Here is a 111,203-nt window from a genome sequence, read left to right as displayed (position 1 = left end):
ATTGCGAAATCCATCCCTACCAGAACGTCGATATGGACTTCGTGCGCAGCTTTGCGCCCAAGGCCGTGATCTTCTCCGGTGGCCCTGACAGCGTGACCCGCGAAGGCTCGCCCCGCGCGCCGCAAGAGATCTTTGACTATGGCGTGCCGATCCTTGGCATCTGCTACGGTCAGCAGACCATGATGACCCAGCTGGGCGGCAAAGTGGAAAGCGGCCATGGCACCGCCGAGTTTGGCCGCGCCTATGTGACCCCGCAAAACAAGCTCGACATTCTGGATGGCTGGTTTGCCGAGGGCGACGAGCAGGTCTGGATGAGCCACGGCGACCACGTGAGCGAAATTGCTCCGGGCTTTGAGGTCTATGGCACCTCGCCCAACGCGCCTTTTGCGATCACTGCGGACACCTCTCGCCATTTCTATGCGGTGCAATTCCACCCAGAAGTGCACCACACCCCCAATGGCGCGAAACTCTATGAGAACTTCGTGAAAATCGCGGGCTTCTCCGGCGACTGGACCATGGGCGCCTACCGCGAACAAATGGTTGAGGCGATCCGCGCGCAGGTTGGCGATAAGAAAGTCATCTGTGGTCTCTCCGGCGGTGTGGACAGCTCGGTGGCCGCCGTGCTCATTCATGAAGCCATCGGCGATCAACTCACCTGTGTGTTTGTCGACCACGGCCTGCTGCGCAAAGGCGAGGCCGAGGAAGTTGTCACCATGTTCCGTGACAACTACAACATGCAGCTCATCCATGCCGACGAGCAGGAGCTCTTCCTGGGCGAACTGGACGGCCAGTCTGAACCGGAAACCAAGCGCAAGATCATCGGCAAGCTCTTCATCGACGTGTTCCAGAAACACGCCGACACCATCGACGGCGCCGAGTTCCTGGCTCAGGGCACGCTCTATCCAGACGTGATCGAAAGCGTCAGCTTCTCCGGCGGTCCTTCTGTGACCATCAAGAGCCACCACAATGTGGGCGGCCTGCCAGAGAAAATGGGCCTCAAACTGGTGGAGCCGCTGCGCGAGCTCTTCAAGGATGAAGTCCGCGCACTGGGCCGCGAACTTGGCCTGCCGCAAAGCTTCATTGGCCGCCACCCCTTCCCGGGGCCGGGGCTTGCCATCCGCTGCCCCGGCGAGATCACCCGCGAGAAACTCGACATCCTGCGCGAAGCCGATGCAGTCTATATCGACCAGATCCGCAAGTACGGTCTCTATGACGAGATCTGGCAGGCCTTCGTGGCCATCCTGCCTGTGCGCACCGTTGGCGTGATGGGCGACGGCCGCACCTACGACTACGCCTGCGCCCTGCGCGCGGTGACCTCCGTTGACGGCATGACAGCGGATTACTACCCGTTTACCCACGAGTTCCTCGGCGAAACCGCCACCCGGATCATCAACGAAGTCAAAGGCATCAACCGCTGCACTTACGACATCACGTCGAAGCCTCCGGGCACAATTGAGTGGGAGTGAGGCACGCCGCCTCATGTCTTCAACAGTCTACGCCGCTCCCACCCGGGGCGGCGTTTTCTTTTGCCCACACCAAGTTTCCGCTTCCATGTCCGCCCAAGCTGCGCAACAACTTCGCAGGGAGGAACGGTTATGAAGTTAACAACCGCGATTGTCGCCAGCGCTTTGCTCTGCCCATTCACCGCTATGGCGCAGAACGCGCCAATGGCCTGTGAAGGGGCGACCGGCGACATGTTCCTCGGCATTGCAGGCCCCTCCGTGCAAATCTGGGGCAGAGATGACAGCCGCATTCAGGGTGTCGCGGTTGAACTCAAGCAGGATCACGACGGCTTCCCCTCTGCTTGGGCGCTGAGCATCACCGGCACGCAGGCCACCATCATCGTACAAGAAGCGGCCTGCGCCGCCTCAGGCGGAGAGTTCCCGCTTTCCTTTGTGCTTCTCACCAACGAACAGCTGACCCACGGCTGCTGTACCATCGCGGAATGAGCGCCCTATGACCGCCCCAATGATCCGCCTCACCGGCCACATCGATGTCCCTTCAGACCGCCGAGAGGCCGTCGCTGCGGCATTGCCCGTCCACATAACGCTCACCCGCGCAGAACCGGGCTGCCTGTCTTTTGACGTGACCCAAGATCCCGTCATTGCGGGGCGCTACAATGTCTCGGAACTCTTCGTGGATCAGGCCTCCTTTGGCGCCCATCAGGCCCGTGCAAGCGCCTCCGATTGGGCCACGGTCACAGCTGGAATCCCACGCCACTACCAGATCACCGAGGTGCCCGCGTGAACGATACCCTCAAAGCCGCCATCTGGATGAGCGGTGCCATCCTCTCTTTCACCTCCATGGCTATCGCCGGACGCGCCGTCTCATTGGAGCTCGATACCTTCGAGATCATGATGTACCGCAGCTTCTTCGGCATCGTTCTGGTGGTCGGCGCTGCAACCATGGCGGGCACCTTACGCGAGGTCACCAGCCGCAATCTCGGTCTGCATCTGATCCGCAACATCAGCCATTTCGCCGGGCAAAACCTCTGGTTCTTCGCCATCACCGCCATCCCCTTGGCACAGGTCTTTGCGCTGGAGTTCACCTCCCCCATCTGGGCCATTCTGCTCTCCCCGCTCCTGCTCGGAGAACGCCTGCGGCCCATCGGTCTTTTGGCAGCGCTCATTGGCTTCATCGGCATTCTGATTGTCGCGCGTCCGACGCCGCAATCCGTCGACATAGGCCAGATCGCCGCCGCCACCGCAGCCATCGGCTTCGCGCTGTCAGCAATCTTCACCCGCAAACTCACACGCACCGAAACCATCACCTGCATTCTATTTTATTTGACGGTCATGCAAGCGGGTCTCGGCCTGCTATTTGCGGGCTTTGATGGTGACATCGCACTCCCGTCATGGGAGAGCCTTCCCTGGATCATCCTGATCAGCTGCGCCGGGCTCGTGGCCCACTTCTGCCTGACCACCGCGCTTAGCCTCGCCCCCGCCGCCGCAGTCATGCCCATCGATTTCATCCGACTGCCACTGATAGCTGTTGTAGGAATGTCACTATACGGGGAGCCTCTGGACCTATGGGTTCTGGTCGGTGCCACCATCATTTTTGCGGGCAATTACTTAAACATACTGACACAGATCCGCACTACTACTGCGACGAGGTGACGCAAAGTAACGAAGCTTTATCCAATTGGCTAAGTTGACTTGGATAAAGCTGCGCGAATAGCTTTGTCCGAGTAATAAAATAACTCAGGGACTAAACGGGACATCTATCACATGAAAAAAATGCTTATGGGAGCCACCGCACTCGCGATGGTTGGAGGAGCATCTTACGCTGGCGGCATCGACCGCTCCGGACAAGGTGTGAACATTCTGTTCGAAGAAGGGAACTTCGCGCAGATCACATTCGTAACTGTAAACCCAAACGTAGATGCTGTGCCTGGTGGCCCAATCTCAGCAACACCTTCTGCGTTTGATGTTGCACAGAACTACGCCGACTTCTCTTTGGGCTACAAACACGAGGTCAATGACAAACTCGACCTCGCGATCATCTATGACAACCCTTTTGGGGCCCATGTTGATTACGGAACGACAGGTGGCTTCCTGGATGGTGGCTTGGCCGACGTTGAAACTAACGCTCTGACAGCGCTCGCGCAGTATCAACTCGGCAACGGCTTCAGCGTACACGGCGGTCTGCGCCTGATGGAAGTCGACGGCATCATCAACAACGCTCTGGGTGAGCTCGACATCAGCAGCGATTTTGACCTTGGCGGCGTCGTCGGTGTGGCTTACGAAAAGCCAGAGATCGCTCTGCGCGTTGCGCTGACCTACAACAGCTCGATCTCCGCCGATCTGAGCGGGACACGCGCCGAACGTGATGGCAGCAATCCACAGGCGCGCACCGCCACGGTTGACTTCCCTGAGAGCATCAACCTCGACTTCCAGACCGGTGTTGCGCCCAATACGCTGGTGTTCGGCTCCGTGCGGTACGTGCCATTTGAGGGCGTCAACCTGACAACCGTTGATGGCCAATGGGTAAACTTCCAGGACGATATCACCACCTACAACCTGGGTATCGCACGTCGCATCAACGACAAGCTGTCCCTCGCGGTCCGCTTCGGCTTTGAAGACGAAGGCACCAAGCCAACCAACACCGCCCTCAGCCCCAGCACCGGCTCCAAGAGCATCACGCTGGCAGGCACCTATCAGCTGAGCGAACACCTCTCGCTCTCCGGCGGTGTCACCTATGCAAAGCTGGGTGATCAGTTCTTGAACCTGCCATCCCCTCCACTGCCAGCCGGATCGCGGTATGATTACCGCGACAGCGACGCCATCGGCGTTGGCCTGCGGATCGGTATCCAATTCTGATCTCTGTCGTTTGACACAATCAAAGCCCCGCTCTTGCAGCGGGGCTTTTCTTTTGCGCAGGTTTCGGAGTGCAGCGCATGCCTTCGCACCCTAACCTCACCCCATGACCACACCCATTCAAAAATCCCTCTCCTCCCGAGCATGGGTCGAGCTTTTCCTGCTGGCCGCGCTTTGGGGCGCTGTCTTCTTCACCAACCGTGTCGCGCTTTATGACATCGGCCCCATCACGCTGGTGGCACATCGCACCTTCTGGGCGGCGCTCCTTCTGTGGGCGCTCACCATCTTTCGCGGCACGAAGATCCCCAAGAGCGCACGGCTCTGGGGCGCTTTCCTTATCATGGGGCTGCTCAACAATCTGATCCCCTTCAGCCTGCTGAACTTTGCCCAATTGACCATCGAAAGCGGCCTCGCCTCGATCTTCAACGCCGCCACCGCTTTCTTTGGCGTGCTGCTCGCCGCGCTTTTTCTGCCCGACGAGCGGCTGACCTTGCCCAAAGCCCTAGGTGTCTTCATCGGCTTTCTCGGTGTGGCCACCGCCATTGGCCTCACCCACCTGACACGCTTTGACCCCCGCTCTCTCGCCCAGATCGCCGCCCTGCTCGCCACCCTGTCATATGGCTTTGCCGGCATCTGGGGGCGCAAACATCTCGCCGGATGCTCACCCACCGTGGCCGCCGCTGGCATGCTCACCTGCTCTGCGCTGATGTCGCTTCCCTTGGCGCATTTTGTCGAAGGTCCGATCACCCTGTCACTCTCCGCGTCCACCTGGGCCTCCATCGCCTATGGCGCGGCTCTGGGCACCGCTGCGGCCTATTTGCTCTACTACCGCCTGCTTGCCACCGCAGGCAGCGGCAACCTGCTTCTGGTCACGCTGCTTGTGCCGCCGTTTGCAATCCTGCTTGGCACCCTGTTTCTGGGAGAAACCCTGCACCCACGCGCATTTGCGGGCTTTGCTCTGCTGGCTCTGGGGCTTCTGGTGCTGGATGGCCGCCTTTGGCGGTATGTGCGCAAACAACCCGCAGGTATTTGATGCAAACCTGACTTGCCATTCCCGTGCGCGCTTGGCACGCTCACTCTCAGAAATACCGCGATCAGGGAGGGCAGAATGGCCAAAGGATATTGGATCGGGCGCGTCGATGTGGATGACCCCGAAGGCTATAAGAAATACATCGAGGCCAATGCCAAACCCTTCGCGGATCACGGCGCGCGTTTCCTGATCCGCGGCGGGCAGTTTGAAAACCCCGAAGGCAGCGCGCGCAGCCGCAATGTGGTGATTGAATTTCCCTCCTATGAGGCGGCGCTGGCCTGTTATCACTCAGAAGACTACCAATACGCCAAATCCCTGCGTGATCCGGTGAGCACCGGCGACATTGTCATTGTGGAGGGCTACGACGGATGATCTGGGACCAGCTTCTCCACCGCCTGCGTGGAACACCAGACACCCCGCCTCTTCCGGAACCTGACGAAAAGCTCGCTCTTGGCGCGTTGCTGGTGCGGGTGGCCAAATCAGACAACCACTATGACGTGGAAGAGATCGGCGCGATCGACAAGATCCTTGCCGCGTCTTTTGATCTCAACCCGATCGAGGCCGCCAAACTGCGCGCCACCTGCGAAAAGCTCGAACATGCCGCCCCCGGCACACCGGACTTTGCCACCCTGATCCGCGAAACCGTGGATTATCCACATCGTTTGGAAGTGGTGCAAAAGCTCGTCTCGGTGATCGAAGCCGACGGCGAACACGCGCCCGAAGAAGACGCCAGCCTGCATGAAATCGAGGCGATGCTGGGCATCAAGCCAGAGGACAGCCCTGTCGGGTGATTCAGATTAAATCAAATGATCTTAAAACTTAGGGCGCCGATCTTCATGTGATCGACGCCCTTTCTGTTGTTTATATCCGGCCCATCAGCTCAGGCCGGATACCTGCATTCAGGCCTGACTAAGTTAGGCCAAACTTGGCAACCAAAGCACAATTGACGGGAAAGCCACCAACAGCGCGATGGTCACAGCATCCGCGATGAAGAACGGTGTCACACCTTTGAACACATCCTGCACAGACAGATCATCGCGCACACCGGCCACCACAAAACAGTTGAGGCCAATCGGCGGGGTGATCAGACAGAACTCCGCCATCTTCACCACCAGAATGCCGAACCAGATCGCACACATCGTGCCGTTCATGCCGAACGTGCTGTCCGCCGCCGCCACGGCCTCGCCGCCATTCAGCGCCATCACCGCAGGGTACACCACCGGCAATGTCAGCAGCAGCATACCAATGGCATCCATAAACATGCCCAGCACCGCATAGGCCAGCAGAATACAGATCAGGATCAGCCACGGCGACATCTCAAGACTTGTGATCCAGTCCGAAAACGCCCCCGGCAGATCGGCAAACCCAAGGAAGCGCACATAGATCAGCACCCCCCAGATGATGGTGAAAATCATCACCGTCAGCTTGGCCGTGTCCAAAAGCGCAGACTTCAGCTCCGGCCACCGCATCCCGCGCACCAGCGCCAGCAGGAAGACGATAAACGCCCCCACGGCCCCGCCCTCTGTCGGTGTGCCCCAGGCATCGCCAAAGGGGTTGTAGACAAAGAAGATGATGATCACGACCACCGCCACAATCGGCAAAGCCGGCGGCAGCGCGGCAAAACGCTCACGCCATGTGAAGCCGCTCACCGGTGGACCGACGGTTTTGAAGATCATGGCAATGCCCACAATCATCGCGCCGTAAACCACAGCCGAGAACGCGCCGGGGATAAAGCCCGCCAGCAGCAGCTTGCCCACGTCCTGCTCTACGATGATGGCATAGATCACAAGGATCGCAGAGGGCGGGATCAGCGAGGCCAAGGTGCCCCCCGCCGCCACAACGCCCGCAGCGAACTGCTTGTTATAGCCCACCTTCAGCATCTCCGGGATCGCAATCCGCGCAAACACCGCCGCTGTCGCCACCGAAGCACCGGAAACGGCGGCAAAGCCTGCGGTCGCAAACACGGTCGACACCGCCAGCCCGCCGGGCACCCAAGCGATCCACTTCTTGGCCGCATCAAACAGCGCCGTGGTCAGCTTGGCGTAATAGGCCAGATAGCCAATCAGAATGAAGGTCGGAATGAGGCTCAACGCCTGTGAAGACACTTTGGAATGCGGCACCGATCCGGCAATGGCGATGGATTTGCCCAACGCCCCGTCCCAGATCTCCCGCCGCTCATTCCAATAGAGCAGTTTTTCCGGCGCATAGCCGGACTTCGCCCAGAAAATCCAGACAATCCCGACAAAGCCAGCCAGCGCAGCGGCAAAGGCCACCCGCATCCCCAGCACCACAAGCAGGAGCATCCCGCCCGTGACCCAAAGGCCAATCGTAATGTTATCCATTGTCAGCATCCCCAAGCTGATCGACCTCTGCACGGGCCTGTTCCTCGATCGACTGCACCAGCGGCACTGCCACCGGGCTTGGCAGGTTCAGCAAAAACGCCCGCCCATAGCCCCAGACCTGCAGCGCCAGCCGCAGGCACATCACCGAAAATGCCACCGGCACAATCAGCTTTGAGGGCCAGATCGGCAGGCCAATATCAATCGAGCTGTCCCGCGAACACAGCGGCCGCGCGCAATCAAAAGAGCGCTCAAAATGCGCCCAGCTGCCCATGGTCAGGGCAATCATCAACCCGAGGATCAGGATCACAGACAGCAGCTCCGCCCCCCAGAGCGCACGCCCCTTGAGTTTGCCAATCACCATATCCATCCGGATGTGGCTGCCATCGCGCTGCACATAGGCGATCCCCATCACCGCAATCAGCGGCATCAGCGCCTCGATATAATCCACATATCCCGACAGCGGCGACGCAAAGAACTTGCGCCCACCCACCGAATAGGCGGCCAAAAACATCAGACTGAACACGGCAAGGCCGCTCAGCAATGCAAAAAACTGTTCCAGCTTGAGCAGGTGACGATCCAGTCTGCTGAGCACACTGTTGTCTTCAAGCACGGCAGAGGCACCGGCCATATCCTTCCCCCTTCTACCTGACACACGTCAGATACAAAACGGCCCCGGAACTCACCGAGGCCGCAATTTTAATTATTTTTATCAGTTGGTTGCGCGGTGATCTTCGAGAGTTTTCACAACCAGATCATAGAGCTCCTGACCAGGAATGCCCTGCGCTTCCATGTCCTTGATCCAGGCATCACGGATCGGGTCTGCTGCTTTGGCACGGAACTCCGCGATCACAGCATCGTCGATCTCAACCTTGGCCACGCCCTTCTCTTCCAGAACGCTGTCCCACTTCTCAAGCAATGTGCCGTAGTTCGCCACATAGTGATCCAGCGATTCCTGAACGGAGCTGTCCAGCGCCGCGCGGTGCTCATCAGACAGATCTTCATAGGCGTCGATGTTCACCACAACCGGGCAGTTCACGGTGCCGGGGTTCAGGTTGGCTGTCCACCAGTCCGCTTGGTTGATGGTGCCGAAAGACAGGTGCGCGTGCTGCGCAAAGGCCACCGTGTCCACCACGCCGCTTTCCATCGCCTGATAGGCTTCGGTCGCGGTCACAGAGGTTGGTACGCCGCCCACGGCTTCAAAAGCTTTGCCCAGACCGCCGGTGGCGCGCACGCGCATGCCGTCAAAGTCTGCCAGCGAGTCGCGTGGATCGCCGGTGCCCACAAGGTTGTACTGCGGCATAGGCGAGGTCATCAGCAGCTTCGCGTTCCACTGCTCCATCTCTTCCGCTGCGGCCGGGTGGCCGTAAACAGCCGCAGACACCGCCATCTCTTCCTGCAGGTTCGCCACGCCAAGGAACGGCAGTTCCAGAACGGTGATCACACGGTTCTTGTCACGGTGATAGCCCGCACAGAACTGCGCCATTTCAAACGCACCAATGGAGATCCCATCGAGGTTTTCACGGTTCTTGGACAGACCGCCATAGCTGATGTTCATGGTGAACTCGCCGCCGGTCTTTTCGCTCACCAGCTCCGCCAGTTTCTCAACATGCTCGGTGAAAGCGCGGCGTTTGCCCCAGACAGAGACATTCCACTCGGTGGCCATTGCTTCGGTGACAAAGGCCATAGACAGGGCCGCCACGGCGGTCCGGCTCATCAATTTACGCATGATTTCCTCCCGATTGCGTAAGTGCTTATGGCCAAAGCATGCCGCAACGCGCATCAGATTGCCAATGAAGGATTTTGCGCAGGACACGACGTCAGCCCTGCGGATTTCCGCAGGGCACAAAAATCAGCAATTTCATAGAGGTTTCAGCGCCTTAAGTCGCGTATTCAACACCAGATTGCGCGCATCCGTCGCAGCAAACTTTCAGGCTGAGCGTCCTTACACGCAAACCGTCAAAGCAGCGCTTCTTTCTTCAGACCAAGCTTCACAATCTTTTCGTTCAGCGTCCGCCGCCCGATTCCCAGCGCCTCCGCGGCGGCGTCCATCCGCCCCTCATGCCCCTTGATGGCCTTGCCGATCAGCTCCCGCTCAAAGGCAGCGACGGCCTCCCGCAGGGTTTCCGGCACATCCTCAAGCCCGCCCGTCTGGGTCAAGGCCGCCGCCATGGTGCCCCCACCCCGGCGCGCCTGCATCACACGGCGCGCACAGACGTTGCGCAGCTCGCGCACATTGCCCGGCCAGTCATGCGCCATCAGCGTGGCCACATCCTCATGATCCAGCTCCGGCGCAGCAATCTCATGCACCCTTGCATAATCATCAAGGAAATGCGCCGCCAGCAGGGTCACATCGTCCCGCCGCTGGCGCAGCGGTGGAAGTTGCATCACGAAGGTATTGATCCGAAACAGCAAATCCTGCCGAAGCCGACCATCAGCGACGGCTTGGTCCACGTCCTCATTGGTGGCTGAAATGATCCGCAGATCCACCGCATCCGGCGTGGCCGCGCCCACGGGGAACACCTGCTGATCTTCGATCACACGCAGCAGCTTTGCCTGAACGGCGGGTGGGCAGGCTCCGATCTCATCCAGAAACAGCGTCCCGCCGGTCGCCGCCTGCAAACGCCCTTTGCCACCCTCAGCGGTGCCAAACATCTCCGCTTCAAAACGCTCCGGGCTCAGTGCCGCGCAGTTGAGGGCCAGAAACGGCTGCTCGGCGCGCGGCCCCAAATCATGCAGCGCCCGCGCCACCAGTTCCTTGCCGGTCCCCGTCTCACCCTGGATCAACACCGCGCCCTCCATGGGCGCAAGGTCCAACACCTCTTCACGCAGATTGGCCACGGCCTGCGTTTGCCCCAAAAGCACCCGATCCAGCCCCGACAACTCATAAAGCCGCGCCTTGAGCCGCTGGTTGCTGGCCCGCATCCGGCTCTGTTCGGCCGCATGGGTCAGAATGGTCAGCAATCGGCGCGGCTCATAAGGCTTCTCCACAAAGCTGTAGGCCCCCGCCTGCATCGCCTCCACCGCCATGGGAATATCCCCATGGGCGGAAATCAGAACCAACGGCGGAGACAGCTCCGTATCCAGAGCGGCAAGCAGCTCCATCCCGGTCATCCCCGGCATGCGCACATCTGACAGGATCACATCGGGCGCAAATGTTGCCAGCCGCTCCAGAGCCTTTTCGCCCCGCGCCACCGCCTCAGCCTGCCAGCCCGCCGCCTCCATCAAGGCCAGCAGCGAATGCCGCATCGCCTTGTCATCATCCACAATCAGCAGGCTGTATGTCGGCCCGTCGTTCATCTGCGCCTCTCCTTCATTGCGCCGCAAGCGGGCCGCTTTCCGTCAGCCCCGTGCCTGCTCCCGCAAGCGGCAGAGACACCCGAAACACCGCGCCGCCGCTACGATCTGAGGTGTCCTTGCTCACGCGGTCTTCGGCTTCCATCCGGCCGCCGTGATCTTTCACGATGGTGGCGGAAATGGCCAGACCAAGCCCCATGCCGCGCCCACTTTCTCTTGTGGTAACAAAAGGTTCCTGCAAGTCCTGCAAGTTCGCCGCCGCCAGCCCATGCCCCGTGTCCGTAACCTCAAACACCGCAAAACCGTCGCTCTGCCACAGCCGCACGGTCAGCACTGCCGCCTGCGGTTCCTCTTCCATGGCGTCACAGGCGTTGCGAAGAATATTCGTCATCACCTGCTCAATCCGCAGCCGGTTGCCGCGCACCAAAATCGGCGCCTCCGCCAGATCCCGCGCGACCGTGACCTCCCCCGCCTCCAGATTGGGCGCCACAAGGGTCAGCGCCGCCTCCATTGCGGATTGCAGCGCAAACACCTCAAACCCTTCTTTGCCGCTGGTGGCAAAGAACTTGAGCTGGCGTGTGATGCCCTCCATGCGCGCCACCAATCCGCCCAGATCTGCCCCCAGCGCCGCAGCCCCCTTCGGGTTCAGCTCCGCCGCCGCCAGATGGTTGCGCATGGCGGCAATCGGCTGCCCCAGCTCATGGGTCACAGAGGCGGAAAGCTGCCCCAATGCCGCCAGACGGCTGGCTTGTGACAGCTCCTTTTGCGCCGCCTGAAGCTGGGTCTGCGCGGTTTTGCGCTCTGAAATCTCCACCGCCAGCAGCGCATTGGCCTGACGCAGCTGCGCCTCTTCCTGCTCCGCCCGCCTGAGCGCCCGCCCGATCCGCCGCGCGCGCTGCACCTGAAACAGAACCAATGCCGATCCCGCCAGCAAAACCACCACAGCCGTCGCCAGCCAGGCCCGCGCCACCGCCCGGTCATCACTGGCGAAATAATGCAGCTCCCAGCCATCCGGCAGATCCTGTGCCACCAGATGCAGCCGCAGCTCGCCCGCGATATCCGCCTGATTTTCGCCCTTCGGCACCCAGTCCAACGGATCCAATGCCTGCCCGGGGAACTGCCGCGCCGCAACAATCTCGGCCTTCTGTGCCGCGCTCAACGGCGATAGCGCGCGATAGCGCCACGACGGATCAGACGCCAAAAGGACAACCCCGTCCCGATTGGCAAGGATCACCTGCTCCCCCGCATTGGCCCAGCTTTCTTCCAGATCGCCAAAGCTTTTCTTGAGCGCGATGACACCAGACACCTGCGCGTCTGAGCCCAGCGCCGTAGACCCCTGCACCGGATCGGCGATGAAATACCCCGGCTCCCCCGTGGTGGTGCCAATCGCATAAAACCGCCCCTGCCCTCCGGACAACGCTTCCTGAAAATAGGGCCGGAACGCATAGCTTTGGCCGACAAAGGAGCGCGGCGTGTTGTGGTTTGAGGCAGAGATGGTGCCGCCCGTGGCATCCATCAGATAAATCGCATCCAAGCCCGCCTTGCTGGCAAAATCCGCAAGCCGGGCATTGAGCGCGCCGGTGTCTTCCCCCTCCAAAGCGTCCAAAACAAAACTGTCCTGCGCCAGCACATGGGTCAGGTGGCTGTGCCGCTCCAGCTCCGCCACAACCGTGCTGCGGTAAAGCGAAAGCTGCCCTTCAGATTTCTCAAGCTCTTCTGACAAAAACAGCCCCAGCGCCACGCGCTGCACCACAAAGCCGACGCAGAGCGTCGCGATCAGAGACAGGATCAAAGACAGGCGGGCCATGGTATTGGGCTCATGAGGGACAGCTGAGAGACAGTGGCAGGCACGCTAGTGCATGCAGAGAAAACTGCAAACGGGATTTTGGCACGCAGACCGGTCAGGGGCTTTGCCCCTGCCACCGCAAGCGGTGGCCACCCCAGGATATTTGACGAATGAGAAACAGAACTTGCCGCCCCCGCCGCACGGTCTTACATCTTCGCCTATGTTTGCAGATTTTCTGAAACGCCTGACGGCGCCCGCCCCTGAGCCCCTGTCCGATATGGATGCCCGACTGGCGCTGAGCGCGCTGTTGGTGCGCATTGCCCGTGCAGACGGCAGCTATGATCCGGATGAGGCCGCGCGCATCGAACGCATCATCGCCGGCCGCTACGGCCTGTCCCCGTTTGAGGCAACCTCGCTGCGCAAAGAAGCTGAAACACTGGAATCCGAGGCCCCGGACACGGTGCGCTTCACCCGCGCCATCAAAGACGCCGTGCCGCTGGAAGAACGGGTCTCTGTGATTGAGGCCATGTGGCAGGTGGTGATGGTCGATGGCGAGCGCGACAGCCGCGAAGACGCGCTGCTGCGGCTGGCGGCCAATCTCTTGGGCATCTCAGATGTGGAAAGCGCCCGCGCCCGCCAACGTGTGATCGCCCGCGGATGAGTGTTGCCCTGCCGATGTATGACCGCCCGGAAACCGCGGCGGCGCAAGATCGGTTGTGCCAGCTCTTTGTGCAGGCCTATGGCGACGGGCCATCGCGGCGCAGCACCCCTGAAGATCTCTGGGCGTTCTGGCAAAGCTCCGATCTGTTGCTGGCCCAGACCTGCGGCTTTCCCTTTCGCACGCAACTGCTTGGCAAAGTCGCGCTGGTCGGCGCGCCAGACCATGGCCTGCCGGACCTGCCTGCCGGGCACTATTGTTCGGTGATTGTGGTTCATAAATCCCATCCGGCCGCGCAGGCAGACCAGCCCCTTGCCCCACTTAAGGGCGCAACCATGGCCTATAACGAGCCGCTGTCGCAATCCGGCTGGGCCGCGCCCTGGCACCATTTTCACAGCCGCAACCTGCGAATCGGCCCGCGTGTTCAAAGCGGTGCGCACCGCCGCTCCGCACAATTGGTGGCCGAAGGCCACGCAGATTTTGCCGCTCTGGATGTGGTGAGCTGGATGTTGATGCAACGTCACGATGGCTTTGCCCGCGATCTTGTCGAGATAGAGCGCACCGCGCCGACGCCAGCTTTGCCCTATATCTCCGCGATTTACCGCGATCCCGCGCCCATCCGCGCCGCCTTAAGTGCAGCAATAACAGCGCTTTCGCCGTCTGAGCGGTCAGAATTGATCCTCAAGGGGCTGGTGGACATGCCCCAAAGCGCTTATGAGGCTGTGCCAAATCCGCCCGAAGCCTGACCATTTGGTCATTTGGGGGGATCAAAACGTCAGCCTTGGCGTCTCAACCGCCCTTTTGAAAGTTGCAATTAGGTAAATTTTCATCCCTATTGGGGCACCAAGATCAACCCGATACTGATGGGGACACTGTGAGCGAAGCCACGCCCGTTCTGCAAATCCGCGACCTGCACAAAGCCTACGCCAATCTCGAAGTGATCAAAGGCGTGGATATCACCGCCCATCGCGGCGACGTGGTGTCTCTGATCGGCTCGTCCGGCTCCGGCAAATCCACCATCCTGCGCTGCGCCAACCTTCTGGAGCACAGCCAGCAGGGCGACATCCTGTTCAAAGGCGAACCCGTCAGTTGGAAAGGCAATGGCCACGCACGCCAGCCTGCCGACCCCAAACAGGTGCTGCGCATCCGCACCAACCTGTCGATGGTGTTTCAACAGTTCAATCTCTGGTCCCACATGACCATCCTGCAAAACGTGATGGAAGCGCCCATCACCGTGCTGGGCCGCGACCGCGAAGAGATTGAGGAAGCCGCCCATATGTATCTCAACAAGGTGGGCATTGCCGACAAACACGATGCCTACCCCGCACAGCTTTCCGGCGGTCAGCAGCAGCGTGCCGCCATTGCGCGCGCGCTGGCGATGGAGCCTGAGGCGCTTCTGTTTGACGAACCCACTTCGGCGCTTGACCCCGAGCTTGAACAGGAAGTGGTGCGCGTGATCAAGGCGCTGGCTGAAGAAGGCCGCACCATGATGATCGTGACCCACGACATGAAGATGGCACGTGATGTCTCTGATCACGTTGTGTTTTTGCACCAAGGCCTGATCGAAGAAGAAGGGGCGCCGGATGAGCTTTTCGGCAATCCAAAATCAGAACGGTTGAAACAGTTCCTGTCATCAACCGCCACATAACTTACCAACCATAGGGAGCAACACTATGAACAAACTGATCCTGAGCACCGCCGCACTGGCGTTGACCGCAGGTTTCGCCATGGCGGACACCGTTCGTCTCGGCACCGAGGGCGCCTACCCTCCCTACAACTTCATCAACGATGCCGGTGAGATCGACGGCTTTGAGCGTGAGCTGGGCGACGAGCTCTGCGCACGTGCCGAGCTGACCTGCGAGTGGGTCACCAACGACTGGGACAGCATCATTCCGAACCTGCAGTCCGGCAACTACGACGCCATCATCGCGGGCATGTCCATCACCGACGAGCGTGAAGAAACCATGGACTTCACCCAGGGCTACACCCAGCCGTCGCCTTCCGCCTATGCCGCGCTTTCCGCGGATGTGGATGTGAAGACCGCTGTTGTTGCCGCACAGACCGGCACCATCCAGTCCGACCACGTGGCCACCACTGGCGCCACTCTGGTGGAATTCCCAACCCCGGATGAAACTGTCGCAGCTGTGAACGCAGGCGAAGTGGACGCGGTTCTGGCGGACAAAGACTACCTCGCCCCAATCGTGGGTGAGACCGAGCTGACCTTCATCGAAGATGTCTACCTCGGCGGCGGCATCGGCATGGCGTTCCGTGAATCTGATGACGAGCTGCGCGGCAAGTTTGACGCGGCCATCGCCTCCATGAAGGCAGACGGCACGCTCAACGCGATGCTCGAGAAATGGGAAATCGAAGGCCAATTCTAAGCCCTTTGTTTCATTGAACACCGAAGGGGGGCGGCTGCCCCCCTTTTCCAATCCCGCGCCGAGGCTGCTTTGAGCCTGTGCTGCGCGAAAACCAAATGAGGCCAGCCATTTTTGCCTTTTGCTCAGATCCCTCTGTCCTAGACAGTCTGCCTTGGCTCAGCTGCTATCTCACCACCGGGAAGCACATGGCCTTTTACGCCTCTTTTGGCACCGTGCTCCTGCTGCTGGCCGTGACCGCGCCCACCGCGCTGGCCTTTGGCCTTGGCGGCGCCATGGCCGCCCGCGCGCGCTTCTTCCTGCTGCGCTGGATTGGCAAAGCCTATATCGCCATCGTGCGCGGCGTGCCGGACATCGCCTTCTTCCTCTTCTTCGTGATTGCTCTGGATCAGGGCATCGAATGGCTGCGCCACAAGGTGAAATGCCCGGACTGGTCCGAACCGATCCGCCAAGGAAACGAGTTCCTCGTCTGTGACATCGCCAAAATGCCGCTCAGCACCTCTCCGCAATGGGTGCATGAGATCTACGGCTTCTGGGTCGCGGTCTTCACCTTTGCCATCGTCTTTGGCGCTTTTGCCGCCAATGTGCTGTTTGGCGCAATGAACGCCGTGCCGCGCCCACAGCTGGAAACCGCAGAGGCCTATGGCATGACCCCGCGCCAGACCTTCTGGCGCATCCTGCTGCCACAAATGTGGATCTACGCCCTGCCCGGCCTGTCCAACCTCTGGATGGTGCTGATCAAGGCCACCCCGCTGCTGTTCCTGCTCGGTGTCGAAGACATCGTCTACTGGGCGCGCGATCTGGGCGCCTCCAAGACCGCCCGCTTCACCGACTACCCCCATGGCGACTGGCGCATGTGGTATTTCCTCGCGCTCCTGATCTTCTACCTCATGTTCACACGGGTCTCTGAAATCGCCCTGGGCCGCCTCACCAAACGCCTCTCCCACGGCCAGGCCACATTGGATGGCGAAGCCCAACGCAAAGCAGGGAGCGCCGCATGAGCTGTATCGAGACCATTCAGGCCTATGCCTTCCGCTCTCTGGGATATGGAGAGCGCCTGCTGCCGCGCAGCGAATTCACCCTCTGTGAGCATTTCACCCTGATCGGCTCCGGCATGATCTGGAACGTCTACTACGGCGTTCTGGCGGTGCTCACAGGTTTCCTCTTTGCCAACCTTCTGGCAGTGGCCAAGAACTCTGACAGCCGACTGGCCCGCAAACCAGCGGAGTGGTTCATCTTCCTCTTCCGGGGCAGCCCGCTCTTCATCCAGTTCTTCTTTGCCTACTTCCTGTTCCTGTCGCTCAAAGGCCTCTCGCCGATCTTCAACCCGCTGTCCTCTGCGGCACTGGGCGCGCTGATCGTGCTGTTCCTGAACACCTCCGCCTACTCGGCAGAGATCTTCTACGGCGCATTGCGCTCGATCCCCAAAGGTGACGTGGAAGCGGCAGACGCCTATGGCTTCACCGGCTGGTATCGCTATCGCCGCATCATGTTCCCAACCATGATGCGTCTGGCATGGCCCGCCTATACCAACGAGGCAATCTTTCTGTTCCATGCCACAACGCTGGTGTTCTTCTCAGGTTTCCCGGCATGGCGGCAACAGGGGGATGCGCTCTATTACGCGAACTACTTCGCGGATAAGACCTACAACCCCTTCGTGCCCTACCCCATTCTGGCGCTCTATTTCATCCTTCTGACTCTGGTGATCATCTGGGTCTTCGGAATTGTGAACCGCCGCCTGAACCGGCATCTGCCTCAAAATGCGGCACCAAAGCTGCGCATCCGGCCAAATCTCATCCGCTGAGTCGCCCGCGCACCTTTTGCAAAAATCACGTTGCGCCCGCCCCTTATAAGGCGGGCGTTTCTGTATTTTCTCCACCGTCGCGTTACAGCCGCAATACCGACGCGATACCGACATCACGAGAAATTGCTGGACAAGCCGCGCAACGGCAAAGATAATTTGATCAAATTATCCAAGCAGGTACTCCATGGACAGCGCGCTCCCTCCGACACTTCGCATCGCCGCCGTAGATCTGAACGGTCAATTGCGCGGCAAACGCATCCCTTCGGAACATCAGGCAAAGCTCTCCAAAGGCGGCGCACGCCTGCCGATCTCCGCCCTCAATCTCGACATCTGGGGCTGTGACATCGAGGACAGCCCGCTGGTGTTTGAAAGCGGTGATCAGGACGGCATCCTGACCCCAAGCACGCGCGGCGCCGTGCCCATGCCATGGCTCTCCACCGCCTCTTCCCTGACGCTGATGCAGATGCTGCAAGAGGACGGCACGCCGTATCTGGGCGATCCCATTGCGGCGCTGGCCGACGTCCTGGACCGCTACGCCGCCCGCGGCTGGACAGTCATGGCCGCCACCGAAATGGAATTCACGCTGGTGGATGACAGCGGCAAAACCCTGCGCCCGCCACTCAGCCCACGGGACGGGCGTCGTCTCGACGCCAGCGAAATTCTTTCACTGGATGAGCTCGACAGTTTTGACGCGCTGTTCAGCGATATCTATCAGGCCGCCTCAGATATGGGCATCCCGCTGCAGACCATGACATGCGAAGGCGGCATCGGCCAGTTTGAGATCACGCTGAACCACCAGCCCGCCATGAAAGCCGCACAGGATGCCTTGCTGATCAAGCAACTGATCCGCGCAACCGCCAGAAAACATGGGGTTGCTGCCACTTTCATGGCCAAACCCTACGCGGATGATGCAGGCAACGGCATGCATGTCCATTTCTCTGTTGTCGATGAAACAGGTGCCAATGTGTTTGACGATGGCACGGCCGAAGGCTCCAATCTGCTGCGCTTTGCTGTTGCGGGCTGTCTGGCTGCCATGCGCGCCTCAACCCTGATCTTCGCGCCCCACGGCCCCTCTTATGACCGCTTTGCGCCGGGTGCCCATGCGCCCACATCGGTCTGTTGGGGCTATGAAAACCGCACCGCCGCGCTGCGCATTCCCGGCGGCCCACCGGCTGCGCGCCGCATCGAACATCGAGTTGCAGGCGGGGATGTGAACCCTTTCCTCATGCTGGCCTCGGTGCTCTCCGCCGCCCTTACCGGGATCGCGGAGCGCATGACGCCGCCAGCCCCGGTTGTCGGCAACGCTTATGCGCAGGAGCAACCTCAACTGGCCGAAAGCTGGGAGACGGCCATTGACCTCTTTGAACACGATGCCTTCATCGCCCGCTGCCTGCCTGCCGAGCTGATCCGCAATCTGGTGATGACCAAGCGCCAGGAACTGCGCAAGCTCGCCGACATCCCCACAGAGCAGCACTGGCAAACCTATCTGGAACGTGTATGACAGGCTTGCGCGACGCCCATGGCGGCGCTACGGTAAATTTGATCAAATTTGGTGACCCATGAAAATCGGCATTTTGCTCACCGGACACACTCCCGATGAGCTCGCACCCCACTACGGCAACTACATCGAGATGTTCAAAACACTGCTCTCCGGACAGGATTTTGAGTTCGCAGGCTACAAGGTGGTCGATGGTGAATTTCCCGCAAAGGTTGAAGAGTGCGACGGCTGGCTGATCACCGGATCCAAGCATGGCGTCTATGAGGATCACGACTGGATTCCCCCGCTGGAGGATTTCATTCGCGAGGCGGTGACGCTCAATATCCCGATGGTTGGCGTGTGTTTCGGCCACCAGATCATCGCACAGGCGCTTGGCGGTAAAGTCGAGAAATATGAGGGTGGCTGGGCTGTTGGCCGCCAGACCTATGACTTCGCGGGCACCGAAATCGCGCTCAATGCCTGGCATCAGGATCAGGTGGTCGAGCTTGCGCCCGGCGCTGTGACCATTGCCACCAATGACTTCTGCAAACACGCGGCCATTCTTTACGGCGACCGCGCTCTGACGGTTCAGGCACACCCTGAATTTTCAGCCGATTTTGTGGACGGTCTGATCAACACCCGTGGCCGTGGCGTGGTGCCTGACGACGTGCTCGAAGCCGCCATCGACGAGCTTGACGAAGCCACCGCCAGCCAGACCATTGCCGACCAATTTGCTGACTTCTTCCGCCAAGAGAGACCCCGATGACCGACTGGCTTTCCAAAACTCCTGATGCTGCACGTGCCTATCTTGAAGGCCACCGGCTCGACGAAGTCGAATGTATCATTTCTGATCTTCCCGGCATTGCGCGCGGCAAGGCGGTTCCCGCCACCAAATTTGCCCGCCAGGACTATTTCCACCTGCCGGATTCCGTTTTTTATCAAACGATCACAGGGGATTGGGGCGAGGCTGCGGGCGAGGAAGGCTTCATTGAGAAAGACATGATCCTGCGCCCGGACTGGAACACGGCCACCGCCGCGCCATGGACCGGCGACTGGACCCTTCAGGTCATTCACGACGCCTACAACACCGACGGCACCCCTGTGCCCTTCAGCCCGCGTAACGTATTGAAACGTGTGGTAGATCTCTACCGCGCTAAAGGCTGGGAGCCGGTGGTCGCACCGGAAATGGAGTTCTTTCTGGTCGCGCGGAACACCGATCCGGCGCAGAGCATCAAGCCGATGATGGGCCGCTCCGGCCGCCCCGCCGCCGCCCGTCAGGCCTACTCCATGACGGCGGTTGATGAGTTCGGTCCGGTGATCGACGACATTTACGACTTCGCCGAAGCGCAGGGCTTTGAGATCGACGGCATCACCCAGGAAGGCGGCGCGGGCCAGCTCGAAATCAACATGGTGCATGGCGATCCGGTCAAGCTGGCGGACGAGGTGTTCTACTTCAAACGCCTGATCCGCGAGGCGGCCCTGCGCCATGATTGCTACGCCACCTTTATGGCCAAGCCGATCGCCGATGAGCCCGGCAGCGCGATGCACATCCACCACTCGGTGATCGACATTGAGACCGGCCAGAACATCTTTTCCGGCCCTCAGGGTGGCGATACGGATGCGTTTTTTCACTTTATTGCAGGCATGCAGAACCACCTGCCCGCCGCCATCGCCGTGCTCGCGCCTTATGTGAACTCCTACCGCCGCTACGTGCGCGATCACGCCGCGCCGATCAATCTGGAATGGGCCCGTGACAACCGCACCACCGGCATCCGCGTGCCCCTCTCCAGCCCCCAGGCCCGCCGTGTCGAAAACCGCATCGCGGGCATGGATTGCAACCCCTATCTCGGCATCGCCGCCTCCCTCGCCTGTGGCTACCTAGGGTTGATTGAGCAGGAGCGTCCGGACAAGCAATTCAAGGGCGACGCCTATGACGGCGAAGAAGCCATCCCCCGCATCCTCGGCGGCGCCCTCGACCTCTTCGATCAGGCCACCGCTCTCCACGAGGTCCTCGGCTCAGAATTCGCCCGAGTCTACTCCATTGTGAAACGGGCCGAATACGAAGAATTCCTCGCCGTGATCTCCCCCTGGGAGCGTGAGCACCTGCTGCTAAACGTTTGATTTTAAAAGCCGCCTTAGGGGCGGCTTTGCCTCCGGCGGGGATATTTAAGGCAAGAGGAAACAGACACACCATGTCGATGAACCTGCTCTACGCCAATGATCGCAAAGGCACATATCCGGAGAGTTGGTACGCCGCCACGGCCACCCCACTCCCCCCATTCGCGCCTTTAAAAGGGGAATCCAGCGCAGATGTCTGCGTGATTGGCGGCGGTTTCACCGGCCTATCAACCGCGCTGCATCTCGCCGAGGCTGGGCGCAAAGTTGTGCTGCTGGAGGCCCACCGCGTGGGCTTCGGGGCATCCGGGCGCAATGGCGGGCAGCTCGGCAGCGGCCAGCGCATGGAGCAAGACGGGCTGGAAAGCCTAATGGGACCCGAGGATGCAGCCAAGCTCTGGGCCTTGGCAGAGGACGCCAAAACCCTCGTCAAATCCCGCATCCAACAGCATGACATCGCCTGCCACTACAAACCCGGGGTCGCCCACGCCTGTTTCTCCGCAAAGGAAGTCGCTGAGGAACACAGCTACGCAGCGCATCTGCAGAAACAATACGGCTACACGGACATTACGCCGCTGGATCGCGACGCCATGCAAGCACTGTGCCCGTCACCCAAATATGTCGGCGGATCCTTGGATATGGGCGCAGGGCACCTGCATCCTCTGGCCTATGCGCTTGGTTTGGCGCGCACTGCGGCGGAGGCTGGCGCAGTGATCCATGAAACCAGTGAAGTCACAAAGATCGAACGTGGCGCGAAAATCGCCGTCCATACCTCAGATGGAATAGTCACGGCTGATCAATTGGTTCTGGCGTGTAACGGATATCTCGGGGATCTCGAACCCAAGGTTGCAAGCCGCGTCATGCCGATCAACAATTTCATCGCGGCCACGGAACCGCTGGGCGCTGATGCGGCGCGGGTGCTGGCCCAAGACGTCGCAGTGGCCGACAGCAAATTTGTGATCAACTACTTCCGGCTCAGCCACGACAAGCGGCTGCTCTTTGGTGGCGGCGAAAGCTATGGCTACCGTTTCCCGGCGGATATCGCCACCACTGTGCGCAAACCGATGACGGAAATATTCCCGCATCTCAAAGACATACGCATCGACTACGCCTGGGGCGGCACATTGGCGATCACCATGAAGCGTATGCCTTACCTGCGTCGGCTTGCGCCCAATATCCTTACCGCGTCCGGCTATAGCGGGCATGGCGTCGGCACTGCCACGCATGCAGGCCAGCTGATCGCTCTGGCGCTGGCGGGGCAAAGCGACGGGTTTGACACCATGGCCCGCGTGCCGGCTTTGCCCTTCCCGGGCGGCCAGCGCCTGCGCAGCCCGCTGCTCGCGCTCGCGATGACCTGGTACGCCCTGCGCGACCGCCTCGGCATCTGACCCCTCTTCACCCTGAGACAACATGTCATGAAATCATCACATCCCCCGGGGTGATTTCGCTGGCTTGGCGCGGCGCATTGTTTTATATTTTTGAAAACCCAACTTAAGAAAGTTGAAAACTATGACATTGCCTCCCAATGTATATGCCGCCGAGCCAATCCCGGAATCCGCACGCGAGGAAATCGAACGCCTTCTGCAAACCGGTGATCTCTTCCGTTACACGGCTGCCGAAAACGCCCCTGTTTCTTTGCTGGAAGCGGAATTCGCCGAGCTGTTGGGCAGCAAATATGCACTGGCGGTCTCTTCTTGTTCCGCTGCACTTTTCCTGTCGCTTAAGGCGCTTGATCTGCCCCGCGACGCCCGTGTGCTCCTGCCCGGCTTCACCTTTGCGGCTGTGCCCTCCTCGGTTGTGCATGCAGATTGCATCCCCGTGCTGTGCGAAGTGGGCGACAACTATCGCATTGACCTGGCTGACTTTGAGGCCAAACTCGACGACAGCATCTCAGCCGTCATCATCAGCCACATGCGCGGTCATACCTCTGATATGGACGCGATCATGGCCCTTTGTGAGGCGCGCAACATCCCGGTGATCGAAGACGCGGCCCACAGCCTTGGCACCACATGGCATGGCCACAACATCGGCACCATCGGCCGTGTCGGCTGTTTTTCCTTCCAGTCCTATAAGCTTGTGAATTCCGGTGAAGGCGGGATCATGGTCTCTGACGACGCTGATCTGATCGCCCGTGCTGTGATCATGTCCGGCGCCTATGAGCACAACTGGAAGAAGCACAAAGCGCGCGAAGGGGACAATACCGGCGAGCTGGCCGAAGCCTTTGGTCGCTGGCAGAACCAACTGCCGCTCTATAACCTGCGCCTGTCCAATCTGGCCGCCGCAATCATTCGCCCACAACTGGGCGAAGTGGCGCGCCGCGTGCGCGATGGCCGTGCAAACCACGATTACGTGGCCGGTCTTTTGAATGCCTCTCCTTGGCTGCAAGTGCCTGAAAAACTTGCTCCAGAGGAGCGCGCACCGGATTCAATCCAGTTCAATCTCGAAGGCATGAACAACGAAGAGATCCTCGCTTTCCAAGAGGCCGCCAATGCCCGTAGCGTGAAGGTGCAGGTCTTTGGGCAGTCCACGAACAACGCACGCGCATATTGGAACTGGCAATTCATGCCAGAGATGCCCGAACTGCCAAAGACGCGCGCGATGCTGATATCAGCCTGTGACGTTCGCCTGCCTGCGCGCCTGAAGAAAGAAGAGCTCGACGTGATCGCAGAGGCACTCACCGGTGCTGCGCAGGATGTGATGGGCAAGCTGCGCGCCTATGGCACGTAAGCGAGCCTATTGTTGCGAACAACGAAGAGCGGGCCGCAACGTCCGCTCTTTTCTTTTGGCCAAAGCCTTGCTTCCATTGGTACGTGCGACAACCGCACCTATATCCCTCCCAATGCCCCAGGCCGGATCGCTCCAATGACAGCTTTTTCACTCCTTGATTTGTCCCCCATTCCGGAAGGGGCCTCTGTTGCGGAGGCCTTGCAGCACACAATCAGCCTTGCCCAACACGCGGAAACTTGGGGATACGGGCGGTTCTGGCTGGCCGAGCACCACAATTCCGGTGGGATTGCTTCCTCTGCCACTGCGGTATTGATCGGCCAAGTGCTCGCCGCGACCTCGACCATCCGCGTTGGCTCCGGCGGCATCATGCTGCCCAACCACAGCCCGCTTCAGGTGGCCGAGCAATTTGGTACCTTGGCGACGCTTTATCCGAACCGTGTTGACCTCGGTCTGGGCCGCGCCCCGGGCACCGATCCCAACACCGCCGCCGCATTGCGCCGTGGCCTGAACGGGCCAGATCAATTCCCGCAGGATGTGATTGAACTGATGGGGTTCCTCGGAGAGGCCACACCGGATCAACCGGTGAAAGCCGTGCCCGGGACAGGCACCCATGTGCCGGTGTGGATTTTGGGCTCCAGCCTGTTTGGCGCGCAGCTCGCCGCGCAGCTTGGCCTGCCCTACGCTTTCGCCTCCCACTTTGCCCCTGACGCACTGGAAGAGGCGGCTGCGATCTATCGCCACCGCTTTACGCCCGGAATCACGCAAGAGCCGCGTTTTATGATGGCGGTGAATGTCTTTGCAGCCGATACCGACGCCGAGGCGATCCGGTTGCGCACCTCAATGCAGCAAGGGTTCCTGAACTTGCGCCGCGGCAGGCCCGGCCCGCTGCCTGCGCCTGTGGACAGCTTTGATCAGGTCGCCAACCGTGTGGAAGCGCATATGGTCAACCACGCTCTGCGTGTCACGGCTGTGGGGGCACCTGACACGGTACGTCACCAGATTTCGGAGCTGATCGCCCGTCATAAGCCGGACGAGGTGATCATCACCAATATGATCCACGACCCAGGGGCACGCCTGAAATCATTCAAAATAGCCGCGGAGGTCATGCAAAAGCTGGCGCCCCTCGCAGCCTGATCACTTCAGCACAAAGGGCTGGCGCATCCACGCGCGCAAAGCTGCCGTGACCGCATCTGGATTCTCAAGAACCGGCAGATGCCCGGCGTCGGGGATCACCTCAAGCTTGGCATAGGGGATCAGCTCGGCCATGAAACTGTGCCGCTTTACCGGCGTCAGCGCATCATGCTCGCCGCACAGCACCAACGCGGGGCATTTGCATTTGCGCAAAACGCTCTGCTGGTCGCGGCGGCGTTGCAATGCGCGCGCCTGCCGCACAAACACCTCCGGGCCGAGCGCCATGCCCATGTCACGCACTTGATTGAGTATCTCCGCGCGCGCAACGCTGGGCGCAAGATATTCCGGCCGCATAAAATCGCTGAGCACCTCATCAAGGCGCCCGGCCCGCGCGCCCACTATCCAAGGCTCATATGCCGCCGCGCTGGTTGGAGATTCCGCCAGTGGATTGGTGTCCATCAAGGCGATACGGGTCACGCGCTCCGGCGCTTTGCGCAGGATGTCCATCGCGACAATCCCGCCCATGCTCAGCCCGGCCAGTGCAAACTTTGGTGGCAGGATCGGAAGCAGGGCAGAAGCTATCTCGCTGATCCGCTCCCCTTGGGTGACCGGCGCAACCATCACCGCGTGATCTTTGGACAAATCCGTTACCTGATGCGCAAACAAACGTGCATCGCACATCATTCCCGGCAACAGCACAATCGGCTCTTGCATAACTGCCCCCTGTTCTTCTTTTTGTTGTGCGCAACTGTGCCATAGCGCCCGCTTAGGTCAAGCGGTCAATAGCCACCCCAGCGGAAAGCGCCTTCTTTGGAGAGCTCAGAGAACGGATTGTGGGCCACTTCCCAAACATGTCCGTCCAGATCAGCAAAATAGCCAATGAACCCGCCCCAGAAGACCTCCCCTGCCGGTCTTAAAATGCGCCCGCCGGCCTCTTCGGCCGCCGCAAGTAGAGGGGCGACCTCATCCGCCGTGCGCACATTATGCGCCAGCGTTACTCCGGAAAAGCCGCCGATCGCGTCTTCCGGAATGCCAAGATCTTCGGCCAACCCGGCTCTTGAATAAAGGCCAAGCGTTTGCCCCAGCAGATTGAAGGCCACCACGCCTTCATTCCCCGGCTCCCGCTCCCATCCAAGCGCTTCATAGAAGGCCGCCGATGCCGCAATGTCCTTCACGGCAAGTGTGATCAAACTCACCCGCGGTTCCATCTTTGCTTGTGTCATAGTCCCTCCTGTAAATACCCAAAACCGTCACCCATGCTGGCGCGCGAACCACGCCCCAGTGGCAAATGGCCCGTTTAGCGGGCCAGTACTTCCTCAACCTTGGTCTCGATCAGCTTGAGACATTCATCATCCGAAAAGCGGTGATCTTTGCCCTTCACCATCAGCAGCTGGATGTCCTCCCCCTCTGCGTGGTCCAGCAATCGATAGGCCACTTCAGAGCTTACCGCCGTATCCTCTGTGCCCTGCAAGAAGCGCACCGGGAATGGCAGCGACAGGGGATCGCGCAGCACAAGCCGGGTCCGCCCGTCTTCGATCATACGTTTGGTGATGATGTAGGGCTCCATATAATCAGAGGGCAGCGCCACTTGTCCTTCGCGGTCTAGCTCTGCTTTCTGCTCGTCGGAAAAGCCCGCCCAGTAGCTGTCCTCGGTAAAATCCGGCGCTGCGGCGATGGTCACCAGACCTTGAGTGCGCGCCGGAATGGATTTGGCCGCCAACAGCGCTTGCCACCCGCCCATGGAAGAGCCGACAATAACAAGCGGCCCTTCGGTCAGCGCATCCAGCGTGGCCAAAGTATCCTCGTGCCAATCGCCTATGCAGCCCTCTTCAAAGGTGCCGCTGCTCTCCCCATGCCCAGAATAGTCAAACCGCAGAAAGCTCTGTTCACGCGCTTTGGCCCAAGCCTCCAGATGCACTGCCTTGGTGCCTTCCATATCCGATTTCAGGCCACCAAGAAACACGACGGTCGGCCCCGCGCCCTCGGTTTTGTGATAGGCAATGCGGCGGCCTTGCGGGCTGTCAAAGAACTGGGTGGCGCTCATGAGGATCCTCTTAAGATTTTTTCAAATTTTATCGGTGCAAGTCGCAGCTGTTAACCCCGCTTGACTTGGGGGGCAGCACGGTTCATTTAAGCGACGAACCATATACCCGCAACCGGGCGTTCCGTGGGCGCCAAACTGACGAGGAGCTAGACGCCAATGGCTGATATTTCCCTTACATTTCCTGATGGTAACGCGCGTTCTTTCGCAGCAGGTGTGACCCCTGCCGAAGTCGCAAGCTCCATCTCCACCTCGCTTGGCAAAAAAGCGATCTCTGCCACTGTGGATGGCAAACACTGGGATCTGCAATGGCCTATTGAGACCGATGCCAGCATCGCAATCAACACCATCAAAGACAGCGACGCCGAAGCGCTCGAACTGATCCGCCACGACTGCGCACACGTCATGGCACGCGCGGTTCAAGAAATCTGGCCCGATGTAAAAGTCACCATCGGACCGGTGATCGAGCACGGCTGGTACTATGACTTTGACCGTGAAGAGCCCTTCACACCCGAAGATCTCGGCCTCATCGAAAAGAAGATGAAAGAGATCATCAACAAGCGCGAGCCTGTGACCACCGAGGTCTGGGAACGCGAGCGTGCGGTAAAACACTATCAGGCCAACAACGAGCCTTATAAAGTGGAGCTGATCGAAGCCATCCCCGGTGACGAGCCCCTGCGTATGTACTGGCACGGCCACTGGCAGGATCTCTGCCGCGGCCCGCACCTGCAGCATACCGGCCAGATCCCCGCAGATGCATTCAAACTGATGAACGTGGCCGGTGCCTACTGGCGCGGCGATTCTGATCGCGCGATGTTGCAGCGTATCTACGGCGTGGCCTTCAAAAACAAAGAAGACCTCAAAGCCCACCTGCACATGCTGGAAGAGGCTGAAAAACGCGACCACCGCCGCTTGGGCCGCGAGATGAACCTTTTCCACATGCAGGAAGAGGCGCCCGGCCAGATCTTCTGGCACCCCAATGGCTGGACGGTCTACACCGAGCTGCAAGACTACATGCGCCGCAAACAAAAACGCGGTGGTTATGTAGAGGTCAACACGCCGCAAGTGGTGGACCGTAAGCTCTGGGAAGCCTCCGGTCACTGGGACAAGTATCAGGAAAACATGTTCATCGTCGAAGTGGACGAGGATCACGCCCGCGAAAAGGCCGTGAACGCGCTGAAGCCGATGAACTGCCCCTGCCATGTGCAGATCTTTAATCAGGGCCTGAAATCTTACCGCGATCTGCCTTTGCGGATTGCCGAATTCGGCTCTTGTGCTCGCTATGAGCCTTCCGGTGCTTTGCACGGGATCATGCGTGTGCGCGGCTTTACGCAGGACGATGGCCACATTTTCTGTGCTGAGGATGAGATCACTTCGGAAACCAAGAAGTTCATCGACTTCCTGTCAGAGGTCTATTCCGATCTCGGCTTTGACAACTGGACCATCAAGCTCTCCACCCGCCCGGAAAAGCGTATCGGCTCTGACGAAAGCTGGGACTACGCCGAAAAGGCACTTGGCGATGCCTGCAACGCGGCTGGCCACGAGTTTGAGATCCTGGAAGGCGAAGGCGCATTTTATGGCCCCAAGCTGGAATTCACCCTGACCGATGCTATCGGCCGGAATTGGCAGTGCGGCACCCTTCAGGTGGACCCCAACCTGCCGGAACGTCTTGATGCGACCTACATTGGTGCGGACGGTGAGAAGCACCGCCCCATCATGCTGCACCGTGCGACACTGGGCTCCTTTGAACGCTTCATCGGCATTCTGATCGAAGAGCACGCTGGCAAATTGCCTTTCTGGCTCGCACCACGTCAGGTGGTTGTGGCGGCGATTGTATCTGATGCAGATGACTATTGCTTGGAAGTTGTCGAGGCGCTCAAGGCCGCTGGCGTGCGGGCGGAAGCTGACCTGCGCAACGAGAAGATCAACTACAAGGTTCGCGAGCACTCCGTCGGCAAAGTTCCGGTGATCTTGGCCATCGGGAAAAAAGAAGTCGAAGAGCGCACCGTCTCCACCCGCCGTTTGGGTGAGAAGCAAAGCAAGGTGCAGAGCTTGGATGAAATCGTGTCGCAGCTGTCGGTCGAGGCAACCCCGCCCGACATGCAGTGATTGCTCCACACAACAAAATCTCAAATGCGGCGCTCTGAGCGCCGCATTTTTCTTTTCTGATGTGGGCCGAGACGACAAAACCTGAAACATTTGCAAGCCATTGCACGAATTTGGCCCCTGCAAGGCATTGCCACCCACCGCAAATTGTAACATTTGCCAGTGATTTTCGGCGAGACCTCGCAACTGCTGGCCGGCGAAACCCTGCGCAAACGCCAAAATCGCCCCAGTTTTACACGGCAAGTCCCCCAGCATTCACAAGAGATTCACCAACAGTTGCAGATCTTTGCCAGCTTCCCGACCACAGTGTTACATGAGATAACATCGCCGTGGCACACAGTCGTGTGATTGGTAAGTGACCTGCACGGCGACCTATGTTGTAGTCATGCTAAGGCGCAAACGCCGCGTCTGGCCGAATTTAACTGTATCAAGAGGGAAGAGATACAATGTCCACAACCGTAAAAACTCTCGCCGTTGCCGGCGCCGTCGCAGCAGCCCTGACCGCGCACGCAACCACCGCATCCGCCGCAGGCAAAGAGAAATGCTACGGTGTGTCTCTGGCAGGCGCCAACGACTGCGCCGCCGGTCCTGGCACCACCTGCGCAGGCACCTCCACCGTTGATTACCAGGGCAACGCCTGGAAACTGGTTGACGCAGGTACCTGCGTAGACATGGAACTGCCAGCACTGGCAGACGGCACCCCACGTGCCGGCTCCTTGGAAGCGCTGGATCGCGACCTGCCGAAGAGCTAAGGCCTTCTTGCGAAGCCCCGCCCCACATGGGGCTTCGCATTTCCCCTGCCATATTGGCGCAAGGGACCAAGAACTGTCATACTACGCTCAACGGGCAGCACTCAGCAGCCCAGCGTGGTATAAAGGATCAAACACGATGGCGCATCTTGCCAGGCATTCTTATTTGAAAATTTCCGCGCCAGCCGCCAGTGAAATTACCCGGTGAAATTCTACAGAGCCCAAAAGCCACCACTCCAAAAGAACCTGCCCCCAACACCTGCCACAAGAACAAGGTGACGCGATGTTTGACGCACAACAAACGCCCCGCAAATTGCCCAACCGTCCCGGCGTTGGATACAAGCCGCAGCACTATGCCGATCTGATCCAAGATCCCGGTTCCGTGAGCTGGCTCGAAATTCACGCTGAGAACTATATGGGAGATGGCGGCCGCCCTATCGCGCAACTCCGCCAGTTGTCTGAGCGTTTTCCGATTTCCGTCCATGGCGTTGGTCTGTCAATCGGTGGTGAAGGCGCACTTGATGCCGACCACCTTGCGCGCCTCAAACACCTTGTTGACTGGCTTAACCCAACTGTTTTTTCCGAACATTTGGCATGGAGCACCCATGACGGCGCGTTTCTGAACGATCTGTTGCCCCTGCCCTACACCGACGCCACGCTCCAGCGTGTGTGCGACCACATCAACCAGCTGCAAGACACTATTGATCGCCAGATGATGCTGGAGAACCCGTCCAGCTATTTGGCGTTCGATGAAAGCACCTGGTCGGAGCCCGATTTTCTGCGGGAAGTCGCCAAACGCACCGGATGTGGTTTGCTGCTGGATGTGAACAACGTTTTTGTCTCTGCCACCAACCTGGATTACGATCCCCGCGCCTACATTGCGGACTACCCGCTCGACATGGTCGGTGAAATTCACCTCGGCGGCCATGACGAAGACGAAGATGATCACGGCAAGCCACTGCTGATCGACAGCCACGGCGCCCCCATTGTTGATCCTGTTTGGGCGCTGCTCGACCACACACTTTCCCTGTCCGGCCCCAAACCGATCCTGATCGAGTGGGACACGGATGTGCCGGAATGGCCGATCCTGCATGACGAAGCGCTGCGCGCAGATGCAGCCGTTGCCAAGCTTAACACCGGTGTTGCGGCATGAACGTCTCCCAAAACGAGTTTCGCGGCGCGATCTTTGATGGCGGACGCGCGCGGCCTGAAGGCCTGTCTGATGCCAAAGGTCAGCCTGCCGGGCGGCGGTTTGACGTCTATCGCAACAATGTGGCCGTCTCTCTGACAGAAGCGCTTGCCACCGGTTTTCCGACCATCGCCAAACTCATTGGCAGTGAGAACTTCAATGCGATTGCAGGCGTGTTTCTGCGCCAATCGCCACCGTCCTCTCCCATGATGATGCACTATGGCGAGGACTTTCCGGATTTTCTGGAGGGGTTTGAGCTTCTGGCGCATCTCGGCTACCTCGCAGATGTCGCGCGCCTTGAGATGGCGATGCGCCGCTCCTACCACGCGGCGGACGCAGAAGCCGTAAACCCCGAAGCCCTGGCGGCCCTCCCGCCTGAGCGCCTCACCGAACTGGTGATGACCTTCGCCCCATCGGTGAAACTTCTGCGCTCTCCTTGGCCGATCCACGCCATCTGGGCGTTCAATATGCAAGATGGCCCAAAGCCTGAAGCCGGAGGCCAAGATGTTATCATCCTGCGCCCTGGATATGATCCGCTCCCCCACGCTTTGGCACCCGGAGCCTATGAATTCATCACCGCGCTCACCGCGGGCGGCACACTGGGCGCCGCGGCTGCTGTCGCAACCAACGAAGTGGCTGAATTTGACCTGAGCGCAACGCTCGGCCTACTCCTAACGGGCAACGCCCTGACTTCTATTGATTTACCATCCTAATCCGAGGATCGCATGACACGTATACTGGACCAATACACCGACCTTCTTGACCGGCTTGACCGTCTGGATTGGCTCGTTCCCACGCTGGCCCGCCTGAGCTTTCTGGCGGTGCTGTTCTTCTATTTCTGGAACTCGGCAATGCTGAAGATCGACGGTTCGATCTTCTCCCCGTCTTCCGGTGCATTCGGACAGATTTTCCCGCAAGCGGCCGAAGCTGTGCTCTGGGACGTCACTCAAATGAACTTCTTCCAGCGCATCGTGATCCTTGCCGGCACCATCGCCGAATTTGTTCTGCCTCTGCTGATCGTTTTTGGTCTGCTCACCCGCCTCGCGGCAGCTGGCATGATCGGCTTCATCATTGTTCAGACACTGGTGGACGTGACCGGTCACGGCGTTGCCCTTGGTGGTCTGTTTGACAGCGCTCAGGGGCTGATCGACCAGCGCGTGATGTGGATCCTGCTCTTTGTGGTACTGGTCTTCAAAGGCGCTGGCCCACTCTCGGTTGACGCCCTGTTCCGCAAGCCTTCCAGAGACTGATCCGGGCGGCCACTTACATACAGAATAACAAAAGCCCGCGAGACAATCGCGGGCTTTTTTTGATCTGCTCCGGCACTCTAGCGCACCTCAATCTGCCCCGACTGAAAAGACTAAGACGTGAAGAGCAATTGCCCCAGCTATTCGCACTCTCAGCTAAGTTCGGCCTGCACGTCTTTCCCCCAACCCAGATAATAGCGACCGCCGCGTTCAATAAGCGGACGTTTCATCAGGGTGGGATGCACTTTCAAAAGCGCAATCGGATCTTCTGAGCGTTCGTCTTCGCTCAAATTTCTCCAGGTGGTCGATCTCTTATTCATCAAATCATCTTTAAATTGTGTGTGTGCTATTTCTAACACCACATCAGGAACCCCATCCTGACGAACATCGACAAAGGCAACATCCCCCAATGTTTTCATTGCCTTACGACAGGTATCGCAATTTTTCAAACCGTAGACAGTTGTCATGTCACCCTCTTTGCATGGCCATAATGACCGTATAATCCAGTTCATTTCGGGTTTCACGTTGGTTTTGCTTGATTTTTGTCATCACCATGCAATCCTCAGGCAGGCGCATTTGTTTCAATCTTCCGTAATCGTGCACTCGGAATTTGGGATTTCTGTTGCTCCGGCATTTTGCCGTAATTGACTAAAAGTGAATAAAGAGGAGAACGGTATGCCACGCGGTACCGTAAAGTGGTTCAACACCACCAAAGGCTTCGGGTTCATCGAACCTGAAGAAGGCGGCAAAGATGTCTTTGTCCATATTTCCGTTGTCGAACGGTCCGGACTTAAAGGTCTGTCCGACAACCAGAAAGTTGAATTTGAAATGACGCAAGGACGGGACGGCCGCGACATGGCGGGCGAACTCAAACTGCTTTAATGGATTGGGGCGCCATTAGCGCCCCATCCGCCCTGCGCTCCGCGCGCAAAGCCCCTCCTCAAAAAACTGTTATGAACAGCCCTTCGCACCCGGCGGGCAGCTTGATGTGCTATAGCTCCTATGGCCTGTGCTCGCATTGACAAAACGCTCGGTGGTGTTGGGCGTACCGCAACAAATCACGCCACCCAATGTCACTGGCTGGAGCCCTCTCGGGCAGTAATTTGTATGGGTCGGATAAGGATGGATCAGCACCCCTTCAGGCTGATTGACCGGCCCAATGACCGGAGCATTGCTGCTCCAGCTCTGTGCCGAAAGCGGCGCGGCAAACATCAATGCAACTCCAGTGGCAAGCGAAAGGCATTTCATAAAACACAGGCTCCAATTGTTGTTAGAAACATAAATAGCTTTGGCTAAGCTACTGCACGCGTTTGAAAACTGTCAAATTCGCAGACGTGCACCACCGTGTTTTTGAAAGCCAGTCACTCACACTGTAGCAGTTTCAGAAACGCGCAAATACTCACGCACGGTGCAGCTTGGAGTAGCGCCCTCAAGCGGTCTACTTGTGATGAGCTGCCACTTTGCAGGATCAAACTCCGGAAAGAAGGTGTCCGCGTCATCAATCTCGGTATCGACATCCGTGATCAGCAGACGATGGGCGACAGTGAGCATTTCCTTGTAAATGCCCGCGCCGCCTATGCCGTAGATCCGATCGTAGCCCTGCGCTGTGGCATATTCGACAGCAGCATCAATCGAGGGCACCACAATGTCCGCCGCATCCGGCTGTGAGGACACCACAATATTCAACCGATTTGACAGCGGTTTTACCGGCAGACTGTCCCAGGTGTTGCGCCCCATAATCAGGGCGCCTCCGGTGGTCTCGCGTTGAAACAGCTTAAAATCCTGCGGGATGCGCCATGGTATGTCACCATCCCGCCCAATCGCACCGTTTTGGGCCCGTGCAACAACAAGTGTGATCATAGTTTATACCGCCACCGGTGCGGAAATGGCCGCATCCGGCTCATATCCAACAATTTCAAAATCCTCGAAGATAAAGTCAAAGATCGACTTCACATCCCGCTTAATCACCAATTTCGGCAGCGCCTTTGGTGTGCGTGACAGCTGCAGATTTACCTGCTCCATGTGATTGGAATAGATGTGGGCATCGCCAATGGAATGCACAAAATCCCCAACCTCATAGCCGGTCACATGCGCCAGCATATGCTGCAGCAGCGCGTAGGAGGCGATGTTGAACGGCACGCCCAGGAACATGTCAGCAGAACGCTGATAGAGTTGCAGGTGCAATTTGCCATTCAACACCCGAACCTGCCACATGGTGTGGCACGGCGGCAGCGCCATCTCGGGCACATCCTGCGGGTTCCAGGCAGAGACTATCAGACGGCGGCTGTCAGGCGAGGTTTTGATCATCTCAACCAGCGTTTCAATCTGATCTACGCCGCCAAAATCGCGCCACTGCTTGCCATAAACCGGCCCGAGATCCCCGTTTTCATCGGCCCATTCGTCCCAGATGGTGACCCGATTGTCTTGCAAGTACTTGATGTTGGTGTCGCCCGCGAGAAACCACAGCAATTCATGAATGATCCCGCGCAGATAAAGCTTCTTGGTGGTCACCAAAGGAAAACCATCTGCAAGGCGATAGCGCATCTGCATCCCGAAATAAGAACGCGTGCCCGTGCCGGTCCGGTCGCCTGTATCTTCGCCAAACTCCAAAATGGTCTTCAATGCATCATGATATTGCTGCACGGCCTGCCTCGTTTCTCCTCAGAGTCACCCCATCTGGAATGCCATCTGCACCGGCATCCGTTTGAAGCAACGACTCACAATTGTCGCGTTCTCTGAACTATATCTTGTGGGTCCTAAGCTGGAAACCGCGAGGATTGATCCATCCACAAGCAAATTCAGCGCACCACTTCCCGCATCCGTGATTGCCTCCCAGCTTCAAACAGGCTGGCCAATCCAGACGGTTGCGTGTTCAATATCTCCAAACCCCATTCAAAGGAATCCCATATGCATGTGAAATACCTGCACACCATGGTGCGTGTCTCTGATCTGGAGGCTTCCATGGCTTTTTATGCGCTCTTTGGTCTGAAACAGATCAAGCGCTATGACAGCGAACAGGGCCGCTTTACTTTGGTCTATCTGGCCGCTGACGGCGACCATGACGCCCCATTGGAGCTCACCTACAACTGGGATGGTGATGACGGCCTGCCCTCTGACAGCCGCCACTTCGGCCATCTCGCCTATGAGGTCGGCAATATCTACGAAATGTGCCAGCATCTGGCGGACAATGGCGTGGTGATCAACCGTCCGCCCCGCGACGGGCGCATGGCTTTTGTTCGCTCACCGGACAACATCTCCATTGAGTTGCTGCAACAGGGCGAAGCGCTCGCACCAGCTGAACCATGGGCCAGCATGGAAAGCACCGGTCATTGGTAAGAGCGGCGGCGCATATCGCCGCAATTGGGGTGGCTCTTGCGGCCACCCCCTCCCTCGCTTCGGACTGCCGCATGGCGCTTTTGCTGGCATTGGATGTGAGCTCCTCCGTAGACAGCGATGAAGACGCGCTTCAGCGTCTCGGCCTCGCCGCCGCTCTGAGTGCTCCTGAAATTCAGTCCGGTTTCCTGAGCGATGCACGCCCGGTGGCCCTTGCGGTCTATGAATGGAGTGGCCGTCACAAGCAGAAAACCCTGCTAAACTGGACCCTGATCGAAACGCGCCAAATCCTCAATGAAAGCGCCGCCAAACTTGGGCTTTCAAAGCGCGGCACCTCGGAGTTCCCCACAGCCCTTGGCCATGCAGTCGGCCATGCCGCCACGCTCTTTCGTCAGGCACCCGCGTGTGATGTTCAGGTGTTGGATGTGAGCGGAGATGGGGAAAACAACGATGGCTTCACACCCAAGCAGGCCTATGCGGCCTTTCCGCTGGACGGGGTGATCGTCAACGCACTGGCGATTGAGACATTTGGCGTCAAAGCGGCCGATTTTGCGGCCCGTCCCGGAGATATGACGGATTACTATCGCCGTGAGCTGATCAAAGGGCCTGATGCCTTTGTGGAAACGGCCAAAGGGTTTGAAGATTTCGAGAACGCCATGCGCCGTAAGCTGTCACGCGAGTTATCTGTGACGGTGATCGGTCAAGCCTGGCCCGGCCCATCCAAAAAATCAAACTGACTGATATTTTTCAAAAGGTTGCAGATCAATCTTCACGCAACCTTGGTGACCAAAAGCAAACGCACGCCGCGCCCCATTCTGGGGCAGGCGCGCAAAAAGCTACGGAGTCCCCATTCTGGGGCTGCCGGCTATGTCAGTAGATGTAGCGGATCTGATCCGTCCAATAGCGTTCCACACGGCGCAGCGCGTGGGTGATCTGTTCGATGCCATCATCGCCCAGCACACCTTTGGACTGCAGACCTTCTGCATGGCGCGCAAACAGCGCAGAGATCACATCGCGAATTTCACGACCCTTTTCGGTCAGGCGCACACGCACCGAACGGCGGTCAATCTCGCAACGCTGGTGATGCATATAGCCTGCATCAACGAGTTTCTTCAGGTTGTAACTCACGTTTGAGCCCTGATAATACCCGCGGCTTTTGAGTTCGCCGGCTGTCACTTCATTGTCGCCAATGTTGAACAGCAGCAACGCCTGCACTGCGTTGATCTCAATCACGCCCACACGCTCAAATTCGTCCTTGATCACATCCAGCAACAGCCGGTGCAACCGCTCTACAAGCGCCAGCGAGTCCAGATAGTCGGCCATAAAGCTCTGTTCTGTCCCGCTGGGCATCGATGAATGAAAGCTCATTCTTAGTCTCCGTCAGCTTATCTAGCAGTCAGAGTGACGGAAAAAGCCCAACAAGAGGTTAAACCGTCCAAAAGACATGACAAATTCGCGTCAATTTGCACCGCTGATGGTGGTCGCAATGCGAGAAATAAGGGCTTTGAAGAGTTCAGGCGTTGGTTTTTGCCCCGTAACCCATTGATATAAATCCTGGTCATTCTCACAGAGCAGAGCATCATAAAGATCCAGCGCAGCGGTATCCATCTGCGTCAGATTCTCATCTGCAAACCTCTCAAGGATGATGTCCATCTCTTTGATGCCCCGCCGCATGGAGCGCATTTTCATGCGCTTGAGACGATTCTCATATGTTTCCTCACCGGAATTTGCGGCCTCTTTGGGGGCGTCAGACATCATCACACCTTTTGCTCAGATCTTTTTGCGCAGCGTTTTTTCAAGCCGTGCCAGCCGATCCAGATCATTTTTCATGCGTGCGCGGATATCGCGGATCTCTTTCAGAATGGCAAGCAGATCAGCTTCCGGGCTCTCGCCCTCCTCGCTCATGTCAACGCCGTCGCCCTCCCCGGTCAGCAACCAACCAACCGAAACGTTCAGCAATCCGGCCATCATCGACAGACGATTGGCGCGTGGCTCCCCGAGATCGTCTTCCCAGGCCGCGATGGTCGACTTCTTGACACCAAGACGTTTGGCAAACTCGCCGCGCTTCAGGCCTCCAGCCTCTCTGGCGGCTGCCAGGCGATCGCCGAAGGTGGCAACCTCCTCACCATACCAGTCGTCTTCAGGCATCACTTCCAGTTGATCTTGTGGCATAGTTTACTCCTTAGCGCTTCGACCTTGAATGGCCTTGGTGGGCACCCTAAGACATGGGACCAGAGATTACAAAAAGAGGCCAAGCCATGTCTTTCCTGTCTGAGACCCTATCGCGTGTCAAACCGTCCCCGACCATCGCTATGACAGCAAAGACCGCAGAATTGAAGGCCGCCGGACGTGACGTTATTGGCCTGAGCGCGGGTGAACCGGACTTTGACACCCCGCAAAACATCAAGGACGCCGCTGTTGCGGCCATCGCGGCGGGAAAAACCAAATACACCGCGCCTGATGGGATCCCGGAGCTGAAGCAGGCAGTCTGCGCCAAAATGATGCGTGATCACGGGCTGGAATACACACCCGCGCAGGTCTCCGTCGGCACAGGCGGCAAACAGACGCTCTATAATGCGCTGATGGCAACGCTGAACCCCGGCGATGAAGTGATCATCCCTGCGCCCTATTGGGTGAGCTATCCCGATATGGTGCTACTCGCGGGCGGCACACCTGTGGTGGCTGAAACATCGCTGCAGACCAATTTCAAACTGACAGCAGATCAGCTGGAAGCCGCGATCACGCCAAAGACCAAATGGTTCATCTTCAACTCACCCTCCAACCCGACTGGCGCGGGCTACTCGCAACAGGAGCTCAAGGAACTCACCGATGTGCTGATGCGCCATCCCCACGTCTGGGTGATGAGTGATGATATGTATGAGCACCTCGCGTATGACGGGTTTGAGTTCTGCACACCGGCGCAGGTCGAGCCGGGTCTTTATGAGCGCACCCTGACCTGCAATGGCGTGTCCAAAGCCTATGCCATGACAGGCTGGCGCATCGGCTATGCTACCGGCCCTGTGGAGCTCATCTCTGCAATGCGCAAAATCCAAAGCCAGAGCACATCAAACCCCTGCTCCGTCAGCCAATGGGCCGCTGTGGAAGCGCTGAACGGCACGCAGGACTTTCTGGCTCCCAACAATGAGGCCTTCAAACGTCGCCGTGATCTGGTGATCTCCATGCTGAGCGAAATCGAAGGGATTTCCTGCCCAACACCAGAAGGCGCCTTCTATGTCTATCCTTCGATTGCCGGGCTGATTGGCAAAACCACACCTAAGGGCACCGTGATCGAAAACGACGAAGCCTTCGCCAACGCCCTGCTTGAAGAGGCAGAGGTTGCCGTGGTGTTTGGGGCTGCCTTCGGGCTTTCGCCAAACTTCCGCGTCAGCTACGCTACCTCTGATGAGGCACTGACCAAAGCCTGCCAGCGCATTCAGGCGTTCTGTGCTTCTCTGACATAAAAACCGGACAACCGGGGGCATCCGGAGGGGACAGATGAGCGGCGATCTTCCAGACTATTATTTTCGCGTGCGCGAAAACGGCGCGGCGGTGTTTCGTGTGGACACAGAAAACCGCCATCGCCGGATCGAGATGGATCAGATCGCCGTTCTCAACATCCGGAATGGTGAGGTCAAACCCCACGGGGAACGCACGCTTTCCAAAGAAGACAAGGCCGCGATTGAGGCTTGGATGGAAGAGCGCCGGGCCTTGCTCGCAGAGCGCGACATCGACGACATCCTGCGCACGGTGGATCATTTGAATCTGACCACCCAATGGGCGCAATCCAAGGCCACGCCTGAGCAGCTAGAAGAGATCACCGACACGCTGTTGCTGACCATGCATGATCTGCGTTCGGTTCTGGTGCGCAAAAAAGCCGACCGCTTGCTCAAGGGAAAGTAGCCCTACGGCACACTTCTCAATGAGCACCCGGTTCATTCAAAGGTTCGGTTATTAGGGGCGCTGCCCCTGCCACATCTGCGATGTGGCTACCCCGAGATATTTTTCGAATGAGAAGAGCTGCACGCGCAAGCTTCAGGCTTGGGCAAACTTTTGCCGCAAACGACTGAGATCGGTGCGCCAGAAGCGATACATCAGCAACACCGCCGCAGCCGTCAGTCCCAGAACCAAACCCAGCCAAACGCCCACGCCGCCCAACTCAGCCTTAAAGCCCAGCACATAGGCGCAGGTGACCCCAAGCAACCAGTAGCTGATTGCGGCGATCACCATGGGGCCGCGCGTGTCCTGCACACCGCGCAGCAGCCCCAGCGCCATGACCTGCGCGCCATCCACGACCTGAAAGAGCGCGGCCACATAGAGCAGACTCACGCCTGTCGCGAGGATAGCCACACGCTGGGGCTCTTCCGGATCGATGAACATCCCCAGAAGCTGCTGTGGGAACGCAAGAAACACGGCGACCGTGATAAGAGAGACCGCAAGCGACATAACAATCGCCACCAGCGCGCCCCGCGCCATATGATCCGCATCTTTGCGCCCCATCGCATTTCCAACGCGCACGGTGGCGGCGTTTGAAAGACCCAGATGCAACATGAAGGCGAGGCTTGCGAGCTGCAAAGCGATGCCGTGGGCCGCGAGCGCCACGGTGCCAAGCCAGCCCATCATGACGGAAGAAGCAGAAAACAGCCCGACCTCTGCCAGATTGGTGAGGCCAATTGGCAGCCCCAGTTTAAAGACCTGCGCAAACACATCCCAATCGGGGCGCCAGATGCGGGCAAACAGCTCATGCTGCGGCAGAGCACGCACCGCATAAAGGATCACGCCAAGCAGCGAGACAAACTGCACGATGATTGAGGCAATCGCCGCCCCGCGCACGCCAAGCTCCGGCAGTCCCCAATTGCCAAAAATCAGGCCATAGTTGACAAGCGCATTCACCGGCACGGCAACAACCGTGACCCAGAACACCACGCGCGTGTGCTCCAATGCTGCCAGATACGACTTAAGCACCATCACCAGCAGCGCGGGCATCAGCCCAAATCCGGCGATACGCAAATAGGCCTGCGCCAAATCGGCCACCTCCGGTCCCTGCTGCAATCCCAGCAGCAACGCACCGGACAGGAAAAAGAGCGGCAGAACCACCAGCCCATAGGTAACGGACAGCCAGAGCCCCATGCGCGTGATGCGGCGCAGCGCAGCTTCATTGCCTTCAGCGTCGGCCTCGGCCACCAGCGGCATCACCGCGATGGCAAAGCCTGACCCAAGGATAAAAATCACGAAGAAAAACGTGTGTCCAAGAACAACCGATGCCAGCGCCTCAACAGAGTACCAGCCCAACATGATTGTGTCGGTCAGACCGATGGCAAATTGCGCCACATGGCCGCCAATCAGCGGCAACCCCAAACGCGCAAGGGCCCGGATGTGGTCCCGCGTAGCCATAGAAGATTTTACAGAAGTTCTGGTTGTCTCGCTCATCACTCAGCCATATGCCCGTTGTTTGTGCAGAGCAAGCTGCGTGTTGCAGTTGATCGCTTCTCGCGGCTCTGACACCATCAATACATGTGATCCGCATTGGAGCAGCAAATGTCCACAGCAGCGTTAGACGGTCTCATTCCAGACACCCGACAGTTCCTTGGTGAGCTGGCCGAAAACAACAATCGCGACTGGTTCCTTGCCCACAAGGAGATCTATGACAAAGCGCTCAAAGCGCCTGCGCTTGAATTGCTGGATAAGGTCGCCGCCCATTTGCAAAAACAGACGGGGCACGTGCCCACCACCAAATTGTTTCGCCCCAATCGCGATGTCCGCTTCTCCAAGGACAAGACGCCCTATCACCTGCATCTGCACATGTCCTGGACCACGGCGCCAACCAGCTGGTTCTTTGGCATCGGTGAGGACTACATCACTGCAGGTGCTGGCATCATGGGATTTGACAAAGACATGCTGCCCCGCTGGCGTGCAGCTGTGGACGGCCCCAAAGGAGAGGAGATCGCCGCAGAGGTGGATCGCCTGCTGGGATGGGGCGCGCGTCTGGATGAGCCTGCGCTCAAGCGCGTGCCTGCACCTTATGGCCAAGATCACCCACAGGAAGCCCTGTTGCGTCGCAAAGGCCTGGCCATGTGGTTTGAGGTGACGGAGGAGGAAGCATCAAAAGGCGACCTCGTTTCCGAGATCGCCTCCGCATTTCACACATTTGATCCACTCAACCGGATCCTGTCTGAGATCTGAACCTCAGCGGTCCTTACGACTGTCCGGATGCAACGCCGTACCCAAAATATGATCTGAGTTGTGGATCACATGGCTTGCTGTGTTCGCAATCAGCGGATCAGCGGGCTGCGCAATCTTCGGATCCTTGCCCGGATAGTCCAGCGTGCTCAGGAAGTGACGCATACAGTTCAGACGCGCCCGCTTCTTGTCGTTGGATTTGATCACGGTCCAAGGTGCATCAGCCGTGTCCGTGTAGAAGAACATCGCCTCCTTGGCTTCCGTGTAGTCTTCCCATTTGTTCAGCGATGCTTTGTCAATCGGGCTGAGCTTCCACTGTTTGAGCGGATCGGTTTCGCGGCTTTCAAAGCGGCGCTTCTGTTCATCCTGGGTGACCGAGAACCAATATTTGTAAAGCCGAATGCCCGACCGCACCAGCATCCGCTCCAGATCAGGGGTCTGGCGCATGAATTCCAGATATTCGCCTGGTTCACAGAAACCCATCACCCGCTCAACACCCGCGCGATTGTACCAGCTGCGGTCATAGAGAACGATTTCACCGGCAGTCGGCAGGTGCTCGATATAGCGCTGAAAATACCATTGGCCCCGTTCTTGATCGGTGGGCTTGTTCAGCGCCACGACGCGCGCAGTCCGCGGGTTGAGGTGCTCGGTAAACCGCTTGATGGTCCCGCCCTTACCGGCCGCATCGCGCCCCTCAAAAAGCATCACAAATTTCTGGCCAGTCTCCTGTGCCCAAAGCTGAACTTTCAACAGCTCAGACTGCAGCTTGGCCTTTTGCGTCTCATAAGCACGACGCGACATTTTTTTCGGATAAGGATACTCGCCACGCTCAAAGGCGCGGCGCATCTCATCCACGGACTCCTTATTGGCAACGGCAGGTGCCGCCGGAGCCGCAGCTTCCTCGGCAACTTGCACGGCCTCGGCTTCGCTCTCTACCTTTGGAGCCTCTGCAATTTCAGAAAGTTCCGCAGCGACGTCCAGCACCAGTTCTTCTTCAACAACACGCTGTTCAAGTTGTTTTTCCATAAGCTAATCCCTGTCCTGATAAATTCGACAGACATATAGCAAAGGTTGCAATTTCGCGCTTTGACACACGTCAATTTCCAGAGAAATAGTCAGGTGAATTTATTGCTCTGATCTCTTCACCGTAACCATGCCGTCAACGGGAGGGCGCACCTCTATCTCAGGAATGCGCCGCGCGTCACCTATTATGGAAGATTGAAGCTCTCAGATATCGACCTCTCAAATCCATATTAAATCCACCACAAAACAACGCGAAGAAGGAAGCGAAAGCCATTGAAAAGACAAGATAAGTGCCGCAGCCAGTAGCGTTCCATTAAGATTCGCGCCCCTAGGCTCTTCTCACACTTAAGAGGACCCTAAGATCATGAAACTTTTTGCCGCCGCTTTGGCCACAACATCCCTCACACTTGCCGCGCCCGTCATTGCTGAAACGCTCACCATCATGGCAGCCGATCTGCCACCGATGGTCTACGCCGATGGCTCGGGCCGCGAAGCAGAGATCGTGTCCGCTGTGATGGGCCACTGCGGTCACGAAGTGGCTTTTGAGGTGCAGCCGTTCACACGCCACTGGGCTTCATTTGAGGCTGGCACGGGGGACGCTGTGATGACCGTGCCCGTGGGGATGCCAATGGAAGGCACCCAAGGCGCAGCTTATATTGCATATCAGAACGGCGTGTCCTTCCTGGCCGGTTCTGGCAACGACTATGGCGCGCTCAGCGATCTTGCAGGTCTGAGCGTTGCCGCGTTCCAAGGCGCGTCCAACATCCTGCCCGGACTTGCAGAGGCCTCTGGCACCTTCGCCTCCTATCGGGAAATGACCGATCAAGAAACCCAATCCAAGCTGCTCTTTGGCGGGCGCGTAGATGGCATTCTAGGCGATGGCATGCTGTTTGCGGCCTATACCGCCTCTCTGCGGGACGCAGGCTCCAGCGCGGGCATTGATGCGTCCCAACCGCTTGAGTTCCGCGCCATTTTTGAGCCGTCCAATTATGCGATGAATTTCCGCGATGCCGCGCTGGCCGCCGATTTTGATCGCTGCTTTGCAGAGCTTGAGGCGGACGGCACCATCACCGCCATCAACGCCAAATGGGTCGACAAATACCGAGACACATTGGGCAACAACTACCTGTCTATGTAGCCTGTTGTAGGTACGGCGAGCGCCCTGCGCATGCAGAAGGCGCTCCCTACCTGCTGGGCACTTTAATCACAGAACCGGCCCTGCACCTCGTAGCGGGCAAAGGGGATTTTGTCAGGACGTTCCGGCCTGTCAAAGGTCTGCGGGCGGCCAATCACCCGATCTTCCGGATCGCGCGTCCCACGTAAGCTGTCAGGATCCACCGCACGCCGGTCACATGTCGCCAACAGGCGGATCGTGATCGCCTCCTGATCCTGCAAATCAATCAGGTAGCCTTCCCGACGCGTTGCCGTGCTGTTGAAAATCAGCGGTGGGTCCAACCGGAACTCACGTGTCTCAAGCCCGAACAGCTCCGGCTCGCCTTGCCAATCTTGCCCGGAGGCAAACAGCAACTCATAAAACCCGGGCGGCACCAAGACGCGGAAGAACTCTCCGCCGCGTATATAGGCAGCCAGCGCCATCTCGCCGGTTTCATAGGCCCGCAGCCGCAGCACATAATCCGCCTCCGCCGTTGTCTTGATCTGCAATGGGATTGTGGCGGGCAGGCCCGTCTTGTTCCAAAGCAAACCCTGCGGCCTTTCCTGCGCCGCGGCCCCTGTCGCAACCAGAATGAAAAACAAGATTCTGCGCCACATTACCGGCTCTCCCTCAGATGTCTCAAAGATAGGCATCCGCGCGGACCCGAGCCATAGAATTTTCCGTGACCATAGAGAGAGCGGCTCTGATGGCGTATCTGCGCGTTCTTCCTCTTCCCCCTGCCGCGCGCTCCTGCCATAATGCTTGCCAAGCAACATGAACAAGAGCAGCCCGCGAATGCCCAACGACCTTCTGGCCGAAGCCCAGCCGACCGATTATGACGCCTCCTCGATTGAAGTCCTTGAGGGGCTTGAACCTGTCCGCAAACGTCCGGGCATGTATATCGGCGGCACGGATGAGCGCGCGCTGCACCATATGGTTGCCGAAATCCTCGACAACTCCATGGACGAAGCGGTGGCAGGCCACGCCAACCGCATCGAAGTGGAGCTGCATGAGGATTATTCCCTGACTGTGCGTGACAACGGGCGCGGCATCCCCGTGGATCCCCACCCCAAGTTCCCGGACAAATCCGCGCTTGAGGTGATCCTCTGCACATTGCACGCGGGCGGCAAATTCTCGGGCAAAGCCTATCAGACCTCGGGCGGTCTGCACGGCGTGGGCGCCTCGGTTGTGAACGCGCTTTCGGATTTGATGGTTGTGCAGGTTGCGCGCAACAAAGAGCTCTATGAGCAACGCTTCTCCCGCGGCATTCCGCAGGGCAAGGTCGAGAAAGTCGGCGCAGCCCCCAACCGCCGCGGCACCACGGTGACCTTCCACGCCGATGAACAGATCTTTGGCTCCCACCGCTTTAAACCCGCGCGCCTCTTCAAATCCATCCGCTCCAAGGCCTACCTCTTCTCTGGCGTCGAGATCCGCTGGAAAACCGCGATTGATGACGGCGAAACCCCGACGGAAGCCACGTTCCACTTCCCCGGCGGCCTGTCTGACTACCTCAAAGAAACCATGAACGGCGCCACCACCTACGCCGAACAGCCCTTTGCGGGAACCGTGGATTTTCAAGAGCGCTTCAACACGCCAGGCAAGGTCGAATGGGCCATCAACTGGACCCCAAGCCGCGACGGTTTCATCCAGTCCTACTGTAACACCGTCCCCACACCCGAAGGCGGCACGCATGTCTCCGGCTTCTGGGCCGCCGTGCTCAAAGGTATCAAGGCCTACGGCGAGCTGGTAAACAACAAAAAGGCGGCCCAGATCACCCGTGACGATCTGATCACCGGCGGCTGCGCGCTGGTCTCCTGCTTCATTCGCGAGCCGGAATTTGTCGGCCAGACCAAAGACCGCCTCGCCACGGTTGAGGCTCAGCGTCTGGTTGAAAACGCCGTGCGCGACCACTTTGACAACTGGCTGGCCGCCGACACCAAATCCGCCGGTGCAATCCTCGATTTCCTCGTGCTGCGCGCCGAAGAGCGTCTACGCCGCCGTCAGGAAAAAGAAACCGCCCGCAAAACCGCCACCAAAAAGCTCCGTCTGCCGGGCAAGCTGGTGGATTGTTCCGCCACCAACCGCGAAGGCACCGAGCTTTTCATCGTTGAGGGTGACTCCGCGGGTGGCTCTGCCAAAATGGCGCGCGATCGGAAGAAACAGGCCCTGCTGCCCCTGCGCGGTAAGATCCTAAACGTGCTTGGCGCGGCCAGCTCCAAGATCGGCACCAACCAGGAAATCAACGACCTGACCCAAGCGCTTGGCGTCGGGCTGGGCACCAAATTCAACGTCGATGACCTGCGCTATGACAAGATCATCATCATGACCGACGCGGATGTGGACGGTGCCCACATCGCCGCACTGCTGATGACCTTCTTCTACACGCAAATGCGCCCGATGATCGACGCGGGGCACCTCTACATGGCCTGCCCCCCGCTCTTCCGCCTCACCCAAGGCGCCAAACGCGTCTACTGCGTGGACGAAGCCGAAAAAGACATGTGGCTTGAAAAAGGCCTCGGCGGCAAAGGGCGCATCGACGTGAGCCGCTTCAAAGGTCTTGGTGAAATGGACGCCAAAGACCTCAAAGAGACCACGATGGACCCGAACTCCCGCAAACTGATCCGCGTGACGATTGACGAGGACGAACCCGGCGAAACCGACGCGCTGGTGGGCGATCTGATGGGCAAAAAACCCGAGAAACGCTTCCAGTACATTCAGGAAAACGCGCGGTTTGTTGAGGAGTTGGATGTTTAGTAGTGAGGCCTTAAATGCATATTTCAACAACAATTCCGCTAACCTATAGGGGTGAAAGACGTCTTCTAAATGCCACAGGTTTCCCTTCGGATTTTGAGATTCAACAATTCTTTGAAGGCTGGGGTTTTGGACTTGCTAGAAAACTAGACGCTAAAGGCGAACCTATTGACACCCACGTCACCACAAATATCGAAGGTGCGGGAAAAGTCGATTGTAAAACCACGTTACACTATCGAGACATTGCAATAACTGGGATTTCTACGGCTGATGCTCACAAGAACATCACTAAAGAAATTGAGAAATTCTGCATATTTTATGGAGCACTTCCAAAGTACCAAGCCCATATTTATGTGACTAGAGTTTCTTCTGGCTCCATATCAATTTTCATCAGTGCCAAAGACTTGGGTATTGCAGCCTCAAGTTTTATAGAAATCTTGGAAGTTCTCAGACATTCAAGTTACGTAGAACAATCGAAGCTCCCAGGGAGCGAGGTTCGTATTTTCAGCGAAAACAAGTCGGACGTGGTTGCAGAAGGTGTGGTGTCATTTCGACCGCTGGGAAGGCTTATAAAGAGCGTGTCTGTCGATCTTTTCCTAGCTGGATTGTTGACAACTTTCCTAGTTCTATATCACTTTTTTAGCAGAGCCGCGGTCTTTACCGAGAACGTTTTTTTATCGACAAACTCTGCTGCAATTTTTCAAAGCTTGGTTGCTAGTTGGGTAGTTCTAGTCCTTTCTATTCTAGTCCAAGTTTATCGCTTCCGGACGTCTCCTATTGATTGGAAAACCTTCTAATGGCCAGATTACAATTAAAGGCTAAAGGTGAGCACCCGCCCAGAGGATGGGTACGAAACGCGCGCTCCCATTGAGGAGGGTCGGGCGCGGCGGAATGCGTCGCATTCCGCGATGGTTGGCGTTTTTCCTCCCCGTAGGGTGCGCATTTATGCGCACCACCCTTTCGATAAACCGCGCCCCCACAAACACCCCAATTCAGTACGCATAAATGCGCACCCTACGGCTTGCCCCCGCCCGGTGGCACTGCCACACTCCGCCCCATGCGCCTGATCCTCCTCTTCGCCCTCCTGCTCCCGACTTCGGCCCTCGCACAGGCCCGTGCGGACAGCGAACGCTATCAAAACAATCACATGTCCCAAGCCGCAGCCCCCAAATCACAGACCTCAGACCTCTATCAATGGCCACAGGATGACCCCCGCACCGAGATCTTCTGTGACCAATACGCCCGTGCCGCCACCGGCATGCGCGGCACCGAGCAAGGCAGCCGCACCGGCACCAATCTTGGCCAGGGGCTCGGCTACATCGGAACGCGCGACCGCAAACAGACCGAGGCTTTTGGCATGATCGGCGCAACTCTTGGCGCGTCTGAAGGCCGCGCGCAGGATCAGGAATTTTACAGCTTTCACTTTCAGGAATGCCGCGCGGGCGGGCGCCTTGTGCCCACCTCAAAATAAGCCAATCAGGTATTGAAACACCCCTGACCCACCTGTGAACCCTGTTTCAACGGGAACCCGCTATGCTCGCCCCATGGCTGACTTCATTCACATCTATCAACTGCCTCTGATCCTGCTTTTCTTCATGATCGGCAGTGTCGGCGCGCTGTTGCTGTTCAAATTCGCGCACCGCTCAAAGGCATGGGAATTGGCCGATGTGATCTGGGTGGCGCTTGGCGGTTTGGGGGCTGTGGTCGCCATCGCCGTGGGCATCTATCAGGAGGACAGCACAGCGCTGAACCGTCAGGTCACCGTCGCCTATACCGCGTCGCGCGCCTTTGACACCGACGCCGCCCGCTTCCGCCTGCGCTATTGCAACGATGTCTCCGAAGACGAGCTGCAAAAGCTCTGCGAGAAAGTCGAATATCTTTCCGCCAGTTCTGCCAGCAACACTGCACTTCCACTCTTTGTCTCCGTAACAGAGCGCCGCGCGCCGCTCGAAGGCTTCACTCTGCTGTTCAAAAATCGCGACGACATGGACACTATGGAACAGGCCGCCGCCCAACTGGAAGAGGCGGAGTTTCTCGCCTTTGACACCCGCGATGTGCCCACTGTTATGGCGCTCAAAGACATCGCCCCGACCCGTCCGGAAATCGCTGCCGACTACCGTGTTCTGGCGCTGACCTATGACGCTCTGATTGAAGATGTCAGCGCCCTGCGCGAGGCCTGGGAGGTGCTGCAATCAGGCCGCGCTCTTCTGATCCTGCAATTTGTCGCCATCTGTCTGGTGGCCTTTGCCGCGCCCTTCCGGCTGGGCCGCACCATCGACGGGCTGATCTGACTGTGACGTGATCGATTTGCGCCTTGTCCGATCTGCGGCCTTTGCTACTCTTCTTTCATGCGCCGCCTGCTTTGCCTTCTCTCCCTGACCCTGATTTCCTGCACCCGTCCCCTCACGGAGACCGAGACCGCCTTTGCGCGCGATGTGCATGGCGACAGTCTGGACACCAGCCGCGTGCGTATCACCCGTGATGTACCTCTGGGCGTTGCCACCTTTGAATACAAAAAGCGCCCGCGCCTTGCCTGTCGAGAACGCATCAATCCCGAACCTAAAGAAGAGATCATCACCGCCTCCCCCGCGGGTGTGGTGCTGTTCAACCGCCTCTTCACCACCGAGGACTGGTCTGTCCCCAACTATCTGCCGGACTACCCCGAGAAAGTGCACATGAGCGCCGCACTGTTCTTTGCCCACGAAATGACCCACGTCTGGCAATGGCAAAACCGCGACGTCACCGGATATTCACCCCGCCGCGCCGCGAGCGAGCACAAACACGGCGTAGATCCTTATCAGTTTGAAACCGCCTCGGCAGAGACCTTCCTGGATTACGGCTATGAGCAGCAGGCCTCTGTGGTCGAAGAATACCTTTGTTGCGCGATCCTAGATCCGAAAGCCCCCCGCACCGCGCGCCTTCGCTCCCTGCTGGATGATCACTTCCCTGTCGATGATCTGCCCCGCTTGGAGTCCGTGATCCTGCCTTGGGAAGGGGCGGAACTCGAAGGCATTTGCCGCTAAACCACGTCGGTATTTGCACTTACGATCCGCAGCCGCGATACCACCGCATTACGGCCGCAATACCGACACGATACATATGTGGACCTGCGCACAAAAAAGGAGGCCAAGGCCCCCCTTCTGTGTTCCTGCGCCTATTTGTATCCGAAGGCGCTGTCCGGGATCAGTTGGCGCTTGCCGCCTGGCGGTGTCCACTCGCTTTCAAAGCAGGCCGTGCCTTCTTTCTGGAAATACAGCACCTTAATGTCATACCAGCCAGCCTTAGGCACATTCACCTGCGGTCGCCCTGCGCTGGCACAGGCGGTGATGCCGTCAATCTTGCCCACGGTCTGTCCGCTGATCCAGATCTGTGCGCCATCATTTGTATAAAATTCAACACCATAGACCCCGGCCGACGGAAATTTGATGTAGCCGGTCACCTCTGCGCCAACCAACTCCGCACGACCTGACGTCATCACTGGCGCGCCCTTGCCCTTGTCTGGAAAGTTCAAACCCGGCAGCGGCGTTCCCAGCTCGCCAAAGCGCTCAATCCGGCGCTGCGCGGGATGCAGGTTGCGCACACTCCGGTCATTGACCGCGTAGACAACTGCAAGCCCGGTCTTAAGACCTTTGGGTTGTGGATCCGCAGGTGTCAACTCAATCACCTGTGCAGAAAGCGCGCTGGAAAACATAACAGAAACTGCCGCCAACGCACTGAAAATAAAAGACTTCACTGTGCAACCTCCCTGGTGTCGCATTCTTCTATCGCAGCCTAGAATCTTTGACACCCGCGGGGCAAGTCACAGTTCAGCGACAGAATAAGGAACCTGACGCGCGTCAGGCGATGGCACTCAGCTCCGCCGCACGCAGGAAGTCGTTCCAATGCGAAAACCGCACATCATGCGCGATTTCCTCGACCGGAGACTTGCGGTAGCCTTCCGTATACAAGGCAAATCTCACCTCCGCATTCTCTGCGGTTCCGGCATCCACTTCGCTGTCGCCCACATACAGAACCTCTTTGGCAGAGAAACTGCCCATCGCCTCATTCAGTGGCTGAGGATCAGGCTTGCGCACTGGCAAAGTATCCCCGCCGATAACGACATCAAAAAAGCCCTCAAGACCCAACCCGGCCAACACATGCCGCCCGGGCTCTTCCGGTTTGTTCGTACACACCGCGAGAAACATCCCCTGCTCTTTGAGCAACCGCAGTACGTCCAACACGCCGTCATACACGACGGTCTTGTCGGAATTTGATGCATTGTAGATTGCCAACACCCGCGCGTGTACGCGATCAAACTCTTCCACCGGCATGCCCCGCGTGGCCATCACACGCTCAACAAGCTTGGGCAAACCATTGCCCACAAACGAAATTACCGTCGCAAGATCGAGAGGTTCAAAACCTTCTTCGGTGAGCATCAGGTTGACCGAGGCCTGAATATCCGGCGCGCTGTCCACCAGAGTGCCGTCCAAATCAAATACCACTGCCTTGATCATCTTTAGTGCTCCCCAAAACTTTCGGCGCACAGAAACAATCTTTGAGGACAAAGGCAAGCGCATGGGTGCGCTCTACCAACGAGCCGTGATGACAACAGAGAACTAGCCCCCAACTTGTTGCCAGAGGGCATTCATTCAACCCTGAACCGATCTGGCGAGAGGTTTCTGCAAATCTGTCGCCGCGATACGCTGGTGCATTCGGGCTTTCTTCACTAACATGAAGAACACCGACCTATTTCAAGAAAATCCTGAAGATCCATGTCCTACATCGACAACATCCGAACCTTTGTACGTGTCTATGAACTGGGCAGCATGTCCGCCGCGGCCCGTGATCAGCGGATATCTGCAGCCGTGGCATCCTCCCGGATTTCTCAGTTGGAAGAATATCTTAGTGTGCGTCTCTTTCACCGCACAACACGGCAGCTCAATCCCACTGAGCAGGGCAACACCTTCTATGATGGCGCATGTAAGGTTCTGGAGGCGATAGAAGACGCCGAAGCCGCGGTGAACTCCATCACGCAAAGCCCACGTGGCTTGCTTCACATCGCCGCCCCGTTGGGGGTTGGCCGACGACTGATCGCGCCCTTAGTTCCAGAATTCAAAAAAGAATATCCGCTGGTCGATCTGAGGCTGCGCCTTTCTGACCGGAAGCTGGACCTAACCGCAGAGGGCTTGGATGTCGCCTTTTTCTTAGGTGTGCCAGAAGACAGCACTCTGCGCATTCGAAAGATTGCGGATTGCCCGCGTGTGCTTTGTGCATCCCCGAGCTACCTCGCGCAGCGTGGCACACCTGAGACGCCTGAGGCCCTTACGGATGGAACTCATGATTGCCTCAACCTGCGCTACCCCGGCGCTCCGGAATTCCAATGGCCGCTGGAAACATCGAACGGAACACAGCGTTTTGCAGTGAAAGGGCCGTTTGAGTCAGACGATGGAGATGTGCTTACAGACTGGGCGCTTGAGGGCTTTGGCATCACCCTCAAGCCGGTGTTTGAGATCGCAGAACACCTTAAATCAGGCGCTCTGGTGCCCGTTCTGCAAGACACGCCGCCGATACCGATCCAGATGGCGCTGCTATATACGCACCGCCGTCACCAAGATCCTAAAACACGACTTTTGATCGAGTTCATGACTCCACGCGTGCAAGCTGCGCTCTCCGGAAACCTTTCCGTTTCAGAAGGTTAACTGCCGCGATAGGTGGAATACCCAAATGGGGACAGCAACAGCGGCACATGGTAATGCGCCTCGGCGTCAGCCATGCCAAAGCGGATCGGGATCTCATCCAAGAAGAGCGGATCATCTCCCGCCTGACCGGTCTCGCGCAGGTAGTCACCGCAATGGAAGATCAGTTCGTAAGTGCCTGTTTTGAAATCGCCTTCTGGCAAGATTGGCGCATCTGTGCGGCCGTCATCATTGGTGACAGTCTCGGCAATTTTGCGGTGTGAATTGCCGCTGACGCGATACAGCGAAATACGAATGCCTTTTGCCGGAACGCCCCGCGCCGTGTCCAGAATATGGGTTGTCAGATAGCCAGCCATAAAATTCCCTCACATTTCTTGTGCATCGTCTATCGCCGATGATGCTCCGCCAAGCAAAGCCAGAGTGCCAACAACACTTTCATGAATAAAGAGAAAGTCTTGGGCATTTGCACGCGTTAGAACATAATGACAAAAATGTGAGGGAGCCGACAACGTGACTCGTTACGTCCGGAACATGCGGGGGTATGGCCAAAACCCACCCCGCGCTGCTTGGCCAAATGATGCCAAAATCGCCGTACAATTTGTGCTGAATTACGAAGAAGGCGGCGAAAACTGCGTTCTGCATGGGGACGCCGCCTCCGAGGCATTCCTGTCAGACATCCCAGGCGCCGCGCAATGGCCCGGGCAACGCCACTGGAACATGGAGTCGATCTACGAATATGGCGCGCGCGCCGGTTTCTGGCGCCTCCATCGCCTTTTCACCGGCGCGGATATTCCCGTCACAATTTACGGTGTCGCGACTGCACTTGCCCGCAGCCCCGAACAGGTTGCTGCTATGAAGAGCGCCGGTTGGGAGATCGCCAGCCACGGCCTCAAGTGGGTCGAACACAAAGATATGGCAGCGGATGAAGAGCGCGCCGCGATTGCGGAAGCGATCCGCCTGCACACCGAGGTGGTCGGCGAGCGCCCGCGCGGCTGGTACACAGGCCGATGCTCCGAGAACACCGTGCAGCTCGTCGCTGAGGAAGGTGGCTTTGACTATATCTCAGACACTTACGACGACGACCTGCCTTATTGGCTGGAGCTGGAAGAGCGTGATCAACTGATCATTCCCTACACGCTTGAGGCCAATGACATGCGCTTTGCCACGGCACCGGGCTGGGTGACTGGGCAGGACTTCTACACATACCTCAAAGATGCCTTCGATACACTCTACGCCGAAGGCACCGACGGCGCACCCAAGATGCTCTCCATCGGGCTGCATTGCCGCTTGGTCGGGCGCCCGGGCAAACTCGCGGCGCTCAAGCAGTTTGTGGATTACATCCAGAGCTTTGAAGGGGTTTGGACACCCCGGCGGATCGACATCGCCGAGCATTGGCAAACCCATCACCCGCATCAGCGGATCGAGCGCCCAAGCATGATGGACAAAGCCCGCTTTGTGGAAAGCTATGGCGGCATCTTTGAGCACTCCCCCTGGGTTGCTGAGCAAGCGCATGATTTGGAACTTGGCCCGGCGCACGATTGCGCTGCCGGGGTGCACAATGTGCTTTGCCGCGCTTTCCGCCGCGCACCGAAAGAAGCCCGCCTAAAAGTGCTTCAGGCGCACCCTGATCTGGCTGGAAAGCTTGCGGCGGCTGGCCGTTTGACCGCTGAAAGCACCTCAGAGCAGGCCGGCGCAGGTTTGGACATGCTGACCGACGAAGAGCGCACCCGTTTCACGCAACTCAACACAGACTACGTTGCGAAACACGGGTTTCCCTTCATCATCGCAGTGCGCGATCACGACAAACCCTCCATCATGGCCGCCTTTGAGCGACGGATCGGCAACGACAGCACAACCGAATTTGCAGAAGCCTGCCGACAGGTAGAGCGGATTGCCGAGTTCCGCCTGCAGGATTTGCTGCCTTGACCGATATCGATGCACTTCCCCTGACCGCAGAAGCCTTCGCGCCATTTGGCGATGTCATCACGCTGCGGGACGCTCCTGATAAGATCATCAATCAAGGCATGTGCGGTCGGCATCACGACTTGGCCCAAATGGATTTTGGGCCAATGGGACGTGCGGGCATCTCGCTGTTCAATGCCACGCCTCGCACGCTGCCATATATATTGGACATGGTCGAGCGGCACCCAGACGGCTCGCAGGCTTTCATTCCGATGACGGAACATGCGTTTTTGGTGATTGTTGCCAAAGATTTAGGCGGCACCCCCGATGTGCCCCAAGCTTTCCTCACGGCACCCGGCCAGGGCATCAACTTTCATCGCAACATATGGCACGGGGTGCTGACACCTCTGAGCGCACCCGGCTTGTTTGCCGTAGTAGATCGCATCGGAGACACCGCCAACCTAGAAGAGTTTTGGTTCGACACCCCGTATCGCGTGGTGGCCGACCAAATCCCCCGGTCAGGCCTCACCTGACCCTCTTGCCTCAAGCTGCTCAATATCAGAAGTGGCAGGGCGTAACGACCGACAGGAGAAGCAAAAATGGCTGATACCACAGCTACCAACACGCAGACATTGGGGCAGTATGCCGACCCCAATGTCACGCCACCTTTAGGCCAGGCAATTCCGCTTGGCTTTCAGCACGTCTTGGCGATGTTCGCCTCCAACGTGACCCCTTCAATCATCGTCGCCGGTGCGGCTGGTCTGGCCTTTGGTGGGCCGGAACAGGTCTATCTCATTCAGATGGCGATGCTTTTTGCAGGCATCGCCACGCTCTTTCAGACTGTTGGGATTGGTCCCATTGGCGCGCGCCTGCCCATCATGCAAGGCACCAGCTTCGCCTTTGTGGGCGTTCTGGCGGGTGTCGCCGCGACCCAAGGTCTGAGCGTTGCGCTCACCGCCTGTATCATTGGCGGCGTTATCCACTTTGCGCTTGGATCCGTGATCGGCAAGCTGCGCTGGCTCTTCCCGCCGCTGGTGACAGGTCTGGTGATCCTTGCGATCGGCCTCTACCTGATCCCGGTGGCCATCAAATATGCAGCAGGTGGCGCGGCGAGCTTTCAAATGGAAGCCGAAAGCTTCGGCTCGCTGAAGCACTGGTCCGTGGCCCTAACCGTTGTGATCGTCGCTTTGGTGCTTAAGTTCTACACCAAAGGCGTCCTGTCTAATGCCGCGATCCTGGTGGGCCTTCTGGCAGGCTACGTTCTGGCTTTTGCACTCGGCATGGTAAACTTCGCAGCGGTTGGCAAAGCCTCTTGGGTGACAGGCATCACGCCTCTGCCTTATGGCTTTGAGTTCAGCCTTGGCGCCGTCATCGCCGTCACCTTGGTTTCCATCGTGTCTGCCATTGAAACTGTGGGCGACGCCTCAGCAACCGCGAAAGCGGGCGCTGGCCGTGACGCGACGGATGCAGAGATCCAGGGCGCCACCTACGCAGATGGCCTCGGCACAGCCGTGGCAGGCGTGTTTGGCGGTCTGCCCAACACATCCTTCAGCCAAAACGTTGGCATTGTCGGCATGACAGGTGTGATGAGCCGCCATGTGGTGACCATTGGTGGTATCGTTCTGATCGTCTGCGGCTTGCTGCCCAAGATTGGCGCCGTCATCGCTTCTATGCCGCTCCCGGTGCTGGGTGGCGGCGTGATCGTGATGTTTGGCATGGTTGCCTCCGCAGGCCTGAACGTGCTGACCGAGGTGAACATGAACCGCCGCAATATGGTGATCATCGCGGTCTCGCTTGCGGCAGGTCTCGGGCTCAACCTTGTGCCAACCGCCGTGCAATATCTGCCGGGCGTGGTGAAAACACTGATGACATCCGCAGTGGCGCCCACAGCGCTTTGCGCAATTGTGCTCAACCTGGTGCTGCCGCAAGAAGACAGCTAACCTTCTGCAAATCCGATCTAAAAGGGGCGTTCGCGCCCCTTTTTCTTTGTCTGCTCACCCGTCTTTAACGCTTCCGCCATACCCCGTATCAGACATGATCTGAGCGCATGGGAGCCATGCAACCGCCCCACTAGCTTGATTGTTTAATGTTAAACTATAGTGTCTGAAACGCGGATTTCAGTGGAGGAGACGCCGCATGGCGAACGAGATTTCTGACATCGACCCAATCGAGTCCCAAGAATGGCAAGATGCAATCGAAGACGTGATTGCGCGGGACGGCCCAGACAGAGCCCATTACCTGCTGGACAAAGCGGTGCAACAGGCCCGTGCGGCCGGTGCGACACTGCCTTTCTCGGCAACCACCCCTTACCAGAACACCATCCCGGCGGATGATCAGGAAGAATTTCCTGGCGATCTCGATATGGAATGGCGCATCCGCACCATAAACCGCTGGAATGCCATGGCGACCGTGGTGCGCCGCAACAAAGAGAGCAGCGAATATGGCGGCCATATCGCCTCCTTCGCCTCCTCCGCGGTGATGTATGATATAGGGTTAAACCATTTCTGGCGCAGCAAATCTGCGATCCATGGTGGTGACCTTGTGTTCTTCCAAGGCCACGTGATCCCGGGCATCTATGCGCGTTCCTTCATGGAAGGTCGCCTGACCGAGGAGCAGCTTGAGAACTTCCGCTCCGAGGTGAACGGCAAAGGCCTTTCTTCCTATCCGCACCCTTGGCTGATGCCCGACTATTGGCAGTTCCCAACCGTATCTATGGGCCTTGGTCCGCTGATGGCGATCTACCAGGCGCGGTTCATGAAATACATGCACAACCGTGGCCTCATCGACATGGCAGACCGCAAGGTCTGGTGCTTCCTTGGCGATGGCGAAATGGACGAACCGGAAAGCCGTGGTGCCATCGACCTCGCCGTGCGCGAAGGTCTCGACAACCTGATCTTCGTTGTAAACTGCAACCTGCAACGGCTTGATGGCCCAGTGCGCGGCAACCACAAGATCGTGCAGGAACTGGAAGGTGACTTCCGCGGCGCGGGTTGGAATGTCATCAAGCTGCTGTGGGGGAAAGGCTGGGACGAACTGCTGGAGAAAGACACCTCCGGCAAGCTGCGCCAGTTGATGGATGAAACCGTTGATGGCGACTACCAGACCTTCAAGTCCAAAGACGGTGCCTACATTCGCGAGCATTTCTTCGGCAAATATCCGGAAACCGCGGAACTGGTCAAAGACTGGACAGACGAGCAGATCTGGGCACTGCGCCGCGGCGGCCACGATCCGCAGAAAGTCTACACCGCGTTCAAACGTGCGACTGACACCAAGGGCATGCCAACCTGCCTGCTGATCAAGACCGTCAAAGGTTACGGCATGGGCAGCGCCGGTGAAGGTCAGAACACCACCCACCAGCAAAAGAAAATGGCCGAAGATCAACTGCGTGCCTTCCGGGATCGTTTTGAGATCCCAGTGAGCGACGAAGATCTGCCCAAAGCGCCATTTGTGAAGCTCAACAACGCGCAGAAAGCCTATCTGGCTGACCGCCGCAAAGCGCTTGGCGGGGAATTCCCCAAGCGTGAGAGCCAATCCCCCAAGATGGAAATCCCCGCGCTCGACAAATTTGCCGCGCAGCTGAAAGGCACCGGCGAGCGTGAAATCTCCACCACTATGGCCTTCGTCCGCATCCTGACCACGCTGCTGCGTGACAAGCAGATCGGCAAAAACGTCGTGCCAATCGTGCCGGATGAAAGCCGCACATTCGGAATGGAAGGCCTGTTCCGCTCGGTCGGGATCTATAACCCTGAAGGGCAGAACTACACGCCAGAAGATGCCGATCAGATGATGTACTATAAGGAATCGACTTCTGGTCAGGTTCTGCAGGAAGGCATCAACGAAGCGGGCGCCATGGCGGATTGGATTGCGGCAGCAACCTCCTATTCCAACCACGGCGTGCCGATGATCCCCTTCTTCATCTACTACTCCATGTTTGGCTTCCAGCGGATCGGCGATCTCGCTTGGGCGGCAGGCGACAGCCGGGCGCGCGGCTTTATGCTGGGTGGCACCGCAGGGCGCACCACACTGAACGGCGAAGGGCTGCAGCATGAGGACGGCCACAGCCATATCCTCGCGGGCACCATTCCAAACTGCGTCAGCTATGATCCGACCTTCCAGCACGAAGTTGCTGTGATCGTGCAGCATGGCCTCAAGAGAATGTATGAAAATCAGGAAGATGTGTTCTTCTACCTGACCTTGATGAACGAAAACTACGCCCATCCAGATATGCCTATGGGTGTGGAAGACGAGATCATCAAAGGCCTCTACCGCTTCCAGGAAGTCAAAAAGCCTACCAAGAAGCACGTCACGCTGATGGGCTCCGGCACCATTCTTGTGCAGGCCATGAAGGCCGCAGACATGCTCAAGGAAGACTTTGGTGTAACCGCTGAAATCTGGTCTGCCACGAGCTTCAACGAGCTGGCGCGGGATTGCCAGGATGTGGCCCGCCACAACCGCCTGAACCCGCTGGCGGAACCAAAAGTGTCCTTTGTTGCGGAGCAACTTGCCAAAGCAAAAGGTCCGGTGATCGCCGCGACAGACTACATGAAGAACTACGCAGAGCAAATCCGCACCTGTGTGCCGGGCCGCTATACGGTTCTGGGTACAGACGGCTTTGGCCGCTCTGACAGCCGTGTGAACCTGCGCCGCTTCTTTGAGGTGGATGCCAACCATATCGCCGCAGCCGCCATGGTGGATCTCTACCGTGACGGCTCTGTGACCAAGAAAGACCTTGAGGCCGCATTGGCCAAATATGACATCGACGGCGCCAAGCCGAACCCGCGCCTGGTGTGATCGGGAAGAGAGGAGATTTTAAACATGGCAATTGAAGTCAAAGTTCCCGACATCGGTGATTTCACTGAAGTTCCAGTGGTTTCCGTCTTGGTCAGCGCAGGCGATGTGATCGCGGCAGAAGATCCCCTGATCGAAATCGAAAGCGACAAGGCCACCATGGAAGTGCCTTCCCCGGCGGCGGGCAAGGTGCTTGAGATCAAAGTGGCCGAAGGGGATAACGTCTCTGAAGGTTCGCTGGTTCTGCTGCTGGAAGCAGAAGAGGCTGCAGACGCAGCACCGGCCCCCAAAGCCGAGGCCGCCCCGGCGGCGGCACCTGCTGCGGCACCTGCGCCAGCGGCACCTGCCCCGGCAGCTGTGACAGACGCTGGGTTTGGCAAAGCACATGCGTCCCCATCGGTGCGCGCCTTTGCGCGTCAGCTGGAAGTGGATCTGGCCAAGGTCAACGGCACAGGCCGCAAGGGCCGCATCCTGCGCGAAGACGTCACCGCCTTCCTGAAGTCCACCACAACAGCGGCGGCGCCTGCTGGTGCGGCACAGGGCGGCATGGGCATCCCGCCGATCCCAGCGGTGGATTTCTCCAAATTCGGTCCAACCGAAGATGTGGATATGCCCCGGATCAAGAAGATCTCCGGCCCGGCCCTGCACCGCAGCTGGCTCAACATCCCGCATGTCACGCACAACGAAGAAGCCGACATCTCAGAGCTGGACGGCTACCGCCGTGAGCTGGATGCACAGGCCAAGCAAGACGGCTACCGCGTCACGCTTTTGTCCTTTGTTATCAAGGCCTCCGTCTCTGCGCTGAAGCAGCACTGGGAAGTGAACTCTTCGCTGCATCCGGATGGTGACAAGCTGATCAAGAAGGATTTCTACAACATCGGCTTTGCGGCAGACACGCCCAATGGTCTGGTGGTTCCGGTGATCAAAGATGCGGATCGCAAAGGCATCATCGAAATTTCCAAAGACCTGATGGAGCTTTCCGCCAAGGCGCGTGAAGGCAAGCTGAAGGGCGACGACATGTCCGGCGCGACCTTCACCATCTCCAGCCTCGGCGGCATTGGCGGCACGTCTTTCACCCCGATTGTGAACGCGCCTGAAGTGGCAATCCTCGGTCTGACCCGCTCCAAAATGGCGCCGGTTTGGAACGGTGAAGAGTTTGAGCCACGCCTGATGCAGCCGCTGTCTCTGAGCTATGACCACCGCGCGATTGACGGTGCTCTGGCGGCGCGCTTCTGCGCCACGCTGAAGCACCTGATGGGCGACGTGCGTCGCCTGATGCTCTAAGGGAGGACTTCACTATGGACGTCAAAGTACCTGATATTGGTGACTTTTCCGAAGTTCCTGTGGTTTCTATTCTGGTCTCTGTTGGCGACACTGTCGCCGCAGAGGATCCGCTGATCGAGCTGGAAAGCGACAAGGCCACGATGGAAGTGCCTTCCCCCGCCGCTGGCGTGGTGAAAGAGATCAAGGTGGCCGAAGGCGACAATGTCTCTGAGGGCAGCCTGATCATCGTTCTGGACGCTGAAGGTGCGGAAGAAGCGCCCAAGGCGGCAGCTCCGGCGGCGCCTGCTGCACCACAAACCGTGGCCGCAACTGGCACCGCAACCGGTGCCGGTGATGTGCATGCCGAAGTGGTCGTGCTGGGTTCTGGCCCCGGCGGTTACACAGCAGCCTTCCGCGCGGCGGATCTGGGCAAAAAAGTTGTGCTGATTGAGAAAGACAGCTCCCTTGGTGGTGTCTGCCTCAACGTGGGCTGTATCCCGTCCAAGGCGCTCCTGCACTCGGCCAAAGTCATCACCGAAGCAGAGGAAATGGGCGATCACGGCATCAGCTTTGCCAAACCTGAGGTCGATCTCGACAAGCTGCGCGGCTGGAAAGAAAGTGTTGTCAATCAATTGACTGGCGGCCTTTCTGGATTGGCCAAAGCCCGCAAGGTGCAGGTTGTGAACGGCTTTGGCACTTTCACCGGCCCCAACATGATCGAGGTGGACAACGATGGTGAAAAATCCACCGTCAGCTTTGATCAATGTGTGATCGCCGCCGGGTCTGAGCCCGTCACCCTGCCCTTCATCCCGCATGACGATCCCCGCGTGATCGACAGCACCGGCGCGCTGGAGCTGGAAGACGTGCCAGAGCGCCTTCTGGTGCTGGGTGGCGGCATCATCGGCCTGGAAATGGCCACGGTGTACGATGCGCTTGGCTCCAAAGTCACAATTGTCGAGTTCATGGATCAGATCATTCCCGGGGCTGACAAAGATGTGGTCAAACCGCTGCACAAGCGGATTGAGGGGCGCTATGAGGCGATCCTAACCAAGACCAAAGTCACTGCGGTTAATGCAACGGACGCTGGTCTTGAGGTCACCATGGAAGGCCCTAAGGGCGAAGTGGTTGATACTTTTGACAAAGTTCTTGTTGCGGTGGGCCGTCGCCCAAATGGTACAAAAATCAATGCCGCTGCGGCTGGCGTGGCAGTGGATGAGCGCGGCTTTATCGCGGTCGATAGCCAGCAACGCACTGGTGTGCCTCACATTTTTGCCATTGGCGATGTGGTTGGCCAGCCGATGCTCGCCCACAAGGCTGTGCATGAAGGCAAAGTCGCTGCAGAGGTGGCCGCAGGGCACAAACGCCACTTTGATGCGCGGGTGATCCCGTCGGTGGCCTACACCGATCCTGAGGTTGCCTGGGTGGGCGTCACAGAGACCCAAGCCAAGGCCGAAGGGCTGAAGGTTGGCAAGGGTGTGTTCCCATGGGCCGCATCTGGCCGCTCGCTCAGCCTTGGCCGCTCCGAAGGCCTTACCAAATTGATTTTCGACGAAGAATCCGAGCGCGTGATTGGCGCGGGGATCGTTGGACCCAACGCTGGTGACCTGATCGCCGAGGTGGCGCTGGCCATCGAAATGGGCGCGGATGCAGTTGATCTGGGCCACACGATTCACCCCCACCCCACCCTGAGTGAGACGGTGAATTTCGCGGCGGAAATGTTTGAGGGCACGATCACCGATTTGATGCCACCGCGCAAAAAGAAATAAGAAAACACCTGTTTTCTGCCAAAGCGCGCCTTCCTTGAGGGCGCGCTTTTTCTTTTGGGAAAGGTTAATCCGACTCAGTGTGCCCAAAAGGCGGTTCGGTATCGCGTCGGTATCCCTACGGTATTGCGTCGGTGTTGATGTGCGGATTGCACGCATGGCGAGAGCTTAACGGAGCGCGCGTCGCCTCCGCCTCAAAACCCTCGCCGCGCAACGCGCGGCCTCCCTGCCCTTACAGCGGCCAGAAGACCGGGATCAACAGCGAGGCCAACAGCCCGATCGACAGGTTCAACGGAATGCCGACGCGCATGAAATCGGTGAACTTGTAGCCGCCCGGGCCGAACACCAGCATGTTGGTCTGATAGCCGATTGGCGTGGCAAAGCTTGCAGAGGCCGCGATCATCACCGCCACCACCAGCGGGCGCGGATCAACGCCAATGGCCTGTGCCAGCCCCACCGCGATGGGGGTGACCACCACCGCCACAGCGTTGTTGGAGACAAGCTCGGTCAGCACGGAGGTCAGCAAATAGATCGCCCAGACCAGCAGGAAGGGCGGCAGGTTCTCAAGCGCCGGGGCAAGGCTGGTGACAATCAGCGAGACCGCCCCTGAGGAGGACAAGGCCGCCCCAATCGCCAGCATGGCAAAGATGAGCGACAGGAGCCGGCCATCCACAAAGGAGAAGGCCTCATCCGCATCAATGCAGCGGGTCAGCAGAACAACAGCCACCGCCAGCAGCGAGAGCAGCAGGATCGGTGCCAGACCAAAGCCTGCAAGCACCACAACGCCCGCCATGGCGCCCAAGGCAATCGGCGCGTGGCCCCGGCGGTATTCCCGCTCAGAGGGCTGGGACACATCCACCATATCCATATCCGCCGACAGGCGCTGGATGTCTTCCGGCGCGCCTTCCAGCAGGAGCGTGTCCCCCACCCGCACCACAAGCTGGTCGAGCTGCTGGCCGATGTTCTGGTTCCGGCGATGCACCGCCAGCGGATAGACACCATAGCGGCGGCGCAGACGCAGGGAGCCAAGGCGGCGGCCGACCATGCGGCAGCCCGGTGTGATCAGCGCCTCAACTGTGGTGGTTTCCACCGCGCCGACCTGATCCAGCCGTTTCAGCGATTTGTTGCGCTGCAGGCTCAAAAGCTCGGTCATCTTGGTGCGCAGCACCACGCGGTCGCCGACCTGCAGGGTCACCTCTTTGAGGTTGCGGCGCAGGGAGGTGTCCCCGCGGATCACGTCGATCAGGCGCACGCCGTCGCGCTTGAAGAGCTGCACCCCGGTGACCTCCCGGCCCACAAGGTTGCTTTCCGGCGGGATCACCGCCTCGGTGAAGAATTTCATCTGGCTGCGGTTGGACAGCAGGTCTGCCATGCTTGCACGCTCCGGCAGCAGGCGACGGCCGATGACATAGAGGTAGAGCATCCCCCAAGCCACAATGATCAGGCCCAGCGGTGTGACCTCAAAAATCGAGAACGGCTCGAGCCCCTGATCGCGGGCCACGCCGTCCACCAACAGGTTGGTGGAGGTGCCAATCAGGGTCAACGTCCCACCCATGATCGCGGCATAACTGAGCGGGATCAGCAACTTAGAGGCCGAAGTTCCCAATGTGCGCGCAAGCTGGGTGAAGACCGGGATCATCACCACCACCACCGGCGTGTTGGACACAAAGGCCGAGGCAACGATCACAAACCCCAAAAGCATCACAATTGCCAGCGCGGGGTTTCGTTTGGCCTGCCCGTCTGCGAGCTGTGTGAAGGTCGACAGGGCCCCGGTGCGCACCAAGGCGCCCATGACAATGAACATTGCGGCAATTGTCCATGGCGCAGGGTTTGAGAGCACACCCAAGGCGGCCTCATAAGGCAGCACGCCGAGGAACAACAGAACCGCCACCCCGCCAATGGCAACCACCTCTGTGGGGTAGACTTCCTTGAGGAACAGCACAAACATGCTGGCCACCGTCAGCAGAGCCAAGACCGCCTGTGTGGTTTGAGAAAACGCAAAAAGATCCATAGTGCTCAGCCCTTATCAGCGGGCAAGTTTTATCATGGCGCCGATGCCGGGCAAGCGGTTTTCGTTTCCAATCAGCAGGAATAGCGCGCTTTGCTCAGTCTGACAGCAACGTCATGGCGCCTTGCGCTTCACCCCGCTCTTCATTCTGCCCAAAATACTCTGGGGGGATCGCGGCCCCGCCGCGATGGGGGCAAAGCCCCCTCCTCTGCAGATCAGGAAGACTGTCGCGGACGCACGAGGGTCATGCCGGTCAGGATCAGCGCGAGCGCCGCCCAGACCCAGAGCGAGTAGCGCTCAGACAGCAAGATCATCGCCCAGAGCACGCCTGTGCCGGTCACCACATAAGAGACCTGCGCCGCAAAGACCGCGCCTGCGCGGGACACCAGCCAGACATAGGCGGTGTAGACACAGGCGTGAATGATTGACGAGAGCACCAGCGCAAACTCCGGCGCGGTCCATTCGGTGCGCGGATCAATGAATTGACCGGAGGCCAGCGCCAGCGGCAGGGCCAATATGGCGCCCACCACGCTTGCGCCATAGAGCACATGGCCAGCGCCCAGCCCCTGCATCCCCCATTTCGACACCACGTTGCCTTCCAGCGCGTAGCAGACCGGGGCAATCACCGCGATGGGCAACCAGAGCGCCATGGCGGGATCCGGCAGTGCGGCGGGTTCTGACAGGATCACCACGCCTGCAAGCCCTGCCAGCAAGCCGATCAGGCGTGGCCAGTTGAACCTGTCCACCCCAAAGAGGAGCGCCATGGGAAAGGCGACAATCGGCACCAGCGAGATCACAATGGACATGACACCGGAGGGCAGTTCCGCCGCCGCGCGGTAGGAAAAGCTGTTGGGGATCAATGTGCCAAGCGCGGCGATCAGCAGGAAGAACCACAGTTTGTCACGTGGTAGGGCGACGGATTTGCCGGTGAGCAGCCGCAACACAAACAAAAACACCGCGCCAATCAGCATTTGCCAGAAGATCAGCCCAAGCGGCTGGTACCCCTCAGACACTGCGATTTTTGCCAGCGGCTGTGTGAGCCCCCAACCGGTGCCAATGGCCAGCAGGATTGCGCTAAACTGCAGGGGCGACATGGGCTGCTAAAGGCGTCAGCTTGGGCCGGACTGGCTGAGCCTGCCGCCCTGACGCACCATCTCGATGCGGGTGGCGGCGCCGGTGCGGTCGTCGGTTTCCACATAAACCCCTGAAAGCGTCGCCTCCCCCAGCGCAGGCGTGAACCGCGCCTTGGGCATGCCGGTGACAAAGCGGCGCATGGGCTCTTCTTTTTCCATACCGATGACGGAGTTGTAGTCGCCGCACATGCCCGCATCCGCCTGAAAGGCCGTGCCTTTGGGCAGGATCTGGGTGTCTGCCGTTGGCACATGGGTGTGGGTGCCCACCACAAGGCTCACACGGCCATCGCAGTAATGCCCCATGCCCATCTTCTCGGAAGTGGCCTCACAATGCATATCGACGATCGCGGCCTGCACCATGCCGCCGCGCGGATGGGCGCGAAGCACTTGATCCACGGCGGAAAACGGATCGGAATAAGGCTGCTTCATAAAGACCTGTCCCAGCGCCTGGGTGACCAGCACCTTGCGCCCGCCGCGCGCTTCAAACACGCGGAACCCTTTGCCCGGCACATCGCCACGGGCGTAGTTCAGCGGGCGGATGATGCGCGGCTCCGACTGGATGAATTGCAGCATGTCTTTCTGGTCAAAGGCGTGATCGCCAAGCGTGAGGCAATCGGCCCCGGCATCGAGCAGCGCCTTGGCGTGGGCGCCAGACAGCCCCATGCCGTTGGAAGCGTTTTCGCCGTTTACCACGACAAAATCGAGCCGCCAGTCTTCCCGCAGCTTGGGAAGGCGTTCCACCACAGCCGCGCGTCCTGCGCGGCCCATCACATCACCTAGAAAGAGCATTTTCATGGGGGATGGTCCTATCCCTGATCGCGGCTCACCTCAAGGGAGGAACCACCACCGGCGCGCATTCCTGCGCATCCCGTGGCACCGCACACCAATCAGCGCACCAATCAGCGCCCCTCAACATAGGCGACCAGAAACTCCGGCGCGGGGAATTGGGTGAAAAGGATGTAGAGAAACACAAGCCCTGCAAGCAGGCGACCGACCCGGTGATAGCGCAGGGTGGCATAGAGGAACCGGAGCTTGCTGCGCAGGCTTTGAGGGCCGACCTCTGCCGGTTGCTGCGTGTTTTTGGGCAGGGCGTTGCGGTCGCCGCGCACCGCCGCGCTGAGCTGTTGCTCGCTCAGCATCTGCGTAGTCACCACGCTGCGGGGCTTGGGCGCGTCGGGCAACCGTCTGCGCAGCTCGATGTAGCCGTTGGGAAACTGAGGGTTGTCTGCATTGTGGCGCACCTCGATCACATCAGCCCCCGGCGCATCAGTGCTGAAGGTTTCCATATCTCCCAGAATGCGCCCCAGCGCGCGGCAATAGGTCAGGAACTCCAGAATATGCTGATGGTTTTGAAACAGCTGCTGCGGGTCGGTGTCCTCCGGGGCAAAGATCACCTCTTTTCCCAAAAAATGCTGTGAGCCAATGGCGCGCAGGCCGACCTTCTGGGGGCCGTCAGGCCCTGCCCCAGCCCCAAAGGGAAAAGGCGCGACATAGAGCACGGGATTAAAGCCGACGGAGGCCAGTTTCACAAATGTGGCCCCGTCCAGCAGCTGATGGGACTGACACCAATGCACCGCAGAGGGCATCATCTCGCCAATCAAGGCCGTGGCAACGGTCTGGGCAATCAGCAGCCGACGCTCAAAACTGTCGGTGTTGGCAACATCCCCTAACATGGGGCCGAGACTGGCAATGAAGTCGCTGTCCGCGCCACTGTTGGCCAGTGCAGCGGCAATACCGGGCACTGAACCTGCAGCGACCTCAATCAGGATGGCCCGCTTGTGCTGTTTGACCGCCTGAAACAGATCAGGGCGCAGCGTCGCCGTAAGCGCGTTGGACAGCACTGAAGAAAAGCCATCCTGCGGCAAAGGCTTGTCAAACCGCTCCAGCGTGACATTCACCTGATCCGTGGCCAGCCCCAGATGGTTGGGCGAATTATAGCCTTTTAAGCTGGTCCAGGGGCCATAGTCCTTGAGCGCGTCCTGCAGGCGTGGAATGAGGCGCTCAAGCGCTTTGAACTGGCGCTTGAACTGTCGTGTATTGTCAAACACAAGGACAACCTGAAGGGCCTGCGCCAGATCTTTGATCATAGTTCCAAACTCGCTATGCGTGTATGGAGACTAATCACAACCAATTATGGCTGAATTTGGCGCGAACTGCGGAAAGACTGCGCAAGCCACATTTTGCCAGCGACAACAGCGCCGGAGCGCGCAGGCCACATCCAATCTTGCCCTATGCGCCTGACGCGGTATCTTGGGGCAAGTCATTCCAACCACAGGTGAATTATGAAACCCATCCTAGCCCTGACTGCCGCCGCTGGTGCCCTCGCCCTTGCTGGCTGCACCGAGCCTTACCCCAATGATCCCACCAATCTGGCCAATCCGGCGGCGACGCTCTGTGTGGACAAAGGCAACCAGTATGAAATCCGCCAAGATGCGGACGGCAATGCCGTGGGCTATTGCATCCTGCCAAGCGGTCAGGCGGTCGATGCCTGGGAATACTTCCGCACGCAGGCGACCTGATTTAAACGGGCGACCTGATCCTTACGGTCACATCGCCCAGCGCGTTCGATGTGGCGCGACGGGCGGTGCCTGATCAGCGAGAAAACTCGATCACCCGGCTTTGGGTGATCACCATATCCAGTGGCTGATCGGTGGCTTCCAGCGGCAGGGCCTCCGCCATTTGCTCTTCAAAGGCAAAGCCGATTGCCAATGTGGCGCGGCGGCTGCGCAGCAGCTCCAGTGTGCGGTCATAAAAGCCGCCACCATAGCCCAGACGCCCGCCCTTGAGATCAAAGCCCACCAGCGGGACAATCACGATTTCCGGCTCAAAATAATCATCCACCTCTGGCACTTTGGCCCCAAACGGTCCATCGCGCAGCGGCGCGTCAGGTTCCCAGCGGGAAAATTTGAGCGGCATGGCTTCGCCCTGAATGACAGGCACCCCAACAGGGCCATGGGCCGCGGCCTCTGCCATGGCGGCAAGTGGTGAAATCTCGGTGCGGATCGGCATATAGCCCGCCAGCGGCACACCGCGATGGCCTGCGAGCACTTCAGAGAGATGCCCGGCCTGACCGGGGCCTGCCATGGCAAAGGCCTCCTTACGGCGGGCAAATGCGGCTTTGCGGGCGGCGGCTTTCTGGTCGTTCAATGTCAATTCAGGGGTCATGGTCAGTCACTCACAAAAGGACCTGGGCGGCGAGCCCGAGGAAAAGGAAGAAGCCGACAACATCTGTCACCGTGGTGACAAAGGGGCCGGAGGCCAAGGCAGGGTCGATGTTCATACGGTCGAGCGCCATGGGGATCAGAATGCCGCCCAGCGCGGCGGCAATCTGGGTGAGCAGCATGGCCACGCCAATCACCACAGCCAGCATCGGCACGCCAAACCACGCCCCTGCCACCAGCGCCATGATAAAGCCAAAGAGCGCCCCATTGAGCGCGCCCACAGAAAGTTCCCGCCAGATCACCCGCATGGCGTTTTGTGCTGTGAGGTCTTTGGTGGCGAGCGCGCGCACGGTGACGGTCATGGTCTGGGTGCCGGCATTGCCGCCCATGGAGGCCACAATCGGCATCAGCACCGCTAGCGCCACCATCTGATCCACCGTATCGGCAAAGAGGTTGATCACGCCCGAGGCCAGAATGGCGGTCAGCAGGTTCACAAACAGCCATGTGGCTCGGCCTTTGGCGGCGTTGAAGATCGTATCTGAGAGGCTGGATTCATCGCTCACACCGGCAAGGCGCAGGATGTCTTCCTCGTGTTCCTCATCCAGCACCACCATGGCGTCATCAATGGTGATCACCCCGACCAGACGTTCGTCTTCATCCACCACAGGGGCGGAAATCAGGTGATACTGGTTGAAGGCATAGGCGACGTCTTCTTCGTCCTGGGTGATCGGGATGACCTGAAAGACCTCTTCCACCAAGGTCGCCATCAGCACATCACGGCGCGAGGACATGAGTTTGCCCAGCGTGACATTGCCCACGGGCTTCATGCGCGGGTCGACAAGGATCACATGGTAAAACTGCTCCGGCAGCTCTTCGGCGTTGCGCAGGAAGTCGATGGTCTCCCCCACGGTCCAGTGCTCCGGGGCAAACACGGTCTCGCGCTGCATCAGACGGCCAGCGGTGTTCTCCGGATAGCTGAGCGCCTGTTCCACCGCGACACGGTCGGCATCCTCAAGCTGATCAAGAATGGCTTCCTGCTGGGGCTCATCCAGATCCTCGACCAGATCAACGATGTCATCGCTTTCAAGATCGCGCACCGCTTCGGCCAGAACATCCGGGCGCAGGACGTTCATCACCTCTTCGCGCAGACCTTCATCCAGTTCGGAGAGGATCTCCCCGTCAAACTCCGCTCCGTAAAGCTGCACAAGGCGGCGGCGGTCAAAGGCGTTGATCTGTTCCAGAAGGTCGGCGATGTCCGCCGCGTGCAGCGGCTCCATCAGATCGAGCAGCGTGGCCCGGTCACCCGCCTCAATGGCATAGAGCACACCGGCCACCAGTTTCGGGCTCAGGGTGTAGTCGTCCTGCTCTTCGGTCTCAGCAGCAATCTCGGCGGTCTGATCGATGGCTTGGGTCATGACACCTGCTCTCTCGTTCTGCCGCTTGAGCGCCGCGAATTTCATCGGTGGCTGCGGGGCGTTTGCTCTGATCCGCCCAGCCCTCTGGCGCGGCGCGGACGAGGCTTGGACTTGGCCCGGACCATAGTTTAAAGCAGGGAGAGAACTCAATGGGATGCGACGGTTTTGACGCCAAAAAAGGCCCGCCCTGACAGCGGCCTGCGCCCCGTGATGAAATGATGCCCGATACTGCGGAGTTTGCCGTGATGCCCCCTCCTGTTTTGCTGCTTGGTCAGACCCTGTCTTTTGCCGCCAGCCCGTTTGAAACGCCGATTGAGAGCGCGGTGCGGCACCTGCCCCACGGGGGTGTTTTGATCCGGGATGGCAAGATCGCCGCGGTTGGGGATGGCGCAGCTCTGAAAGCCGCCCATCCCGAGGTGCAGGTGGTGGACTATGGCGATCAGCTGATCTGTGCAGGCTTTGTGGATGCCCATGTGCATTATCCGCAGACCGGCATCATCGCGAGCTGGGGCAAGCGGCTGATTGATTGGCTGAACAGCTACACTTTCCCAGAAGAGATGCGGTTCAAAGATCGCGCCTATGCGGATCAGATCGCCAAGACTTATCTTGATCTGACCGCACGGCATGGCGTCACCACGATGGCGAGCTATGGCACCATTCATCCGGAGTCGGCGGAGGCGTTTTTCAGCGAGGCCCAGCGCCGGGGGCAACGGGTTGTGGCGGGCAAGACCTGTATGGACCGCAATGCGCCTGACGGGCTGCGCGACACACCGCAGAGCGCTTATGACGACAGCAAGGCGCTCATTGAGAAATGGCACGGTGTGGAGCGGATCAGCTATGCGATCACGCCACGGTTTTCGCCAACCTCCACGCCCGAACAGCTGGAGGCGCTTGGCGCGCTCTGGGCCGAGCATCCCGAATGCCTGATGCAGACCCACCTGAGCGAGCAGACAGACGAAATCGCCTGGGTGCGGGAGCTGTTTCCTGAGGCGCGGGATTACCTTGATACCTATGAGCAGTTTGGCCTGCTGGGCGCGCGCGGGCTTTATGGTCATGCGATCCACCTTGAGCCGCGCGAGAAAGATAGGCTGCGAGAGGTCGGTGCGGGATTGATCCATTGCCCGACCTCCAACACGTTTATTGGCTCGGGGCTGTTTGACCTCAAAGGGCTGATGACCCAAGGGCAGAAGATCGGGCTGGCCTCTGACACCGGCGGCGGGTCAAGCTTCTCCATGCTGCGCACCATGGCGACGGCCTATGAGGTGGCACAGCTGCGCCACCACCCTCTACATGCGGCCGAGCTGATGTGGCTGGCCACCCAAGGCTCTGCCCAGACCCTGCATATGGCAGATCAGATCGGAAATTTGGCAGCGGGGATGGAGGCTGACATTGTGGTGCTGGACCTCGCCAGCACGCCAGAGATCGCCCAACGCGCCGCACGCGCGGAGGATCTCTGGGAAGCGCTTTTCCCGACCATCATGATGGGAGATGACCGCGCGATTGCGGCAACTTGGATTGGCGGAAGGCTCACCTAAACTAAGCCTTCATTCTGCCCAAAATACTCTCGCCGAAGGCCTCCAACAGAGGCCACCCTCCGCTGTGCCCTGCGGCTTTTGCGATCAAAACGCCTTAAACGTAAGCGTCGTGAGCGTGCGTTCGATGTTGGGAATGTCGAGCATGTGGCTGTTGATGAACTTACCCACATCTTCGCCTTCGGGGATATAGAGCTTCATCAGGAGGTCGTAGTCACCACTGGTGGAATGCAGCTCGGAGTGGATTTCCTTCAGCGCAATCTCTTCGGCGACGCGGTAGGTGGTGCCGGGTTTGCAGCGGATCTGGATAAAGACGCAGGTGGTCATGAAGGCCCTCATTTGATTTGGCCTCAAACTGGCACAAATGCCACCTGCCTCACAATCTGAAAATCCGCCCCCTTGGCCTGCCCCCTGCCCGCCCCTATAAGGGCGCGGCAATACAGAGAGCGAAGGACGTCTCCCATGCGCAAGGCAAGCGTGACCCGCGCCACCGCGGAAACCAAAATCACCGTGGACATCAATCTGGATGGCAGCGGCACCTATGACAACAAAACCGGTGTGGGCTTTTTTGACCATATGCTGGACCAGCTGTCGCGCCACAGCCTGATTGATATGACGATCCGCGCCGAGGGCGACTATCACATTGATGACCATCACACCGTTGAGGATGTGGGCATCACGCTGGGTCAGGCGCTGACACAGGCTTTGGGTGACAAGAAAGGCATCCGTCGCTATGCCACCTGCCACCTGCCGATGGATGACGCGCAGGTGCGCGCCTCGCTGGATCTCTCCGCGCGGCCTTTCCTGATCTGGAACCTTGAGATGCCAACCCAGAAGATCGGTTCCTTTGACACCGAACTGGTGCGCGAGTTCTTCCAGGGCTTTGCGACCCATGGCGGCATCACCCTGCATGTGGACCAGATCCACGGGTTCAACAGCCACCACATTGCCGAAGCCGCCTTCAAAGCGGTGGCGCGTGCGCTGCGCGAAGCGGTTGAGGTGGACCCGCGTAAGGCGGATGCTATTCCTTCGACCAAAGGTGCGCTCTGAGAGCGCACCCTACGTTTGAGATCAAAAAAGACATTTAGAGGGTTCGCTTATGCTGACCGCGATCATCGACTATGAATCCGGCAATCTGCACTCCGCCGAGAAAGCCTTTCAGCGCATGGCGACGGAGGTGGATGGCGGCGAGGTTGTGGTGACCTCTGACGCCGAGGTGGTGGCCAAGGCGGACCGTCTGGTGCTGCCCGGCGACGGGGCTTTCCCGGCCTGCGCCGCAGAGCTGCGCGGGCACAAGGGCATCTATGACGCCATGGTGGAAGCGGTCGAAACCAAAGGCCGTCCGTTTCTGGGCATCTGTGTGGGCATGCAGCTGATGGCCAGCCGGGGCCATGAGTATGAGCTGACCGAAGGACTGGGCTGGATTGAAGGCGATGTGAAACGCATCACGCCAAGCGACACAGCCCTGAAGGTGCCGCATATGGGGTGGAACAATCTGGTGATTGACCACCCGCACGCGCTGCTCGATGGGATCAAGAGCGGCGATCACACCTATTTTGTGCACTCCTACCAGTTCCATGTGACCAAGGCGGAAGAACGTCTGGCGCATGTGGACTACGGCGGCGACGTGACCGCGATCATTGGCCGGGACACGATGGTGGGAATGCAGTTCCACCCCGAAAAAAGCCAGGACATTGGTCTGCGGATGATTGGCAACTTTCTGAAGTGGGCGCCTTAAGCTGCTCTGTGAAGCGCTTTAGGGGCTCTGCCCCTGCCACCGCGAGCGGTGGCTTCCCCGGGATATTTTAAGAATGAGAAGCCTTGGGGCCGCAGGGGCCTCAGGCGGCGCGCAAGGAAGATGGCGCTGCGCCATGGGCTTTGCGAAAGGCGCGGGTGAAGCTTTCCGGGCTGGCGTAGGCGTAGCGGCGCGCCACGGCATCTACACGATCGCCGCGCAGAATATCCTGATGAGCCAGAATCAAACGCCAGCGGCGCAGATAGCCCATCGGCGTTTCCCCGACCGTGGCGGCAAAGAGCTCTGAGAAGCGCGAGAGTGAAAGCCCGGCCTGCGCGGCGAGATCCGCGTTGCTCCAGAGGTGGCTGGGCTGATCATGCATCGCCACAATGGCGCGGGACAGGCGCGGATCGGCCAGCCCGGCAAGCAACCCGGCCTCAGTGCTGCCTTTGGCAATCTGATCGCGCAGCAGCCGCACCATCAGGGCCTCACCGAGCCGATTGACCACCGATTGTGCGCCGCAGCGGTTGCCTGCGGTTTCCTCGGCCATCAGCCGCACCAGCGCGCGGCTGTCGCCCTCATCGCGCAGATCATAGCGCAGCGTTTCCGGCAAAGACGCCATCAGCGGATTTGAGCGCCCCATCCAGTCAACCTCCGCAGCAAAGATCGCGGCCGTGTCTGCGACACGCCCCCTACGGCCCCGCGGCCAGAACACCACGTCCAGCGGCGCACCCTCAGCATCGCCAAAAACCAGAAGATTGGCACGATCAAGCGGGGCGCTGCGCACCGTTAGGTGAAATTTATCCATTAATGTGGTTAAACGGTCCAAGGGCACCTCGGATTTTCAGCACGATTATTCGGATTTAATGTGCCCAGAATACTGCAATAACACAAGCATGCCGTTTTTTTAACCATTACCAGGAGTTCCTCATGCTCATTCCCCGCCAGAAGACCCCCGACCTGACATTGCCGCTTGTGGGCGGCGGCACATTTGATCTGGCCAGCGAAGGCTCAGAGCGCGGCACTGTGGTGTGTTTTTATCGCGGTCTGCATTGCCCGATTTGCGCCAACTATCTGAAAGAGCTGGAAAAGCTGGTTGATGCTTTTGCCGAGCGTGGTGTGACCTGTGTGGCGGTCAGCAGCGATGGTGAAGAGCGCGCGGCGGAGATGGTGGAGAAGATTGAGGCCAAGGGGTTGCGGTTTGCTTATGACCTGCCGCTGACGGAAGCCAAAAAATGGGGGCTTTATATCTCCACGTCGCGTGGCAAGACGTCGATCGGGATCGAAGAGCCGGCCCTATTTTCCGAGCCCGGGCTGTTCATGGTGAGCCCTGAGCAGGCACTTTACTACGGTTCTGTGCAGACCATGCCCTTTGTGCGGCCGCATTTTTCGGAACTGGTGGGGGCGTTGGATTTTGCGATTGCCAACAACTATCCGGCGCGTGGCGAATACACAGGTGCGCTCTAAAGACTGAGCCGCAAACAAAAAAAGGCGCAGATCGCTCTGCGCCTTCTTCTAACTGGGTAAGCGTCGCGTTTAGTTCACGCGGGTCCAGCTCTGGCTGCGGCAGATCACGGCCACGCAGCCTTTGACTTTCAGGGTGTTGCCGCTGAGGGACATTTTGGATTTGTAAGTCTTGTCCACATCCGGTGCCCAGATTTTGCCGCCGGAGTAGGCTCCGCCACCGTCAGCACCCATGGACCAGATCATCTTCTTGCCCAGATGCTCATAGCCCGCGTTGGCTGCGCCATCGGCGTCAAAAGCTTTGTGGATGGTGCCGCAGATTTCCTCGCCGCAGGCTGCGATTTTGACATGCAGGAAGTCTTCGCCTGCGGAACGCTCGGTTTCCCAGACGCCTTCAACCGGATCGGCAAAGGCGGCGACGGTGCCGGCGAGGGTCATGGCCGCGGCCAGTAGTGTCTTTTTCATCAGGTCCTCCCATGTTGACGCGGTGGAGCCTGCGACAGGGGCTGATTCCGATCAACTGTGACTTTGGGTCATTTAACAAAGCCACAATCGGGCAGCCGCGTTGCAATTTGAGCAAGACCGTGCCACACGCTTGGCCAACAATCACTCAGACAAAACAGGGCCCGCTTATGATCCTCTACCCGGCCATCGACCTCAAAGACGGCAATGCCGTGCGCCTGCTGCATGGCGACATGGACAAAGAGACCGTGTTCAATGAAAACCCCGCCGCGCAGGCGATGGAGTTTGTCAACGCGGGCTGTGAATGGCTGCATCTGGTCGATCTGAACGGCGCTTTCGCCGGGGAGCCGGTGAATGCCGCGCCGGTGGAAGAGATCCTGAAGCAGACCAATGTGCCAGCCCAGCTGGGCGGCGGCATCCGCGATATGGCCACCATCGCGCGCTGGATCGACAAAGGCCTGAGCCGCGTGATCCTCGGCACCGTGGCGGTTGAGAACCCCGATCTGGTGCGCGAAGCGGCCAAGGAGTTCCCCGGCAAAGTGGCTGTGGGCATTGATGCGCGCAACGGCAAAGTGGCGACTAAGGGCTGGGCCGAAGAGACCGACGTGATGGTCACCGATCTGGCCAAATCCTTTGAGGACGCAGGTGTGGCAGCGATCATCTACACCGACATCATGCGCGATGGCGCAATGAAAGGCCCCAATGTGGAGGCCACCGCAGCGCTTGCGCAGGCTGTTTCGATCCCTGTGATTGCCTCCGGTGGTGTGAGCTCTCTGGGAGACCTGCAGGCGCTCAAGGACTGTGGTGCCGCGCTGAACGGGGCGATTTCGGGCCGGGCGCTCTATGACGGGGCGATTGATCTGGCTGAGGCGCTGAAAGTTCTGAAGGCATGAGCCTGCGCCGCCGGATCGTCTATGGGGGGCTGGGCCTGATATTGGCCCTCTCCCTGATCCCGGCGGCATATGTGTATTGGGCCCAAAGCACGGCGGAAAAACACGGCTGTGACTTTGGGCTGGCGCTCCAGCAGAACGGCTGCTGGGTGGAGGGCGTCAATATCGCCAGCCAGCTTAACGCGGCCTACTCCAAGGCGGGGCTTGTTGTGCTGACGCTGCCGATCGGATTTGTGGCCATGCTGGCCCTGATCCTGATGATTGCCGCCGACCTGAGACGCCGCGCAGCCCCCAAGGCGTGACGATTGGTCCTCTGGCTTCGAAAGGCTCCCACCCCCAGATTTTGAGGTGAGGCGACGAAAAGGAGCTGCAAAATGTTGGGCGCATTCACCAAAGTCAGCGCAGCGCAGCTGCCAGCGGACAGTCTGCTGCAGAGCCGCGTGGCAGAGGGCGATTTTCTGGATTGTTACCGCGCAAAATGCGCCCTGCCCGCGCGTGCGGCGGCAGACGAAGTCACGCGTTTTCCCGACTGGGCACAGGTGTTGGTGGCGCTGCGCAATAAGCTGGTGGCTCCGCTGGGCCTCAAAGGCCCATCAGATGTCGAGGACGCCCATGCGGGCGCGGATCATGTTGGCATTTTCCCGATTGAAGCGCAGACGGATCAGGAGGTGATCGCCGGGTTCAACGATCACCATCTGGATTTCCGTGTGTCGATCTACAGCACGGGGGAGCATGTCTATCTGTCAACATGGGTGCATCGGCACAACCTGACGGGCCGCCTCTATCTGGCGACGATCATGCCCTTTCACGTGCTGATCATACGAGATGCGCTTCGTCGGGTCGCGGGCTGACGCCCGCAGCCCCCGAACGAGTTACTCGCCCGCCGCTGCGGCGGTCAGCTTGGCCAGAGCGCCGCGCATGGTGGCGATAAAGGCGGCATCCTCGGCAATATCCAGACCCGCGAACATCTGCGCCGGATCTTCATAGGTCAGGAGGACCTGCCCTTGTGCGTCCTCATAGGCCAGCACTTTGAGCGGCAGGAACAACCCGGCCTTGATGTCTGCCTGCATGGCGGGGGTGCCAATCTTCGGATTGCCAAAAATCAGCAGCTCCGCATCAGACAGCTCTGCGCCCACTTTGGCGGCCCCGCCTGCGTGATCCACACGCGCAAAGACTTTGGCACCGGCGTTTTCCACGGCGGCGGCCAGCGCATCAACGGTCTGCGCGACCGATTTGTTGGACGGGACAGACAAAAGCTCCGCTTGGGCCGGAAGGGTGGAAGACAAGGCAATGGCTCCTGCAATGAGAATATTTTTCATGGTGATCTGCTCCAAAAATGAGATCGTGGGATCAGTCACGACATCATAGCGCGATTTGCCAATCACGTTTTCTCGATAAGCGAAAAAACCGCGCTCTTGGCGTCCCGCGGATAAGCGGGTATGAGGGCGCAAAGAGGTGCCCAATGCTAAAAACCCGCATCATTCCCTGTCTGGATGTCGCTGATGGCCGTGTGGTCAAAGGTGTGAACTTTGTTGGCCTGCGCGATGCCGGTGATCCGGTGGAAGCCGCGCGCGCCTATGATGCCGCTGGCGCGGATGAAATCTGTTTTCTGGACATCCACGCGACCCATGACAACCGGGGCGTGATGATCGACATGGTGCAGCGTTGCGCCGAGCAATGCTTTGTGCCGCTGACCGTGGGCGGTGGCGTGCGCACGGTGGCCGATGTGCGGCGGCTGTTGCTGGCGGGGGCGGATAAGGTGAGTTTCAACTCCGCCGCTGTGGCCAACCCCGATGTTATTGCTGAAGCCTCAGCGCAATTTGGCAGCCAGTGCATTGTGTGTGCAATTGATGCCAAGACCATTGGCCATGATGAAAACGGCGTGCCGAACAAATGGGGCATCTTCACCCATGGCGGTCGCAAGGCGGCGCTGGATCAGGACGGCAACCCGATTGACGCGGTGGAATTTGCCAAGCTGGTGGTGGCCAAAGGCGCAGGGGAAATCCTGCTGACCTCAATGGACCGCGACGGCACCAAGGCGGGCTTCAATCTGCCGCTGACCAAAGCGATCAGCGATGCGGTCAACGTGCCGGTGATTGCGTCGGGCGGCGTCGGCAATCTGGACCATTTGGTGGAGGGCGTGACCAAAGGCGGCGCAAGCGCGGTCCTGGCCGCATCGATTTTCCACTTTGGCGAATACACCGTGCAGGAAGCCAAGCAATATATGCATGACGCCGGTATCCCAATGAGGCTGACATGAGTGTTCTGAACGATCTTGCGGCCACCATTGCCGAGCGCGCCAAAGCGGACCCGGAAAGCAGCTGGACCGCCAAGCTTTTGGCCAAAGGCCCGGAGAAATGCGCCGAGAAGTTTGGCGAAGAGGCCATTGAAGCGGTGATCGAAGCCGTAAAAGGCGACCGCGAGAAGCTGACCTATGAGGCGGCGGATGTGCTGTTTCACCTGCTGGTGATGCTGGAGGCGCGGGATGTGGCGCTGGAGGATGTGCTGGCGGAGCTGGCACGGCGGCAAGGCATGAGCGGCATTGCCGAAAAAGCGGCGCGCACCAAAGCGTGATACGGGCCGCAATTGCCAAGTCCGGAGGGTTCCTATAGGTGGCCAACTGGTATTTGAGGCAGGCGGTATGACACGTTTGGGATTGGTGATTTGGGGGCTTATTGCGGCCCTGTTTCTGACAGCATGTGGCGTGCCCCAAGAGGCCTTGAGGCCGAATCCCACCAGGCTGGCACAGGAAATCCTCTCGCTTGACGCTGATGTGGACCTCGATGAGGCCAACCGCGTGGCGCGCATCGCCTATGAATACCCGCTGGAGCTGCGCGTGGCCTATAATGTCACCGACGGCCCTCTGATCCACAACACCAAGGTCAATCAAGGGCTTAGGCCGCGTGGGCTGTGCTGGCACTGGGCCGATGACCTTGAGGCGCGCCTGCGTCAGGAAGACCTGCAAAGCCTGACGCTGCACCGCGCCATCGCCAATCATGATAATATTCGCATCGAACACAGCACGGTGATTGTGAGTGCAAAGGGCGACAGCATGCGCGAGGGCATCGTGCTCGACCCCTGGCGGTATGGCGGATACCTATATTGGTCGCCGGTTCTGGAAGATGAGCGTTACGTCTGGGAAGAACGCAACAAAGTCTTTGCCGCCAAGGGCCTCAGATAGATAATTCACGCATTTTGGAACAGAGTTCCGCTATATGTATTCAGCAGGCTTTAACGCTTGCTGGGTTACAGCGGCAGTGATCACGAGTACGATTGAGCATGACCAAACCACTCAAGGCGATTTCCAGCGCATTCCTTGCCTACTTTTGGCCGGAGATGGCGGTCGACGACAATTTCGACCACGCCCGGACACGCCTGGTCTGTGTCTTTTCCCTGATTGTGGGGACAATCGGCCTGCTGCACAGCATTCCGGTCTACTATATCTCTGACACGCTGCCGGATCATGGGGTCCTGATCTCCAACCTGTTCTGCCTGACCTATTTTACCGTGCCCGCGATCTGGCACCGGACCCATAACCTGCGTCTGGCGGCCTTTGTGCTGGTGGCGATTTTCTGGGTCCACATGGAATACCTGCTGATCGCGGATCGCTCTGACATCTGGCGGCGGGAGCTGTTTCTGATCGGGCCGCCTATTATCCTGCTGATCCTTGTCGGGCGATTCACTGCGCGCATTGCAACGGCATTGATGGTGGTGAATTTTCTGGTGCTGTCGATTGTTTTTGACGCCTTTCCCGTGGAAGGCACATTGGCGATGACCGCAGCGCTTTGCACATTGATGGCCGGGCTGTCGATGTATTTCACCGAGGTGAACAAAAAAGAGGTCCACCTCAAAGAGCTGCGCGATGAGGCGCAGCTGGCGGATGCTCAGAAATCTGAGTTTCTGGCCAAGATGAGCCATGAAATCCGCACTCCTCTCAATGGGTTAAGCGGCGTCCTTCAGCTGCTCGATGAAACGGATCTGACCCCTGAGCAGAAAGAACTGGTGCAGATAGGGCGCAGCTCCGGACGGAACCTGATGGGGCTGATCAACGGCGTTCTGGACTATTCCAAGATCGCGGCGGATGGCATCACCATTGAGCAGATCCCGTTTGCGCGCGATGCGCTTTTGACCACGGCGGTTCAGTCTCAGCAGGCGGCGGCCACGGCGGCGGGACTTGAGCTCAAAGTCTATCAGGATCCTCGCCTGCCAAGCTGCCTACGCGGGGATCCGGTGCGGCTCAATCAGGTGATCACCAATCTGCTGAGCAATGCGATCAAATTCTCCAAAGAGGGCGACATACGCTGCGAGATGATCCGGGATGGGGATTTTGTCAGGGTCTCGGTGACAGACCGGGGCATTGGCCTCACTGAGGAGGCGCAGACACGGGTGTTCAACAAATTTGAGCAAGCCAGCACCGCCACCAGCCGCGAGTTTGGTGGCACGGGGTTGGGGCTTGCGATCTGCAAAGAGCTGGTGGAGCTGCTGGGCGGCCGGATTGGTGTGAACAGCACCCCGTTGCTGGGCAGCACCTTCTGGTTCACCTTCCCGCTGATCGAAGCAGATGCGCAGGAGAGCCAGCCTGCGCTCCCCGTGGGTGACGCAGGTGAGCCCTCCGCCACTGATTTCGCCGGCACCCATGTGCTGGTGGTGGAAGACAACAAGACCAACCAGCTGATCGTGCGCCGGTTTCTGGAGAGCATGCAGATCACCATGGATGTGGTCGATGATGGCCGCCCTGCCCTGCAGCTCTGCGCAACGCGGCGCTACGATCTGATCCTGATGGACATCCAGCTTCTGGATATGGACGGTGTGGAAGCGGCGACCATCCTGCGCAGCGGCCCCGGCCCCAACCAGCGCACGCCGATTGTGGCGCTGTCAGCCAACATCCTGCCCGAACAGACCAACGCCTATCTGAAAGCGGGTATGAATGCCTGTCTGGGCAAACCCTATCGCAAAGATGAGCTGGTGAAAGTCATGGCCCGTCTGCTGGACCGCAGCAATACGGACGTCAGCGCGGCCTGATCACATCGCCTCGCTCCAACGGCTAGAGTTTGGAAGAAATCACACCGGTGGCAAAACCGCCCATGCGCAACTCTCCAAAGAGGCGCTGATATTCGATCTTGGGGCAGCGGTTTTGGATGACATCAATCCCCTGTGCCTCTGCCTTGGCCGCCGCTGCGGCATGTTCCACACCGATCTGCATCCAGATCGTTTTGAGCGTCGGCAAATGGGCAAGCGCCTGATCGACAATCGGCGGCACCGCTTCTGAACGTCGGAAGATATCCACCATATCCACAGGCGCTGAAATCTCCGACAAATCGGCCACCACGGTTTCCCCAAAGAGTGTTTTGCCCGCGTGGCCCGGATTGACCGGAATGACCCGGTAGCCTTTCAGCGACAGATACCGCGCCACATAGTAGCTGGGCCGCACCGTATTCATGGAGACGCCGACAACGGCAATCACTTTGCTGCGTTTGAGAATCTTGCGGAGAAAATCGTCTGTGTCGCTCATGGAGGCACGCTAGAACACCTGTGTGAGACTTGAAACGCTTATTCGCAACGCCGCGCTCAAAGCACTTTTATAGCACATGGTCGCAGGCACATCCGGATGTCAGATAAAAAAACGCCCAAGGGGGGACCTTGGGCGCAGGTTCGGAACGAGGGACAGTGAAGCGAAACACAGCGGCTCCGATGGCTGTGTTTCCTGTTACTCTACATAAGATCGCAGAACTGGATGTGAAGAGATGATCAGATTCATGTGAAGATAGCGTTACCAAAATCTTTACAATTGCACCTATGACGCGGCCGGTTTGAGCGGGTTTGTTGAGCCATAACAGCGGCCTATCTTCAGGTGCAGAAGCTGGCGCGGCGATACCGTAGGCCGCGCCAACGGCTCAATCGAAGATGTCTTCAATCACATCAAAAGCTTCTTTCAGAAACCAACCCACCGTGGATTTCTTTTTGCGTTTTGGGCGTTTCTTGTTCTTTGGCGGCTTGCTGGCCGATTTTGCGCTGTAGGCAGCATAGTCGGGCGATTTGGCTTTGCGCCGCTTCTCGCCCTTGTCTTTGCTTCTGGGCGGCGCCTCCTGCACAGCGCTCATGCGCAGATGTTTGAGATCATGCAGAGGCGCGCCGCAATTGGAGCAGGCCAGCTCGTGGCGGGCATCGCCGCGCAGCACAAGGGCCGCGCGGGTGCCGCAATAACAGCAAGTGGCGATTTTGGATGCGTGTGCGATGAGCCCCTCCTCCACGTTCTGGTGTTTCTGCCTCTACCTAAGCACTGCGCCGCGCCCTTGGGAGCCTCCGGCGGGGATATTTTTGGCAAGAGGAAGAGGCGTCACGCCGCGCTCAGCTTTGAGCGCTTTGCGGCAGCGAGGCATAAAGCGCGACAGCCGCAGCGTTGGAGACATTGAGCGAGCCAAACGCGCCGGCAAAATTGATTTTCACCAGTTGATCCACAGTCTCTTTGGTTTTCTGCCGCAGGCCCGGGCCTTCTGCGCCCAGAACCAGCGCGATGGGCATGTCGCGCTTGCCCTCAAGCGCCTGCTCGATGGTGTGTTCCGCCTCGCCGTCCATGCCCAGCACCAGATAGCCCATGTTCTGCAGCGCCGTGATGGTGTCCGCCAGATTGCGCTCGCGCAGATACGGCTGGCGTTCCAGTGCCCCGCTGGCGGTTTTTGCCAGCGCGCCAGTTTCCGGTGCAGAGTGGTGGCGGGTGCCAATCACGGCCAGCGCGCCAAACACTTCGGCAGAGCGCAGAATCGCGCCCACATTATGCGGGTCGGTCACCCGGTCGAGCAGAATCAGCCGCTGCGGACGGTCATCAGAGGCGATCGCCACATCGGAGAGGCGCCCCCAGTTGAGCGGTTTCACCTCAAGCGCGGCGCCCTGATGCACCGATTGCGGATCAATCGGGGCTTTGAATTTGCGCGGATCCACCACTTCGGGTGTGATGCCGGAGGCGGCGATGGCCTCAGCCAATTTATCCGCCGCATTTTTGGTCACGATCAGGCGCAATTTTTCCCGCGCGGGATTCGCCAGTGCGTCCCGCACCGCGTGCAAACCGAACAACCAGACGGTTTCTGACGCCTCTTTGCGCTTGGCCTGTTCTTTTTCCACGACCCACTTGGGTTTTTTCATCGCTCTGCACCTTCAAAATAAGAGGGTTTCACCAATGGGCAAAAGAAGCGCCTCACGCAACCACTTTTCTGGTTGACGCCCCCCGCGCATCACAGTAATCACCCCCTCACACCAACGAGGCCAGCGCGCCTCAGGAGAGTGGGCGACAGGCCGCAAGGTGTGGCAGGGGACTGTAACTCCCTCGCGGAGACGCACGCTTGGTTCGATTCCAAGGTCGCCCACCACTTTCCATCTTATCAGTGACTTAGCACAGATTTTGGATGTGGAAGCTCTGGCCTTATCCAGACTTATTGGACACGTGCTCTTAGCGTTGAGAGCTTTTGGCTATGCCACCTCCCGCGGTTTTGTACCTGCCACCCAGAATTCGTTTTTGCGGGCGGTGACTCTAGCTGCGAGGAAATCCACGAACAGGCGCACACGGGCCGTGTTGCGCAAATCGCGGTGCAGAAGCAGCCAGAGGTTGCGGTATGGCAGCGGTGTTTGAAAAGGGGCGCGGATCAGGCCGGGGTGTCGGTCTCCGATGCTGCAAGACAGATAAGCCATGCCCAACCCCGCCGCAGCAAGATTTGTCAGAGGCACAAGTTCAGAGACACGATGCTTGAGCTGCGCCTTGGGATAGCAGCTTTGCTGCACCCATTTTGCAGTGACCTCTCCTTCGGGCTCGTGCCAGCCGATGAGATGCAGCCCCTCCCCATGATTGTCGCGCACCCGCGCCGCATAATCAGGACTGCAATAGGCGGCTTGGGACATCTGCACGAGCTTGCGACCGACCACATCATCGGTGACCGTATCTGCGACGCGCAGTGAGACATCCGCTTCACGGCGCGTGAGATCGGCCACATCGTTGGAAAAGGTCATATTCAGCGAAATATCGGGATAGAGCGCGGCGAAGGCGCTCAGGTCATCGGCGATTGACGTCATGGCCAGCCCATGCGGCAGGGTCAGATAGATGGTGCCTGAAGGCTGCGCATCGCGCCCGACAATCGCACGGGCGGCGGCGGTCATTTCTTCTTCGACCCGTTCTGCATAGGGCAGCAGATCTTCGCCCAGCTGCGTGAGGGCCAATCCCTGTTTGGAGCGGTCAAACAGCCGGCTGCCCAGACGTTCCTCCATCACCGTAAGGCGTCGGGCGAGAGTTGTGTGATTAGCATGCATGCTGTCGGCCCCGCCCCGAATGGTGCCCGTGCGCGCCACGGCCAAGAAGACTTTCAGATCGTCCCAATTCAAAGCATCACCGTCCACTGCGCCCCCTTCTGTGGTTCAAAAATGAACCGCTGTGTTCAAATTTACCCGGATACACGCCTATTTTCAAACACCCTAATTTCCTGAGCATAGCGGGAGAGATCCCGAGACCTGCAAACGGAGGAAATGCGCTGTGAAACCCATTCAAACTGTCCTGATCACAGGCGCCAATGCCGGGCTTGGCCGAGAGGCTGCCCGCCAGTTGGCGATGCGAAACGGGGTGGAAAAAATCTACCTTGCCTGCCGAAATCAGGCGAAAGCGGAGGCAGCCCGAAACGCGCTTGAAACCGAGACCGGGCGCAAGATGTTTGAGATCGTGCTGATGGATGTCACCGCGCCCGAGACAGTGCGCGCGGCGGTGGCCGCATTGACCACGCCGATTGACGCGGTGGTGCTCAATGCCGGTGGCACCGGAGGTCAAAAGCCCAATGCGCTGACCAACGAGGGTGTCACCACCATCTTTGCCACCAATGTGCTTGGCCATATCGTGCTGGTGAATGAATTGATGTCGCGCCAGCTCATCACCTCAACGGTGCTCTATGCCAGCTCTGAGGCGGCGCGAGGCATTCCGAAAATGGGGATGCAACGCCCGGATCTGGCAAGCGGATCGCCGGAAGAATTTGAATCCATTGCCAATGGCAACAAATTCGGGCCGGAGGGCGATCCGATGCAGACCTACGGCTATGTCAAACTCGCAGCGACGCTCTGGATGGGGGCCATGGCGCGCAAACATCCGCATGTTCGCTTTGTCAGCATGAGCCCCGGCGGCACGGCGGGGACTGCAGGGTTTGACGATCTGCCGTTTCTCAAACGGGTCATTTTCAAACATGTCGGGGGCGTGCTGATGCCGCTGTTTGGCATGATGCACAGCGTTGAAACCGGCGCGAAACGCTACGTCGATGGCCTGTTCAACCCTGAGTTTGAGACCGGGCATTTCTATGCCAGCAAGGCGGGCTATCCCACCGGAGCTTTGGTCGATCAGGTCAGCATCGACGCCACCTTTGCAGACACCACCACTCAGGACAACGCAAGCGACGCGATGATGCGGTTTGCGTGACACTCTCTCCCAGAAAGGAGCCTAGAAATGGACCTCACACTGAATATTCTTGTCATCGCTGCCACCGTCGCGCTTACGGCGCTTGGCCTCATGTCCATGTTTGCCCCACGGCGCATGGTTGCAAATTTCGCGATTGAGCCGGTTGGCACACCCGGCCTCAGCACGATCCGATCCGTGATTGGTGGGCTGTTTCTGGCCTCGGTCGCGCTTTTGGTGATCGGGCTGACCACAGGGCAAACCCTTGGGTATGTTGCTGTTTCCATTGTGATGGCAGCGGTCGCGGCCGGACGGATCATTGGCATACTCGCAGATGGTTTTGACAAGGCTGTGGTGCCGCCACTTGTGGTGGAACTGGTGATCATTGCGATTTTGATGACGGCCTACACCTCAACCAGTATGTGACAGGCGACCAAGCCGCAAAGCACCCCCCACAAATCCACTCAGCCTGATGCGAGACCCGGGCTGAGTGAATTTTTTGGAACTCTGAACAGAGTCGACCACTTTGGTCGCGTTGGACAAACGGAGACATTTGCCAGGCCGTTCAAGCCTCGCGATCCGTCGCCTCCCCCGCTTCGCCTTTGATCGTGCGCGCCATGAGCCATTGATAGAAGGAGGGCGACACGCGGTTGAGCATATGGGCGAGTTTGGACACGCGGCCCACCGCCACAAAATCCCTGCCTTGGCGAAACCCGCGCAGAATTGCGGTGGCGGCCTGTTGCGGTGTCATGGCGTCCACCGCGTCAGCCGCACTGCCCGGCGGTGAGATTCCGAGCGCATCGGTACGGCCCTCGGGATTGGTTGCCACAAAAGACGGGGCGGCGACACAGACCCGCACGCCAAAAGCTTTCTCCTCCGCCCTGAGAGAGCCGAAAAAACCGGCCATGGCGTGTTTGGAGGCGGCATAGGCCGCGCGTTGGTAGAGCGGGGCAAATCCTGCCACGGAGGTGAGCACAAGATGGGCGCCTTGACTTTGGCGCAGGGCTTTCTGAAACGCCTGCGCCATAGCGACAGCGGCGAAATAGTTGACCTCAAAGAGATGTCGGTGCGCGGGGTCTGAGAGTTTGGCCACCGGTCCAATCGTGGTGACACCCGCCGCATAGACCAGCAGGTCAATACGCTCAAAGCAGGCCAGAATTTTCTCACAACAGGCGGCAAGCTGCGCTGGATCTGTGAGATCACATTTCATCGGTAGTTGCGTGTTTGAGATCTGCAGCCCGCTGACCTCACGATCAAGCAGCACCACCTGCCAGCCCTGCTCTTGCAGCTGTTTTGAAAGAGCGGAGCCAAGCCCGCCGCCGCCACCGGAAATCACGGCGGTTTTGCGCCCTGCCCCGCGCAGCTTACTCATAAGCGCTGGTTCCGATGCCAGAACTCAAACACCTCGCGGCTGGATTTCTCCGGTGTGTAGCCAAAATCTCGTTTCAGAGCGGTGTTGGAGAGTACGGGGCGGTATTGCAGGAAGCGGACCTGTTCCGGGCCATATTGCGTCAGCCCAAGCGGGCGCGCCACGGCGAGCGCGGTGCGCAGCAGCCAGGCGGGCAGCCGCAACACCGGCTTGCCCATCATATCGGAAAGATCATCCACGCTGAGCGCGCCGTCGCCAGCGACATTATATATGCCTGCAGGCCCATCCGTGGCCGCGCGCAGCAGAATGCGGGCGAGATCCCGGTTCCAGACAAAGACAAAGGGGCTGTCGCTGCCCTGCACCGCCAGAAGGCGCGGTTTGTGGAAGAGATCAGTGATCTGATTGTCGGTGCGACGCCCAAGCACTGTGCCGACCCGCAGCACCACCTGTTCGAGGAATGGCGCGTTGTGGCGCACCTCGGCCAGAAACTCCTCGACCAGACGTTTGTGATGGGCGTAGGCAAATTCCGCATTGCCCCGGATGTCATCACTTTCACGCAGCGGCACTGGGTTGTCCGCGTGATAGCCGTAGGCAGCGCCTGAGGAGGTGATCACCAGACGCTTGGTGCCAGCCGCAAGGGCTGCGGTCACAACAGAGCGGGTCCCGACCACATCCACAGCATAGGCCATCTCCCGCGTGCTGTCTTTGGGGGGCGTCACAACGGAGGCCAGATGCACAATCACATCGGGCTGATAGCGGGCAATCACCCGCAGCGGGGCATCGGTGGTGACATCCATGGGATGAAACCGCGCATTGGCGGGCAGCTCTTCGGGGGCCTGCACATCACAGGCGATGACCTCATGGCTGGTTCTGGCGAGCTCCGCCAGAAGGGCTGAGCCGACCATGCCAGCGGCCCCGGTTATCAGGATACGGGTCATCTTGCCGCCTCTGTCCGGTTCATGATCATGGCCAGACCGAGGCCGGTAATCGCATGCCAAATCCCCCAGAACGCAGCCACAACGGCCATGCCGCCAAGCCCGCCGAAAAAGCCAAAAATGAGGATCAGGCCGAGGCCTGAGTTCTGAATACCGGTTTCGATGGTGACCGCGCGTCGGTCATAGGCCGAAAGCCCCATCACGCTGGCGATGCTGAAGCCGGTGGTCAGAGCCAAAGCGTTGTGCAGGAGCACCAGCGCGGCCACAGCGGTCGCAAATTGCAAAAAGTAGTCCCAGTTGGAAATCAGCGCCAAGACAATAAAGGCGATGAAAATGGCCATGGCCACATTCTGCAGCGGGCGGCGCAGGCGCGCTGTCAGCTCGGGGCGCGCGCTGTTGAGCGACACGCCAAGCACCAGAGGCAGGATCAGCATAAGCCCCACCGTGATCGCAACCGATACCGGATCAATCTGCGTGGCCTGCAGGATCGCGCGCGTTGGCGCGTAAAGCGCACCCCAGAACGCGATGTTGAGCGGCGTCATCAGGATGGCGCCGACGGTGGCAAATGCGGTCATGGACACGGAAAGGGCCGCGTTTCCGCCCGCACGATGGGTGATGTAGTTGGAGATATTGCCGCCCGGACAGGCCGCCACCAGCATCAACCCCAATGCGATGGAGGGCTGCGGCTGGGTGAGCAGCACCAGCACAAAGGTCACGGCAGGCAGCAGTAGAAATTGCGACACCAATCCCGTGACCAAGGCGCGCGGTGCCTGGACCAGCCGACGGAAATCGGCAGGTGTCAGGTCGATGGCAATGGCAAACATCACCACCGCCAGAACCGCATTAAGCACGGTCAATGAGGTTGCGCTGAAGTTCAGCACAACCTCATCCAGACTGGCCTCAGTCATTTGGGTTGCTCCGCCTCTAGCGCTTTGATCCAGCGCATCACAGCGCCACGGTATGTGGCCTTGTCAACGTAGTAGGCCATGCGCGGCAGTTCGAGGTAAGACATTCCACCGGTTGCGCGGGTGAAGCCGGACCGCTTCTCACGCTGGAGTTTTTTCGCCGCAGCACTGCCGCTTCTCAGCCCGCGTAGGTATCTCGCGACCATTTCCGCCTGCTCGTGCCGTCCCTGCCAGCCAAGCCCCGTGGCCTCCACCATGCCCAGCACAAAGAGGTCATCGCGCTCCGGATGCATGGCGTTCAGATAGAGATGTGGTGCATCTTTTTGCCAGTTGAGCAGTTTTTGGTCGATGAACGGATAGTCGAGTTTATAGCCGGTTGCCGCAAGGATCATATCATAGTCGGCTTGCGCGCCGTCCGTGAAAGTCACCGTTTTCCCGGAAATATCGGCGATATCCGCGCGGATGGTCAGATCGCCGTGGCCCGCGTGATAGAGCACCAGCGAATTCACCACCGGATGACTTTCATAAAGTTTGTAGTCGGGCTTGGGAAAACCATACTTCTGAGGATTGCCGACAAACCACTTGAGGATCAGCCCATCAACCCGACGTTTGAGCCACATCGGCAGCTTGATCGCGCCGCCCATGGTGTCAGCCGGTTTGCCAAAGACGTATTTGGGCACGAAATAATAGCCGCGCCGCATCGACAGATCGCAGCTTTGCGCGTGATGCACCGCATCCACCGCGATGTCGCAACCCGAGTTGCCTGCCCCCACCACCAGCACACGTTTGCCGGCAAATTGCTCCGGGTGGCGATAGGCGGCGGCATGCAGCAGCTCGCCGTCAAACTGGCCCGGAAACCTGGGCATATTAGGGGTACTGAGCGTGCCATTTGCGATCAAAACGCCCGCATAGACGGCGCTATGCGTTTGCCCTCCCTGTCGCCAAATGACACGCCAGCCCGCGCCGTTGTCCCCTTCCGGCGCTAGCTCTGTGATCTCCGCCCCAAACCGAAAATGGCGGCGCAGATCAAAATGCTCTGCGAAGTCGCGAAAATAGCGGGCCATCTCGCGGTGGGACGGGTATTCCGCCACCTCCGCACCCATGGGAAAATCCGCAAACTCCGTCATGGTCTTTGAGGAGATCAGATGCGCGCTTTCATACATGGTCGAGCGCGGCCCCTCGATGTCCCACAGCCCACCCACATCAGAGTGCAACTCAAAGCCATCAAAAGCGATGCCCTGCGCGCGCAGCACCTTGGCCATGGCCAAACCCATCGGCCCCGCCCCGACGAGGGCGAATTTTTCGCGCGTTTCTGACATTCCGGTCTCCTTGAGAACGTTATTTAAGTTGAACGGTCGTTAAATATAAGGCAAGCTGTTTTTATGAGCCGTGATTTCCTGCAAGAAAAACAAAGACAAAGGGCCCCATCAAAGAAGGCTTTGGAGACCCGGACACGGATCTTTGACGCAGCGGAAAGGGTGTTCTCGCGCCATGGTTACGATGCGGCATCGATTCGCGATATCGCCGCTGAGGCGGGGGTTCAGGGCGCGCTGGTGAACCACCATGGCGGCAGTAAGGAAGAGCTGTTCTGGCGGGTGGTGGCGCGCCGTGCCGACATTCTGAACGCCGCACGGACCGAAGCGCTTGAGGCCTGCAAATCCCAAGATGGGGTCACACTCAACGCCGCGCTCACCTGTTATTTTGAGCCATATCTGTCCCGGGCAGACTGCGGCGATGTGCAGTGGCTGGCCTATGCGCGGCTGGTGGCGATTGTCTCCTCTGACACCCGCTGGCAAGAGCTGGCTTCGGTGTGTTTTGACCCCACCGCCATGCAGTTTGTGGAAGAAATCGCAGCGCTCTACCCGCCTCAGGCCCGGGCCGCAGTGGCCACCGGATTTGTCTATTCCGTTGCCGGAATGCTGGCGCTTTTGACCGCGCAATGGCGGATGGAGGCGCTTGGTGACAGCCGCAAAGATGCCAAAAGCCGCCTGAGTGAGCTGGTGACCTTCTGCGCGGCAGGTATAGAGGCCAGTGCGGCACAGGCACGGTGACCGGAAAGACCGCCTTTGCAAAAAAATCGAATGCGCGCTTTTGCAACTCTGCCTGCAGGCCTATAGTTGCAAAAACAATCGCGCAGAGCAGCAGAGCAGATGGCAAAAAAGCCTTTGAAATCACAGAGATTCAACATCGTTGTTGTGGGGCAGAACGGGCGCTTGCAATATGAGGCGGCGCTGTTTGCGGCCTCGCTGCGCGCCAAGTCCCCCAATTTTGCCGGCCGCCTGTTTGTGGCTGAGCCGCAGCCCGGGCCACGCTGGGAGAAAGACGTGCGCATCGGCAACCCGCAGGTGCGCGAGCTGCTGGAAGAGCTGGAAGCAGAAATCCTGCCGTTTGAAAGCCGCGCCTTTGGCGAGGACTATCCTTATGGCAATAAGATCGAACTGCTGAGCGCGCTGCCTGAAGGGGAGCCCTTTGTCTTCTTTGACAGTGACACGCTGATCCTTGATGACATCACCAAAGTGCCGTTCGATTTTGAGCGCCCTTCCGCAAGCCTGCGGGTGGAAGGCACATGGCCGGAGCCGCCGCTCTATGGGCCGGGCTACAACGGGATTTGGAAAGCGCTCTATGACCGCTTCGGGCTCGACTTTGAAAGCTCCCTCGATCTGAGCCAGCCAGACGAGTACTGGCGGCGCTATCTCTATTTCAACGCCGGGTTCTTCTACTACAAATGCCCCAAGATGTTTGGCGCGCGCTTTCTGAAATATGCCACCAGCATTCAGAACGACCCGCCGGACGCACTGGCCTCCCAGACATTGCGGCCCTGGCTCGATCAGATTGCGCTGCCGCTGGTGATCCATGGGCTTGGTGGCGGGCGGGATGCGCTGCCTGAGGGGCTGCTTGATGGGTCGGTGAGCTGTCACTACCGGCTGATGCCACTGCTTTATGCGCGGGAGGCCGATCATGTGGTCGCAGCACTTGAGGAGATTGCCGCCCCCAACCGGATCAAGAAGGTGCTGAAACAATATGAGCCCTTCAAGCGGATGATCTATCAAAAGCGCGGGCATAAAGCGCGGGCGCTGTTTGATCGCGAACACCTGCCGCGACGCGAACAAGCCATACGTAACACGCTGAAAAAGAACGGTTATTGGCTGCGCTAATCCTGCCCCGAGACAGACGACGGGGCCAGCTAGCATTTCTGGTTCTAAAAGCTTTTGGTGCGACCCAGGCCGCCAAGATTATGTTCTCTATTTTGGCGCTTTTCAGCGACATGATCCAAGCGCGCACAGCTATAGAGAACAACCCTTCTAAATTCTTGATGCACAGCCATTTTTTCCCTGGGTTGAATGGACTTCATCACAAAGTTGTGCGTTGTTCTGTTGCGCGGTAGCCGACAGCCCCCTATCACTTTGGCAAGACTTTTTAGGGAGAGACAACATGACCGACGGACCCACCTACGGTTTTGACACATTGCAAATTCATGCGGGCGCGCGGCCGGATCCGGCGACCGGCGCACGCCAGACACCGATTTATCAGTCCACCGCCTATGTGTTTCGCGATGCAGAACACGCCGCCGCGCTCTTCAACCTGCAGGAAGTGGGCTATATCTACTCCCGCCTGACCAACCCGACCGTGGCGGTTCTGCAAGAGCGCATTGCCACGCTTGAAGGGGGCGTTGGTGCGGTTTGCTGTTCTTCGGGTCACGCAGCACAGATCATGGCGCTGTTCCCGCTGATGCAGCCGGGCTGCAATGTGGTGGCTTCCAACCGTCTTTATGGCGGCACGGTCACCCAGTTCAGCCAGACCATCAAACGCTTTGGCTGGTCCGCGAAATTTGTCGACACCGATGATCTGGACGCGGTGAAAGCCGCCGTGGATGAGAACACCCGCGCGGTGTTCTGTGAATCTGTGGCCAACCCCGGCGGCTATATCAGCGACATCGAAGCGCTCGCGGCAATCGCGGATGAGGCAGGTGTGCCGCTGATCGTCGACAACACCTCGGCCACACCGTACCTCTGTAACCCGATCAGCCTTGGCGCCACATTGGTTGTGCACTCCACCACCAAATATCTGACCGGCAACGGCACCGTCACCGGTGGCTGCATTGTGGACAGCGGCAAGTTTGACTGGTCCGCCAGCGACAAATTCCCCTCCATGAGCCAGCCGGAACCGGCTTATCACGGACTGAAGTTCCACGAGACCTTTGGCCCGCTGGCCTTCACCTTCCACGGCATTGCGGTGGGGCTGCGTGATCTGGGTATGACCATGAACCCGCAGGCGGCGCATTACACGTTGATGGGCATTGAAACCCTCAGCCTGCGCATGGAGCGCCATGTGCAAAACGCCAAGGAAATCGCGGGCTGGCTCGAGACCCATGAGCTGGTGGATTATGTGACCTACGCCGGGCTTGAGAGCTCGCCTTACCATGATCGTGTGGAGCGGATTTGCCCGAAAGGCGCTGGTGGCCTGTTCACCGTGGCGCTCAAGGGCGGCTATGCCGCCTGTGTGAAATTTGTGGAGAACCTTGAGATCTTCTCTCATGTGGCCAACCTCGGCGATGCGCGCAGCCTTGTGATCCACTCCGCCTCCACCACCCACCGCCAGCTGACACCAGAGCAGCAGGAAGCGGCGGGAGCCGGGCCAAATGTGGTGCGGATTTCCATCGGCATCGAAGCGGCGGCAGACCTGATTGCCGATCTCGACCAAGCGCTGAGAAAGGCGCATGGCTAAGCCTGCGCGCCCGATCTGACGACAGCTTTTCAAAACGCCCCGCGCAAACCCGCCGGGGCGTTTTTTCTATGGCGATGGAACTTTGGCTCAAAAGGCAGGCATCAAGGGGCGGATCACACCAAGTGTTTGCTTCCCCTTCGGCGATAACTTGCTATAAATTCGGCAATTCCGCAGGAACACGGGCATCCTGCACATCACCATGTTAGGGCTGTTCCATGACTCCGGATCTTGCGCTCACCCTGTCTTATCAAGGCATTAGCCTCCTCACCCGCGTTCAAGGCGGCTGGCATCTTCTGGGGGAGGTGTCGCTGGAGTCTGACGATCTCACGGCCAAACTTGCCGAGCTGCGCGAGATGGCGACCGCTTTGGGCGGCGTGGGGTTTCAGACGATGCTGGTGCTGCCCAATGACCAGATCAAATATCTGGACCTGCCTGCCGGAGAGATGAGCGAGAGCCGTCGCCGGATGCAGACCGAAGAGGTGCTGGCGAGCGCCACGCCTTACCGTGCCGATCAGCTGATGTTTGATGTGTCGCTGCAAAGGGACACGCCGCAAGTGGCGGCTGTGGCGCGCGAGACCCTGGCCGAGGCGGAGGCCTTTGCCACGGAGCATGATTTCAATCCGGTGTGTTTCACGGCGATCCCGCCTGCGGAGAGCTTTGCCGGAGCACCGGATTTTGGCCTGACCGAAGCGGCACAGCGCGCGGGCCTGCAGGTGGCGGCTGATCGCAACGCGATTGAGGTGGTCGGGTCCGGCCCCCTGCCCGTCACCGAGGCGCCTGCGGCTGACAGCGCTGCCCCTGAGAGCCTCCCGGAAGAGATCGCGGTGGAAGCGGAACCAGAGCTGCCGGAAGCCGCACCCGAGGAGCCCGTTGTTGAAGCGCCAGCCGAGGTGGCTGTGGAGGCACCTGCGGAAGTTGAGGTCTCTGCACCTGACGATGTGGCCACAGATCAGGACACTGACAACAGCGCTTCGCCTTCAGAAACAACGCCAGAGGCTCCAGCAGGTTTTGCCTCTGTGCGCGCGCATCGGGATGCGCCGGACGCCGCGCCCAAACGCGCCTTGGGTGGTGCCACCCGCGATGTGACCGGCACCAATGCCCCCAGCATCCCCGTACCCCGTGACAGCGATGCGACCGCCATCCGGTTTGATCCGGCCAAAGCGGTGGCCGGGCTGACCGCAGAGCGCGGTGAAGAGGATGCCCCTGATCTGATGCGTGATGCAGACAGCGGTGGCGACACCAGCACCTTCGCCAGCGCGCGCAACAAGACCAAAGTGGCTGGCCCTGCGCCAAAGACGCCGCGCAATGATCCCAAGCCGCGCCGCAACAAGAAACAGGCCTCCAAACCGGCAAGTGCAGACCAACAGAACCTCACAATGTTTGGCGCGCGCAAAGGCGAAGTGGGCGGCAAACCGCGTCATCTTGGGCTGATCCTGACCACGCTGCTGCTTGTCTTTATGGGGCTTGTGGCGCTCTGGGCGTCGCTGTTTCTGGAAAACGGCATTGCCGGGCTGATCGGGCGCGAACAGGCCGTTGAGGTTGCGACAGCACCTTCGTCTGAAAGCGGTGAGCCTGAAGAGACGCCGGTTTTGGCCGAAGACGCGACAGACACTGACGCGCTGCCTGCGGCGGAAGAGGTGATTGCGATCACTGTTCCGGACGGGCTGACACCTGATGGGACAAATGGCACGCAAACCGCGCTGCTGGAGCCCCTGCCCCCTGAAGACCTCGCCCCAGAAGAACTGGCAGAGAGCGTTGAGGACGGCGGCGAAGCGGCCCCCATCGTCGCGCAAGCCCCGGCGCTGACACCTGAAGAAGCTGAGGCGCGTTATGCGGTGACCGGCATTTGGCAGCTGGCGCCGGAGCCTCTGGCCGAACTGACCGAAGACAGCAGCGACACAATCTATGTGGCCTCTATTGACCGCCTGACATTTGGCTTGGACGCGGTGGCGCTGCCGGGAGTGGACGCCCTGACCACAGATGAGGTGCTGCCGACACAGGTCAATCCGCTGTCGGCCAGCGTGGCCTTTGACGTGGACGCGCGCGGTTTGGTGGTGGCCACACGTGAAGGCGCGCTGAATGCCGAAGGTGTGATGGTCTATGCCGGGCGGCCGCCTGTGGTGCCTGCGGCCTATCCCAAACGGATCATTGTGGCAGATGCCCTGCGCCTGCAAAGCGATGCGCGGCTGGCGAGCGTTCGGCCGAAACTGCGGCCAAGTGATCTGCTGGAGCAGAACGAGCGCGCCACCTTTGGCGGTCTGTCGCGCGCAGAACTCGCCAGCATTCGCCCGCAGTTGCGCCCGGAAAGCGCGCAAGACGTGGGTGTCGCGGATCGTGCCCCGACCCAATACGCGGTGACAGCCTCCCTGCGCCCACGGCAGAAGCCTGCCAATATTGCCCAACTGGCCGCCCGCGCGACGCAGAATGAGGCGGAAACGGCGACGCCGGTTGCCGCCGCGCCGCCCACCGCCACCGTGGTGCCGACCATTCCGTCGACCGCCTCTGTGGCGCGTCAGGCCACCATCAACAACGCAATCAACCTGAGAAAAACCAGCCTGATCGGGGTCTATGGCACCTCGTCAAACCGTCGCGCCTTGGTGCGCTTGCCAAGCGGGCGCTACAAGAAGGTGCAGGTGGGGGACCGGATCGACGGCGGCAAAGTGGCGGCGATTGGCGAAGATGAGCTGCGCTATGTCAAAAGTGGCCGCAACCTCGTGCTGAAGATGCCGAAAGACGGCTGAACCCTTCTGACAGCGCGGCGCCGAAGCGCAAAAGGAAAAAGCGCCGCCCGCATATCTGCGGAACGGCGCTCCCCTCCCTCCCGGACTTCGCCGGATCTCGTGACCGCGGCTGTTATTCGGCCGCCTGAATTTCCCCGTTGTTGATCTGCTCCTGTTCGATGGATTCAAACAGCGCTTTGAAGTTGCCCTCGCCAAAGCCATCGTCACCCTTGCGCTGGATGAACTCAAAGAAGATCGGGCCGATCACGGTTTTGGAGAAAATCTGCAGCAGGATCTTGGTCTCACCACCATTCACCACACCTTCGCCGTCAATCAGGATGCCGTGTTTCTTCATGCGGTCCAGCGGCTCTTCGTGGTCCGCCACGCGGGTTTTTGACAGCTCATAGTAAGCATCATTAGGCCCCGGCATGAACTTGATGCCTTTTTCGGCAATCGCATCGGTGGAGGCGTAGATGTCGTCGCTGCCCACCGCGATGTGCTGAATGCCTTCGCCGTTGTATTTCTTCAGATAGCTCACGATCTGGCCGGTTTCGCCGCGGTCCTCATTGATTGGAATGCGGATCTTGCCGCAAGGCGATGTGAGCGCGCGGGAGAACAGGCCGGTGAACTTGCCCTCGATGTCAAAGAAGCGGATTTCGCGGAAGTTGAAGAGATCGCCGTAGAACTTGAACCACTTGTCCATGTTGCCTTTGAAGACGTTGTGGGTCAGGTGATCAAGGTAGAAGAAACCATCGCCCTCCGGCTTGGAGGTCACCAGCCAGTCAAATTCTTCGTTGAACGGCGAGCTGTCATAATACTGGTCGGTGAAATAGATCAGCGAGCCGCCAATGCCTTTGATCGCGGGCCAGTTCAGGGTTTTGTCATCCGCGTCATAAGGCTCAGCACCTTTGGAGACCGCATGCTCATAGGCCTGCTGCGCATCGACAACACGCCAGCCCATAGACGGCGCACAGGGGCCGTGCTCTTCCACAAAGCGCGCGGCAAAGCTGCCGGGCTCCATGTTGAGGATGTAGGTCACATCGCCCTGCTGCCACAGCTCAACCGCTTTGGTCTTGTGATTGGCCACATGGGTGTACCCCATTTTGGCAAAGAGCGTGCGCAGCTCCTCCGGCTCGGGGTGGGCGAATTCGACAAATTCAAATCCGTCGGTGCCTGCCGGGTTGTAATCGGAAATCTCTGCGCGCGGTGCATCGTGGGGGAATGGGCCCATGGTGCGTCTCCTCCTTTGGTAAGCCAAATGGCATTTGCCTGTTCACATTCAAAAATAAGGCGCAATTGCCGCGTAAACACCGCAAAGTGACGTGCAATATTTACATTCAGCGCGTAGAATCCTCTTAGACACCAAAATCCATGCAAGAATTCCGCATATGCTTGATGACACAGACATGCGCCTGCTCACCGCGTTGCAGCGCAACGCCCATCTCACTGCGCAGGAGCTGGGCGACATCCTGAACCTGTCGCCAAGCCAGGCCGGGCGGCGACGTCAGCGGCTGGAGGCAGAAGGCTATATTGAGGGCTATATCGCGCGGCTGAGTGCGGGCCATCTTGGGCTGTCGGTGCAGGCCTTTGTGCAGGTACAGCTTGGCACCCACGGACCAGAGCAATCGCAGAGCTTTGCCACGCTGATCAGCACCCGCCCCGAAATTGTCAGCGCTTGGACATTGACCGGCGATGCGGACTATCTTTTGCGTGCCTATTGCGAAGACCTGACAGCGCTTAACCGTTTGATACACGAAGTGTTGTTACCGCATCCCGCAGTGAGCCGTGTGCAAAGCCAGATCGTGATGGATCAGCTCAAACGCGACGCCCCGTTGCCAACCTAACCCAAGCAGAAAGGCCCGGACGACCAGAATGGAAGAAGCCCTCTACACAGCCACTATTTTTCTGATGACCACGGTGATTGCCGTGCCGATTTCCGCACGGCTGGGGCTGGGGTCGGTGCTCGGCTATCTCGCTGCGGGCATTCTCATTGGCCCGATCTTCGGGCTGGTGGGCACCCATGAGGCGGATGAGCTGTTGCATTACGCCGAGTTCGGCGTGGTCATGATGCTGTTTATCATCGGGCTTGAGCTGGACCCGCGCGCGCTTTGGGCGATGCGCGACAAGCTTGTTGGCTTGGGCGGCTTGCAGGTGGGGCTTACCGGGCTGGCCGTGTTTGCCCTTGCCGTGGCGCTGGACCGGCCCATCAATGTAGCGATTGCCTGCGGCATGATCTTTGCCCTCTCCTCCACGGCAATTGTGCTGCAAACCCTGACAGAAAAAGGCCTGATGCAGACCGGTGGCGGACGGTCGACCTTTGCGGTGCTTCTGACGCAGGACATTGCGGTGATCCCGATGCTCATCATCCTGCCGCTGCTGGCGGGTGCCGCGGTGCCGCAGGTGATGGCAGATGGCTCTATTTCGGTGGGCGCGCATGGCCATGAAGACGCTGCACATGGGTTGTCTCTTGTGGATGGTCTCCCCGGATGGGGCATCGCGCTGGTGACGCTGGGTGTGGTGGCGGCCATTGTCATTGGCGGGCGCTATCTGACCCGGCCTGTGTTCCGCTTTATCCATGCGGCGCATCTGCCGGAGATGTACACGGCGCTGGCCCTATTGATTGTGGTCGGTATTGCCTTCCTCATGCATCTGGTCGGCCTGTCCCCCGCGCTTGGCACCTTTCTCGCAGGGGTGCTGCTGGCAAACTCCGAGTTCCGGCACGAGCTGGAGAGCGACATAGCCCCCTTCAAGGGCCTGCTGCTCGGGCTGTTCTTCATTACGGTCGGTGCTCAGATTGATCTGGATGTGTTTATTGCCGCGCCCGGTGACATCCTTGGGCTGACGCTTGCGGTGATGGCGCTGAAAGCCATGGTGCTCTATGGCATCGGCCGCGCCTTTGGCCTGCGTCACCGCGCGCTGTGGCTGTTTACGCTTGGGCTGGCGCAGGCGGGGGAATTTGGCTTTGTACTGATCACCACCGCCATGGGGCAAAATGTGCTGCCGCCTGCACTGGCGGAGCGTCTGTTGCTGATTGTCGCGCTGAGCATGCTGATCACGCCGCTGCTGTTCATCCTTTACGATCAGATCTCCAAACGCTTTGGCGACAAGGAAGAAGAGCGGCAGGAGCCTGACACGATTGACCGCACCGGGCCGGTGATCATTGCTGGCATTGGCCGGTTTGGGCAGATCGTAAACCGCCTTGTCCGCGCCTCGGGCTTTGAGACGGTTGTGCTGGATCACAACATTCAGACCATCGAAACCATGCGCCATTTTGGCGTCAAAGGGTTCTTTGGTGATCCGACCCGCCCTGAGATGCTGCATGCCGCCGGGCTGAAAGAGGCAAGTGTGCTGGTGGTGGCGCTGGATGATCCGGCAGCGGCCATCAAGCTCACGCATTATGCGCGGCGCGAACGCCCTGATCTGCACATCATCGCGCGCGCCAACAACCGCGGCACGGTCTATCAGCTCTATAATGCCGGGGCGAATGACATTGTGCGGGAGATGTTTGACAGCTCGCTGCGCGCAGGCCGCTATGTGCTGGAAAACATTGGTCTCAGCGAATATGAGGCCGCCCGCGCGGAACAGGCGTTTTACAAACACGACCGCTATGCGGTGCAGGAGCTTGCACAGGTCTGGCGCGAAGGTGTGCCAAGCGCGCAGAATGCCGAATATATCAAGCGCGCCAAAGAGTTGGAAAGCGAACTTGAGGCGGTGCTCCTCGCGCAGCTTCAGGAGAAACCAAGCGAGGAAGCCTGATCAAGGGGCGCTGGATCAGCCGTCTGTCACACCCGCTTCAGCAAAGGTGGCCATGCCCGAGTGGCAGGCCACCGCCGCTTTCAGGATGTTGATAGCCACAGCCGCGCCGGAGCCTTCGCCCAGACGCATGTTGAGGCTCAGGATCGGCTCTTTGCCGAGCTGCGCAAGCACCGCGCCATGGGCCGCTTCGGCGCTGACGTGGCCAGAGATCACGTGATCCAATGCGCCCTCTTGCGCATCCGCCAGCGTGGCCGCAGCCGCAGAGGCAATGAAGCCATCCAGGATCACCGGAACGCGCAGGCTGCGCGCGCGCGCAATCGCGCCGACCATGCCTGCCAGCTCACGCCCGCCCAGACAGCGCAGCGCCTCAAGACCTTTGGGTGTGCCATTCGCGGCCACGCCTTCGCGCACCACGCGGGCTTTGTTGGCCAGACCTGCATCATCCACACCGGTGCCACGGCCCACCCAATCCTCAGAGGTGCCGCCAAAGAGCGCGTGGGAAATCGCCGCGCCACTGGTGGTGTTGCCAATGCCCATTTCACCCACAACCAGCAGATCGGTGCCCTCTTTGACCGCAGACCAACCTGCCTGCAGCGCGGCCACCACTTCGGCTTCGCTCATGGCGGGGCCTTGGGTGAAGTCTGCCGTAGGCGTGTCCAGATCCAGCGCAATCACATCCAGATCGGCACCGGCGGCACGGCTCAATTGGTTGATGGCAGCGCCGCCATGCTGAAAGTTCAGCACCATCTGTTCGGTGACTTCCGCCGGAAAGGCAGACACCCCCTGCGCGGTCACACCGTGGTTGCCCGCAAAGATGATCACCTGTGGTGCCTCGATGGAGGGACGCGGATTGCCGCGCCAGCCCGCATACCAGATCGCCATATCCTCAAGGCGTCCGAGCGCGCCGGGAGGCTTGGTCAGCTGGCCGTTGCGGGCCTCAGCTTCGCCCATGGCTTGCTGATCCACGCCGGGGGCCTGCGCCAAAAGCGATTGAAACGCGGCGAGAGTGGAAAATTCTGCGGACATCGGCGGGGCTCCTGTTGAATTCTTATCGTCAGCACTGTTTAGCTCATTGCCAGCCCCCGGCAATACAGGAAAAGACGCAGACATGCCTGCTACCGACACGTCACCCTTTCGCCCCCGCGATATCAACACCGCGATTGCACTTTTGACGCGATTGCCGGTGCGCGCTGATTTCAGCCGGGGCGCCCGCGCCGCATGGGCCTACGGGCTGGCCGGCGCTGTGCTCGCGCTTCTGGCAGCGCTGCCTACCGCCGCCGCGCTGCTGATTGGCCTTCCGCCTGTGTTGGCGGCAATCATCTGGCTCACCGCGATGATCGTGATGAGCGGCGCGATGCATGAAGACGGCTTGGCGGACACGGCAGATGGTTTCTGGGGCGGCTGGGATCCGGCACGTCGGCTGGAGATCATGAAGGACAGCCGCATCGGCGCCTACGGCGTGATTGCACTCTGCCTGTCGATTGCCGCGCGCTGGGGCGCGGTGACGCTGTTGCTGGAGGCGGATGTCTGGCTCTTTGGGCTGTTGGCGATTGCCATGCTCTCGCGCAGCACCATGGTGCTGGTGATGACCGCCCTGCCCCATGCGCGTGCAAACGGGCTGAGCCATTCTCAGGGACGCGCGCCACGAGGCGGTGCGATCACCGGCTTTGCGCTGGCTGCAGTGGTGGCATTTGGCTGCGCCGGTATTCCCGGCGTGGTGATGGGGGGCGTGGCCTTTGTGATGGCAGCGCTGTGTTCCGCAACCGCCAAGGTCAAGATCGGCGGGCAAACCGGCGATGTTCTGGGCGCGACGCAGCAGGTCACCGAAATTGCGCTTCTGTTCACATTGGTGGCGGCCGCGCAGTTTGATTGGCCGGTCTGACCGCGCGATCTAGCGTTCTGGGCAGGCCTCGCGCGGGCCTGCCTATGCCCCGCGCGTCTTGATGTGCACGATGCTGCCGCAGTGTTTGCAGTGGATGGCATCCGGGTCATGACGCATCAGACCACAGGTCTGGCAGGTAAAATTGACCTTTTCGGGCTGAAAAATCGCCTGCGCGAGCCGCACGAACAGGGTCACCCCCACAACCATGACAAAGACAGAGAAGAGCTTGCCCAGCGGCGTGGCAAGCGTGATGTCGCCGTAGCCCGTGGTTGAGAGCGTGGCGACCGTGAAATAGAGCGCGTCGACATAGGGCGTGTCGGTCACGGTTTCATCAATGAAGAACGCCCGTGTGGTCGCCGCCGCCAGCATCACAAAGACAAAGAGGTTGATGCCCGCCGCCATGGCGTCTTCGTGTTTGCGAAACCAGCCGCTGCCCCGGCGCAGGTCATAGAGCAGATGGTAAGACTGGATCAGGCGCAGACCGCGTAGCACCCAGAGGAAAGCGAGGTTTCCGGCCACAAAAAGATCGAGAAACAGGCTGGCGATCACCACGATGTCTGCCAGCGTGTAAATGCGTGTGAGCAGAAACCAGCGGTCTTCAGACACCCAGAGCCGCGCCAGAAGTTCCAGTAGAATCGCAGCCCCCGCCACCCGGCTGAGCACCGTCAGCGCAAAGCCATACTCAAAGTTCACGGTCAGGAAAAAGAACAGCACCGTGAGCGCGTCAAAGATGACCAGCCCGTAGCGAAACCGCACAGCTCCCGGCGTGTGCGCGGTATATAGCCCGGTCAGAAACTTTTTCAGATCGCGCATCTCTGTCTCCTGGACTGGCGGAACCTAAGGTCAGGTATCACAGGCAAGACCCTGTATAAAAATAAAAAAGACCGCACCAAAGTGCAGTCTTTTTCTGAAAGATATGGGGCGCTGGCCTTATGCGGCGCGCGACACCAATACGTCGTCGACCTGCTTGGCTGCGGCGACTTCATCACCACCGGCCACAGCGGCCACTTCGCGGGTCAGACGCTCCAGCGCGGCTTCATAAAGCTGACGCTCGGAATAGCTCTGCTCACGCTGATCATCGGTGCGGTGCAGGTCACGCACCACCTCGGCAATTGCGATCAGATCACCGGAGTTGATCTTCTGTTCGTATTCCTGCGCGCGGCGCGACCACATGGCGCGTTTGACCTTGGCTTTGCCCTTCAGGGTCTTCATCGCCTGATCAATCACGTCAGGGGAGCTCAGACCGCGCATGCCAAAATGGGTGGCTTTGTTGGTCGGAACCCGCAGGGTCATCTTGTCTTTCTCAAACGAGATCACGAAAAGCTCCAGCTGCATGCCTGCAACTTCCTGCTCTTCGATGGAAATGATCTGCCCAACACCATGTGCGGGATAAACAACATAGTCGTTCGGGCTGAACTCGTTCTTCTTGGCTTTGCTCATGCAGTGCTTCCTTTGTGGGCCCCCAGTCCTGCCAGACAAAAAATTTCGCTCGGGAAAGGCGCTTTCCCGAAACGGAATGTCCTCTGGTAGAAAAAGCCACCCTCAGCAAATGCGGGGATGGCTCTCAGGCAGTTATGTCCTCTGTGAAGGATATATAACACAAAAAACGGACCCTTTAAAGCGCAGCCCGCTGAAAAAGGTGTTTTGCGTAGCGTCTTCAGAGCGTTACGCTCTTTTTAGGCCGGAGCGGCGATCCCAATATGCACAGGGCAGACCGAATCGCCTCGACACCGATAGCTTAACCGCCTTCGCCCGGTGCTTCGGAGAAATATTTCTCCAATTTGCCGGTCTCGCCGTCTTTTTCTTCGTGACCGGGCAGCGGATCTTTCTTGGTGATAATCACTGGCCAGATTTCAGAATACTTGCGGTTGAACTCAACCCATTTTTCCATATCCGGCTCCGTGTCCGGACGGATGGCGTCCGCCGGGCATTCCGGTTCGCACACACCACAGTCGATGCATTCGTCCGGGTGGATCACCAGCGTGTTCTCACCTTCGTAAAAACAATCTACCGGGCATACCTCTACGCAGTCCGTATATTTGCATGCGATGCAATTGTCGGTCACAACATAGGTCATTTTGGGTTAGCTCACTTATCGTCAGATCACGTGCCTGACTAAATCAGCACGACTTAATCTTCAAGGCGGGAAGATATCATAAGATCGAGATTGCGGCGATCCTTCTTGGTGGGACGCCCTTTTCCGTCTGAACCCGGTGCCTTTGGAACAGGTTTCTCTTCCGGGGTCAGATCTTCGTATAATGTTTGCGCCTCAGGTGCGGGACCGCGCCGTTCCCCAAGCGCTGCCACCTTCACCACACGCACACGCCGCGCCTGTGGGAAGGTCAGCACGTCACCAATGCTCACCGCATGGCTCGCTTTGGCAACTTTCTGGCCGTTCACCCGCAGATGCCCGCCGGTGACAAGTTTGGCCGACAGGCCGCGGGTCTTAAAGAACCGCGCCTGCCAGAGCCATTTGTCGACCCGCAGTTTTGGGGACGGCCCGCTCACGCGTCAGTCCTTGGACTTCAGCCCCATAAGCGCTGCGGCAAAGGGGTTGTCCGGATCAATCGCCTTCTCCTTTTTGGGAGGACGGGATTGGAACTGTTTGGGGCCATTGTCGCGACGTGGGCCTTTGCCTTTTGGCTTGCCACCTTTGCCGCGCGGTTTGTCACCGCCCTGCGTGTCATTGCGGCGCTTGTTGCCGCCTTGAGCATTGCCACCGCGACGCTGGCCACCACGGTTGCCACCCTGACGACCGGCCCAGGTGAAGGTGTAAAACACTTCCACCTCAGGCGCTTGTGCTTCCGCATCAGCCGCTGTCTCGGTCTCAGCGTCCTGCGCAGGCGCCTCTTCAGCCGCAGCTTCTGTTTCCGGCGCTTCCACAACAGCCACTTCAGCGGCAGCCTCAACGGCTGCGTCTTCGGCAGGCGCTTCTGCAGGTACCTCAGCAGCGGCTTCCTCTGCCGGTGCTTCGCTGGCGTCAGCTTCGGCTGCTGGCGCAGCTTCTGGCGCGGCCTTCACCTTCTCACGCTCACCTTTTTCCGCAGCATAGCCCAGACCCTGCATCAGGTCGGCAAACTGCTCAAGCGTCATGCCGGTGATCGAGAGCATGTCAGCTTTGGCTTCAAAGCCGCCACGGCTGTCTTCGGCGCGCAGCATATCTGCCAGACGCTCCAGCATATCAATGCGGATCGCGCGTTCGCCAGCGGCACGGTAGCCCGCCATGGCGTGATAGCCACGCGGCAGGCTGGTGCCCGATGGCACGGTCACAAGACCCGGAGGCGGTGCTTCGGGGAATTCCTGCAGGCCTTGCGCCAAGGACCACAGCACCAAACGCAAACGGGTTGGCGCGGGCTTCAGCAGCAGCGGCATGAAGATGGTGAACTGACCAAAGCGGATGCCGTGCTTGCGCAGCGCGCCACGGGCGTCCTGATCCAGCTCTTTGACTTCGGTGGCCACGTCACCGCGCGGGATGATGCCCAGCGCTTCGACCATGCGGAACGCAAACCCACGGGCCAGACCGGTCAGCTCTTCGTCGCGGCTGAGGTTCAACAGCGGTTCAAACAGCGCGGCGATCTTGCGATCGATGAAGTGCTGCAGGCGGCGCTCAACCTTCTGAGCAACCTCGGCACCGGCCTCGTCATCCACAAACACGGAAATACCGGGCTTGAGCGGATCGTCACCGGCCACCAACTTACCGACAGCCTGTTCGCCCCACATGAGGCCACCCTGCTCGGTGAAGTCGATTTCCGTATCCGGCGCGTTATAGAAGCGGTCTGCGCGCAGATGGAACTGCGGCGCGAGGGCTTGCAAGCTCGCCTGTTTCAGCGTCTTGGCTTCCTGCCCGCTGGCTTCTTTGTCCGCGATGAAACGGAACCCTTCAAGACGACCGACGAATTCTCCTTCGACGGTCACCTCACCCTTGTCATTCACTTCGGCCAAAAGGGCCTCCTTCTGCTTGAGCCGGCGCAAAAGCACTGACGTGCGCCGATCCACAAATCTCTGCGTCAAACGCTCGTGTAAAGCATCCGACAGGCGATCTTCTACCGCGCGCGTTTCGCCACGCCAATGATTTTCATCACTCACCCAGTTATTGCGCTGTGCGACATAAGTCCACGTCCGTATAAACGCCAATCGTTTTGACAGTGCGTCAATGTCGCCATCGGTGCGATCCAGCCGTTTGACCTGTCGCGCCATCCAGTCATCCGGCACCCGTCCGCTCTCATGCAGGAAGCCGAAGATTCGCTCGATCATCTGAGCGTGTTCGGCGTGGCTGATGCCGCGGAAATCCGGAATGCGGCAGACGTCCCACAGCAGGCGAACGGATTTGCCGTCGCTGGCGCGGGCCTGAACTTCGGCTTCTGCCGCCACGGTTTTCAGCGCCCGGAGATCATCGGCCTCCCGCGCTTTCATCAAAAGCGGATCATCCGGCGCTTCTTCAAGCGAGCGGATCAGCGCGTCCACCTTGCCAAACTCCAGCCGCGCATTGCGCCAGTTGAGTTTCTGCACCGGGGTGAAGCGGTGATCCATGATCGCCTCAGCCACCCCTTCGTCCAGAGGTGGCGCTTCGCCGGTCACCCCAAATGTGCCGTGGCTCATACCCCGCCCTGCCCGTCCGGCAATCTGTGCAAGCTCGTTTGGCGCCAAAGGGCGCATCCGGCGACCGTCAAATTTGGTGGTGGAGGCAAAGGCCACATGGTCGATATCGAGATTGAGGCCCATGCCGATGGCATCGGTCGCCACCAGATAATCCACATCGCCGTTCTGATAGAGCGCCACCTGCGCGTTGCGCGTGCGCGGGCTGAGCGCGCCCATCACCACCGCCGCCCCGCCTTTCTGACGGCGGATCAGCTCGGCAATGGCATAGACGCTATCGACGGAAAACCCGACAATCGCAGAGCGCGGCTGCATCCGGCTGATCTTGCGGCTGCCGGAATAGCTGAGCGTGGACATGCGCTCGCGCCGCATAAACTGCGCCTCAGGCACCAGCTCCGCAATGGTGCCGCGCATGGTGTCACTGCCCAGAAACAGGGTTTCCTGCGTGCCGCGCATCCGCAGCAGCCGGTCGGTGAAGACATGCCCGCGCTCCGGATCGGCGCAGAGCTGGATTTCGTCAATCGCCACAAAATCCGCACCAAGGCCTTCCGGCATCGCCTCAACCGTGGCCACCCAATATTGGGCACGCGGCGGCACGATGCGCTCTTCGCCGGTGACCAGCGCCACCACGGAGGGCCCACGCGCGGCCACGATCCGGTCATAGACCTCCCGTGCCAGCAGGCGCAGAGGCAAGCCGATCACGCCTGTGCGATAGCCCAACATGCGCTCGATCGCATAATGCGTCTTGCCCGTGTTGGTGGGACCCAACACTGCGGTGATCCGCCGATCTGCGGCCATATCTTTGCCTAGCTCTTGGTCGTGGTCGTCTGATCTTGCTTAGAGCGATTTGCCGCGCACCTGCGGCTCGAGTCGCTCCAAGGCCTCTGTTAGGCCTGCCTGATGGGGATGTATAGCCTTGACCTGCAGATAGGCCTCATAGGCGTCTTCCGGCTTGCCCATCTGATCCAGCATTACCGCCAGCCCCATGATCGCATCAAAATGCTGCGGATTGAGAGCCAGAACATGCTCCAGATCGCTGATCGCAGGCCCGTAAAGATCCAGCGCATAGAAGGTGCGCGCGCGCTCGGCCCAGCCCTGGGCGAATTCCGGCGCATGATCTGTCAGCGCTGTCGCATGGGCCAGAGCCGCCTGCAGATCCTCAACCTCGATGGCTTTGCGGGTGCGGCGCAGCAAATAATCGGCACTGGCGGAGCCTGAGGCATCCCAGATGTGGCGGATTTGTCCCGCCAGACGGTCTGCCTCGCCGGGGTCGGCATCCGCCAAGGCAGCCAGCAAAGCGCCCACATCCTGCGTGTCCGCCGCCTGCTGGGCAGCGCTTTCAGCCGCGTCCTGCGCCTGTGCCGGCCCTGCGGCAATCACGGGTTGCAAAATCCCCATTGCGATAGGAATTGCCGCGACGATAAGTTTGAGACGACTCGGTAAGTTGACCATAACGTAAATTATTGTAGCCCTTGCACATGTGATTCCCAAGATGTGCACAACAAAGTGAAGGATCAAGCAGATGAGCGATATCGTAACTGCCGCAGTGACCGCCCTGACCGAAAAACTCGGTGGTGAGAGCTTTGACGGCTCCGCCAAATTTGCCATCGAAGGCGAAGGCGCCATCATCATCGACGCGGACGGCGTGCGCGCAGGCGACGAAGACGCTGATGTGACCATGACCGCGGATGTGGAAACATTCCAGGCCATCCTCGAAGGTGAGTTGAACCCAACCGCCGCTTTCATGTCCGGCAAGCTGGCGATTGACGGCGACATGGGTGCCGCCATGAAACTGGGCGGCGTTCTGTCCTGATGAGTTTGCAGCGCGCCCCATTTTATCATGACGTTGCCGAAGGCTCTGAGGCACATGCCTATTGGGTCAAAGCAGAAGACGGGGTGCGCTTGCGCTTTGCCCATTGGCAGCGCGAAGCGGCCGCTGGCCCGACCAAGGGCACGGTGTTGCTGTTTCCCGGCCGCACCGAATATGTGGAAAAATATGGCCGCGCGGCCGCAGATTTTGGCGCGCGCGGTTATGAAATGATCGCCATTGACTGGCGCGGTCAGGGTCTGGCCGATCGCCTGATCAAAAATCCGATCGCCGGATATGTTGGCCACTTTGATGATTTTCAACGCGACGTCGCCGCCGTGATGGCAGCTGTCGCGGCGCTGGATCTTCCCAAACCCTATCATTTGGTCGGCCACTCCATGGGCGGCTGCATCGGGCTGCGCGCGATCTATGACGGCTTGCCGGTGAAGTCGGCGGTCTTCTCCGGACCGATGTGGGGCATTCATCTTTCCCCCACCATGCGCCCAACCGCTTGGGTCACCAGCGCGCTCTCCAAAGTCTTTGGCTTTGACCAGATGATTTCACCGGGCACCAGCGACACAACCTACGTGCTGGACCAAGATTTTGACGGCAACGCTTTGACCAAGGACGCGGGCATGTATGCCTATATGCAGCGCCAGATGACGGATCATCCCGACCTCTCACTGGCCGGCCCCAGCCTGCGCTGGGTCTATGAGGCGCTGATGGAATGCCGCAAGCTTGAGAAAAAAGCCTCTCCTGACACGCCGTGCCTCACCTTCCTTGGGGCGGATGAGCAGATCGTGGACACCAGCGCCATTCACGACCGCATGCGCCGCTGGCCCAACGGCACGCTGGATATCGTACCTGCCGGAGAACACGAGGTGTTGATGGAAGTGCCGGAAAGCCGCAATCGCATCTTTGATGACTGCGCCGCCTTCTTTGCCGAACACAGCTAAGCGCCAGCCAGCCTTTTCTCATTCGCAAAATATCCCGGGGTGAATGGCACAGCTTGCTGTGACAGAGGGGCTGGCCCCTCTCACTTTGCGGGCGTCGTAAACGCGCGCCCATCGCTGCTGCCCCTTGAACCTCCCCCGCCGCTCTGCCTATCTGAGCGACAACAGTTATTCACAACACAAGGTGCTTTCATGCTGAACCTTCCGTTTCCCGTCCGTGATGCCAATGCGTCTTCTGGCACGCAAGAATTCGGCGACCTGCCCGAATGGGATCTGAGCGATCTTTACGCGGGGGACGACGCGCCGGAGCTGATAGCGGATCTGGAGTGGCTTGAGGGCGAATGCGCCGCCTTTGCCGCCGATTATGAGGGCAAGCTTGCCGGGCTTTCCGCGACTGACCTGCTCACCTGTGTGCAGCGCAACGAGAAAATCTCTCAGATCTCCGGCCGCATCATGTCTTATGCGGGTCTGCGCTACTATCAGCTGACCACCGATGCAGAACGCGCGCAGTTCATGGCGAATATGCAGGAGAAGCTGACCAATTTCTCCACGCCTCTGGTGTTCTTTACGCTGGAACTGAACCGGATCGAAGATGACACGCTGGCCGCAGCCTTTGCAGAAAACGAAGAGCTGGCGCGCTATGAACCGGTCTTCCGCCGCATTCGCGCAATGAAGCCGCACCAGCTCTCTGATGAGTTGGAGAAATTCCTGCACGATCTGGGTGTTGTCGGCGACGCTTGGGAGCGCCTGTTTGACGAAACCATTGCCGGTCTGACCTTTGACGTGCTTGGCGAAGAGTACAACATCGAAGGCACGCTGAACTTCCTGACCGATCCGGATCGCCAAAAGCGGGAAGCCGCAGCGCATGAATTGGCGCGGGTTTTCAACGACAACATCAAGATTTTCTCCCGCGTGCACAACACTGCCGCCAAGGAAAAGGAAGTGCTCGACCGTTGGCGCAACATGCCAAGCGCGCAGACAGGCCGTCACCTCTCCAATGATGTGGAACCCGAGGTGGTTGAAGCGCTGCGCGACGCGGTCGTGGCCGCCTACCCCAAACTCAGCCACCGCTATTATGAGCTGAAGCGCAAATGGCTGGGTCTGGACCGCATGCAGGTCTGGGACCGCAACGCGCCGCTGCCGATGGAAGATCCCTCCACCGTGGATTGGGCCACTGCGCAGAAAACCGTGATGGACGCCTATAACGCCTTTGATCCGCGCATGGGCGAGATTGCAGAGCCGTTCTTCACCAAAGGCTGGATTGATGCGGGCGTGAAGCCGGGCAAGGCACCGGGGGCTTTTGCGCATCCCACCGTGACCAGCGTGCACCCCTATGTGATGCTGAACTATCTGGGCAAACCGCGCGACGTGATGACGCTGGCGCATGAGCTGGGCCACGGCGTGCATCAGGTGCTCGCGGCGGAACAGGGCGAGATGCTCTCCTCCACCCCGCTGACACTGGCGGAGACCGCCTCTGTCTTTGGCGAAATGCTGACCTTCCGCGCGATGCTGGATAAGGCCGAAACCCAGGAGCAGCGCAAGATCCTGCTGGCGGGCAAGGTTGAGGACATGATCAACACGGTTGTGCGCCAGATTGCCTTCTATGACTTTGAATGCAAACTGCACGCCGCCCGTCGTGAAAGCGAGCTGACCCCGGAAGACATCAATGCGATCTGGATGTCGGTGCAGGCGGAAAGCCTCGGCGAAGCCTTCGACTTCATGGAAGGTTATGAGACCTTCTGGGCCTATATCCCGCACTTCGTGCATTCGCCCTTCTATGTCTACGCCTACGCCTTTGGTGACGGCCTCGTAAACGCGCTCTATGCGGTTTACGCGGAAGGGGACGAAGGCTTTGAGGACAAGTATTTTGACATGCTCAAGGCAGGTGGCTCCAAACATCACAAAGAACTGCTGGCGCCTTTCGGTCTGGATGCCTCTGATCCCAAGTTCTGGGACAAGGGCCTGTCGATGATTTCGTCCATGATCGACGAGCTGGAAGCGATGGAGTGAGAAGCGGCCCGGTCCCCGACCGGCAAACCGTCCAGTGGACGGTTTGAGCTTCGAACGGGCAGAGCCCCAATACTGACTGGGGTACATCCCTAATTCACGCTGAGAAACCGGA

At 59.2% G+C, this 111,203-nt stretch carries 114 protein-coding genes and 1 tRNA gene (1 of these 115 running past the window's edge); 69 read left to right on the top strand and 46 right to left on the bottom strand.

Going from position 1 to position 111,203, the window contains the following annotated elements:
* From guaA to ACO07T_RS12215, 8 genes are all read left to right on the top strand, one after another.
* A protein-coding gene (guaA, locus tag ACO07T_RS12250; protein WP_422049650.1) for a glutamine-hydrolyzing GMP synthase crosses the window boundary here: on the top strand, positions 1-1,466 show its 3' portion. Its footprint begins 94 nt before the window's first position; 1,466 of the gene's 1,560 nt are visible here — the last part of the coding sequence; its start codon lies off the left edge, out of view; it ends in the stop codon at positions 1,464-1,466.
* A 129-nt stretch (positions 1,467-1,595) separates the two neighbouring features.
* Complete coding sequence (locus ACO07T_RS12245; protein WP_422049649.1) at positions 1,596-1,949, top strand: hypothetical protein; 354 nt, start codon at positions 1,596-1,598, stop codon at positions 1,947-1,949.
* 7 nt (positions 1,950-1,956) lie between these two features.
* A complete protein-coding gene (locus ACO07T_RS12240) occupies positions 1,957-2,247 on the top strand; it encodes a putative quinol monooxygenase (protein ID WP_422049648.1) in 291 nt (96 codons plus the stop codon).
* The gene (locus ACO07T_RS12235; RefSeq protein ID WP_422049647.1) at positions 2,244-3,116 is read left to right on the top strand and encodes a DMT family transporter; all 873 of its coding nucleotides are present in this window, start codon (positions 2,244-2,246) and stop codon (positions 3,114-3,116) included. Before ACO07T_RS12240 ends, ACO07T_RS12235 begins: the two co-directional genes overlap by 4 nt.
* A 111-nt stretch (positions 3,117-3,227) precedes the next feature.
* Positions 3,228-4,319: an OmpP1/FadL family transporter gene (locus ACO07T_RS12230; RefSeq protein WP_422049646.1), complete on the top strand. Its 1,092-nt coding sequence runs from the start codon at positions 3,228-3,230 to the stop codon at positions 4,317-4,319.
* Between the two features lie 103 nt (positions 4,320-4,422).
* Positions 4,423-5,349 carry a DMT family transporter gene (locus tag ACO07T_RS12225; protein WP_422049645.1) on the top strand — a complete coding sequence of 309 codons (927 nt, stop codon included), beginning with the start codon at positions 4,423-4,425 and terminating at the stop codon, positions 5,347-5,349.
* 75 nt (positions 5,350-5,424) lie between these two features.
* Positions 5,425-5,718, top strand: coding sequence for a DUF1330 domain-containing protein (locus ACO07T_RS12220; RefSeq protein ID WP_209060475.1), 294 nt, complete (start codon positions 5,425-5,427; stop codon positions 5,716-5,718).
* Positions 5,715-6,137: a TerB family tellurite resistance protein gene (locus ACO07T_RS12215; protein WP_209060476.1), complete on the top strand. Its 423-nt coding sequence runs from the start codon at positions 5,715-5,717 to the stop codon at positions 6,135-6,137. Before ACO07T_RS12220 ends, ACO07T_RS12215 begins: the two co-directional genes overlap by 4 nt.
* A gap of 123 nt (positions 6,138-6,260) precedes the next feature.
* Here the strand turns inward: ACO07T_RS12215 and ACO07T_RS12210 are convergent, their stop codons facing one another.
* From ACO07T_RS12210 to ACO07T_RS12190, 5 genes are all read right to left on the bottom strand, one after another.
* Positions 6,261-7,688: a TRAP transporter large permease gene (locus ACO07T_RS12210; RefSeq protein ID WP_422049644.1), complete on the bottom strand. Its 1,428-nt coding sequence runs from the start codon at positions 7,686-7,688 to the stop codon at positions 6,261-6,263.
* Positions 7,681-8,316 (bottom strand): TRAP transporter small permease subunit, encoded by a 636-nt coding sequence (locus ACO07T_RS12205; RefSeq protein ID WP_209060480.1) that lies wholly within the window; start codon positions 8,314-8,316, stop codon positions 7,681-7,683. The genes ACO07T_RS12210 and ACO07T_RS12205 overlap by 8 nt, the downstream gene beginning before the upstream one ends.
* Positions 8,317-8,397: 81 nt before the next feature.
* Positions 8,398-9,414 carry a C4-dicarboxylate TRAP transporter substrate-binding protein gene (locus ACO07T_RS12200; RefSeq protein WP_422049643.1) on the bottom strand — a complete coding sequence of 339 codons (1,017 nt, stop codon included), beginning with the start codon at positions 9,412-9,414 and terminating at the stop codon, positions 8,398-8,400.
* Positions 9,415-9,644: 230 nt separating this feature from the next.
* Positions 9,645-10,985, bottom strand: a complete 1,341-nt coding sequence (locus ACO07T_RS12195) for a sigma-54-dependent transcriptional regulator (protein WP_422049642.1) — start codon at positions 10,983-10,985, stop codon at positions 9,645-9,647.
* Between the two features lie 13 nt (positions 10,986-10,998).
* Positions 10,999-12,789 carry a sensor histidine kinase gene (locus ACO07T_RS12190; protein ID WP_422049641.1) on the bottom strand — a complete coding sequence of 597 codons (1,791 nt, stop codon included), beginning with the start codon at positions 12,787-12,789 and terminating at the stop codon, positions 10,999-11,001.
* A 199-nt stretch (positions 12,790-12,988) separates the two neighbouring features.
* Between ACO07T_RS12190 and ACO07T_RS12185 the strand changes: the two genes are divergently transcribed.
* The 12 genes from ACO07T_RS12185 to ACO07T_RS12130 all read left to right on the top strand — a co-directional run bounded on the left by ACO07T_RS12185 (position 12,989) and on the right by ACO07T_RS12130 (position 25,061).
* On the top strand, positions 12,989-13,429 hold the full coding sequence (locus tag ACO07T_RS12185) for a TerB family tellurite resistance protein (RefSeq protein ID WP_209083555.1): 441 nt from the start codon (positions 12,989-12,991) through the stop codon (positions 13,427-13,429).
* Positions 13,426-14,172: a phosphate/phosphite/phosphonate ABC transporter substrate-binding protein gene (locus ACO07T_RS12180; protein ID WP_422049640.1), complete on the top strand. Its 747-nt coding sequence runs from the start codon at positions 13,426-13,428 to the stop codon at positions 14,170-14,172. The genes ACO07T_RS12185 and ACO07T_RS12180 overlap by 4 nt, the downstream gene beginning before the upstream one ends.
* A gap of 128 nt (positions 14,173-14,300) precedes the next feature.
* Positions 14,301-15,074, top strand: a complete 774-nt coding sequence (locus ACO07T_RS12175) for an ABC transporter ATP-binding protein (RefSeq protein ID WP_422049639.1) — start codon at positions 14,301-14,303, stop codon at positions 15,072-15,074.
* A gap of 25 nt (positions 15,075-15,099) precedes the next feature.
* Positions 15,100-15,807 carry a transporter substrate-binding domain-containing protein gene (locus ACO07T_RS12170; protein ID WP_422049638.1) on the top strand — a complete coding sequence of 236 codons (708 nt, stop codon included), beginning with the start codon at positions 15,100-15,102 and terminating at the stop codon, positions 15,805-15,807.
* A gap of 107 nt (positions 15,808-15,914) precedes the next feature.
* Positions 15,915-16,805: an ABC transporter permease gene (locus ACO07T_RS12165; RefSeq protein ID WP_422050503.1), complete on the top strand. Its 891-nt coding sequence runs from the start codon at positions 15,915-15,917 to the stop codon at positions 16,803-16,805.
* Entirely contained in the window at positions 16,802-17,608 is an 807-nt protein-coding gene (locus ACO07T_RS12160) for an ABC transporter permease (RefSeq protein WP_209060492.1), read from the top strand. The genes ACO07T_RS12165 and ACO07T_RS12160 overlap by 4 nt, the downstream gene beginning before the upstream one ends.
* A gap of 184 nt (positions 17,609-17,792) precedes the next feature.
* Complete coding sequence (locus ACO07T_RS12155; RefSeq protein WP_422049637.1) at positions 17,793-19,109, top strand: glutamine synthetase family protein; 1,317 nt, start codon at positions 17,793-17,795, stop codon at positions 19,107-19,109.
* Positions 19,110-19,167: 58 nt separating this feature from the next.
* Positions 19,168-19,851, top strand: a complete 684-nt coding sequence (locus tag ACO07T_RS12150; RefSeq protein WP_422049636.1) for a type 1 glutamine amidotransferase — start codon at positions 19,168-19,170, stop codon at positions 19,849-19,851.
* Entirely contained in the window at positions 19,848-21,206 is a 1,359-nt protein-coding gene (locus tag ACO07T_RS12145) for a glutamine synthetase family protein (RefSeq protein ID WP_422049635.1), read from the top strand. The genes ACO07T_RS12150 and ACO07T_RS12145 overlap by 4 nt, the downstream gene beginning before the upstream one ends.
* Positions 21,207-21,277: 71 nt before the next feature.
* On the top strand, positions 21,278-22,588 hold the full coding sequence (locus ACO07T_RS12140; protein ID WP_422049634.1) for an NAD(P)/FAD-dependent oxidoreductase: 1,311 nt from the start codon (positions 21,278-21,280) through the stop codon (positions 22,586-22,588).
* 121 nt (positions 22,589-22,709) lie between these two features.
* Complete coding sequence (locus ACO07T_RS12135; RefSeq protein WP_422049633.1) at positions 22,710-23,927, top strand: DegT/DnrJ/EryC1/StrS family aminotransferase; 1,218 nt, start codon at positions 22,710-22,712, stop codon at positions 23,925-23,927.
* Between the two features lie 135 nt (positions 23,928-24,062).
* Complete coding sequence (locus tag ACO07T_RS12130; RefSeq protein WP_422049632.1) at positions 24,063-25,061, top strand: LLM class flavin-dependent oxidoreductase; 999 nt, start codon at positions 24,063-24,065, stop codon at positions 25,059-25,061.
* Here the strand turns inward: ACO07T_RS12130 and ACO07T_RS12125 are convergent, their stop codons facing one another.
* From ACO07T_RS12125 to ACO07T_RS12115, 3 genes are all read right to left on the bottom strand, one after another.
* Complete coding sequence (locus ACO07T_RS12125) at positions 25,062-25,772, bottom strand: alpha/beta fold hydrolase (protein ID WP_422049631.1); 711 nt, start codon at positions 25,770-25,772, stop codon at positions 25,062-25,064.
* Positions 25,773-25,837: 65 nt separating this feature from the next.
* Positions 25,838-26,266 carry a VOC family protein gene (locus ACO07T_RS12120; protein WP_422050502.1) on the bottom strand — a complete coding sequence of 143 codons (429 nt, stop codon included), beginning with the start codon at positions 26,264-26,266 and terminating at the stop codon, positions 25,838-25,840.
* 89 nt (positions 26,267-26,355) lie between these two features.
* Positions 26,356-27,102 (bottom strand): alpha/beta fold hydrolase, encoded by a 747-nt coding sequence (locus ACO07T_RS12115; RefSeq protein WP_422049630.1) that lies wholly within the window; start codon positions 27,100-27,102, stop codon positions 26,356-26,358.
* Positions 27,103-27,258: 156 nt separating this feature from the next.
* Here ACO07T_RS12115 and thrS point away from each other — a divergent pair, with 156 nt between their 5' ends.
* From thrS to ACO07T_RS12090, 5 genes are all read left to right on the top strand, one after another.
* A complete protein-coding gene (thrS, locus tag ACO07T_RS12110; RefSeq protein ID WP_422049629.1) occupies positions 27,259-29,208 on the top strand; it encodes a threonine--tRNA ligase in 1,950 nt (649 codons plus the stop codon).
* A gap of 443 nt (positions 29,209-29,651) precedes the next feature.
* Positions 29,652-29,957, top strand: coding sequence for a DUF2282 domain-containing protein (locus tag ACO07T_RS12105; RefSeq protein ID WP_422049628.1), 306 nt, complete (start codon positions 29,652-29,654; stop codon positions 29,955-29,957).
* A gap of 280 nt (positions 29,958-30,237) precedes the next feature.
* Entirely contained in the window at positions 30,238-31,107 is an 870-nt protein-coding gene (locus tag ACO07T_RS12100) for a DUF692 domain-containing protein (RefSeq protein WP_422049627.1), read from the top strand.
* Positions 31,104-31,856 (top strand): putative DNA-binding domain-containing protein, encoded by a 753-nt coding sequence (locus ACO07T_RS12095; protein ID WP_422049626.1) that lies wholly within the window; start codon positions 31,104-31,106, stop codon positions 31,854-31,856. Before ACO07T_RS12100 ends, ACO07T_RS12095 begins: the two co-directional genes overlap by 4 nt.
* Positions 31,857-31,868: 12 nt before the next feature.
* Positions 31,869-32,393 carry a DoxX family protein gene (locus ACO07T_RS12090; protein WP_422049625.1) on the top strand — a complete coding sequence of 175 codons (525 nt, stop codon included), beginning with the start codon at positions 31,869-31,871 and terminating at the stop codon, positions 32,391-32,393.
* Between the two features lie 149 nt (positions 32,394-32,542).
* Here the strand turns inward: ACO07T_RS12090 and ACO07T_RS12085 are convergent, their stop codons facing one another.
* The gene (locus ACO07T_RS12085; protein ID WP_422049624.1) at positions 32,543-32,857 is read right to left on the bottom strand and encodes an ArsC/Spx/MgsR family protein; all 315 of its coding nucleotides are present in this window, start codon (positions 32,855-32,857) and stop codon (positions 32,543-32,545) included.
* Between the two features lie 208 nt (positions 32,858-33,065).
* On the opposite strand from ACO07T_RS12085, the gene ACO07T_RS12080 reads away from it, so the two are divergent.
* Positions 33,066-33,272, top strand: a complete 207-nt coding sequence (locus ACO07T_RS12080) for a cold-shock protein (protein WP_058240518.1) — start codon at positions 33,066-33,068, stop codon at positions 33,270-33,272.
* 483 nt (positions 33,273-33,755) lie between these two features.
* Here the strand turns inward: ACO07T_RS12080 and ACO07T_RS12075 are convergent, their stop codons facing one another.
* Both ACO07T_RS12075 and ACO07T_RS12070 read right to left on the bottom strand, forming a co-directional pair.
* Positions 33,756-34,250: a dihydrofolate reductase gene (locus tag ACO07T_RS12075; RefSeq protein WP_422049623.1), complete on the bottom strand. Its 495-nt coding sequence runs from the start codon at positions 34,248-34,250 to the stop codon at positions 33,756-33,758.
* Positions 34,251-34,253: 3 nt separating this feature from the next.
* On the bottom strand, positions 34,254-35,033 hold the full coding sequence (locus tag ACO07T_RS12070) for a thymidylate synthase (RefSeq protein ID WP_422049622.1): 780 nt from the start codon (positions 35,031-35,033) through the stop codon (positions 34,254-34,256).
* Positions 35,034-35,297: 264 nt separating this feature from the next.
* Between ACO07T_RS12070 and ACO07T_RS12065 the strand changes: the two genes are divergently transcribed.
* Together ACO07T_RS12065 and ACO07T_RS12060 are read left to right on the top strand one after the other, a co-directional pair.
* Entirely contained in the window at positions 35,298-35,726 is a 429-nt protein-coding gene (locus ACO07T_RS12065; RefSeq protein ID WP_209078175.1) for a VOC family protein, read from the top strand.
* Positions 35,727-35,797: 71 nt separating this feature from the next.
* Positions 35,798-36,460 (top strand): DUF1194 domain-containing protein, encoded by a 663-nt coding sequence (locus ACO07T_RS12060; RefSeq protein ID WP_422049621.1) that lies wholly within the window; start codon positions 35,798-35,800, stop codon positions 36,458-36,460.
* A 133-nt stretch (positions 36,461-36,593) separates the two neighbouring features.
* Here the strand turns inward: ACO07T_RS12060 and ACO07T_RS12055 are convergent, their stop codons facing one another.
* The 3 genes from ACO07T_RS12055 to ACO07T_RS12045 all read right to left on the bottom strand — a co-directional run bounded on the left by ACO07T_RS12055 (position 36,594) and on the right by ACO07T_RS12045 (position 37,895).
* Positions 36,594-37,091 carry a MarR family winged helix-turn-helix transcriptional regulator gene (locus ACO07T_RS12055; protein WP_209060533.1) on the bottom strand — a complete coding sequence of 166 codons (498 nt, stop codon included), beginning with the start codon at positions 37,089-37,091 and terminating at the stop codon, positions 36,594-36,596.
* 90 nt (positions 37,092-37,181) lie between these two features.
* Positions 37,182-37,478, bottom strand: a complete 297-nt coding sequence (locus ACO07T_RS12050) for a succinate dehydrogenase assembly factor 2 (protein ID WP_422049620.1) — start codon at positions 37,476-37,478, stop codon at positions 37,182-37,184.
* A 15-nt stretch (positions 37,479-37,493) separates the two neighbouring features.
* A complete protein-coding gene (locus ACO07T_RS12045; RefSeq protein ID WP_247742686.1) occupies positions 37,494-37,895 on the bottom strand; it encodes a helix-turn-helix domain-containing protein in 402 nt (133 codons plus the stop codon).
* Positions 37,896-37,981: 86 nt separating this feature from the next.
* Between ACO07T_RS12045 and ACO07T_RS12040 the strand changes: the two genes are divergently transcribed.
* Together ACO07T_RS12040 and ACO07T_RS12035 are read left to right on the top strand one after the other, a co-directional pair.
* Positions 37,982-39,184 carry a pyridoxal phosphate-dependent aminotransferase gene (locus tag ACO07T_RS12040; RefSeq protein WP_422049619.1) on the top strand — a complete coding sequence of 401 codons (1,203 nt, stop codon included), beginning with the start codon at positions 37,982-37,984 and terminating at the stop codon, positions 39,182-39,184.
* A 34-nt stretch (positions 39,185-39,218) separates the two neighbouring features.
* On the top strand, positions 39,219-39,623 hold the full coding sequence (locus ACO07T_RS12035; protein ID WP_209060538.1) for a hypothetical protein: 405 nt from the start codon (positions 39,219-39,221) through the stop codon (positions 39,621-39,623).
* Between the two features lie 132 nt (positions 39,624-39,755).
* Here the strand turns inward: ACO07T_RS12035 and ACO07T_RS12030 are convergent, their stop codons facing one another.
* Positions 39,756-41,114, bottom strand: coding sequence for an MATE family efflux transporter (locus ACO07T_RS12030; protein ID WP_422049618.1), 1,359 nt, complete (start codon positions 41,112-41,114; stop codon positions 39,756-39,758).
* A 144-nt stretch (positions 41,115-41,258) separates the two neighbouring features.
* On the opposite strand from ACO07T_RS12030, the gene ACO07T_RS12025 reads away from it, so the two are divergent.
* On the top strand, positions 41,259-41,903 hold the full coding sequence (locus tag ACO07T_RS12025; protein WP_422049617.1) for a TIGR02453 family protein: 645 nt from the start codon (positions 41,259-41,261) through the stop codon (positions 41,901-41,903).
* 3 nt (positions 41,904-41,906) lie between these two features.
* Here ACO07T_RS12025 and ppk2 read toward each other — a convergent pair whose 3' ends face one another.
* Positions 41,907-42,926 (bottom strand): polyphosphate kinase 2, encoded by a 1,020-nt coding sequence (gene ppk2 / locus ACO07T_RS12020; protein ID WP_422049616.1) that lies wholly within the window; start codon positions 42,924-42,926, stop codon positions 41,907-41,909.
* Between the two features lie 361 nt (positions 42,927-43,287).
* Between ppk2 and ACO07T_RS12015 the strand changes: the two genes are divergently transcribed.
* Positions 43,288-44,061, top strand: coding sequence for a substrate-binding periplasmic protein (locus ACO07T_RS12015; protein WP_422049615.1), 774 nt, complete (start codon positions 43,288-43,290; stop codon positions 44,059-44,061).
* Positions 44,062-44,123: 62 nt separating this feature from the next.
* On the opposite strand, the gene ACO07T_RS12010 is transcribed toward ACO07T_RS12015, so the two are convergent.
* Positions 44,124-44,693, bottom strand: a complete 570-nt coding sequence (locus ACO07T_RS12010; RefSeq protein WP_422049614.1) for a hypothetical protein — start codon at positions 44,691-44,693, stop codon at positions 44,124-44,126.
* A 178-nt stretch (positions 44,694-44,871) separates the two neighbouring features.
* On the opposite strand from ACO07T_RS12010, the gene parE reads away from it, so the two are divergent.
* The 5 genes from parE to ACO07T_RS11985 all read left to right on the top strand — a co-directional run bounded on the left by parE (position 44,872) and on the right by ACO07T_RS11985 (position 49,850).
* Positions 44,872-46,830 carry a DNA topoisomerase IV subunit B gene (gene parE, locus ACO07T_RS12005; RefSeq protein ID WP_422049613.1) on the top strand — a complete coding sequence of 653 codons (1,959 nt, stop codon included), beginning with the start codon at positions 44,872-44,874 and terminating at the stop codon, positions 46,828-46,830.
* A 14-nt stretch (positions 46,831-46,844) separates the two neighbouring features.
* The gene (locus ACO07T_RS12000; protein ID WP_422049612.1) at positions 46,845-47,624 is read left to right on the top strand and encodes a hypothetical protein; all 780 of its coding nucleotides are present in this window, start codon (positions 46,845-46,847) and stop codon (positions 47,622-47,624) included.
* A 260-nt stretch (positions 47,625-47,884) separates the two neighbouring features.
* The gene (locus tag ACO07T_RS11995; protein WP_422049611.1) at positions 47,885-48,298 is read left to right on the top strand and encodes a hypothetical protein; all 414 of its coding nucleotides are present in this window, start codon (positions 47,885-47,887) and stop codon (positions 48,296-48,298) included.
* Between the two features lie 73 nt (positions 48,299-48,371).
* Complete coding sequence (locus ACO07T_RS11990; protein ID WP_422049610.1) at positions 48,372-49,118, top strand: hypothetical protein; 747 nt, start codon at positions 48,372-48,374, stop codon at positions 49,116-49,118.
* Positions 49,119-49,175: 57 nt separating this feature from the next.
* Positions 49,176-49,850 (top strand): hypothetical protein, encoded by a 675-nt coding sequence (locus tag ACO07T_RS11985; RefSeq protein ID WP_422049609.1) that lies wholly within the window; start codon positions 49,176-49,178, stop codon positions 49,848-49,850.
* A gap of 131 nt (positions 49,851-49,981) precedes the next feature.
* On the opposite strand, the gene ACO07T_RS11980 is transcribed toward ACO07T_RS11985, so the two are convergent.
* Positions 49,982-50,560 carry a PA14 domain-containing protein gene (locus ACO07T_RS11980; RefSeq protein WP_422049608.1) on the bottom strand — a complete coding sequence of 193 codons (579 nt, stop codon included), beginning with the start codon at positions 50,558-50,560 and terminating at the stop codon, positions 49,982-49,984.
* 103 nt (positions 50,561-50,663) lie between these two features.
* A complete protein-coding gene (gene gph, locus ACO07T_RS11975; protein ID WP_422049607.1) occupies positions 50,664-51,320 on the bottom strand; it encodes a phosphoglycolate phosphatase in 657 nt (218 codons plus the stop codon).
* A gap of 258 nt (positions 51,321-51,578) precedes the next feature.
* On the opposite strand from gph, the gene ACO07T_RS11970 reads away from it, so the two are divergent.
* The gene (locus ACO07T_RS11970) at positions 51,579-52,505 is read left to right on the top strand and encodes a LysR family transcriptional regulator (RefSeq protein ID WP_422049606.1); all 927 of its coding nucleotides are present in this window, start codon (positions 51,579-51,581) and stop codon (positions 52,503-52,505) included.
* Here the strand turns inward: ACO07T_RS11970 and uraH are convergent.
* A complete protein-coding gene (gene uraH, locus ACO07T_RS11965; RefSeq protein WP_422049605.1) occupies positions 52,502-52,858 on the bottom strand; it encodes a hydroxyisourate hydrolase in 357 nt (118 codons plus the stop codon). The genes ACO07T_RS11970 and uraH overlap by 4 nt on opposite strands.
* A gap of 154 nt (positions 52,859-53,012) precedes the next feature.
* On the opposite strand from uraH, the gene puuE reads away from it, so the two are divergent.
* The 6 genes from puuE (at position 53,013) to lpdA (ending at position 62,221) form a co-directional block, all read left to right on the top strand.
* Positions 53,013-54,428 (top strand): allantoinase PuuE, encoded by a 1,416-nt coding sequence (gene puuE / locus ACO07T_RS11960; protein WP_422049604.1) that lies wholly within the window; start codon positions 53,013-53,015, stop codon positions 54,426-54,428.
* On the top strand, positions 54,425-54,937 hold the full coding sequence (locus tag ACO07T_RS11955) for an ureidoglycolate lyase (protein ID WP_422049603.1): 513 nt from the start codon (positions 54,425-54,427) through the stop codon (positions 54,935-54,937). Before puuE ends, ACO07T_RS11955 begins: the two co-directional genes overlap by 4 nt.
* Before the next feature lie 66 nt (positions 54,938-55,003).
* The gene (locus tag ACO07T_RS11950; protein ID WP_422049602.1) at positions 55,004-56,344 is read left to right on the top strand and encodes a uracil-xanthine permease family protein; all 1,341 of its coding nucleotides are present in this window, start codon (positions 55,004-55,006) and stop codon (positions 56,342-56,344) included.
* 196 nt (positions 56,345-56,540) lie between these two features.
* A complete protein-coding gene (gene aceE / locus ACO07T_RS11945) occupies positions 56,541-59,195 on the top strand; it encodes a pyruvate dehydrogenase (acetyl-transferring), homodimeric type (protein WP_422049601.1) in 2,655 nt (884 codons plus the stop codon).
* Between the two features lie 24 nt (positions 59,196-59,219).
* Positions 59,220-60,476 carry a dihydrolipoyllysine-residue acetyltransferase gene (gene aceF / locus ACO07T_RS11940; protein ID WP_422049600.1) on the top strand — a complete coding sequence of 419 codons (1,257 nt, stop codon included), beginning with the start codon at positions 59,220-59,222 and terminating at the stop codon, positions 60,474-60,476.
* 14 nt (positions 60,477-60,490) lie between these two features.
* Positions 60,491-62,221: a dihydrolipoyl dehydrogenase gene (lpdA, locus tag ACO07T_RS11935; RefSeq protein WP_422049599.1), complete on the top strand. Its 1,731-nt coding sequence runs from the start codon at positions 60,491-60,493 to the stop codon at positions 62,219-62,221.
* A 229-nt stretch (positions 62,222-62,450) separates the two neighbouring features.
* Here the strand turns inward: lpdA and ACO07T_RS11930 are convergent, their stop codons facing one another.
* From ACO07T_RS11930 to ACO07T_RS11915, 4 genes are all read right to left on the bottom strand, one after another.
* On the bottom strand, positions 62,451-64,229 hold the full coding sequence (locus tag ACO07T_RS11930; RefSeq protein WP_209078149.1) for an SLC13 family permease: 1,779 nt from the start codon (positions 64,227-64,229) through the stop codon (positions 62,451-62,453).
* A gap of 212 nt (positions 64,230-64,441) precedes the next feature.
* Positions 64,442-65,320, bottom strand: a complete 879-nt coding sequence (locus tag ACO07T_RS11925; RefSeq protein WP_422049598.1) for a DMT family transporter — start codon at positions 65,318-65,320, stop codon at positions 64,442-64,444.
* 15 nt (positions 65,321-65,335) lie between these two features.
* Positions 65,336-66,154 (bottom strand): TIGR00282 family metallophosphoesterase, encoded by an 819-nt coding sequence (locus ACO07T_RS11920; protein WP_209078147.1) that lies wholly within the window; start codon positions 66,152-66,154, stop codon positions 65,336-65,338.
* A 104-nt stretch (positions 66,155-66,258) separates the two neighbouring features.
* Positions 66,259-67,446 (bottom strand): hypothetical protein, encoded by a 1,188-nt coding sequence (locus ACO07T_RS11915; protein ID WP_422049597.1) that lies wholly within the window; start codon positions 67,444-67,446, stop codon positions 66,259-66,261.
* 195 nt (positions 67,447-67,641) lie between these two features.
* Here ACO07T_RS11915 and ACO07T_RS11910 point away from each other — a divergent pair, with 195 nt between their 5' ends.
* On the top strand, positions 67,642-67,878 hold the full coding sequence (locus ACO07T_RS11910; RefSeq protein ID WP_422049596.1) for a DUF333 domain-containing protein: 237 nt from the start codon (positions 67,642-67,644) through the stop codon (positions 67,876-67,878).
* A 73-nt stretch (positions 67,879-67,951) separates the two neighbouring features.
* Here the strand turns inward: ACO07T_RS11910 and ACO07T_RS11905 are convergent, their stop codons facing one another.
* Both ACO07T_RS11905 and mgtE read right to left on the bottom strand, forming a co-directional pair.
* Entirely contained in the window at positions 67,952-68,524 is a 573-nt protein-coding gene (locus tag ACO07T_RS11905) for a 5-formyltetrahydrofolate cyclo-ligase (RefSeq protein ID WP_422049595.1), read from the bottom strand.
* Between the two features lie 10 nt (positions 68,525-68,534).
* Positions 68,535-69,935 carry a magnesium transporter gene (mgtE, locus tag ACO07T_RS11900; protein WP_422049594.1) on the bottom strand — a complete coding sequence of 467 codons (1,401 nt, stop codon included), beginning with the start codon at positions 69,933-69,935 and terminating at the stop codon, positions 68,535-68,537.
* A gap of 218 nt (positions 69,936-70,153) precedes the next feature.
* Here mgtE and guaD point away from each other — a divergent pair, with 218 nt between their 5' ends.
* Positions 70,154-71,470 carry a guanine deaminase gene (gene guaD, locus ACO07T_RS11895; RefSeq protein ID WP_422049593.1) on the top strand — a complete coding sequence of 439 codons (1,317 nt, stop codon included), beginning with the start codon at positions 70,154-70,156 and terminating at the stop codon, positions 71,468-71,470.
* A gap of 84 nt (positions 71,471-71,554) precedes the next feature.
* Here guaD and ACO07T_RS11890 read toward each other — a convergent pair whose 3' ends face one another.
* A complete protein-coding gene (locus tag ACO07T_RS11890; RefSeq protein ID WP_209060590.1) occupies positions 71,555-71,794 on the bottom strand; it encodes an Lrp/AsnC ligand binding domain-containing protein in 240 nt (79 codons plus the stop codon).
* 135 nt (positions 71,795-71,929) lie between these two features.
* On the opposite strand from ACO07T_RS11890, the gene hisB reads away from it, so the two are divergent.
* Positions 71,930-72,517: an imidazoleglycerol-phosphate dehydratase HisB gene (hisB, locus tag ACO07T_RS11885; protein WP_422049592.1), complete on the top strand. Its 588-nt coding sequence runs from the start codon at positions 71,930-71,932 to the stop codon at positions 72,515-72,517.
* Between the two features lie 49 nt (positions 72,518-72,566).
* Positions 72,567-73,205: an imidazole glycerol phosphate synthase subunit HisH gene (hisH, locus tag ACO07T_RS11880; RefSeq protein WP_422049591.1), complete on the top strand. Its 639-nt coding sequence runs from the start codon at positions 72,567-72,569 to the stop codon at positions 73,203-73,205.
* Positions 73,206-73,305: 100 nt separating this feature from the next.
* Here hisH and ACO07T_RS11875 read toward each other — a convergent pair whose 3' ends face one another.
* Entirely contained in the window at positions 73,306-74,010 is a 705-nt protein-coding gene (locus tag ACO07T_RS11875) for an AraC family transcriptional regulator (protein WP_422049590.1), read from the bottom strand.
* 122 nt (positions 74,011-74,132) lie between these two features.
* Between ACO07T_RS11875 and ACO07T_RS11870 the strand changes: the two genes are divergently transcribed.
* Positions 74,133-74,669, top strand: coding sequence for a peroxiredoxin-like family protein (locus ACO07T_RS11870; RefSeq protein WP_422049589.1), 537 nt, complete (start codon positions 74,133-74,135; stop codon positions 74,667-74,669).
* A gap of 69 nt (positions 74,670-74,738) precedes the next feature.
* Here ACO07T_RS11870 and ACO07T_RS11865 read toward each other — a convergent pair whose 3' ends face one another.
* Positions 74,739-75,131: a DUF2147 domain-containing protein gene (locus tag ACO07T_RS11865; protein ID WP_422049588.1), complete on the bottom strand. Its 393-nt coding sequence runs from the start codon at positions 75,129-75,131 to the stop codon at positions 74,739-74,741.
* A 167-nt stretch (positions 75,132-75,298) separates the two neighbouring features.
* On the opposite strand from ACO07T_RS11865, the gene hisA reads away from it, so the two are divergent.
* The 3 genes from hisA to ACO07T_RS11850 all read left to right on the top strand — a co-directional run bounded on the left by hisA (position 75,299) and on the right by ACO07T_RS11850 (position 76,869).
* On the top strand, positions 75,299-76,021 hold the full coding sequence (hisA, locus tag ACO07T_RS11860; RefSeq protein ID WP_422049587.1) for a 1-(5-phosphoribosyl)-5-[(5-phosphoribosylamino)methylideneamino]imidazole-4-carboxamide isomerase: 723 nt from the start codon (positions 75,299-75,301) through the stop codon (positions 76,019-76,021).
* Entirely contained in the window at positions 76,018-76,320 is a 303-nt protein-coding gene (locus tag ACO07T_RS11855) for a hypothetical protein (RefSeq protein WP_422049586.1), read from the top strand. Before hisA ends, ACO07T_RS11855 begins: the two co-directional genes overlap by 4 nt.
* Before the next feature lie 72 nt (positions 76,321-76,392).
* Complete coding sequence (locus ACO07T_RS11850) at positions 76,393-76,869, top strand: DUF2867 domain-containing protein (protein WP_422049585.1); 477 nt, start codon at positions 76,393-76,395, stop codon at positions 76,867-76,869.
* A gap of 21 nt (positions 76,870-76,890) precedes the next feature.
* On the opposite strand, the gene ACO07T_RS11845 is transcribed toward ACO07T_RS11850, so the two are convergent.
* The gene (locus ACO07T_RS11845; RefSeq protein ID WP_422049584.1) at positions 76,891-77,337 is read right to left on the bottom strand and encodes a DUF302 domain-containing protein; all 447 of its coding nucleotides are present in this window, start codon (positions 77,335-77,337) and stop codon (positions 76,891-76,893) included.
* A 143-nt stretch (positions 77,338-77,480) separates the two neighbouring features.
* Here ACO07T_RS11845 and hisF point away from each other — a divergent pair, with 143 nt between their 5' ends.
* From hisF to ACO07T_RS11825, 4 genes are all read left to right on the top strand, one after another.
* Positions 77,481-78,278 (top strand): imidazole glycerol phosphate synthase subunit HisF, encoded by a 798-nt coding sequence (hisF, locus tag ACO07T_RS11840; RefSeq protein WP_209078136.1) that lies wholly within the window; start codon positions 77,481-77,483, stop codon positions 78,276-78,278.
* Complete coding sequence (locus tag ACO07T_RS11835; protein WP_422049583.1) at positions 78,275-78,592, top strand: phosphoribosyl-ATP diphosphatase; 318 nt, start codon at positions 78,275-78,277, stop codon at positions 78,590-78,592. The genes hisF and ACO07T_RS11835 overlap by 4 nt, the downstream gene beginning before the upstream one ends.
* A 67-nt stretch (positions 78,593-78,659) precedes the next feature.
* On the top strand, positions 78,660-79,199 hold the full coding sequence (locus tag ACO07T_RS11830; RefSeq protein ID WP_422049582.1) for a hypothetical protein: 540 nt from the start codon (positions 78,660-78,662) through the stop codon (positions 79,197-79,199).
* A 98-nt stretch (positions 79,200-79,297) separates the two neighbouring features.
* On the top strand, positions 79,298-81,040 hold the full coding sequence (locus tag ACO07T_RS11825) for an ATP-binding protein (RefSeq protein ID WP_422049581.1): 1,743 nt from the start codon (positions 79,298-79,300) through the stop codon (positions 81,038-81,040).
* Between the two features lie 22 nt (positions 81,041-81,062).
* On the opposite strand, the gene ACO07T_RS11820 is transcribed toward ACO07T_RS11825, so the two are convergent.
* From ACO07T_RS11820 to rlmB, 3 genes are all read right to left on the bottom strand, one after another.
* On the bottom strand, positions 81,063-81,530 hold the full coding sequence (locus ACO07T_RS11820; RefSeq protein WP_422049580.1) for a CoA-binding protein: 468 nt from the start codon (positions 81,528-81,530) through the stop codon (positions 81,063-81,065).
* A 382-nt stretch (positions 81,531-81,912) separates the two neighbouring features.
* Positions 81,913-82,269 (bottom strand): hypothetical protein, encoded by a 357-nt coding sequence (locus tag ACO07T_RS11815; protein WP_422049579.1) that lies wholly within the window; start codon positions 82,267-82,269, stop codon positions 81,913-81,915.
* A gap of 97 nt (positions 82,270-82,366) precedes the next feature.
* Positions 82,367-83,158 carry a 23S rRNA (guanosine(2251)-2'-O)-methyltransferase RlmB gene (gene rlmB / locus ACO07T_RS11810; protein WP_422049578.1) on the bottom strand — a complete coding sequence of 264 codons (792 nt, stop codon included), beginning with the start codon at positions 83,156-83,158 and terminating at the stop codon, positions 82,367-82,369.
* Positions 83,159-83,298: 140 nt separating this feature from the next.
* Here rlmB and ACO07T_RS11805 point away from each other — a divergent pair.
* Positions 83,299-83,382 (top strand) — tRNA-Tyr (locus tag ACO07T_RS11805).
* A 100-nt stretch (positions 83,383-83,482) separates the two neighbouring features.
* On the opposite strand, the gene ACO07T_RS11800 is transcribed toward ACO07T_RS11805, so the two are convergent.
* Positions 83,483-84,400, bottom strand: a complete 918-nt coding sequence (locus tag ACO07T_RS11800) for a LysR family transcriptional regulator (protein ID WP_422049577.1) — start codon at positions 84,398-84,400, stop codon at positions 83,483-83,485.
* Between the two features lie 133 nt (positions 84,401-84,533).
* Between ACO07T_RS11800 and ACO07T_RS11795 the strand changes: the two genes are divergently transcribed.
* Together ACO07T_RS11795 and ACO07T_RS11790 are read left to right on the top strand one after the other, a co-directional pair.
* Complete coding sequence (locus ACO07T_RS11795) at positions 84,534-85,457, top strand: SDR family NAD(P)-dependent oxidoreductase (RefSeq protein WP_422049576.1); 924 nt, start codon at positions 84,534-84,536, stop codon at positions 85,455-85,457.
* 27 nt (positions 85,458-85,484) lie between these two features.
* Complete coding sequence (locus ACO07T_RS11790; RefSeq protein WP_422049575.1) at positions 85,485-85,859, top strand: DUF4345 family protein; 375 nt, start codon at positions 85,485-85,487, stop codon at positions 85,857-85,859.
* A 139-nt stretch (positions 85,860-85,998) separates the two neighbouring features.
* Here ACO07T_RS11790 and ACO07T_RS11785 read toward each other — a convergent pair whose 3' ends face one another.
* From ACO07T_RS11785 to ACO07T_RS11770, 4 genes are read right to left on the bottom strand one after another with little or no spacing between them, the layout of a single operon-like run.
* A complete protein-coding gene (locus ACO07T_RS11785; RefSeq protein WP_422049574.1) occupies positions 85,999-86,805 on the bottom strand; it encodes an SDR family NAD(P)-dependent oxidoreductase in 807 nt (268 codons plus the stop codon).
* Entirely contained in the window at positions 86,802-87,740 is a 939-nt protein-coding gene (locus ACO07T_RS11780) for an SDR family oxidoreductase (RefSeq protein WP_422049573.1), read from the bottom strand. The genes ACO07T_RS11785 and ACO07T_RS11780 overlap by 4 nt, the downstream gene beginning before the upstream one ends.
* Positions 87,737-88,645, bottom strand: coding sequence for a bile acid:sodium symporter family protein (locus tag ACO07T_RS11775; RefSeq protein WP_422049572.1), 909 nt, complete (start codon positions 88,643-88,645; stop codon positions 87,737-87,739). The genes ACO07T_RS11780 and ACO07T_RS11775 overlap by 4 nt, the downstream gene beginning before the upstream one ends.
* Positions 88,642-89,961 (bottom strand): flavin-containing monooxygenase, encoded by a 1,320-nt coding sequence (locus ACO07T_RS11770; RefSeq protein ID WP_422049571.1) that lies wholly within the window; start codon positions 89,959-89,961, stop codon positions 88,642-88,644. Before ACO07T_RS11770 ends, ACO07T_RS11775 begins: the two co-directional genes overlap by 4 nt.
* A 120-nt stretch (positions 89,962-90,081) precedes the next feature.
* Between ACO07T_RS11770 and ACO07T_RS11765 the strand changes: the two genes are divergently transcribed.
* From ACO07T_RS11765 to ACO07T_RS11750, 4 genes are all read left to right on the top strand, one after another.
* Positions 90,082-90,693, top strand: a complete 612-nt coding sequence (locus ACO07T_RS11765; RefSeq protein WP_422049570.1) for a TetR/AcrR family transcriptional regulator — start codon at positions 90,082-90,084, stop codon at positions 90,691-90,693.
* A gap of 99 nt (positions 90,694-90,792) precedes the next feature.
* On the top strand, positions 90,793-91,797 hold the full coding sequence (locus ACO07T_RS11760) for a hypothetical protein (RefSeq protein ID WP_422049569.1): 1,005 nt from the start codon (positions 90,793-90,795) through the stop codon (positions 91,795-91,797).
* Between the two features lie 277 nt (positions 91,798-92,074).
* Positions 92,075-93,367, top strand: a complete 1,293-nt coding sequence (locus ACO07T_RS11755; protein ID WP_209060646.1) for an O-acetylhomoserine aminocarboxypropyltransferase/cysteine synthase family protein — start codon at positions 92,075-92,077, stop codon at positions 93,365-93,367.
* A 215-nt stretch (positions 93,368-93,582) separates the two neighbouring features.
* On the top strand, positions 93,583-96,108 hold the full coding sequence (locus ACO07T_RS11750; RefSeq protein ID WP_422049568.1) for a hypothetical protein: 2,526 nt from the start codon (positions 93,583-93,585) through the stop codon (positions 96,106-96,108).
* A gap of 112 nt (positions 96,109-96,220) precedes the next feature.
* On the opposite strand, the gene hppD is transcribed toward ACO07T_RS11750, so the two are convergent.
* Complete coding sequence (hppD, locus tag ACO07T_RS11745) at positions 96,221-97,318, bottom strand: 4-hydroxyphenylpyruvate dioxygenase (protein WP_422049567.1); 1,098 nt, start codon at positions 97,316-97,318, stop codon at positions 96,221-96,223.
* Between the two features lie 157 nt (positions 97,319-97,475).
* Here hppD and ACO07T_RS11740 point away from each other — a divergent pair, with 157 nt between their 5' ends.
* Both ACO07T_RS11740 and ACO07T_RS11735 read left to right on the top strand, forming a co-directional pair.
* The gene (locus ACO07T_RS11740) at positions 97,476-97,931 is read left to right on the top strand and encodes an Lrp/AsnC family transcriptional regulator (RefSeq protein ID WP_209078114.1); all 456 of its coding nucleotides are present in this window, start codon (positions 97,476-97,478) and stop codon (positions 97,929-97,931) included.
* A gap of 28 nt (positions 97,932-97,959) precedes the next feature.
* A complete protein-coding gene (locus ACO07T_RS11735; RefSeq protein WP_209078113.1) occupies positions 97,960-99,843 on the top strand; it encodes a cation:proton antiporter in 1,884 nt (627 codons plus the stop codon).
* A 15-nt stretch (positions 99,844-99,858) separates the two neighbouring features.
* Here ACO07T_RS11735 and cobT read toward each other — a convergent pair whose 3' ends face one another.
* A complete protein-coding gene (cobT, locus tag ACO07T_RS11730) occupies positions 99,859-100,869 on the bottom strand; it encodes a nicotinate-nucleotide--dimethylbenzimidazole phosphoribosyltransferase (protein WP_422049566.1) in 1,011 nt (336 codons plus the stop codon).
* An 82-nt stretch (positions 100,870-100,951) separates the two neighbouring features.
* Between cobT and cobS the strand changes: the two genes are divergently transcribed.
* Complete coding sequence (gene cobS / locus ACO07T_RS11725) at positions 100,952-101,725, top strand: adenosylcobinamide-GDP ribazoletransferase (RefSeq protein WP_422049565.1); 774 nt, start codon at positions 100,952-100,954, stop codon at positions 101,723-101,725.
* Positions 101,726-101,767: 42 nt separating this feature from the next.
* On the opposite strand, the gene ACO07T_RS11720 is transcribed toward cobS, so the two are convergent.
* From ACO07T_RS11720 to ACO07T_RS11695, 6 genes are all read right to left on the bottom strand, one after another.
* Positions 101,768-102,538, bottom strand: coding sequence for a potassium channel family protein (locus ACO07T_RS11720; RefSeq protein ID WP_209083640.1), 771 nt, complete (start codon positions 102,536-102,538; stop codon positions 101,768-101,770).
* A 117-nt stretch (positions 102,539-102,655) separates the two neighbouring features.
* Positions 102,656-103,165 (bottom strand): CarD family transcriptional regulator, encoded by a 510-nt coding sequence (locus ACO07T_RS11715; RefSeq protein WP_209060663.1) that lies wholly within the window; start codon positions 103,163-103,165, stop codon positions 102,656-102,658.
* A 298-nt stretch (positions 103,166-103,463) separates the two neighbouring features.
* Positions 103,464-103,802 (bottom strand): ferredoxin FdxA, encoded by a 339-nt coding sequence (gene fdxA / locus ACO07T_RS11710; protein WP_209060666.1) that lies wholly within the window; start codon positions 103,800-103,802, stop codon positions 103,464-103,466.
* A gap of 53 nt (positions 103,803-103,855) precedes the next feature.
* Positions 103,856-104,233, bottom strand: coding sequence for an RNA-binding S4 domain-containing protein (locus ACO07T_RS11705; protein WP_422049564.1), 378 nt, complete (start codon positions 104,231-104,233; stop codon positions 103,856-103,858).
* A gap of 3 nt (positions 104,234-104,236) precedes the next feature.
* Entirely contained in the window at positions 104,237-107,119 is a 2,883-nt protein-coding gene (locus ACO07T_RS11700) for a helicase-related protein (RefSeq protein ID WP_422049563.1), read from the bottom strand.
* Positions 107,120-107,158: 39 nt separating this feature from the next.
* Positions 107,159-107,719, bottom strand: coding sequence for a tetratricopeptide repeat protein (locus tag ACO07T_RS11695; RefSeq protein WP_422049562.1), 561 nt, complete (start codon positions 107,717-107,719; stop codon positions 107,159-107,161).
* Positions 107,720-107,843: 124 nt separating this feature from the next.
* Here ACO07T_RS11695 and ACO07T_RS11690 point away from each other — a divergent pair, with 124 nt between their 5' ends.
* The 3 genes from ACO07T_RS11690 (at position 107,844) to ACO07T_RS11680 (ending at position 111,091) form a co-directional block, all read left to right on the top strand.
* Positions 107,844-108,134, top strand: coding sequence for an SCP2 sterol-binding domain-containing protein (locus ACO07T_RS11690; RefSeq protein ID WP_209060674.1), 291 nt, complete (start codon positions 107,844-107,846; stop codon positions 108,132-108,134).
* On the top strand, positions 108,134-109,084 hold the full coding sequence (locus ACO07T_RS11685) for an alpha/beta hydrolase (protein WP_422049561.1): 951 nt from the start codon (positions 108,134-108,136) through the stop codon (positions 109,082-109,084). The genes ACO07T_RS11690 and ACO07T_RS11685 overlap by 1 nt, the downstream gene beginning before the upstream one ends.
* 189 nt (positions 109,085-109,273) lie before the next feature.
* The gene (locus ACO07T_RS11680; RefSeq protein ID WP_422049560.1) at positions 109,274-111,091 is read left to right on the top strand and encodes a M3 family oligoendopeptidase; all 1,818 of its coding nucleotides are present in this window, start codon (positions 109,274-109,276) and stop codon (positions 111,089-111,091) included.
* Positions 111,092-111,203 lie beyond the last annotated feature (112 nt).

The sequence above is a fragment of the Shimia sp. genome (assembly GCF_965227725.1).
GTDB lineage: Bacteria > Pseudomonadota > Alphaproteobacteria > Rhodobacterales > Rhodobacteraceae > Shimia.
Note: the sequence above shows the minus strand (reverse complement) of the source record. Positions and strands in the feature narration are given on the sequence as shown.

Coding starts and splice junctions, on each gene's coding strand:
- ACO07T_RS12150 (WP_422049636.1), top strand. CDS start 19,168: ATGAAAATCGGCATTTTGCTCACCGGACACACTCCCGATGAGCTCGCA.
- ACO07T_RS12105 (WP_422049628.1), top strand. CDS start 29,652: ATGTCCACAACCGTAAAAACTCTCGCCGTTGCCGGCGCCGTCGCAGCA.
- ACO07T_RS11930 (WP_209078149.1), bottom strand. CDS start 64,229: ATGGATCTTTTTGCGTTTTCTCAAACCACACAGGCGGTCTTGGCTCTG.
- ACO07T_RS12015 (WP_422049615.1), top strand. CDS start 43,288: ATGAAACTTTTTGCCGCCGCTTTGGCCACAACATCCCTCACACTTGCC.
- ACO07T_RS12025 (WP_422049617.1), top strand. CDS start 41,259: ATGTCCACAGCAGCGTTAGACGGTCTCATTCCAGACACCCGACAGTTC.
- ACO07T_RS12065 (WP_209078175.1), top strand. CDS start 35,298: ATGCATGTGAAATACCTGCACACCATGGTGCGTGTCTCTGATCTGGAG.
- ACO07T_RS11970 (WP_422049606.1), top strand. CDS start 51,579: ATGTCCTACATCGACAACATCCGAACCTTTGTACGTGTCTATGAACTG.
- aceE (WP_422049601.1), top strand. CDS start 56,541: ATGGCGAACGAGATTTCTGACATCGACCCAATCGAGTCCCAAGAATGG.
- ACO07T_RS12245 (WP_422049649.1), top strand. CDS start 1,596: ATGAAGTTAACAACCGCGATTGTCGCCAGCGCTTTGCTCTGCCCATTC.
- ACO07T_RS11680 (WP_422049560.1), top strand. CDS start 109,274: ATGCTGAACCTTCCGTTTCCCGTCCGTGATGCCAATGCGTCTTCTGGC.
- aceF (WP_422049600.1), top strand. CDS start 59,220: ATGGCAATTGAAGTCAAAGTTCCCGACATCGGTGATTTCACTGAAGTT.
- ACO07T_RS12220 (WP_209060475.1), top strand. CDS start 5,425: ATGGCCAAAGGATATTGGATCGGGCGCGTCGATGTGGATGACCCCGAA.
- ACO07T_RS12100 (WP_422049627.1), top strand. CDS start 30,238: ATGTTTGACGCACAACAAACGCCCCGCAAATTGCCCAACCGTCCCGGC.
- ACO07T_RS11755 (WP_209060646.1), top strand. CDS start 92,075: ATGACCGACGGACCCACCTACGGTTTTGACACATTGCAAATTCATGCG.
- ACO07T_RS11830 (WP_422049582.1), top strand. CDS start 78,660: ATGACACGTTTGGGATTGGTGATTTGGGGGCTTATTGCGGCCCTGTTT.
- thrS (WP_422049629.1), top strand. CDS start 27,259: ATGGCTGATATTTCCCTTACATTTCCTGATGGTAACGCGCGTTCTTTC.
- ACO07T_RS11760 (WP_422049569.1), top strand. CDS start 90,793: ATGGCAAAAAAGCCTTTGAAATCACAGAGATTCAACATCGTTGTTGTG.
- ACO07T_RS11790 (WP_422049575.1), top strand. CDS start 85,485: ATGGACCTCACACTGAATATTCTTGTCATCGCTGCCACCGTCGCGCTT.
- ACO07T_RS11925 (WP_422049598.1), bottom strand. CDS start 65,320: ATGTCGCCCCTGCAGTTTAGCGCAATCCTGCTGGCCATTGGCACCGGT.
- ACO07T_RS12160 (WP_209060492.1), top strand. CDS start 16,802: ATGAGCTGTATCGAGACCATTCAGGCCTATGCCTTCCGCTCTCTGGGA.
- ACO07T_RS11855 (WP_422049586.1), top strand. CDS start 76,018: ATGAGCCTGCGCCGCCGGATCGTCTATGGGGGGCTGGGCCTGATATTG.
- ACO07T_RS11685 (WP_422049561.1), top strand. CDS start 108,134: ATGAGTTTGCAGCGCGCCCCATTTTATCATGACGTTGCCGAAGGCTCT.
- ACO07T_RS12060 (WP_422049621.1), top strand. CDS start 35,798: ATGGCGCTTTTGCTGGCATTGGATGTGAGCTCCTCCGTAGACAGCGAT.
- ACO07T_RS12180 (WP_422049640.1), top strand. CDS start 13,426: ATGAGTGTTGCCCTGCCGATGTATGACCGCCCGGAAACCGCGGCGGCG.
- gph (WP_422049607.1), bottom strand. CDS start 51,320: ATGATCAAGGCAGTGGTATTTGATTTGGACGGCACTCTGGTGGACAGC.
- mgtE (WP_422049594.1), bottom strand. CDS start 69,935: ATGACCCAAGCCATCGATCAGACCGCCGAGATTGCTGCTGAGACCGAA.
- ACO07T_RS11820 (WP_422049580.1), bottom strand. CDS start 81,530: ATGAGCGACACAGACGATTTTCTCCGCAAGATTCTCAAACGCAGCAAA.
- ACO07T_RS11990 (WP_422049610.1), top strand. CDS start 48,372: ATGGCTGACTTCATTCACATCTATCAACTGCCTCTGATCCTGCTTTTC.
- ACO07T_RS12080 (WP_058240518.1), top strand. CDS start 33,066: ATGCCACGCGGTACCGTAAAGTGGTTCAACACCACCAAAGGCTTCGGG.
- ACO07T_RS12190 (WP_422049641.1), bottom strand. CDS start 12,789: ATGGCCCGCCTGTCTTTGATCCTGTCTCTGATCGCGACGCTCTGCGTC.
- hisF (WP_209078136.1), top strand. CDS start 77,481: ATGCTAAAAACCCGCATCATTCCCTGTCTGGATGTCGCTGATGGCCGT.
- ACO07T_RS11870 (WP_422049589.1), top strand. CDS start 74,133: ATGCTCATTCCCCGCCAGAAGACCCCCGACCTGACATTGCCGCTTGTG.
- hisB (WP_422049592.1), top strand. CDS start 71,930: ATGCGCAAGGCAAGCGTGACCCGCGCCACCGCGGAAACCAAAATCACC.
- ACO07T_RS12195 (WP_422049642.1), bottom strand. CDS start 10,985: ATGAACGACGGGCCGACATACAGCCTGCTGATTGTGGATGATGACAAG.
- ACO07T_RS11920 (WP_209078147.1), bottom strand. CDS start 66,154: ATGAAAATGCTCTTTCTAGGTGATGTGATGGGCCGCGCAGGACGCGCG.
- ACO07T_RS12035 (WP_209060538.1), top strand. CDS start 39,219: ATGAGCGGCGATCTTCCAGACTATTATTTTCGCGTGCGCGAAAACGGC.
- ACO07T_RS12215 (WP_209060476.1), top strand. CDS start 5,715: ATGATCTGGGACCAGCTTCTCCACCGCCTGCGTGGAACACCAGACACC.
- hisA (WP_422049587.1), top strand. CDS start 75,299: ATGATCCTCTACCCGGCCATCGACCTCAAAGACGGCAATGCCGTGCGC.
- ACO07T_RS11825 (WP_422049581.1), top strand. CDS start 79,298: ATGACCAAACCACTCAAGGCGATTTCCAGCGCATTCCTTGCCTACTTT.
- ACO07T_RS12045 (WP_247742686.1), bottom strand. CDS start 37,895: ATGCCACAAGATCAACTGGAAGTGATGCCTGAAGACGACTGGTATGGT.
- ACO07T_RS12240 (WP_422049648.1), top strand. CDS start 1,957: ATGACCGCCCCAATGATCCGCCTCACCGGCCACATCGATGTCCCTTCA.
- ACO07T_RS12225 (WP_422049645.1), top strand. CDS start 4,423: ATGACCACACCCATTCAAAAATCCCTCTCCTCCCGAGCATGGGTCGAG.
- ACO07T_RS11910 (WP_422049596.1), top strand. CDS start 67,642: ATGAAACCCATCCTAGCCCTGACTGCCGCCGCTGGTGCCCTCGCCCTT.
- ACO07T_RS11770 (WP_422049571.1), bottom strand. CDS start 89,961: ATGTCAGAAACGCGCGAAAAATTCGCCCTCGTCGGGGCGGGGCCGATG.
- fdxA (WP_209060666.1), bottom strand. CDS start 103,802: ATGACCTATGTTGTGACCGACAATTGCATCGCATGCAAATATACGGAC.
- ACO07T_RS11915 (WP_422049597.1), bottom strand. CDS start 67,446: ATGATCAAAGATCTGGCGCAGGCCCTTCAGGTTGTCCTTGTGTTTGAC.
- ACO07T_RS12010 (WP_422049614.1), bottom strand. CDS start 44,693: ATGTGGCGCAGAATCTTGTTTTTCATTCTGGTTGCGACAGGGGCCGCG.
- ACO07T_RS11845 (WP_422049584.1), bottom strand. CDS start 77,337: ATGAAAAATATTCTCATTGCAGGAGCCATTGCCTTGTCTTCCACCCTT.
- ACO07T_RS12145 (WP_422049635.1), top strand. CDS start 19,848: ATGACCGACTGGCTTTCCAAAACTCCTGATGCTGCACGTGCCTATCTT.
- lpdA (WP_422049599.1), top strand. CDS start 60,491: ATGGACGTCAAAGTACCTGATATTGGTGACTTTTCCGAAGTTCCTGTG.
- ACO07T_RS11780 (WP_422049573.1), bottom strand. CDS start 87,740: ATGACCCGTATCCTGATAACCGGGGCCGCTGGCATGGTCGGCTCAGCC.
- ACO07T_RS12200 (WP_422049643.1), bottom strand. CDS start 9,414: ATGCGTAAATTGATGAGCCGGACCGCCGTGGCGGCCCTGTCTATGGCC.
- cobS (WP_422049565.1), top strand. CDS start 100,952: ATGCCTGCTACCGACACGTCACCCTTTCGCCCCCGCGATATCAACACC.
- ACO07T_RS11985 (WP_422049609.1), top strand. CDS start 49,176: ATGCGCCGCCTGCTTTGCCTTCTCTCCCTGACCCTGATTTCCTGCACC.
- ACO07T_RS12000 (WP_422049612.1), top strand. CDS start 46,845: ATGCATATTTCAACAACAATTCCGCTAACCTATAGGGGTGAAAGACGT.
- hisH (WP_422049591.1), top strand. CDS start 72,567: ATGCTGACCGCGATCATCGACTATGAATCCGGCAATCTGCACTCCGCC.
- ACO07T_RS11775 (WP_422049572.1), bottom strand. CDS start 88,645: ATGACTGAGGCCAGTCTGGATGAGGTTGTGCTGAACTTCAGCGCAACC.
- ACO07T_RS12095 (WP_422049626.1), top strand. CDS start 31,104: ATGAACGTCTCCCAAAACGAGTTTCGCGGCGCGATCTTTGATGGCGGA.
- ppk2 (WP_422049616.1), bottom strand. CDS start 42,926: ATGGAAAAACAACTTGAACAGCGTGTTGTTGAAGAAGAACTGGTGCTG.
- ACO07T_RS12185 (WP_209083555.1), top strand. CDS start 12,989: ATGTTTGCAGATTTTCTGAAACGCCTGACGGCGCCCGCCCCTGAGCCC.
- ACO07T_RS12140 (WP_422049634.1), top strand. CDS start 21,278: ATGTCGATGAACCTGCTCTACGCCAATGATCGCAAAGGCACATATCCG.
- ACO07T_RS12055 (WP_209060533.1), bottom strand. CDS start 37,091: ATGAGCTTTCATTCATCGATGCCCAGCGGGACAGAACAGAGCTTTATG.
- ACO07T_RS11690 (WP_209060674.1), top strand. CDS start 107,844: ATGAGCGATATCGTAACTGCCGCAGTGACCGCCCTGACCGAAAAACTC.
- ACO07T_RS11905 (WP_422049595.1), bottom strand. CDS start 68,524: ATGACCCCTGAATTGACATTGAACGACCAGAAAGCCGCCGCCCGCAAA.
- ACO07T_RS11700 (WP_422049563.1), bottom strand. CDS start 107,119: ATGGCCGCAGATCGGCGGATCACCGCAGTGTTGGGTCCCACCAACACG.
- ACO07T_RS12205 (WP_209060480.1), bottom strand. CDS start 8,316: ATGGCCGGTGCCTCTGCCGTGCTTGAAGACAACAGTGTGCTCAGCAGA.
- ACO07T_RS12210 (WP_422049644.1), bottom strand. CDS start 7,688: ATGGATAACATTACGATTGGCCTTTGGGTCACGGGCGGGATGCTCCTG.
- hppD (WP_422049567.1), bottom strand. CDS start 97,318: ATGGGCCCATTCCCCCACGATGCACCGCGCGCAGAGATTTCCGATTAC.
- ACO07T_RS11715 (WP_209060663.1), bottom strand. CDS start 103,165: ATGAGCAAAGCCAAGAAGAACGAGTTCAGCCCGAACGACTATGTTGTT.
- ACO07T_RS11735 (WP_209078113.1), top strand. CDS start 97,960: ATGGAAGAAGCCCTCTACACAGCCACTATTTTTCTGATGACCACGGTG.
- ACO07T_RS11875 (WP_422049590.1), bottom strand. CDS start 74,010: ATGGATAAATTTCACCTAACGGTGCGCAGCGCCCCGCTTGATCGTGCC.
- ACO07T_RS11785 (WP_422049574.1), bottom strand. CDS start 86,805: ATGAGTAAGCTGCGCGGGGCAGGGCGCAAAACCGCCGTGATTTCCGGT.
- ACO07T_RS11740 (WP_209078114.1), top strand. CDS start 97,476: ATGCTTGATGACACAGACATGCGCCTGCTCACCGCGTTGCAGCGCAAC.
- ACO07T_RS11750 (WP_422049568.1), top strand. CDS start 93,583: ATGACTCCGGATCTTGCGCTCACCCTGTCTTATCAAGGCATTAGCCTC.
- ACO07T_RS12120 (WP_422050502.1), bottom strand. CDS start 26,266: ATGGAACCGCGGGTGAGTTTGATCACACTTGCCGTGAAGGACATTGCG.
- ACO07T_RS12090 (WP_422049625.1), top strand. CDS start 31,869: ATGACACGTATACTGGACCAATACACCGACCTTCTTGACCGGCTTGAC.
- ACO07T_RS12170 (WP_422049638.1), top strand. CDS start 15,100: ATGAACAAACTGATCCTGAGCACCGCCGCACTGGCGTTGACCGCAGGT.
- ACO07T_RS11995 (WP_422049611.1), top strand. CDS start 47,885: ATGCGCCTGATCCTCCTCTTCGCCCTCCTGCTCCCGACTTCGGCCCTC.
- ACO07T_RS12075 (WP_422049623.1), bottom strand. CDS start 34,250: ATGATCACACTTGTTGTTGCACGGGCCCAAAACGGTGCGATTGGGCGG.
- ACO07T_RS12115 (WP_422049630.1), bottom strand. CDS start 27,102: ATGAGCGCCACCCAGTTCTTTGACAGCCCGCAAGGCCGCCGCATTGCC.
- ACO07T_RS11890 (WP_209060590.1), bottom strand. CDS start 71,794: ATGACCACCTGCGTCTTTATCCAGATCCGCTGCAAACCCGGCACCACC.
- ACO07T_RS12155 (WP_422049637.1), top strand. CDS start 17,793: ATGGACAGCGCGCTCCCTCCGACACTTCGCATCGCCGCCGTAGATCTG.
- uraH (WP_422049605.1), bottom strand. CDS start 52,858: ATGGCTGGCTATCTGACAACCCATATTCTGGACACGGCGCGGGGCGTT.
- ACO07T_RS12040 (WP_422049619.1), top strand. CDS start 37,982: ATGTCTTTCCTGTCTGAGACCCTATCGCGTGTCAAACCGTCCCCGACC.
- ACO07T_RS11865 (WP_422049588.1), bottom strand. CDS start 75,131: ATGAAAAAGACACTACTGGCCGCGGCCATGACCCTCGCCGGCACCGTC.
- ACO07T_RS11835 (WP_422049583.1), top strand. CDS start 78,275: ATGAGTGTTCTGAACGATCTTGCGGCCACCATTGCCGAGCGCGCCAAA.
- parE (WP_422049613.1), top strand. CDS start 44,872: ATGCCCAACGACCTTCTGGCCGAAGCCCAGCCGACCGATTATGACGCC.
- ACO07T_RS11695 (WP_422049562.1), bottom strand. CDS start 107,719: ATGGGGATTTTGCAACCCGTGATTGCCGCAGGGCCGGCACAGGCGCAG.
- ACO07T_RS12130 (WP_422049632.1), top strand. CDS start 24,063: ATGACAGCTTTTTCACTCCTTGATTTGTCCCCCATTCCGGAAGGGGCC.
- ACO07T_RS12125 (WP_422049631.1), bottom strand. CDS start 25,772: ATGCAAGAGCCGATTGTGCTGTTGCCGGGAATGATGTGCGATGCACGT.
- ACO07T_RS12050 (WP_422049620.1), bottom strand. CDS start 37,478: ATGTCTGACGCCCCCAAAGAGGCCGCAAATTCCGGTGAGGAAACATAT.
- ACO07T_RS12030 (WP_422049618.1), bottom strand. CDS start 41,114: ATGGCTACGCGGGACCACATCCGGGCCCTTGCGCGTTTGGGGTTGCCG.
- ACO07T_RS11850 (WP_422049585.1), top strand. CDS start 76,393: ATGTTGGGCGCATTCACCAAAGTCAGCGCAGCGCAGCTGCCAGCGGAC.
- ACO07T_RS11950 (WP_422049602.1), top strand. CDS start 55,004: ATGGCTGATACCACAGCTACCAACACGCAGACATTGGGGCAGTATGCC.
- ACO07T_RS12230 (WP_422049646.1), top strand. CDS start 3,228: ATGAAAAAAATGCTTATGGGAGCCACCGCACTCGCGATGGTTGGAGGA.
- rlmB (WP_422049578.1), bottom strand. CDS start 83,158: ATGAAAAAACCCAAGTGGGTCGTGGAAAAAGAACAGGCCAAGCGCAAA.
- ACO07T_RS11720 (WP_209083640.1), bottom strand. CDS start 102,538: ATGCGCGATCTGAAAAAGTTTCTGACCGGGCTATATACCGCGCACACG.
- guaD (WP_422049593.1), top strand. CDS start 70,154: ATGCCCGATACTGCGGAGTTTGCCGTGATGCCCCCTCCTGTTTTGCTG.
- ACO07T_RS12135 (WP_422049633.1), top strand. CDS start 22,710: ATGACATTGCCTCCCAATGTATATGCCGCCGAGCCAATCCCGGAATCC.
- cobT (WP_422049566.1), bottom strand. CDS start 100,869: ATGTCCGCAGAATTTTCCACTCTCGCCGCGTTTCAATCGCTTTTGGCG.
- ACO07T_RS12085 (WP_422049624.1), bottom strand. CDS start 32,857: ATGACAACTGTCTACGGTTTGAAAAATTGCGATACCTGTCGTAAGGCA.